Raw genomic sequence first — 99,900 nt, forward strand, 5'->3', positions numbered from 1 at the left:
GCCGTCCCAGACTTCAAACTCGTTGTTGTCGTTCCAGGTGGAGTCGATACCCATCTCCAGCAGCTGCGTGGTCACGCCTTCCTGCCACCATTTGATGGTCTGCGGATGGGTGAAATCGAGGTGAGAACCCTCGTCATCCCAGAAGCTTGAACGTTCCGGTGCATCGGTTTCTGAATCACGGATAAACAACCCGCGCTCCGCCACTTCGTTATAGCGCGGGTGGTCCTGCAGCAGGCACGGTTTGATGTTTGCCGCGAGTTTCAGCCCCGCGTCGTGGAACGCCTGGCTCATCACCTTCGGCTGCGGCACTTTGTCATAGTTCCAGTTGAAGACGTAGCGCTTGCCGTTGATGGAGGTATAGCCGGACGAAAGCTGGAACGAATCGCACGGAATCGCATGCTCTTCACACAGGCGGATAAAGTTCATCAGCTGGTTTTGCGCGTCCGGTGCGTCGGTGTAGTGCATGGTCGAACCGCTGTAGCCGAGGCTCCATTTCGGGCCGAACAGCGTTTTCCCGGTCAGCCGGACAAAGGCTTTGGTCACGTCCAGTACGCGTTTACCGGTAAAGATGTAGTAATCGATATCGCCCGCTTCCGCCTGCCAGCGGCGATATGCCGTGTGGTAGTTGTCGATTTCGTTACCCAGATCCAGCCAGCAGCTGCTCAGGTTGTCGTAAAACAGACCGTAGCTCACGTCGTCGCGGCGGGTGATAGTGAACGGAATGTGCTTGTACAGTGGGTCGGTGCTGACGGCGTTATAGCCCATCGCGTCGAGGTTACGCATCTCGTAGCGTTTACCGTTGCGCTGCAAATCACCCGCTTTTTCACCAAGACCGTAAAAACGCTCGTCCTTGCGGCGGCTCAGATAGTGCGCCGCGCCGTCGCCGTGGGCATTCAGCAGGTACGCGCTGGTCGGGCGGTCGTGCGCCAGCTCCAGCCATTCACCGTCCTCATTGCGGTAGTGCCACTCCAGCCACAGAGGCTGGTGGACGATGACGCGCAGCTGTTCCGTCGCGACAATAAGCGTGTCGTCTTGCTGCATGAGCGTCCACGTCGGGCAGCTAAATCCGCTGAGATCATCGCGCTGGCGACCCTCCCACGGCACGTCCTGAGCGGGCGCGATACTCCAGGTTTTATCCAGCGACAGCTCGCCTTTGCGTTTGATCAGCACGCGGAACAGATTCTCTTCCAGCACATACAGACACAGACGGTGCTGATTATCGACGAGCAGTTCCAGATGGTTCGCGGACTGTTCAAGAAGGGTCCAGTTTTTCAGGGTTTTCATATGCAATACATCCACTATCAGGCGCGCTTGGCGCGACGTTCAGCAATAAATGCTACCAGGAAAAATGCGCCAATCAGGTCAAAGAAGCCCATGGCAATGAAGAGCGGGTTGAAGCCGATTTTGTCGGCGGTGACACCAATTAACAGAGAGAACAAGAAGCTTGCGATCCACGCCGCCGAGCCGCGCATGCCGTTGACGGTGGCCATCTGGCCTTTGTCGAACGACTCCACCACCAGGGCGCTTAACATGCAGGAGATAATCTGGTGGCCAAAACCGCCAATCGAAATCAGCACGATGGTGACGTACGGGTCGCGAGTGATCGCCACGGCGGCCAGGGAGATCATCAGGAGGGCACCGGTGACGGAGCTGGCAACGACCGAGTTCACGCGAGTGCAGCCGAACCAGCGGGTATACAGGCGGGTGAGGTAGCCGCTGGCCACGCTGCCCAGATCGGCGGCCAGGAACGGCAGCCAGGCGAACATCGCAATCTGTTTCAGATCCATACCGTGCTCTTTCGCCAGATACAGCGGTACCCAGAAGCTCAGCACGGCCCAGGCCGGTTCCGCCATAAACGCCGGAATGGCGATGCCGTAAAAACGTTTGTTTTTGGAGACGGTCTTCAGCGCAGTCAGGAACGGCATCTTCACGGCAGGCGGTTCGTTATCCTGCTTGATAAACGCCAGCTCGTCTTTGCCCAGATTCGGGTGCTGTTCCGGGTTATGGTAGAACGCCCACCACAGAATCACCCACAGCAGCGCCAGTACGCCGGTAAACATAAACGCACCCTGCCAGCCAAAAGAGGCATGGGCAAAGTAGATGATAGGCGGGGCCAGCATCGCGCCGATGGAGAAGCCAACGCCAGCCCAACCGGCGGCCACCGGACGCTCTGATTTCGGGAACCATTCTCCGATGGTCTTGGCGTTCGCCGGTGTGGCGGCCGCTTCGGACGCGCCCATAAAGAAGCGCAGCACTGCCAGATGCAGCCAGCTGCTGGCACCGGCGTGGAAAATACACATCAGCGCCCAAATCCCGGCGCACACCATAAAGCCAATCTTCAGGCCAATCACGTCGATTAGCCAGCCGCACAGAGGCTGGAAGAGGGTATAGGCAATCTGGAAAGCACCCACGATCCACGAGTACTGCTCGGTGGTGATCCCCATGCTCTCTTTCAGCTCCGGCGCGAGGATGCCTAACGAGTTACGGGTGATGTAGTTAACGGTGACGCCCAGTAAAAACAGCACCAGCACATACCAGCGCAGATTCTTGATGACGCGGCGGGCTTTACTTGCCACGACAGGGGTATTGATGTCCTGACTCATTTTTCTCTCCACAAGACGGACGGTAGGGGGATGAACGTATCGGGTGTCACACCTGTTTTATGCCTTTGATCGTTATCAGTTTTATGACTTCAAGTTGCTATACAACTAGTATGGAAGTGGTGTGACAAGTTCACCTTAAGGGAGAAAATGAGTGGGAAATAGCGGATTTTGTGCAAGCTTTCTCATAACTGCGCAGCTTATTTTGGCATGATGCCTTTTAAGCCTGCTGTTACCGCAATCTCACGCTATGAAAATTTTTTCATTTGGCAAATGGAGCGAGATCACAAAATGGATAAAAGACTCAAAATCGCGGAAATTGCCGCCCGTACCCAGCTCTCAATTAGCACCGTTTCCCGCGTGCTGGCGGGGAAGTCCAATACCAGCGAAAAAGCACGTACTAAAGTGCTGGCCTGTGCGCGGGAGCTGGGGGTGATGGACGGCATGGCGGCCGGGCGACTGCTGCTTAACAGTCTGGTGGTCTTTGCTCCGCAGCGCGCGTTTGACGAGCGGTCCGACATCTTTTACTACCGCGTGATCCAGAGCGTGAGCAAAGGGCTGGCATCACATGAAGTCAGGCTCCGCTACTGCGCGCTGGAGGAGAACGACAGCGACGCGCAGCTTTTCCTGGCGCGTATGAATGAAGCGGATACCCAGGCGGCGATCTTGCTCGGTATCGACGATCCGCATATTCACGATCTGGCCGTCGATATCGGTAAGCCCTGCATGCTGATTAACTGCCGCGATCAGCGGATGCGGTTGCCCGCCGTGGCTCCCGATCATCGCGCCATTGGCGAGCGCGCGGCGGAGTATCTGTTCGAGATGGGGCACCGGGAAGTGATGAACGTCCTGTGCCTGCGGCGCTACACCATGGAGCTGCGCCTGGCGGGGATCCGCGACGGATGGCAGGGGCATAATCTGAAATTCAATGACAAACGCGATCTGCTGGTGGTCCCCAGTTTCAGTGCCAAAGAGACCGAGCAGCAGGTGAGCGAGTGGCTAAGTCAGATGCCGGAAAAAGCGCTGCCCACCGCTTTTTTGGTCGGCGGAGATTTTATGGCGGAGGGCACCATTCGCGCGCTGCAGAAGCACGGCCTGCGCGTCCCGCAGGATGTGTCGGTGATGAGTATCGACGGTTTTAATCTGGCTGCGATTCAGGATGTGCCCTTAACGGCGGTGCATGTCCCGCGCGACGAGCTGGGAACCGAAGCGGTGCATATGCTCCAGCAGAGGCTCATGCGCCCGGATGCGCCGGTTGGAACCTTATTACTGAACGGCACGCTGGCGGTGCGGGAGTCGGTACGGCGGATACGTCAGGGGAAAAGACGCACCGCCGTGGAGCGGGAAGGGCTGTACGACGCTTAGGCCATGCCGAGGGCGCGTTTACCGTGGATGTTGAGATCGTTCAGGGTAAAGCGGTCCTGCCAGTTTTTTTCGTAATCTTCGCGCGGGAAATCGCCCGGAGAAGCGCCGGTTTCCAGTGCCGCTTTCACCTTCTTCGCGTAGGCGAGGTTTTTCTCGCACATCGGGGCGGCAGGAATGTACATCACGTTACCCCAGCCCTGCTGATTATCTACCGGTGCGACCGAGTGGATCACATCGCAGTGCCACCACACGGAATCCCCCGCGTCCAGTGCCGGAATGCTGGTTAACGCGTCGATGAGCAGCGGATGCCACTTTTCGGAAATCGGCAGAACGCGACCCGGCGCGACGCCGCAGAGTTCGTCTTCCGGCACATCATCCAGCAGCGGACGCAGCAGAATGTAGGCCATCGCTTCCGGGATCGGCACCACGTGCAGCAGCCCCTGATTCGGGATCATATCCGACAGGGCAGTCCAGCCCTGGAACGTACGGAACACCGAGCATTTGGTGGTGTTATCCACGGTGTACTCTTCGACTTCGGTGCGGTGCGCCGCATTCCACGGATCGTACTGATCGACATTGCCGTCAAACACGCGGGCAAACACCTGCTGATAGGCCGGCAGCAGCCAGCGTTCCAGCGCGCCGGAATCCGTATGCGCTCCCAGCCCTTTAGAGGTGGTTCCCGGTGGGCGACGGCGAATACGATCCGGGTAGATCACGCTGACGTCCGGGTTAAACCACTGTTTGCCGTTGCTCTCAAAAGTCCATAAACGGTTCAGGAACGACTGTACCTGCGCCATCTCTTCACTCTGACGCGCCTGCATCTGCGCCTGCGACCAGTAGATCGGGAAAATTTCCGGGCGCGACGCGGTTAAGGTGCCGAAGAAGTTATCACCCGGCCCTTTGTACACGTCGTCAAACTGGTTGAGATCGAGATAGTCGAGCATCGCGTTATCCCACGCCAGCGCCTGCTCGCGCGGGAAGTGACCTTTGATCACCGCACAGCCGCGGCGTTTTACCGCTTCACGCTGGGCCGTGGTAATCGTTCCGTTCTTTACGTCCTCGAACGGAATCACAGGCCAGACGGTTTCACCGTTATTCTTCTTGGCGTTAATTTCCGCCACGCGTGTCGCAATCTTATCGCTGAGCCGGTCAAAAACGGCCTGAACGTCGCCGATCTGGGCACGTAATTCACGTTTTAACTGGCGAATGGCGGCTTTGTGGTCCGCAGGCAAAATTTCACTGGAGAAGGTCATAACTGCCTCGCTATCTTTCATTCGAAAGTAAAAGTATCTACAAGTGATACTTTAAGTTAAAGATAAGTTAATGCAAGTTTAAAAACTTGACGGCCAGCACAGGATGAAAAAAGAGTGAGGTACCGGAGCGTCGCCCCGGCAGGGAGGAATCAGAGGTTAAAACGGAGCAGTTTTGTCGAGTACGGCCTGAATAACATTCAGCGCGCCCTGGTGGTTATTGTCATCGGTGCTGAAGGTGCTGATCGTTTTGATGCTTTCCGCCGCGTTGCCCATGGCGAACGAGTATTTCACCAGCTTCAGCATTTCCGCGTCGTTGCCGCTGTCGCCAATGGCCACACACTCCTGCGGAGAGACCGACCAGCGTTTCAGCAGGCGGCTAATCCCGTTCGCTTTATGCAGGCCGGGAATGATCAAATCGACGAAGCCAAAGCCACTGGTGACCGGTTTCATGATGCCATCTAAAGAGACGTGCAGTTTGTCGATAAGACCAGGGATGTCGCTGTCCGGCAGGTTCAGGGAGAACTTGAACAGCACGTCGTCGATCTCATGGTAATCGCTGATGCGCTGTAAGCGGTGGTAGTGTTTTGACATCAGCGCGACAAACTCGTCCGGCGCGTGTTGGCTGACGTAGGCGCTCTCCAGCCCGCAGGCGACGAAGTTAAGCTGTTTGTCTTTCAGTAATTCGCCAATCACGATTTGCGATTCGTGACGCGTCAGTTCGCCGTGAAAAATCTGTTCGCCATGATCGAAGACCAGCGCGCCGTTTTCCGCCACGAAGGAGATCTGTTCTTTCAGTTCCGGAAAGAAGGAGATGAGCTGGTAATACTGGTTTCCGCTGGCGACCACGAACTCAATGTCCCGGGCCTGAAGCTGCTGAAATTGCGCCATAAAGCGGTCACGGTTGTACTGCTTGGCATCATCAAGGAAAGTTCCGTCCATATCGGTGACGATAACTTTTACGGTCATACATTGCTCTCCAGAATATTACTGCGACCAGCAACATTCTAATAACAATGTGACCCGAACCACAAATTTATTTCGAATGAAAGTAAACGCAAAACAGCAACCCTTGGGTTGCTGTTGTTAGTGTGCTCAGCCTCTCCCGCGTGGGAGAGGGGTTGCGGGTGGAAATTACAGCGTATGCTCGGTACGCGCAATAATGTCGTCCTGCGCATCCGGCGACAGGGCGGTGAAGAAGGCGGAATAGCCCGCGACGCGCACCACCAGGTCACGGTACTGGTCAGGGTGTTTCTTCGCTTCCAGCAGCGTTTCGCGTGACACGATGTTGTACTGAATATGCCACCCCTTATGCACCTCGAAGAAGGTCCGCAGCAGAATCATCAGCTTCTGACGGTCCGAATCGTTCTCCAGCGTCGCCGGGTTCAGCTTCTGGTTCAGCAGCACGCCGCCCAGAATCGCCTCCGTTGGCAGTTTGCCGACGGAACCGATCACCGCCGTCGGCCCGAGGTGGTCGGTACCGGATGCCGGACTGGCCCCTTCCGCCAGCGGAGTATGCGCCTTACGGCCATCCGGCGTTGCCATGGTTGCGGCGCCAAACGGCACGTTCGCGGAGATGGACGACGTACCGGCGTAGTAATTCCCGCCAATCGGACCACGACCGTAGCGCGGGTTGTGATACTGCTTTAGCTCTTCAATATACGTCTCATACGCACGGGCCAGCAGCAGATCCACGCTGTCATCGTCGTTACCGTATTTCGGCGCGCCGTTGATCAAACGCTGGCGCAGCTGCTCATGCGTCAGACCTTCGTAGTCCTCCGCCAGCGCTTTCGCCAGCTGCTGCTGACCAATCGCTCCCTGCTCGAACACCAGCTTTTTCACGGCGGCGAGGCTGTTGCCGAGGTTGGCGATACCCACCTGCAAACCCGATACCCAGTCATACTTCGCGCCGCCTTGCTTGATGCTTTTCGCGCGTTCGATGCAGTCGTCCACCAGCGCCGAGCAGAGAATATCGTGCACGTTCTCTTCCAGCATGGTGTCGACCACATACTCAATTTCAATCGATTTGCGGGTGTAGTAGCGGATCTGGTTATCCCAGGCGGCCATCACCTCGTCGAAGTTGTCGAAATTGCCCGCAGACAGCGCTTTCTCCTGCGGCAGGAACACCTTGCCGCTGGTGGCGTCGCGGCCACCTTCCATCGCCGCCAGCATCACGCGCGCGAAGTTGATAAAACTCATTCCGGTGCAGCGATAGCCCCACTTGCCGCCGACGGCGGTTTCGATGCAGCCAATTGCCGCGTAATCGTAGGCGTCCTCTTTTTCCACGCCGAGTTTAATGAACTCGGAGATGACGATTTCGTCGTTGTTAAACGCGGGCATCCCGAAGCCGCAGCGGATCACCTGCACGCAGGCGTCGAGGAAGTCGTTGCTCATGCCCGCGTGATAACGCACGCTCAGGTTTGGCTGGGTGGAGCGCAGGCGTCCGCAGGATTCAAGAATCGCGTAGGAGAGGGGGTTCACCGCGTCCATCGGCTCGCCGTTCACCAGTTTCTGACCGCCAATGGTGACGTTCTGATACAGCGGGCTACCCGCCGAGGCTTTAGAGTGCGAGCCGGAACGGATTTTGTTCACTTCCAGCAGCTTCAGCCAGCAGCTGTGCAGCAGCTCAATCGCATGTTCACGGTCGAGGGACTGATTCAGCTCCACGTCGCGGCGGTAGTACGGATAGAGATACTGGTCCATACGCGCGAAGGAGACCGAGTGGCCGTTGGACTCAATTTGCAGGATCAGCTGGATGAAATAGCACAGCTGTAGCGCCTGCCAGAAGGTTTTTGGCGGCTGGTGGGCAATGACATCGCAGTTTTCCGCCATTGCCAGCAGCTCGTTGCGGCGGTTTTCGCGGATCTCATTTTTCGCCATCTCACGCGCCAGATCGGCAAAGCGCTGAATGTGCAGCGTGACGGCTTCCAGTACGATATCAATCGCTTTCAGGAACTGATCGCCGTGCAAATCCTCCAGCACGGTCAGGTTGATGCGGGTACGGCGCTCCGCGACTTTTGCGCGCATGCCGTCGAGACCTTTCTCCAGCAGCAGCGGGAAGTTCACCGCCAGGTGCGCATCGCCGGAGGTCATGTTGCCTTCGGCTTTGATGATGCCGGTTTCCAGCAGCCCTTTTTGCTCGTCGGTAAACATACCGTAGCAGCGATCCTGTACCGTCTGGCCGCGCCACCATGGGCAGACATCGTGCAGCACGCGCTTGTTCTCTTCGCTCACCGCAAAGCCAGCGCCCGGACGGTCGGCCAGATCGTCGATCTCTTTTTCAATCCACGAAACGGTGTATTCCGGGAAGATTGGCGCGGCGCGCACTTCGCTTGCCTGGTTGCCGATAATCAGCTCGTCGTGTTTGATCCAGATGGTGCGTTTTGCCAGATGATGCGCCAGCGCCAGCGCGCGACGCACCGGGATCGGTTTGTCCATGTGCTGCTGGTACATTTCGGTGTAATGCTGCGCGCGCTCGGTACAAACTGGCGGTTTCACGATATGCACCAGAGCGGTTTTGTGCGCCTTAATGCGGTCTGTCAGGGTGTTCAGATTCAGCTGTGTCATATCTTTATCCTCGTAGGGTCGCAGTTAACCCATTCTGGGCCGCATACTGTTGGGCAAACTCCAGTAACTCAGGGTTATCGAGCGGTTTGTCAGGGGCAGAGTAGGGTTGGCCGAGCAGGGTGTATTTGTTCATGCCAAGGGTGTGGTACGGCAAAAAGTGGATATCGCGGACGTTCAGTTCGTCGGCGGCAAAACGGGTGATGGCTTTAATCGACGCTTCATCGGCGTTAAAGCCCTGAATCAGCGGGACGCGAATGGTCAGCTGTTTTCCGGCAGCAGCCAGGCGTTTTAAGTTCTCCAGCACCCGTTTTGCCGAGCCGTCAGTCCACTGTTTAAACACCTCGCCATCGACATGCTTAAGATCGGCGAGGAACAGATCGACATAGGGTAACGACGGTTCGATATAGTGCCATGGCACATGCAGACAGGTTTCGACCGCCGTATGAATGCCCTGATCTTGGCTGGCTTTAAACAGAGAATGGGCCAGCTCCGGGCTCATAAAGGGTTCGCCGCCGGAGAGGGTAATACCCCCGCCGCTGCGATCGTAAAAAGGTTTATCGCGCAGGACGGTTGCCATAATATCGGCCACCTGTTTCTCTTCCCCACAGACCGTCAGCGCCTGGGTCGGGCAGCAGTCGGTGAGGGCGTCGAGATGGGCGTCATTGAGTTTTTCGCGATGGATGATCACTCCGTTCAGCGCACGGTCGATAATCCCTGGCGCAGCCTGCTGACACAGGTCGCAGCCTTCGAGGCACAGGCGGGCATCGAACAACACATCCCGCGTGCGGGAGCGGCTCTCCGGGTTCTGACACCAGCGACAGCCGAGGGAGCAGCCTTTCAGGAACACCACGGTACGAATACCTGGGCCGTCGTGGGTGGAGTAACGCTGAATATTGAAGATCATATTTTCGCCTCTTGTTGCGTATGAAGATTAAATAACTTTCGAATGAAAGTTATTTTGATGTGCGTCAACTCTGAGGAAGGTTTTTACGTGGTAGTGTTACGGCAGGTTAATTTTGAGGGTGACATCATGGAATTTTATCTCGACACATCTGACGTAGCCGCAGTCAAAAAACTGGCACGCGTTTTCCCGTTAGCCGGTGTAACGACCAACCCGAGCATCGTCGCAGCAGGTAAAAAGCCGCTGGAGGTGCTCCTGCCGGAGCTGCATGACGCGCTCGGCGGAAAAGGGCGTCTGTTTGCCCAAGTGATGGCGACGACCGCAGAGGGCATGGTGGAAGACGCACGTAAACTGCGCGCCATCATTAACGATCTGGTGGTAAAAGTGCCGGTTACGGCAGAAGGGCTGGCGGCAATCAAAATGCTGAAAGCGGAAGGGATCCCAACGCTTGGGACGGCAGTGTATGGCGCGGCGCAAGGGATGCTGTCGGCATTAGCGGGCGCGGATTATGTCGCACCCTATGTGAATCGCCTTGATGCTCAGGGCGGTGACGGAATTCAGACCGTGGTGGAACTCCAGCAGCTGCTGACGCTGCACGCGCCGCACGCTAAAGTGCTGGCCGCCAGCTTCAAAACACCGCGTCAGGCGCTGGACTGCCTGCTGGCCGGGTGTGAATCTATCACCCTGCCGCTGGACGTGGCGCAGCAGTTTATTAGCTCTCCGGCGGTGGATGCGGCGGTAGTGAAGTTTGAGCAGGACTGGCAGACCGCGTTTGGGCGCACGTCGATTTGACCCAATAAACCGGGTGCAGGCGTCGCCTCACCCGGTAAGCGTTACCCCCCGCATACCTCGCAGCCTGGATTACGCATCAATTTCATCTCACGAAACTGACAGGTCATCGCGTCGTACATCAGGATTTTTCCTGCGGCAGGTGTGCCGTAATGGGCCAGCACTTTAATCGCTTCCATCGCCTGCAGTGAACCGATCACCCCCACCAGCGGCGCCATGACGCCTGCTTCCACGCAGGTGAGGGCGTTCTCGCCAAACAGTCGGCTCAAGCAGCGATAGCACGGCTCGCCATCCGCATAGGTAAAGACGCTGATCTGCCCTTCCATGCGGATCGCCGCCCCGGAGATCAGCGGTGTTTTATGGGCAAAACAACCCGCGTTGAGCTGATTGCGCACCGCCACGTTGTCGGTGCAATCGAGCACAATATCGTGCTGCGCGATGTGGGCGGACAGCGCGGCATCGTCCAGCATCGCATCAATGAGGGTAAAGTGAACATTTGGGTTGATCCGCGCCAGGGCATCGCGCGCCGAGATCACTTTCGGCTCGCCAACGGTCGCGTCGCTGTGCAGAGTCTGGCGCTGTAAGTTCGACACCGATACCGTATCGAAATCCAGCAGCGTCATCCTGCCAACGCCCGCTGCCGCCAGATACTGCGCGGCGGCACAGCCCAGCCCGCCAAGGCCAACGACCAGCACGTTCGCCGCCTTTAGCGCTTCCTGCCCGTCGAAATCAAACCCGCGCAGGACAATCTGACGGTTATAACGCAGCATCTCCTGATCGTTCAGCTCCACCGCCATTTTAGCCTCCGAACAGATGGTTAAAGGCTTCCACCTCAACCCATTCACCGGCTTCGACGTTGCCGCGATCACGCTCCAGCACGATGAAGCAGTTACCCTGGCTGAATGAGCTAAAGATATGCGAGCCCTGATGCCCGGTGGTGCTCACTTCCAGCTCGCCGTCGGCGTTACGTGTCAGAATACCGCGCTGGAAATCCAGACGCCCCGGGGACTTTTTCAGTCGCGTCGCCGCCCGCACGCGCTGGCGAGGAGGCAAGCCTGAGGCGTTATCGCCGGAGAGTTTTGCCAGCAGCGGCTGCACCAGCTGATAAAAGGTCAGTGCCGCCGAAACCGGATTGCCCGGCAGACCGCAGAACCAGCTGTTAGCCAGTGTGCCAAAGGCAAACGGCTTGCCCGGTTTAATCGCCAGTTTCCAGAAGCTGATTTCGCCCAGCTCATCGAGAATGGTTTTGGTGTAATCCGCTTCGCCGACGGAGACGCCGCCGGAACTTATCACTACGTCGGCTGCGTTATCCGCTTCGATAAAGGCCGTGCGCAGTTTTTGCGGATCGTCTGGAATGATACCGAGGTTGATCACCTCGCAGCCCAGCTGTTCCAGCATCAGATGCACGGCCAGACGGTTGGTGTCGTAGATTTGGCCCGCCTGCAAAGGCTGGCCCGGCAGCTGCAGTTCGTCGCCCGTCGAGAAGAGCGCGACGCGCACCTTGCGTACCACGTCGATCTCCGCAATGCCGAGAGAGGCCAGCACCGGCAGCTCTGCGACTGTCAGTTTAGTTCCTGCGGCGAACACCGTTGCGCCCTGGGCGATATCTTCCCCGGCGCGGCGGATGTTCTGATTCGCTTTAACACTGGCGGTAAAACGCACGCCCGCGTCGGTCTGTTCGGTCTCTTCCTGCATCACCACCGCGTCGCACCCGTCAGGCACTGGCGCACCGGTCATGATGCGAATGCATGTCCCCTGTGGCCACTCACCCGCGAACGGCTGACCGGCGAAGGCTTTTCCGGCGACCGGTAAGGCATTTCCCGCCTGAATATCTGCAAGGCGCACCGCGTAACCGTCCATCGCCGAGTTATCAAACCCCGGCACATTGAGCGGAGAGACAACGTCGCGCGCCAGCACTCGCCCAAAGCCGCGCAGCAAAGGCAGCGTTTCGTGCTCTTTCAACGGGGTGACGGGGGCGAGCATCTGCGTGAGTGCCGTTTCAAGCGGCATCAGTCCGGCGGTAAAATCCATGGTTTACTCCTGCGGGATAACAGCGAAAGCGGGCATTATGACAGAAAAGTGCCCCTAACTGTATGACACAGAGGGTGTAGTCTTTACATCACCCTTGCGTCTTTCTATATTCAAAATTCGTCTGAAGATCTGACAACGATAATGATATTTATAGAAAAAGCAGCGCCTCTGTGCTGATGGGTGATGGAAATGGTTAATGCGGTGATCGCAATTCACGGCGGCGCAGGGGCGATTACCCGTGCGAAGCTGAGTCCGGAGCAGGAAAAACGCTACGTTGACGCGCTTTCTGCCATTGTTGAAACGGGCCAGCGGATGCTGGAGGCGGGCGAGAGCGCGCTTGATGTCGTCACCGAGGCGGTACGTTTGCTGGAAGAGTGTCCGCTGTTTAACGCGGGCATTGGGTCGGTATTTACTCGCGACGAAACCCACGAACTGGACGCCTGCGTGATGGACGGCAATAGCCTGAAAGCCGGTGCGGTGGCGGGTGTCAGCCATCTGCGTAACCCGATTCTGGCGGCGCGTCTGGTGATGGAGCAAAGCCCGCACGTCCTGATGACGGGAGCTGGCGCGGAGCAGTTTGCCGCAGAAAACGGCATGGAACGGGTGCCTGCTGAGACCTTCTCGACGCCCGAGCGTTATCAGCAATTACTGGACGCGCGCAGCGCCGGGATCACTCAGCTCGATCATGTGGCACCGCTCGATGAGAGCACCAAAATGGGTACCGTTGGAGCGGTGGCGCTGGACAAAGCGGGCAATCTCGCGGCGGCCACCTCTACCGGCGGAATGACCAACAAATTACCGGGCCGGGTCGGGGACAGCCCTCTGCCGGGCGCGGGATGTTACGCCAACAACGCCAATGTGGCCGTGTCCTGCACCGGTACGGGCGAAGTGTTTATCCGCACGCTCGCGGCGTATGACATTGCCGCCTTGATGGATTACGGAAACTTAAGTCTGGCCGAGGCCTGCGAGCGCGTGGTGATGGAAAAACTCCCGGCGCTCGGCGGCAGCGGCGGGCTGATTGCTGTGGATCGTGAAGGCAACGTCGCGTTGCCGTTTAACAGTGAAGGGATGTATCGCGCCTGGGGTTATGCGGGCGATGCACCCTCGACGGGAATTTATCGTGAATAAGGGGAGCCTGCGTGCCGCACAGTAACGATCTGGATAGCCGGGAAGTTCTGGCCGTCCACAACCTGAACATCGCGTTTCAGGAAGAGCGGCGGCCTGTCCCGGCGGTAAAACAGCTTTCGTTCTCTCTCAAGCGAGGCGAAACGCTGGCGATTGTCGGTGAATCCGGTTCCGGTAAATCCGTCACGGCCCTGTCGCTGATGCGTTTGCTGGAGCAGGCCGGCGGGATGATCAACTGTGACAGCCTGCTTTTGCGCCGTCGCAACCAGCAGGTCATCGATCTCACCGAGCTGAGCCAGTCGCAAATGCAGAGCGTGCGCGGCGCGGACATGGCGATGATTTTCCAGGAGCCGATGACCTCGCTCAATCCGGTGTTTCCGGTGGGGGAGCAGATTGCCGAATCTATCCGCCTGCACCAGGGATTATCCCGCGAGCAGGCGCTGGCAGAAGCCAAGCGCATGCTGGATCTGGTGCGTATTCCGGAAGCGCAAACCATTCTCGGGCGTTACCCGCATCAGCTCTCCGGCGGCATGCGCCAGCGGGTGATGATCGCCATGGCGCTGTCGTGCCGCCCGGCGGTCCTCATCGCCGACGAGCCAACCACTGCGCTGGATGTGACCATTCAGGCGCAAATCCTGCAGCTCATCAAAGTGCTGCAACAGGAGATGGAGATGGGGGTGATTTTTATCACCCACGATATGGGCGTGGTGGCGGATATCGCCGACCGGGTGCTGGTGATGTACCAGGGCGAGGCCGTTGAAACGGGCAGCGTGGAGCAGATCTTCCACGCGCCGGAACACCCCTACACCAAAGCGCTGCTGGCGGCGGTTCCGCGTCTCGGGGCGATGAACGGCAGCGATTTGCCACGTCGTTTCCCGCTGCTTTCGCCGGGCGTGGCGCAAAGCGAAGAGACCGAACAAGACACGGTAGTACCGGGCGAGCCGATTCTGCAGGTGCGCGATCTGGTGACCCGTTTCCCGCTGCGCGGCGGGCTGCTTAACCGCGTAAAGCGCGAAGTGCACGCGGTGGAAAACGTCAGTTTCGACCTGTGGCCGGGCGAAACCCTGGCGCTGGTGGGCGAATCGGGCTGCGGGAAATCCACCACCGGACGGGCGCTGCTGCGTCTGGTCGACTCCCAGGAGGGCAGCATTACCTTTAACGGTGAGCGCATCGACACGTTGCCTGCCAGCAAACTACAGCACCTGCGCCGGGATATTCAGTTTATCTTCCAGGACCCTTATGCTTCCCTCGATCCGCGCCAGACGGTCGGCTACTCGATCATGGAGCCGTTGCGGGTGCATGGCCTGCTGAAAGGCGAAGAGGGGCAGCGGCGCGTCGCCTGGTTACTGGAACGCGTGGGGTTAAAGCCGGAACATGCCTGGCGTTACCCGCACGAATTTTCCGGCGGACAGCGTCAGCGCATCTGCATTGCCCGCGCGCTGGCGTTGAATCCGAAGGTGGTGATTGCCGACGAATCCGTCTCGGCGCTGGATGTCTCCATCCGCGCACAAATCATCAATTTACTGCTCGATCTCCAGCGCGAGCTGGGCATCGCTTTTTTGTTTATCTCACACGATATGGCGGTGGTAGAGCGCATCAGCCATCGCGTGGCGGTGATGTACATGGGACAAATCGTGGAGATTGGCCCGCGCCGCGCGGTGTTTGAAAACCCGCAGCACCCGTACACCCGCAAACTGATGGCCGCCGTTCCGGTGGCCGATCCGGCGCACCGGCACGGCCACCGCGTGCTGTTGCAGGATGAGATGCCGGGCAATATTCGTAAACGCGGCGAGGCGACGGAGCGTGTGGTCCTGCGCGAAGTGGGCCCCGGACATTTCGTGGCACCGCCGCATCAACACAACGCCTTTTCACGCTTATAGCTTTTGACAGACAGGGAACAACAGGAGAATACAATGACAAAATTTGTTGCTCGTTCATGGCTGTTAGCCGCGAGCGTGACGGCCGCGCTGGCGGCAACGCCTGCGTTTGCGGCCAAAGATGTGGTGGTCGCCGTAGCGTCCAACTTCACCACGCTGGACCCGTATGACGCAAACGATACGCTGTCGCAGGCGGTGGCGAAGTCGTTCTATCAGGGGCTGTTTGGCCTTGATAAAGAGATGAAGCTGAAGAACGTGCTGGCCGAAAGCTATACCGTCTCCGATGACGGGCTGGTCTACACCATCAAACTGCGCAGCGGCGTGAAGTTCCAGGATGGAACTGATTTCACTGCTGAAGCCGTGAAGGTGAACCTCGATCGCGCCAGCAACAAAGACAACAGTCTCAAGCGCTATAACCTCTACAAAAACATCGCCAGCACCGAGGCCGTCGATCCGACGACGGTGAAAATCACCCTCAAAGAGCCGTTCTCGGCGTTTATCAATATTCTGGCGCACCCGGCGACGGCAATGATCTCCCCGGAAGCGCTGAAAAAATACGGCAAAGAGATTGGTTTCCATCCGGTCGGCACCGGGCCGTACGAGCTGGTGACCTGGAATCAGACCGATTTCGTGAAGGTGAAGAAATTCGCCGGATACTGGCAGAAGGGCCTGCCGAAACTGGACTCTATTACCTGGCGTCCTGTTGTCGACAACAACACCCGTGCGGCGATGCTGCAAACCGGCGAAGCGCAGTTTGCTTTCCCGATCCCTTACGAGCAGGCGGCAATCCTTGAGAAAAACAGCAAGCTGGAGCTGGTGGCCAGCCCGTCGATCATGCAGCGCTACATCAGCATGAACGTGACGCAAAAGCCGTTTGATAATCCAAAAGTGCGCGAGGCGATCAACTACGCCATTAACCGTCAGGCGCTGGTGAAAGTGGCTTTTGCGGGCTATGCGACCCCGGCGACGGGCATTGTGCCGCCGTCGATTGCCTACGCCCAGAGCTACAAACCCTGGCCTTACGATCCGGCGAAAGCGCGCGAGTTGCTGAAAGAGGCCGGTTTCCCGAACGGCTTTAGCACTACGCTGTGGTCATCCCATAATCACAGCACCGCGCAGAAAGTGCTGCAGTTCACCCAGCAGCAGCTGGCGCAGGTGGGCATCAAAGCGCAGCTGACAGCGATGGACGCGGGCCAGCGCGCGGCGGAAGTGGAAGGCAAAGGGCAGAAAGAGAGCGGTGTGCGCATGTTTTACACCGGCTGGACGGCATCAACGGGTGAAGCAGACTGGGCGCTCTCGCCGCTGTTTGCCTCGCAGAACTGGCCGCCGACGCAGTTCAACACCGCGTTCTACAGCAATCCGCAGGTGGATAAAGATCTGACGGATGCCCTGAAAACCACCAAAACCGACGAGAAAGCGCGTCTGTACAAGGATGCTCAGGATATTCTGTGGAAAGAGTCGCCGTGGGTGCCGCTGGTGGTGGAAAAACTGGTTTCCGCCCACAACAAGGCGCTGACCGGGTTCTACATCATGCCGGATACGGGCTTCAGTTTTGAAGACGCGGATTTGAAATAACAGAACTCATTCCCGCAGGCGATAGTCTGCGGGATGAGAGGGAAAGGCATGCTGAATTACGTTTTTAAACGCCTGCTGGGGCTGATCCCAACGCTACTGATTGTGGCGGTGCTGGTGTTTCTGTTCGTCCATATGCTGCCCGGCGATCCGGCGCGACTCATCGCCGGGCCGGAGGCGGATGCGACGGTGATCGACATGGTGCGCCAGCAACTGGGTCTCGATCGGCCGCTGTACGTGCAGTTCTGGCACTACATCACCAACGTGTTGCAGGGCGATTTCGGCATCTCGATGGTGTCGCGACGTCCGGTTTCTGAGGAGATTGCCAGCCGCTTTATGCCGACGTTCTGGCTCACACTTGCCAGTATGATCTGGGCGATGATTTTTGGTCTTGCCGCGGGGATTATTGCCGCCGTCTGGCGCAACCGCTGGCCGGATAAGCTCGGCATGGCACTGGCCGTCACCGGGATCTCTTTCCCGGCGTTTGCGCTGGGGATGCTGCTGATGCAGATCTTCTCCGTCGAACTGGGCTGGCTGCCGACGGTGGGGGCGGATACGTGGAAGCACTACATTCTGCCGTCGCTCACTTTAGGCGCAGCGGTGGCCGCCGTGATGGCGCGCTTTACGCGCGCCTCGTTCGTCGATGTGCTGAGTGAAGACTATATGCGCACTGCGCGCGCCAAAGGCGTGAGCGAAAAGTGGGTGATCCTCAAGCATGGTCTGCGCAATTCGATGATTCCGGTTGTCACGATGATGGGCCTGCAGTTTGGCTTCCTGCTTGGCGGTTCGATTGTGGTGGAGAAGGTCTTTAACTGGCCGGGGCTGGGTCGTTTGCTGGTCGATTCCGTCGACATGCGCGACTATCCGGTGATTCAGGCAGAGGTGCTGCTGTTTTCACTGGAATTTATTCTTATCAACTTAGTGGTGGATGTGCTCTACGCCGCCATTAACCCGGCTATCAGGTACAAGTAACATGCGATTGTTTAACTGGCGTCGTCAGGCCATTTTAAAGGCTATGCCGGGTTTAAAACCGGACCATATCCGCACGCCGTGGCTGGAGTTCTGGCGGCGATTTCGTCGTCAGCCGGTGGCAATGACCGCCGGACTGTTTGTGCTGCTGCTGATCGTAGTGGCGATTCTGGCACCCTGGATCACGCCGTTCGATGCCGAAAACTACTTCGATTACGATCGACTGAACGATGGCCCGTCAATGATGCACTGGTTTGGCGTGGACTCTCTCGGGCGCGATATCTTTAGCCGCGTGCTGGTCGGTGCACAAATCTCACTCGCGGCGGGGGTTTTCGCGGTGCTGATTGGCGCTGCCATCGGTACGGTGCTGGGGCTGCTGGCGGGGTTCTACGAAGGCTGGTGGGACCGCATCATCATGCGTATCTGCGACGTGCTGTTTGCCTTCCCCGGCATTTTGCTGGCGATCGCCGTCGTCGCAATAATGGGCAGCGGGATGGCTAACGTCATCATCGCCGTGGCGGTCTTTTCCATTCCGGCGTTTGCCCGTCTGGTGCGCGGAAATACGCTGGTGCTGAAGCAACAGACGTTTATCGAGTCGGCGCGCAGTATTGGTGCCAGCGATGCGACCATCTTGTTTAACCATATTCTGCCCGGCACGGTCTCATCCATTGTGGTCTATTTCACCATGCGTATCGGCGTGTCGATCATCTCAGCGGCGAGCCTCTCATTCCTGGGATTAGGCGCACAGCCGCCGACGCCGGAGTGGGGCGCGATGCTCAATGAAGCGCGGGCTGACATGGTGATTGCGCCTCACGTGGCGATTTTCCCAAGCCTCGCGATCTTCTTCACTGTGCTGGCCTTTAACCTGCTGGGTGACGGCCTGCGCGACGCGCTGGACCCGAAGATTAAAGGGTAGGGCTGGGGGCTGGACGTTGTAACATTGTAAAGAATGTTAATCAGTTACGATTTATTGACCTGACGCATTAATCTGGTCAAAAAATGAGCTTATTCTGATCGTGCACAATGGCTGACAAGGGAGGAAATAGCATGTCCGTTGACAGACTGAAACGCGATCTACTGAACAAGCTGATCAATGCCCGGATTGACCTTGCGGCATACCTGCAGTTAAGGATGGCAAAAGGGTATATGTCAGTCAGCGAAAGCGACCATCTGCGCGATAATTGTTTTGAACTGTGTGACTACATGCGTGAAAAAGCGCCGATCCTGCGGGATTATTACGACGCTGATGAACAGCTTGTCCTGCAACGCGCGGCTGACGCGTTGTCAAAAGCTGCCGTATGCCTGATGACCGGACACCATGATTGTCCAACGTTTGTCGCCGTCAGCGCGGAGAAACTGGAACACTCCCTGACGACACTGACTCTCTGCATTATGTGCCTGAAAGAGCACGTCGCGCTCCATCAGCACTAAACTCCGGGGGAGGCGACTCCCCCTTCTGATTAAGCTTTTGTAAAAGTGCTCACGCGCCCGGTCGGCCTGGCTACTCTTTATGCCAAACGTCGAAAAAAGGAGTGCGTAATGCGCCGATCTTCGCTGATTCCTCTGTCTCTCTTCTTTCTCTCCGCTTCCGTAATGGCGGCACCCGGCGCAGTCAACGTCGATGTGCTGCAAACTAAACTCGATCATCCGTGGTCGCTGGCCTTTTTGCCAGATAATCAGGGCATGCTGATCACCCTCAGGGGCGGGCAGCTCAAGCACTGGCAGGCGGGAAAAGGGCTGTCAGATCCGATCGTTGGGATACCGAAAGTGTGGGATAGCGGGCAGGGCGGTCTGTTGGACGTGGTGCTGGCTCCGGATTTTGAACAGTCGCGCCGCATCTGGCTCAGCTACGCCGAAGTCGGTAACGATAGTAAAGCGGGTACGGCGGTAGGATATGGCCGCCTGAGCGAGGATCTCTCGCGCGTCGAGGCCTTCCAGGTGGTGTTCCGCCAGATGCCAAAACTGTCGACGGGAAATCACTTCGGCGGGCGACTGGTGTTCGACGGTAAAGGCTATCTGTTTATCGGCTTGGGTGAAAACAATCAGCGTGCGACGGCGCAGGATCTGGATAAGCTGCAAGGTAAAGTGGTACGCCTGACGGATCAGGGCAAAGTGCCCGCAGATAATCCGTTCGTCGATAAAGCAGGCGCACGCCCGGAAATCTGGTCCTACGGCATCCGCAATCCGCAGGGAATGGCGATGAACCCCTTGACCGACGCGCTGTGGCTGAACGAGCACGGCCCGCGTGGCGGCGATGAGATCAACATCCCTGAAAAAGGCAAAAACTACGGCTGGCCGCTGGCGACGCACGGAATTAACTACAGCGGCCTGAAAATTCCGGAAGCGAAAGGCGAGCACGTCGAAGGCACAGAGCCGCCGCTGTTTGTCTGGAAAGTATCGCCCGCGGTGAGCGGCATGGCGTTCTACAACAGCGACGTCTTCCCGCAGTGGAAAAACAAACTGTTCGTGGGCGCGCTGAAAGAGAAAGACGTGATTGTCCTGAGCGTGGACGGCAATAAGGTGACGGAGGACGGACGAATTCTGGGAGATAAAGGCAACCGCATTCGCGATGTGCGGGTGGGGCCTGATGGCTATCTGTATGTATTAACGGATGAATCAGACGGGCAACTGTTAAAAGTCAGCCCGTCCGGGGCGTGATTAGCTCACGGGGATCATGATCGCTTTTTGGAAGGCCGGGCGCGTTTTGAGTTGTGCGAACCAGCGCTCCAGATTTGGATACGATCCCCACTCCAGACCGATGTTGGTCAGGTTCCAGATAAACGGCGCGACCGCGATATCGCCCACGCCAAACGCGGAGCCTGAGAGATATGGCTGGTTCGCGAGTGCGTCATCCAGCAGGGCAAACAGTTTTTCGCACGCCGCTTTTCCGGCGTCGATCGCCGCATAATCACGCTCGGCTTCGGGGGTTCTGACCAGGCCCATCAGGATCGGGCGGTGCGCGGGGGAGAGCGTCTGGTTTGCCCAGTCCATCCATTTTTCGCCCTCGGCACGGCGCGCAGGATTGTCCACCCACAGGCGGTTTTGCCCGTACTGCGCTGCCAGATAACGCACAATGGCGTTCGATTCCCATAGGGTTAAGTCGGTTTCGTCGTCGCGCAGCAGCGGCACCAGTCCGTTGGGGTTCATCGCCAGATACTCGGCATCGTTATTCACGCCAAACTGCAAACCGGCCATGATCTGGTTAAACGGTAAATCCAGCTCTTCCAGCGTCCAGAGCACTTTCTTGACGTTGGTTGAATTGTTCCTGCCCCACAGCGTAATCATATTGACTCCTGAATGAGTGAAATAACCTGAGTGGTGAATCAAAGCCTGCGATTGCACATGGTGAGATAAACCTAACATTTACGCAACAGAAGACAAAAAAATCGCATCCGGGACAGCACCCCGGCCCGTTATTGCGTAAACTTTAAAAACTTTACCTGGTTTAGGTTTCTTTAGACTCATTAGTACGTTATTACTCATCGCTTCTTGCGACACGGTGATGTGACGTGATTTTTTAGAAAGGACACTCGGGTGGCATTTATGACGCATACAACTTCTTCTCTGCGCAGCCTGGCGGCAGGCTCCGCACTGCTTTTCCTGTTTTCCCCCACACTTTTTGCGGCTGAAACGGCAGCACCAGAAGCGCCTCCGGTCGACGCGCGCGCGTGGATCCTGATGGACTACGCCAGCGGCAAAGTGCTGGCGGAAGGCAACGCGGACGAACAGCTCGATCCGGCCAGTCTGACCAAAATCATGACCAGCTACGTGGTCGGGCAGGCGCTCAAAGCAAACAAAATTAAGCTCGACGACATGGTGACCATTGGCAAAGACGCCTGGGCCACCGGCAACCCGGCCCTGCGCGGTTCGTCCGTGATGTTCCTGAAACCGGGTGACCAGGTTTCCGTGTCGGATCTGAATAAAGGGGTGATTATTCAGTCGGGTAACGACGCCTGTATCGCGCTGGCGGATTACGTCGCGGGCAGCCAGGACTCCTTTATCGGCCTGATGAATGGTTACGCGCAAAAGCTCGGCCTGACCAAAACCACCTTCAAAACGGTCCACGGCCTGGACGCGCCGGGGCAGTTCAGTACCGCCCGCGATATGGCGCTGCTGGGCAAAGCGCTGATCCACGACGTGCCGGATGAGTACGCCATCCATAAAGAGAAAGAGTTTACATTCAACAAGATCCGCCAGCCGAACCGCAACCGTCTGCTGTGGAGCAGCAATGTGAATGTGGACGGCATGAAAACCGGCACCACCGCAGGCGCAGGCTATAACCTGGTGGCGTCTGCGACCCAGGGCGATATGCGTTTGATCTCCGTGGTGCTCGGCACCAAAACCGACCGCATCCGCTTTAATGAATCCGAAAAACTGCTGACCTGGGGCTTCCGCTTCTTCGAAACGGTGACGCCAATTAAACCTGACGCGACCTTTATCAGCCAGCGCGTCTGGTTCGGCGATAAGAGTGAAGTGAATCTGGGGGCGGGTGAAGCGGGTTCTGTGACGATCCCGCGTGGTCAGTTGAAAAATCTGAAAGCGAGCTACACCCTGACCGATCCACAGCTGACCGCGCCGCTGAAAAAGGGCCAGGTGGTCGGCACGATCGATTTCCAGCTTAACGGCAAATCCATTGAGCAGCGTCCGCTGATCGTGATGGAAGCGGTGGAAGAGGGTGGATTCTTCAGCCGGATGTGGGACTTCGTGATGATGAAATTCCACTCGTGGTTTGGTAGCTGGTTCTCATAAAAGCAAAACGATAACCGCAAGGTTATCGTTTTGAGTGTTTGCCTCCTCCCCCGACGGGGGAGGGATAAGGTGAGAGCATCAGGCCGCGCTGGCGGCTAAGCCCGGCAAAACATCCACTCAGTACATCAATTTAATCTGCTGCGCTTTGGCGTGCGCGACCAGCTCGTCATCCGGGCGGCAGTCGCTGACAATCGCATCAAAGCGTGCCAGATCGCCCATTCTTGCTGAACGTACTTTGCCAAATTTGCTGTGATCCACCACCAGCACATGATACTGCGCGGCGTTCATCGCCCAGTGCTTCACCGTTAACTCTTCGAGGTTAAAACAGGTTGCGCCCTGGCGCACGCTCACGCCTGCCGCTGAGTAAAAGGCGATATCCGGACAGAGATTGCTCAGGGTGTCCTGAAGATTCAACGGTTTGAAAATAGCGTTGCTGGCGTGAAACTCACCGCCGCAGAGGATCACCCGACACTCAGGTTTCTCCTGGAGAGCCAGAAAGGTATTCAGGGAGTAGCACACCGCCGTGAACGGCAGCGCGTTATCGATGGCTTCGATAATCCAGGGTGTGGTGGTGCCGCAGTCGAAAAACAGGGTCTGATGCGGTTGCACGAGGGAAGCGGCCAGCCGTGCTGCTTTGCGTTTTTCCTCAACCAGGCGGGTTTTTTGATCGCTCAGCAGATAGTGGCTGCCGCTGCGTGGCTCCAGCACGATATAGCCGCCGAGCAGCACCACCGGGGCACTCTCGCTGTTCAGGTCGCGACGGATGGTCATCTCGGAAACGCCGAGCAGAGTGGCAGCTTCTTTGAGATGCAGCTTATCGCTGCGCTTCAGGGCTTGCAGCAGCTGGGAGATGCGGTCGTCGCGTCGTGTTTCCATAGATCCTCGGGGCGAAAAGGTGAACCCCCACAATGTGGGGGTTCAAGTGTAACCTGTCGGACCGGGATTAGTCACGTATCCAGCCTTTGCGGATCGGAAGAGCAAAGCAGATACGGTAGACGCGCTGCAGCCCGCGATAAATCTGCTGTCCCATGATATTCCACAGGATTTGTGCACTCAGGCAGCCCATCATTCCGACCAGCAGTCCGCCCAGCATATCCAGCGGCCAGTGGACGCCGAGATAGACGCGCGACCAGGCAATGCCGAGTGCGATCGCCATCAGAACCACGCCCGACCAGACGCGGTGCCAGAACAAAAAGGCCAGTGCGAAGGTGAAAATCACGGTGCCGTGATCGCTCGGGAAGGAGTCGTCAGCAGCATGGTGCAGGAAGTTCGAACCGATATGATCGACAAATGGACGGTCGTGCGGGAACAGATGCCCCAGCGTCCAGGAGGCGGTCATGCTAACCGCCAGCGCCATCGCCACCTTTATCACCAGCTGACGCTGCGCGCTGACCTGCTTGCGTGGCCCCCACAGCCAGAGTATCGCGATCAGCAAGGGCACGATGTTAATCAGATCCTTTGCCACAAATTTGGCAAAAATAATCATCCACTCCGGTGACGCCGGGGTGGCATTAATCAGATAAAACAGTCCGTAATTGAGATTCTCTAGCATTCCAACTCACTCTTTTGCAAACCAGGCAGAAACAAGGCCGTAAGCCACGACCTGAGAAAACCAAACCCACCAACCTGCCCACAGGTTGTGTGAGAAGAAATGGGCGCCGCGCATGACCTGGCCGAAGCCCATCGTCAGGCCCGCCACCGCACCCAGCGCCACGAAACACCACGCCAGACGAGGGTGCTCGCGCCAGAAGGCGAAAAACAGCCCCATCACCATAAAGCCGCTCGATGCGTGCCCGCCGGGGAAGCAACGACCGGGGCCGCTGCCATCAGGCGTACTGCTAAACAGCGGATACGAAACCGCCTTGCCGCCGTACTCCAGCAGATCCCACGGACAGCTGTGGTGGCTGGTACTTTTCAGCACACCGACCACCAGGGTGCCAAGGCCCATCAGCAGCGCTCCGGTGACCAGCGGCATGTTGCGACGCAATGCACCATAAATCAGCGCCACGGCCGCCGTCGCAATCGCAACGTACTTCGCCAGTCGATGGTTCAGCAGATCCAGCAGCGCGTTTTGCTGCAGCGGGAAATGGTGGCTGGCGGCGTCATACCAGAAACCCGTGATCCAGCGGTCGAGCGTCTCATCGCGCGAAAGCCAGGTAAACAGCACCGCCATCAGCAGTAGCGCGAAAAGCTGATAACCATAAAAGCGCACCGGTAAACGGTAAAGGGGTTTTATCTTAGTTGTCGGTGACTTAGATAAATCCGAAGGGGCAGTATGTTGAGCCATAATGACGTTCATTGACGGGAAATAGGCCCATCATAAAGGTGTCAACTTAAGGAAACCTTAAACGACGACGATATGTGCTTTATTTCTGTTTATCTTCGATAATTCACTATCTCGCGACCGGGCATTTCATTAAACTCATCGCGATTTTTTCATCAAAAAGAGACTGCATGTTAAACCGTTCTTCTTCCGGTAATCGTCTGGGTCGTCAGGCGTTACTTTTCCCTCTGTGTCTGGTGCTTTACGAATTCTCCACCTATATCGGCAACGATATGATCCAGCCGGGTATGCTGGCCGTGGTGGAGCAGTACAACGCCGGGATCGAGTGGGTACCGACATCCATGACCGCCTATCTGGCTGGCGGCATGTTTTTGCAGTGGCTGCTGGGGCCGCTGTCGGATCGCATTGGCCGTCGCCCGGTGATGCTGACCGGCGTGGTGTGGTTTATCGTCACCTGCCTCGCCATTCTGCTGGCACAAACGATTGAACAATTCACGCTACTGCGATTCTTGCAGGGGGTGAGCCTGTGCTTTATCGGCGCCGTGGGGTATGCCGCTATTCAGGAGTCCTTCGAGGAGGCGGTGTGTATCAAAATCACCGCCCTGATGGCAAACGTGGCGCTGATTGCGCCGCTACTCGGCCCGCTGGTGGGCGCGGCGTGGGTGCACGTTGCACCGTGGGAAGGGATGTTTGTGCTGTTCGCGGCGCTGGCGGCGATTTCGTTCTTCGGCTTGCACCGAGCAATGCCAGAGACCGCCACCCGCCTGGGCGAAAAACTGTCTCTTAAAGAGCTGGGGCGCGACTACAAAGAGGTGCTCAGAAATGGCCGCTTTGTGGCGGGCGCGCTGGCGACCGGATTTGTCAGTCTGCCGCTGCTGGCGTGGATTGCCCAGTCACCGGTCATTATTATTAGCGGCGAGAAGCTCAGCAGCTACGAATACGGTCTGCTGCAGGTGCCTGTTTTTGGCGCGCTGATTATCGGTAACCTGGTGCTGGCACGCCTCACTTCCCGTCGTAGCGTGCGTTCGCTGATCATTATGGGCGGCTGGCCGATTGTGGCCGGGTTAGTGGTTGCAGCGGTGGCGACCGTCGCCTCTTCCCACGCTTATCTGTGGATGACAGCCGGGCTGAGTATTTATGCCTTTGGGATTGGTCTGGCGAATGCCGGGCTGGTGCGCCTGACGCTGTTTGCCAGCGAGATGAGTAAAGGCACCGTATCCGCCGCAATGGGGATGCTGCAGATGCTGATCTTTACGGTGGGCATTGAAGTCAGTAAACACGCCTACAGCTTTGGCGGTAACGGGCTGTTCAGCCTGTTTAACCTCGCCAATGGTGTGCTGTGGCTGGGGCTGATGGTGATGTTCCTGAAAGATAAACGCGTCGGCAGCGCGTTACAGTAAGCTGTTGCCCGGTGGCGTTACGCTTACCGGGCAACTCGCGTGCTAGTTAAATGGCGCTTCCCCGTTCAACGCTTTTTCGATCACGTCCAGCACGCCTTCGTCGTTATTGTGCGGCGCTTCGAAACGCGCCACGGCTTTGATATGCGGTTTGGCGTTTGCCATCGCAAAGCTAAAGCCCGCCTGACGCAGCATCTCAACGTCATTCCCGCTGTCGCCAAACGCTACCACTTCGCTATCGTCGATACCCCAGTGCTGCTGCAAAATCCGCAGTCCGTTCGCCTTGTGCACGCCTGGAATTATCAGATCGATATTGCCATGGCCGGTGGTCACAGGAACCATAATGTCGCTCAATTCCTGATGGATCATCGCCTGCACGCGCGGGATTTCGCTGTCCGGCAGATTCAGCCCAAACTTAAAGAAGATGTCGTCAAGATGGTCAAAGTTATCAACCATCTCCAGGCGATAGTAATACTTCGCCGCCATCTCTTTGAGACTGTCATCGTAAGATTTCAGGGTATAGGCGCTGCTCTTCCCGCAGGCGATCACTTCCACTTCCGGCAGAGAGCAGAGGAAACGCGCCACCGTGTCGAACTGGTTTTTGGTGAGTTCACCGTTAAACACATCTTCACGAGCGTTCACCACCCAGCCGCCGTTTTCGGCGACAAAAGCGATCTCATCGGCAATCTCCGGGAAAAAGGAGATGAGCTGGTAATACTGATTCCCGCTGGCAACCACAAAGCGAATACCTTGCGCCTTCATGCACGCATACTGCGCCAGAAAGCGCTCACGGTTATAGGTTTTGTCGTCGCTCAGGAAGGTTCCATCCATGTCGACGGCGATTAACTTAACGCTCATATCCCTTCTCCATTGCTGAATCTTGTGTTGTAGGTTTTGCCACGGCTTTTGCGACCAGCGCGGCGACAATGACCAGGGCTAACACCACCAGCATGGCGCTGCGTAACCCGTAATGTTCGCCGAGGAACCCGAGCAGCGGCGGGCCGACCAGGAAGGCGAGATAGCCGGTGGTGGCAACCACGCTGACGCGCGTCGGGGCGTCCGGGCCGGTATCGCTGGCGGCCGAAATGGTGAGCGGGAATCCGAGTGACGCACCGGCGCCCCACAGAATGACCGAAACACCGGCGATCCAGTCCACGTCGACAAAAATAATCAGCGCGATACCGAGCGCGCCCATCATCGCGCTGGCGCGCACCACGGCTACGCGGCTGTAACGATCGATAAACCAGCCGCCGGTAAAGCGCCCGACGGTCATCCCGAGGGTAAACCCGGCGTAAATCAATGAACCGGAAGTAGGGCTAAAACCGTGGCCGTCGACCATCAGCAGCGGCAGCCAGTCGTTCGCGGAGCCTTCGGCAAACGCCATCGCCAGCACCACTACGCCAATCAGCATCAGCTGCATATCGCGATAAAAAGGTAACCCTTTCTCGGTCGACTTTTGCTCTTCCGCGCTGTTTTTGCCCGTGCCGTCAGGAATGAAAGTAATACCGGTCAAAATCGGCAAAATACAGATCAGCGCCGCCAGTAAAATGTGCAGGCTCGCGGCGGTCCCAAAGGCGGCCAACGCCATGCCCACACCGGCACCGGCCAGCGTGCCGAGGCTGTAGAAGCCGTGCATCATCGGCAGAACGGTTTTATTCAGCTCGCGCTCGACGGCGGCGCCTTCGACGTTAATCGCCACTTCTGCTGCGCCAAAACTGCCACCAAAGACCATCAGACCAAAGGCAAACATTACCGGCGATGCAAACCACAGGGCGGCGCTGAGGATCAGCATGCCGACCACGGCGCTGCACATGGTGGTACGAATCACTTTACGCGTACCAAAGCGCTTCACCAGCCATGCCGAGCAGAGAATACCGCTCATCGAACCGATCGACAGACCAAACAGCACGATGCCCATTTCTGCCGTCGAGACCGACAGAATATCGCGGATCGCGGGGGTGCGCGTCGCCCAGGACGCCATCAGCAATCCGGGGATGAAAAAGAACATAAACAGTGCCCACAGGCGTCGCTGCAGGGCTTTACGGGGAGAGATCAACGTCATTGAGGAGCACCAGAAGTACAACAATAGCGACAACACTAGCAAGTTTGTGTACATTTGTACACAAACCGAAAGGGGAAAATATGAGCAGACGACCAAACGATCCGCAGCGTCGGGAGCGGATCCTTCAGGCCACCCTGGAGTCCATTGCAGAGCATGGCATCAATGCCGTGACGCACCGTAAAATTGCCAGCTGCGCGGGTGTGCCGCTGGGGTCGATGACCTATTATTTCGACGGGATAGACTCGCTGCTCGAAGAGGCGTTTACCGGATTTACCCAACAAATGTCGCTGCAATACCGCGAATTTTTTGCCGGTGTTACCGGTCCAGAAATGGCCTGTGAAGCGATCACCACCCTGATCCACAGCTCAGAAGTGACCACGCCGCACAATATGGAGCTGATGTACCAGCTGTATGCGCTGATGAGCCGTAAACCGGCGCTAAAAAAAGTGATGCAGGACTGGATGCAAACCAGCCAGAGCACGCTTGAGCAGTGGTTTGACCCGGTGACGACGCGTGCGCTCGATGCGTTTATCGAGGGCATGACCCTGCATTTTGTGACGGACCGGGAGCCGCTGTCACGCGAAGAGATCAGGGCGATGGTGAGGCGCATCGCAGGATTTTAGCATTAGCCTAGGGTCGCACCCGCCGTCACGTTGACCATCGTCGCGGTCATCGCACGGGCATGTTCAGAGGCCAAAAATGCAATCACACCGGCCACCTGCGGCAGGGTTGGCAGCCGCTTGAGCATCGTGCTGTGCGCGGCACCTTCCATAAACTGCTCGACCGTTACTCCCATCGACTGCGCTTTTATCGCGAATAACTCTCCTGTGTAAGAACCCGCCTGAACCGCGCCGCTGATAGCATAAGAGCGCACGCCCGTAACGCGGATGTTCTTCGGACCCAGTTCGCTGGCGAGCGCATTGACGAACGCCTCAATGCCCGCGCAGCCGACGATATGCCCAAGATGACCGGGTATCGCCATCGGGCCTGCCGGTGCGACAACGGTGATTATCACGCCCTCGCGATCGCCACCCATATGGGGGACGACGGCCTTTGAGAGAGTGAAAAGGGCGGTGAGAAACGGATCAAATCCCTGCCTGAACTCTGCCAGGGATAACTCTGCGAGGCGTTTGCCTTGATCGTGCATGAATCCTGTTGCGTTAACGACCACATCAATGCCGCCGGTCTGCTCTGCCAGTTTCGCGGTTTGCTCAAGAACAGAACGTTCATCAAGGACGTCGATAACACGTGATTCAGCGATTCCACCAGCAGAACGGATGTCGTTAGCCACGCGCTCCAGCTTATCCCGATTTCGGGCGACGAGGAAAACATGCGCTCCCTCTCGCGCCAGTACTCGCGCGGTTTCGCTACCTATCGCGCCGCTTGCGCCGAAAATGACAACGGTTTTGGTTTTCATCAGCATGGCCTTTTCTCAATTAAAGAGGCAGGGGGAGTTCAAAGTATGGGTGCAAATGGAGTAGGGGCAAGTGGAGGAAACAGGAACCTGGTACTGCTTATATCATCGGGTAATGGTGCTAGTGCGACGGTGATATTGATGGAGCAGGAAAGTAGGGTGACGCAGCGGGTTTGACATGGCTGTGAATGTCAGGCAACAAAAAACCCATCAACCTTGAACCAAAATGGCGGGGTTGATGGGCTCCACAAAATGGGGGACATCAAAGAAAAGCAGTGGCAATAGTTATGACTGCCTCATATACAAAAAGTTCTGCGCATCGCGAAAATAATTCGGGGATGCGCAAACTTCAGAGTTATCCGAGCGCGGGCCAGATAATGATGATCAGCGTACCGGCAAGCGTCAGCAGGACGTTGGCGATGGCGTACGTGCCTGCGTAGCCCAGCGCCGGGATGTTGCTGCGGGCGGTGTCGCTGATGATTTCCATCGCCGGTGCACAGGTGCGTGCACCCATCATGGCGCCAAATAGCATTGCGCGGTTCATGCGCAGCACGTAAGCGCCGAACAGGAAGCAGATTACCACCGGCAGCAGGCTGACGATCAACCCGGCGACCAGCATCTGCCAGCCGACAGCGCCCAGACTGTGTCCGATGCCGCTGCCTGCGCTCAAACCCACGCCCGCCATAAAGACCATCAGGCCAAACTCTTTCACCATGTTCAGCGCGCCCTGCGGGATATAGCCGAAGGTCGGGTGGTTGGCTCGCAGGAAGCCGAGCATGATCCCGGCGAACAACAGACCTGCAGCGTTACCCACGCCGAAGCTAAAGTTGCTGAACTGGAAAGTGATCATCCCAATCATCAGGCCGACAATAAAGAAGGCGCAGAAGGCGAGCAGGTCGGTAACCTGGCTGTGAATGGAGATAAAGCCGATGCGGTCGGCAACGGTTTTCACGCGGCGCGCGTCGCCACTGACCTGAAGAACGTCGCCTTTGTTCAGCACGACGTTATCGTCAATGGGCATCTCAATCTGGCTGCGGATGACCCGGTTCAGGAAGCAGCCGTGATCCGTCAGCTTCAGCTGTGCCAGACGACGTCCGACGGCGTTATGGTTTTTCACTACAATCTCTTCCGTGACGATACGCATGTCGAGCAGGTCGCGGTCGAACACCTCTTTACCGTTACGGAAACTCGGGTCAAGGCGCGCGTGCGCGTCCGGGTAGCCGACCAGGGCGATATCATCCCCCATCTGCAGCACCGCATCACCGTCCGGGTTAGCCAGAATACCGTTGCGACGGATACGTTCGATGTAGCAGCCCGTCTGGCGGTAGATACCCAGCTCGCGCAGGTTTTTGCCGTCGGCCCAGGCAACCAGCTCCGGCCCGACGCGATAGGCGCGAATGACGGGCAGATAGACTTTACGTTTGGTATCGGTGTCCAGACCGCGCTCGCGCGCAATCTGCTGGGCGCTGGTCTGGAGATCCTGATGCTGCAGTTTAGGCAGATAACGCGCAGCGACGATAAGACTCACCAGCCCAATCAGATAGGTCAGGGCGTAACCGAGACTCAGGTGATCAAGCGCCAGCGAAAGCTGACCGCTCTCCATACCCGAGTGGCGCAACGTATCACCCGCACCGACCAGCACCGGCGTCGAAGTCATTGAACCGGCCAGCATCCCGGCGGTTAAGCCGATATCCCAGCCAAACAGTTTACCCAGCCCTAACGCTATCACCAGGGCGCTGCCGACCATCACCAGCGCCAGCATCAGATAATTTTTGCCGTCGCGGAAAAAAATTGAAAAAAAGTTCGGCCCTGCTTCCACGCCAACACAAAAAATAAACAGCATAAAACCGAGATTAAGCGCATCCGTGTTAATGCTGAAATGCTGCTGGCCTAATAATAATGAGACCACTAAAACGCCAATGGAATTACCAAGTTGAACTGAACCCAGGCGTAATTTACCCAGACACAGTCCCAGTGCCAGTACAACAAATAATAACAGGATGTAATTCCCATTTAACAAATCTGCGACGTTTATATTCACGGAGGCTAACTTCTTGTTTACCGTTAAGCTGTTGAAAGGATGGGGGATTTAGGCTACTGTTTTATCCCATGTGAGTGAAGGGATTCTCCCTTTCGCCCATACAGAATATATCCCACAGAACAATAACTGGCCGATAGTCTAATCGTATTAGATATCCAGGGCCAGAAAAGATCGCGTAACAATCTATGAGCTTTGGCAAGGAATGCCACATTGCATTATCTGACTGGGCGTCCTCTGGACGAATGTGTATTCGATAGTGATGGAGTCAGGAGGATTTTTGAACATCAAGCGGAACTGGACAGGTGTCGTCTGCTGTTTTCTACTGTTTATCGCCGTATGCCTTTCTTTAGCCTTCCATGTGAAGGGGGCATTCAGGGCATCAGGCCATCCTGAACTGGGTTTACTCTTTTTCATTTTGCCAGGTGTGGTGGCGAGTTTCCTCTCGCGCGGGGGAGAAGTGGTCAAACCGCTGATTGGCGCGATGCTCGCGGCACCGTTATGTCTGGTGGTGATGCGTCTCGTTTTTGTCTCGCCGCGCTCGTTATGGCAAGAGCTGGCGTGGCTGTTGAGCGGGATTTTCTGGTGTGCGCTGGGGGCGCTCTGTTTTATGTTCGTGCGCAGCCTGGTGTATCGCTGGCGACACAAATAAAAACGCCCTCCTGAGAGGGCGTTATCGCGTTACTGGGCTGCAAACAGTCCCAGATTTTCTTTAGCGTAGGCTTCGAAATCGGTGAAGCCGCCAATGTGCGTCTGATCGAGGAAAATCTGAGGAACAGTTTCAACAGGTTTACCCACGGTTTTTTCCAGATCGGCTTTGCTGATGCCTTCCGCGTGGATATCCACGTAGCGGAAGTTAAAGTCATCGCGCTCGGCGGTCAGTTTTTCTGCCAGTTCTTTAGCGCGGACGCAGTAAGGGCATCCCGGACGTCCAAAAATCACTGCAAACATATCTCTCTCCTCAAAACGTAAGCCCGACGGCGAATGGCGCTTAGTGTGCCCGATAACACTTGCTCATGGAAAGCAGGTTTTACCTGTCGCTTTAATACTTACAGACTATGTTTTGCCAATTACATCACACTTTTCTTTGCCTATACTGGCTGTCAAACCGCGTTCAGACAGACAAAAGAGAGACCCAATGACGCCGACTATTGATACCATTCGCGCCCACCGTTCCATCCGCCATTTTACCGATCGGCCAATCAGCGACGCCGAGCGCGAGGCGATTGTGGACAGCGCGAGAGCAACCTCCAGCTCCAGCTTTTTGCAGTGCACGTCGATTATCCGCATCACTGACCCCGCAATGCGTGAAAAGCTGGTGACACTCACCGGCGGACAACCGCACGTGGCGCAGGCCGCAGAGTTTTGGGTGTTTTGTGCCGACTTCAACCGCCATCTGCAAATCTGCCCGGATGCCCAACTGGGTCTGGCGGAACAGCTGCTGCTTGGCGTCGTGGACACGGCGATGATGGCGCAAAATGCGCTGACGGCAGCGGAATCCCTGGGATTAGGCGGCGTGTACATTGGTGGCCTGCGTAACAATATCAACGACGTGACCGAACTGCTGGCGTTGCCAAAACACGTTTTACCGCTGTTTGGCCTGTGCCTCGGCTGGCCGGCAGATAATCCGGATCTCAAGCCGCGTATGCCAGCGGCGATGCTTGTGCACGAAAATCACTACCAGCCGGTGGATGCGCAGGTTCTCGCCCAGTATGATGAAGAACTCGCCAGCTACTATCTTTCGCGCGGAAGCAATAATCGCCGCGATACCTGGAGCGATCACATTCGTCGCACCATCATTAAAGAAAACCGTCCGTTTATTCTCGACTATTTGCATAAACAGGGCTGGGCTGTGCGTTAAGTCCATTCATCCTGTGCCAGCCTGCGTGTATGATACGCAGGCTTTTATCGAGTCTTTAGAGAGGTGCAGGGTGAAAATTGCCATTTTGTCCCGGGATGGAACGCTCTATTCGTGTAAACGTCTGCTTGAGGCAGCTAATAAGCGTGGCCATCTGGTTGAGATCCTCGACCCGCTGTCGTGCTATATGAACATCAGCCCGGCGGCGTCCTCGATACATTACAAAGGCCGCCATCTGCCGCACTTCGATGCGGTGATCCCCCGCATCGGCTCGCAAATTACCTTCTACGGCACCGCCGCGCTGCGCCAGTTTGAAATGCTCGGCAGCTATCCGCTGAATGAATCCGTCGCTATTACCCGCGCGCGTGACAAGCTCCGCTCCCTGCAACTGCTCGCCCGTCAGGGGATCGATCTGCCTGTCACTGGCATTGCCCATTCGCCAGACGACACCAGCGATCTGATCGACATGGTCGGCGGCGCGCCGCTGGTGGTGAAACTGGTGGAAGGCACGCAGGGTATCGGCGTGGTGCTCGCAGAAACGCGCCAGGCTGCCGAAAGTGTGATCGACGCCTTTCGTGGTCTCAACGCTCACATTCTGGTGCAGGAATATATTGAAGAGGCAAAAGGGCGCGACATTCGTTGCCTGGTGGTCGGCGACGAAGTGGTGGCTGCCATTGAACGTCAGGCGAAAGACGGTGATTTTCGCTCGAATCTGCACCGGGGCGGCGTGGCGCGTATCGCTGACATCAGCGATCGCGAACGCGAGATTGCCATCAAAGCGGCGCAAACCCTGGGGCTGGATATTGCTGGCGTCGATATTCTGCGCGCCCATCGCGGACCACTGGTGATGGAAGTCAATGCATCACCTGGCCTTGAAGGCATCGAAAAAACCACCGGAATAGATATCGCCGGTAAAATGATCTCCTGGATCGAACGCCACGCCACGCCGGGCTTTTGCCTGAAAACGGGTGGTTAGGGCTGCATTTTTTGCGTAATCTAAGCGAAGTTTTTATCTAAGAGGCTGCACTGCTATGGATTTACAGGTCGTTCCAACACTGGATACGTTACGTCAATGGCTCGACGATGCAGGCATCACCTATTTTGAGTGTGATTCCTGTCAGGCGTTGCACCTGCCACATATGCAAAATTTCGACGGCGTGTTTGATGCCAAAATCGATCTGATTAACGACGTTGTGCTTTTCTCGGCGCTGGCGGAGGTCAAGCCCTCGGCATTACTGGCGTTGGCGTCTGATTTGTCGGCCATTAATGCCGGTTCTTTGACGGTGAAAGCATTTCTCGACATACAGGATGATAATCTGCCAAAGCTGGTGGTTTGCCAGTCTTTATTCGCCGGGGCAGGGGTGTCGTTTAAGCAGTTTGCCTGGTTTATGCGCCAGAGCGAAGAGCAGATTTCCATGGTCATGCTGGAAGCCAGCGCGCACCATTTACTCTTTACCACGGAAGAGGAAATGGAGAATAACGATTCACGCGAATCGTTCCTGCACTAAGCCTTTCCGACCTGCACGCAGTCGCTGCCATGGCGGCTGCACATCACAAAATTTTCCTCTGGCTGTAACCTTTCTTTAAAGAATTATTCACCTTATCGCAGGCCATTTCGGCTTATCAGATAGACAGATCCTGCATAAAAAATTGATAAAAGGCGTTTTTTAATCTGGGCTATAGCCTGGGGCACGCGCTACAGTTATTCTTGCGGAGCTTAAAAAAGCGAGCAAAAACTGCCAAAAGATTTTTTCTTTTGCGTCAGGCAGAGCGACAAAGTATGCATGATTCTTGCATATCACCAATTGCATGGTTGTAGTTCGTTTGTTAACAACAGTTAACGAGCTTTCATAAGGAATAACGATATGATCGCCTTGAATAAAAAATGGTTATCGGGTCTGGTTGCGGGTGCTCTGATGGCTGTCTCTGCCGGCACGCTCGCTGCGGAACAAAAAACGCTGCATGTCTATAACTGGTCTGATTATATCGCGCCGGACACGGTTGCGAATTTCGAAAAAGAGACCGGGATTAAAGTGGTTTACGACGTCTTCGACTCTAACGAAGTGCTGGAAGGCAAACTGATGGCAGGCAGCACCGGCTTCGACCTGGTCGTGCCGTCAGCCAGCTTCCTTGAGCGTCAGCTTACCGCGGGCGTGTTCCAGCCGCTGGATAAAAGCAAGCTGCCAAACTGGAAAAACCTCGATCCTGAGCTGCTGAAGCTTATCGCCAAACATGACCCGGAAAACAAATTCGCCATGCCGTACATGTGGGCAACCACCGGCATTGGCTATAACGTCGACAAAGTGAAAAAAGCGCTGGGTGCAGATGCGCCGGTCAACAGCTGGGATCTGGTGCTGAAACCAGAAAACCTCGAAAAACTGAAAAGCTGCGGCGTCTCCTTCCTTGATGCGCCTGAAGAGGTGTTCGCCACCGTGCTGAACTACCTCGGCAAAGATCCGAACAGCACCAAAGCCGACGACTACACCGGCCCGGCGACGGATCTGCTGCTGAAGTTGCGTCCAAACATTCGTTACTTCCACTCCTCCCAGTACATTAACGATCTCGCCAACGGCGACATCTGCGTGGCGATTGGCTGGGCAGGTGACGTCTGGCAGGCGGCGAATCGCGCGAAAGAAGCCAAAAACGGCGTGAACATCTCCTATTCGATTCCAAAAGAGGGGGCGATGGCCTTCTTCGACGTCTTCGCGATGCCTGCGGATGCGAAAAACAAAGACGAAGCCTATCAGTTCCTTAACTATCTGCTGCGTCCGGACGTGATTGCGCATATCTCTGACCACGTCTTCTATGCCAACGCCAACAAAGAAGCGACACCGCTGGTGAGCGCGGAAGTGCGTGATAATCCGGGGATTTATCCACCGGCTGACGTGCGCGCCAAAATGTTCACTCTGAAAGTGCAGGATCCGAAAATCGACCGCGTGCGTACCCGCGCGTGGACGAAGGTGAAAAGCGGTAAATAACAGCGGTTATGCAGGCCGGGCACGCGTTGCGCTGCCCGGCAAAACGCACCGTTCGGGTGCGTTTGCACTATTTTAGATTTCTGCCGGAGAGCACCCCGTGAATGAAACCATCCCCCGCCCGCAGGCGAAAACCCGTAAAGCGCTGACTCCGCTCCTCGAAGTCCGTAATCTGACCAAATCGTTCGACGGCCAGCACGCCGTGGACGACGTCAGTCTGACGATTTATAAAGGCGAAATTTTTGCGCTGCTAGGCGCATCAGGCTGCGGGAAATCCACGCTGCTGCGCATGCTGGCCGGATTTGAACAACCGACGTCCGGACAAATTATGCTGGATGGTGTCGATCTCTCCCGCGTTCCTCCCTATGAACGCCCGATCAATATGATGTTCCAGTCCTACGCGCTGTTTCCCCACATGACGGTGGAGCAGAACATTGCCTTTGGCCTCAAGCAGGACAAGCTGCCGAAAGCGGAAATCGCCGCGCGCGTGGCGGAAATGCTGAGCCTGGTGCACATGCAGGAGTTTGCGAAACGTAAGCCGCATCAGCTTTCCGGCGGCCAGCGTCAGCGCGTGGCGCTGGCGAGAAGCCTGGCAAAACGCCCGAAACTGCTACTCCTCGACGAGCCGATGGGGGCGCTCGATAAAAAACTGCGCGACCGCATGCAGCTCGAAGTGGTGGATATCCTTGAGCGCGTCGGCGCGACCTGCGTGATGGTCACCCACGATCAGGAAGAGGCGATGACCATGGCCGGGCGTATCGCGATCATGAACCGCGGCAAGTTCGTGCAAATCGGCGAGCCGGAAGAGATTTATGAGCATCCGACCACCCGCTACAGCGCCGAGTTTATTGGCTCGGTCAACGTCTTCGAAGGGCTGCTGAAGGATCGTCAGGAGGACGGCCTGGTGATTGACTCGCCGGGGCTGGTGCATCCGCTCAAAGTCGATCCGGACGCGTCGATTGTCGACAACGTCCCGGTCTACGTGGCCCTGCGCCCGGAAAAAATCATGCTTTGCGAAGAGCCGCCTGCGGATGGCTATAACTTTGCCGTCGGGGAAGTGGTCCATATTGCCTATCTGGGCGATCTCTCGATCTATCACGTGCGCCTCAAAAGCGGGCAGATGATCAGCGCCCAGTTGCAGAATGAACACCGCTACCGTAAGGGGCTGCCGACCTGGGGCGACGAAGTGCGTCTGTGCTGGGATGCGGACAGCTGCGTCGTGCTGACGGTATAAGGAGTGGCCATGAATACACTTGAACCACCGGCCCGCGTGCAAAAATCGGGCGGTTTCGCGCAGTGGCTGACGCGCATGCAGATGGCGCATGGCCGTAAGCTGGTGATTGCCATGCCGTACGTATGGCTGATCCTGTTGTTCCTGCTGCCGTTTTTGATCGTCTTTAAAATCAGCCTCGCGGAGATGGCGCGCGCGATCCCGCCGTACACCAATCTGATGGAGTGGGCCGACGGCCAGCTGTCGATCACCCTTAATCTCGGGAATTTTCTCCAGCTCACGGACGATCCGCTCTATTTTGAAGCTTATCTGCAGTCGCTGCAGGTGGCGGCGATCTCGACGATCTGCTGTCTGGCGATGGGCTATCCGCTCGCCTGGGCGGTGGCGCACAGCAAACCCTCGACGCGCAACATCCTGCTGCTGCTGGTGATTTTGCCTTCGTGGACTTCATTCCTGATCCGCGTGTATGCCTGGATGGGCATTCTGAAAAACAACGGGGTGCTGAATAATGTCCTGATGTGGCTCGGCGTTATCGATCAGCCGCTGACGATTTTGCACACCAATCTGGCGGTCTATATCGGGATTGTGTACGCCTATCTGCCGTTTATGGTGCTGCCGATTTACACGGCGCTGACGCGGATTGACTACTCACTGGTGGAAGCTTCGCTGGATCTCGGCGCGCGTCCGCTGAAAACCTTCTTCCAGGTGATTGTGCCGCTGACCAAAGGCGGGATTATTGCGGGGTCTATGCTGGTCTTTATCCCGGCGGTGGGCGAGTTTGTGATCCCGGAACTGCTCGGCGGCCCGGACAGCATCATGATTGGCCGCGTGCTGTGGCAGGAGTTCTTCAATAACCGCGACTGGCCGGTGGCGTCGGCGGTGGCGATTGTGATGTTGCTTCTGCTGATCGTGCCGATCATGTGGTTCCACAAACATCAGCAAAAACAGATGGGAGATCACGGATGAACAACTTACCGGTGGTGCGCTCCCCGTGGCGAATTGTGATTCTGGTGCTCGGCTTTACCTTCCTCTACGCGCCGATGCTGATGCTGGTCATCTACTCGTTTAACAGCTCCAAACTGGTGACGGTCTGGGCGGGCTGGTCGACGCGCTGGTACGGCGAACTGTTCCGCGATGACGCGATGATGAGCGCGGTGGGGCTGAGTCTGACCATCGCCGCCTGTGCGGCGACCATGGCGTCGATTCTCGGCACGATTGCAGCGATGGTGATGGTGCGTTTTGGTCGCTTCCGAGGCTCGAACGGCTTTGCCTTTATGATCACCGCGCCGCTGGTCATGCCTGATGTGATTACCGGTCTGTCGCTGCTGCTGCTGTTTGTCGCGCTGGCGCACGCCATCGGCTGGCCGGCTGATCGCGGCATGCTGACGATCTGGCTGGCGCATGTGACTTTCTGTACTGCCTATGTGGCTGTGGTGATTTCGTCGCGCCTGCGCGAACTGGATCACTCCATCGAAGAGGCGGCGATGGATCTCGGCGCAACGCCGCTGAAGGTCTTCTTCATCATTACGCTTCCGATGATCATGCCTGCGGTGATTTCCGGCTGGCTGCTGGCGTTTACCCTGTCTCTGGACGATCTGGTGATCGCCAGCTTCGTCTCCGGGCCTGGGGCGACCACGCTGCCGATGCTGGTCTTCTCCAGCGTGCGAATGGGCGTTAACCCGGAGATCAACGCCCTGGCGTCGATCATCCTCGGTGTGGTGGGTATTGTCGGTTTTATCGCCTGGTATCTGATGGCGCGGGCGGAAAAACAGCGTGTGCGTGATATCCAGCGTGCAAGACGCGGCTGAAGCATTTAAAATTCTCAATGAAGTGCCGCGCCTGTCGCGGCACTGTTTTTCAGGGAAGTAAAAACATTGGGACTGTTTACCAAATCACGACATTCGCATGCGCGCCTCAATGTACCTGCACTGGTGCAGGTAGCTGCGCTCGCCATTATTCTGATTCGCTGCCTGGATTTGCTGATGGTGTTTAACATGCTCGGCGTGCGGGGCGTGGTCGAGTTTATCCATCGCAGCGTGCAGACATGGAATCTGACGCTGGTCTTTTTCGCAAGCCTGGTGCTGGTGTTCGTCGAGATTTACTGCGCCTTTTCCCTGGCGAAAGGGCGTAACTGGGCGCGCTGGGTCTATCTCCTGACTCAGGTGATCGCCACGGGGTATCTGTGGGCCGCCTCGATTGGATACGGCTACCCTGAGCTGTTCAGTATTGCCGGGGAGTCGAAGCGGGAAATTTTCCGTTCGCTGGTGATGCAGAAATTGCCTGATCTGTTGGTACTGTTCCTGCTGTTTGTCCCGGCATCCAGCCGACGGTTCTTCCGCCTGCAATAATGTGTATAATCGCTGCCCTCGCGAACAATGAGGTTTTCCTATGCAGTGCGCACTTTATGACGCCGGTCGCTGCCGCTCCTGTCAGTGGATAGAACAGCCGGTTTCCCAGCAACTTACCGCCAAAATGGCCGATCTCCAGCACCTGCTTGCTGAACATCCGGTCGCGGAGTGGTGCGCGCCCGTCAGTGGACCGGAGCAGGGCTTTCGCAATAAAGCCAAAATGGTGGTCAGCGGTAGCGTCGAAAGGCCGCTGCTCGGCATGCTGCATCGCGACGGCACGCCGGAAGATCTCACGGAATGTCCGCTCTATCCCGCTTCCTTTGAGCCGGTGTTTGCCGCGCTGAAACCCTTTATCGCCCGCGCTGGTCTGACGCCTTACAACGTTGCCCGTCAGCGCGGTGAGCTGAAATATCTCCTGCTGACGGAAAGCCAGCTCGACGGCGGGATGATGCTGCGCTTCGTGCTGCGCTCTGAAACCAAGCTTGAACAACTGCGCGCCGCGCTGCCCTGGCTGCAACAGCAGTTGCCGCAGCTGAAGCTGATTACCGCGAACATTCAGCCGGTGCATATGGCGATCATGGAAGGGGAGAAAGAGATCTTCTTCACTGAACAGCAGGCGCTGGCAGAGAATTTCAACGGCGTGCCGTTGTGGATACGCCCGCACAGTTTCTTCCAGACCAACCCGGTGGTTGCCAGCCGACTGTACGCCACGGCGCGTGACTGGGTGCAGGCGTTAAATATCGATCATATGTGGGATCTCTTCTGCGGGGTCGGCGGGTTTGGCCTGCACTGCGCGACGCCGAACATGAAATTGACCGGGATCGAGATCTCCGCCGAGGCGATTGCCTGCGCAAAGCAGTCTGCCGCCGAGCTGGGCTTAACGGACCTCCATTTCCAGGCGCTGGACTCCACGCAGTTTGCCACGGGGCAGGGCAGCTTCCCGGACCTGGTGCTGGTGAACCCTCCGCGTCGCGGCATCGGTAAAGCTCTCTGCGAATACCTGAGCCAGATGGCGCCAAACACCCTTATCTACTCCAGCTGCAATGCGCAGACCATGGCCAAAGATATCGCGATGCTGTCGGGCTATCGCGTCGAGCGGGTACAGCTTTTCGATATGTTCCCGCATACGGCGCACTATGAAGTGTTAACGCTGTTGACTCGCAGATAAAAAAGATAAGTCGGGTCAGCACAGCGCTGCCCGACACCCTCCCGCACAATCTTCAACAAAATGTGAACTCTTCGATGCCCTAAAATCAGGTAAGCTTGAACTATTCACGATGAAGTAAGGCTTACCGATGAAGCACATCCTGCTGGTGGAAGACGACAGCGATATTGCGTCACTGCTGCGATTAAACCTCGAAGACGAAGGCTATGCGATCACGCACGAAGCGGACGGCGCGCGGGCATTGCAGTTGCTCGACCGCACTCACTGGGACGCGGTGATCCTCGATCTGATGCTCCCGAACGTGGACGGCCTGGAGATCTGCCGCCGCATCCGTCAGCTTACCCGCTATCTGCCGATTATCATCATCAGCGCCCGCAGCAGTGAAACCGACCGCATCACCGGGCTTGAAACCGGCGCCGACGATTACCTGGCCAAACCCTTCTCCGTCCAGGAGCTGATCGCCCGTATCAAAGCCCTGTTTCGCCGTCAGCAGGCGATGGGGCAGGCGCAGACCAGCGGCACGATTGTCGCGCACGGGCTGACGCTTGATCCGCTCGCCCGCAGCGTGCGTCTGCACGGCAAAGAGGTGGATCTCACGCCGCGCGAATTCGAGTTGCTCTGGTTTTTTGCCCGTCACCCCGGCGAGGTCTTTTCGCGGCTGGCGCTGCTGGAACAGGTCTGGGGGTATCAGCACGAAGGCTACGAGCACACCGTTAACACCCACATTAACCGCCTGCGGATCAAAATCGAAAAAGATGCCGCCGAGCCGGAAATTATTCGCACCGTCTGGGGCAAAGGCTACAAATTTGCGGAACTGAACCATGATGCGACGTCTTAGCCTCAGCCAGCGGCTGACGCTGCTGTTTATCCTGCTGCTGATCCTCTGTGCCACCGTGGCCTGTGTGGTGCAGCTCTACGCCAGCAAACAGTACGGTAACGCCATGGTGCAGCGTCTTTCCAGCAGTCTGGCGCAGCAGATCCTTCAGCGCGAGCCGCTGCTGGACGCCGAAGGGGGCGTTGACCGCAGCCGCCTGAAACCGCTGTTTGATCGGCTGATGACCTTTAATCCCAGCGTTGAACTGTACGTGATCTCACCCGATGGCGATCTGCTGGCCGACGCCGCACCGCCGGGCCATATTAAGCGGCAAAAAATCGCCATCGCGCCGCTGCAAACTTTTCTCAGTGGCACCAGTTGGCCGGTGTACGGTGACGATCCGCGCAGTCTGGATAAACAGAAAGTGTTTAGCGTAACGCCGCTGCGCCAGGACGGGGAGCTGCGCGGCTATCTGTATATTATCCTGCAGGGCGAGGAGTTTAACGCTCTGGCGGATATGGCGTGGCACAAGACGCTCTGGAGCACGGTAATGTGGTCTCTGCTGCTGGTAGCGGGCTTTGCCCTGCTGGCGGGAGGACTGGTCTGGTACTGGGTCACGCGGCCGGTAAAAAGGCTGACTGCGGAAGTGTCTGGGCTGGAGCAGGACAGTATCAGCGCCATTAAACAGCTGGCAGCGCAAACGCCGGTGCCGGGCTCGGCGGATGAAGTGACGCAACTGCGCAATACTTTTATCGAGCTGGCGCGCCAGATCACCGCGCAGTGGGACCGGCTGGCCGACAGCGACCGGCAGCGCCGGGAATTTATCGCCAATATCTCTCACGATTTACGCACGCCGCTGACGTCGTTGCTGGGCTATCTGGAGACCTTGTCGCTAAAATCCGCCACCCTGAGCGCCGGGCAGCATCAGCAGTATCTGGCGACGGCGCTCAGACAGGGGCAAAAAGTGCGTCATCTCTCGCAGCAGCTGTTTGAGCTGGCCCGGCTGGAGCACGGCGGCATCAAGCCGCAGCGCGAGCGTTTTGCGATGGCGGAACTGATCTCTGACGTAGCACAGAAATTCGAACTGACCGCCCAGACGCGCCAGCTTCGGCTGCATATCGACGTGCCGGGGCCGCTGCCGCTGGTGTTTGCCGATGTGTCGATGATCGAGCGGGTAGTGACGAATCTGCTGGATAACGCCGTGCGTCATACGCCGTCGGGCGGCGATATCCGGCTTTCCGTGTGGCAGGAGAATGAACAGCTGCAGGTAGAAGTGACCGACAGCGGGCCGGGCATTGAGGCGTCGTTGCGCGAAGAATTGTTCCAGCGTCCCTCGGCGTTAAGCCAGCAGGCATCGCGGGAGAATCGCGGTGGGTTAGGGCTGTTAATCGTGAAAAAGATGCTGGAGCTACATGGGGGGGGAATCAGTCTGTTGGATTCTGAACCGGGGGCGACATTCCGCTTTTTTGTGCCGCTTTAAGAAAAACCGGGCGGCGCAACCGCCACCCGGCAATATCATTTTAAAATTACTGCGGGAACCACTGGTCGCTAATTTTCTGGTAAGTCCCGTCAGTTTTAATCGCTTTCAGCGCGCCGTTCAGTTTTTCCAGCAGGGCTTTGTTATCCGGGCGTACAGCGATACCCAGACCGGTGCCGAAATACTGCGGATCGGTCACTTTCTCAGTCGCGGTACCCAACTGTGGATTGGTTTTCAGCCACTCGTTCACCACCGCCGTATCGCCAAAGACCCCGTCAATACGGCCATTTTTCAGGTCGATGATCGCGTTCTGGTAGCTGTCATAGGCCACGGTTTTCACTTCCGGATGCTTATCCTGCAAGTATTTCTGGTGCGTGGTGCCGTTTTCCATCCCGATGCGTTTGCCTTTCAGCTGATCAAAAGAGGTGTAAGCCCCTTTCTTCGCAATCACCACCGCGGAGTTGGCGTAGTACGGGTCGGTAAAGGAGACTTGCTTGCTACGCTCTGGCGTGATGTCCATACCGGAAATCACCGCGTCATATTTTTTGAATTTTAGAGACGGGATCAGGCTGTCGAACGCGTGGTTAGTGAATGTGCAATCGGCCTGCATCTGTTTGCACAGCGCTTTGGCGAGGTCGATATCAAAACCCACGATCTGGTTGCTGGCATCCAGCGATTCGAACGGCGGATAGGTCGCTGAAACGCCGAAATTGATTTTATCTGCAGCCGATGCGCCTGCGGCGAATGTTGCCAGTAATGCAGCCAGAACTAACTTTTTCATTTTAATGCTCCCGTCTGTCAATCTTGTCATTATGCGCCGTGTCTTCGGCATGGATGTACAATGCCAGTTAATGAATTTGTATGCAATAATTATGATTAAGTATTTTTATCGAAATAAAAAAAACGGGCAGTCGTTAGACTTACCCGTTTTCGTGATGCAGTTATTATGCAGTTAGTTTCGACGCTCAAAGGCCAGCGCTTTGTTCTCGATAAGACGCATCAGCAGGGTCAGCAGGCCGTTCACCACCAGGTAAACCAGACCGGCTGCGCCAAAGACCATCACATCATAGGTGCGTCCGTACAACAGCTGGCCGTGGCCCATCACTTCCATCAGCGTAATGGTGTAAGCCAGAGAGGTACTTTTAAACACCAGCACCACTTCGTTGGAGTAGGAAGAGAGCGCGCGTTTGAACGCATACGGCAGCAGGATCGCCAGCGTGTCTTTCTTGCTCATGCCCAGCGCCCCGCAGGACTGCCACTGGCCTTCCGGAATGGCGCGAATCGCACCATAAAACAGTTGCGTGGTATACGCCGCACTGTTCAGGGAGAGCGCAATCAGCGCACACAGCCAGGGTTCAGACAGCAGATGCCAGATAACAGGATAGTTCTGCAGCGACGGGAACTGGCCCGGTCCGTAGTAAATCAGGAAGATCTGCACCAGCAGCGGCGTACCGGTAAACAGTGTGATATAGGCGCGAACCACCCACACCAGCACCGGCGTTTTCAGCGTCAGAACGATGGTGAAAAAGAGGGCCAGAATCAGTGCCACCACGATAGACGCCACGGTCAGCGTCAGGCTGGTGTGCAGCCCTTTCATCAGCTCCGGTAAATACTCAAGCATCAGCCTGGTCTCCGTTCAAAACGCGTTGCGCGCAGATCAATACGTTTGAGAACGTATTGGCTCAGCAACGTGATCACCAGGTAGATAGCCGCCGCAACGATATACCAGGTGAAAGGCTCCTGGGTGCGGGTGGCGATGCTTTTAGTTTGCAGCATTAAATCGTTCACACTAATCAGGCTCACCAGCGCGGTGTCTTTCAACAGCACCAGCCACTGGTTGCCTAAACCCGGCAGGGCATGCCGCCACATTTGCGGCATCACCAGGCGGAAGAAAATGGCGGCTTTCGATAAGCCCAGCGCCTGGCCGGATTCCCACTGACCCACGGGCACCGCTTTCAGCGCGCCGCGCAGCGTCTGAGACGCATAGGCGGAGTAGAGCAGAGAAAGGGCAATCACGCCGCACAGGAACGGGCTGACGTCAAAGTTTTCAATCTGCATCTGCACCGGGATCTGCGCAAAGCCGAGGTTAAGGGTAAAGCCGTCCGACAGCGTTAGCAGCAGCTGTGAGGAGCCGAAATAGATAAACAGAACCACCAGGATTTCCGGCAGCCCGCGCAGAACCGTCACCAGCGCTGAGCCCGCCCATGCGACCGGGCGCCATTTGGCTGACTCCCACACCGCAAAGAACATCGCCAGCACAAGGCCGATAATGAGTGCGCAAACGGCAAGGCCGACGGTCATCCCGGCGGCACTTGCTAAAGGAAAAATTTCGTTCATCAGATCTTACTTCTGGAACCATTTGGAATAGATGGTTTCGTACGTGCCGTCTTTTTTCACTTTATCCAGCGCAGTATTGAGCTTCTGCTGCAGGTCAGTGTTGCCCTGACGAACAGCGATGCCCAGACCGGTACCGAAGTAATCTTTGTCTGTCACTTTATCGCCGATAGCGGCCAGTTTCGGATCGGCTTTCAGCCACTCGGTGACCACGGCAGTGTCACCGAACACGGCATCAATACGACCATTCTGCATATCCAGCTTGGCGTTCATGTAGCTGTCGTAAGGCACAACGGTGATTTCCGGGTGCTTGTCGGTGATGAATTTCTGGTGAGTAGAGCCGTTCTGCATACCGACTTTTTTGCCTTTCAGCGCGGCGATATCAGCAATTTTGCCTTTCTGGCCGACGAACAGGGCCGAGTTTTCATAGTACGGCTGAGTGAACAGCACCTGTTTTTCACGTTCTGGCGTGATGTCCATTCCGGAAATCACCGCGTCGAAACGACGGAACTTCAGGCTTGGGATCAGGCTGTCGAACGCCTGGTTGGTAAAGGTACAGGTGGCGTCGATCTCTTTACACAGCGCGTTCGCCAGATCCACATCGAAGCCCACGATCTTATTGCTGGCATCCATGGATTCAAACGGAGGGTAAGACGCTTCCATGGCAAAACGAATAGTCTGTGCTGCGGTAGCGGAAAGGCTGACGCTGGCAAGCAGCGCGGCTATCAGTACTTTTTTCATTGTCATTTTCCCTAACACATCAGTGAGATAAATAGTTTTTAAAGGCGTCGGTTTGCGGGGCGGTAAAGCAGCTCGCATCACCTTGTTCAACAATATGACCGTTTTCCATGTACACCACGCGGCTGGCGGTTTTGCGCGCCACTTCCACTTCATGGGTCACGATCACCTGTGTGATATTGGTTTCGGCCAGCTCGCGGATGATGCTGACGATCTGGGCGGTAATTTCCGGGTCCAGCGCGGCGGTAGGCTCATCGAACAGCAGTACCTGCGGCTCCATCATCAGCGCACGGGCAATGGCGACACGCTGTTGCTGTCCACCGGACAGGTGCAGCGGATAGCGATCGCTGTAAGGTTTTAAGCGCAGACGTTCGAGCAGCTTTTCAGCGCGGGCGAGGGCCTGATCTTTGCTTAAACCCAGCACGCGGCAGGGCGCTTCTATCAGGTTTTGCTGCACGGTGAGGTGCGGCCAGAGATTGTATTGCTGAAACACCATGCCGACGTTCTGACGCAGATCGCGGATCGCTTTATCAGAAGGGGCTTTGGCGAAATCGAAATGATTTCCGGCAATCGCGAGCGTGCCGGAACGTGGCATTTCAAGCAGATTGAGGACGCGCAGCAGTGAGCTTTTGCCCGCACCGCTTGGGCCGAGCAAAACCAGCGTTTCGCCCTCTGGGCAGTTCAGCGTGATGTCGAACAGCGCCTGGTGTGCGCCGTAGAAGCAGTTAATGCCGTTTAGTTGAATACTCATCGGGGCAGTCTTTACTCATCCAGGCAATCTATAGCAATTGAGGCCGCAGATAGTACCGTTGACAGAATAGTTATGCAATATTTATGCGTTAAAAGTTAAATATAAACCGTATTCACGTTTAAACATAGCACAAAATAGTGAAGGGCATAGGGGGCGAGAATAAATGTCGGCATTCCTCTCGAAATGCCGCATATTTTACGGGGGAAACTTTTTCGATCTAACGGTTTTCTATCGACTGGCGAAGCGTACCGGCTGGGGCGTGGACGCTGCCGCCGATGTAGCGCACGTCGTCGATGGCCCAGCACTGGCCCTCACGGATCATCAGCACTTCATCCTGCCAGGTCTGGCTGCCTTGCGTCAGTTTGACTCGCAGTGGGATGTTGCGCGCATCGGTGTTCGGGATGGTAGAGGCGCTGGAGACGTCTGCGCGGTCAGGCAGCGTGGTGCGGCTGGAGAACGGATCGGATTTCAGCAGCGCGTTGTGCTGCGGATCGCGCGAGGCATCGTTAAGCAGTTTCGCTAGGTTGTCACTCAGGTACGGGCGCAGAGCGGTGAGATCGCTGCTGCGATGCGAAATGCGGTAATCATAGAACTGTTGAGCCACGGCATCCGGGCCGCCGTCAATGCACGGACCGCTGCGTGTCCCGATATCCTTAAAAGCCGGTGTCACCGTGGTGGTGCAGGCGCTGAGCAGCAGCGCGCACGGCACTAAAAGCGTCAAAGCAGAATAGCGCATGTTGATTTCCTTAATGATTAACTATCCTTTCAATAATAGCGTAACGAACCGATAATGCGGCTGAGTTAATCCGCTAACGCATTGAACGTTAAATAATCGTCATACTTCCGCTTGCCGATGCATTTAACGCGTTCGTTCACCCGTTCACTGACTCACGTCAGCTACGGAGGATTGTCTCACGTGCCGCCTTGTGACTACGTGACTATTTTTAGTATTGAAGGAGATAAACATGCAATTTTCCACCACCCCGACTCTGGAAGGACAGCCGATTGTCGAGTATTGCGGCGTTGTCACCGGTGAAGCCATCCTTGGCGCGAACATCTTCCGCGACTTTTTTGCCGGGATCCGCGATATCGTCGGTGGGCGTTCGGGTGCCTATGAGAAAGAGCTGCGCAAAGCGCGGGAAATCGCGTTTAAAGAGTTGGGCGAACAGGCCAAATCCCTGGGCGCGGATGCCGTTGTGGGCATTGATATCGACTACGAAACGGTCGGCAAAGACGCCAGCATGCTGATGGTGAGCGTCAGCGGTACGGCGGTGAAAACGCGCCGATGAAACGTTTGTGGTCCATGCTCCTGCTGGCGGTGTTGCTGGCAGGCTGCGCAGAGAAAGGGATTATCGATAAAGGGGCCTACGAGCTGGACACGCGGCATCAGGCGCAGGCGGCGTATCCGCGGATCAAAGTGCTGGTCATTCACTATACCGCTGATGATTTTGACAGCTCGCTTGCGACGCTCACGGACAAAAACGTCAGCTCCCACTATCTGATTCCGGCCAGACCGCCTGAGCCGTCCGGCAAACCGCGCATCTGGCAGCTGGTGCCGGAGAAGGATTTAGCCTGGCACGCGGGGATCAGTTTCTGGCGCGGAACGAACCGCATCAACGATACCTCGATTGGTATTGAGCTGGAAAACCGTGGCTGGCAAAAGTCGAACGGCGAGAAAATCTTCACCCCGTTTGAACCGGCGCAAATCGCGGCGCTTATTCCTCTCGCCAAAGACATTATTGCCCGCTATGACATCAAACCGGAAAACGTGGTGGCCCATTCGGATATTGCCCCGCAGCGTAAAGACGATCCCGGCCCGCTGTTCCCCTGGCAGCAGCTGGCACAGCAGGGCATTGGTGCCTGGCCCGATCCCGCCCGTGTGACGTTTTATCTCAACGGAAAGTCGAAGTATGAGCGCGTAGAGACGGCAGTGTTGCTCGATCTGCTGGCGCGCTACGGCTATGACGTGCCGGAGAACAGCACCGAGGCGCAGCAAAAACGGGTGATTATGGTCTTCCAGATGCACTACCGTCCCCAGCTGTGGAACGGTATTGCCGATGCAGAAACGCTGGCGATTGCCAGCGCGTTGTTAGAGAAATACGGCCAGGGATAATTACCGGTGCAGTTTGCCGTGGTCGCGCAGCCAGGCCGCTGTGCGCACGATCCCTTCATCCAGCGTGACGATGGGCTGATAACCCAGCTCGGTTTCAGCGCGCGTGGTATCCAGCGTAAAATCGAAGTTCAGCTTTGACACGCCGTAGTGGGTCAGCGCCGGCTCTTTCGCCGATTTATTGCCAAAGCGCTCCATGCTGCGGGCGATCATGTCCAGCATCGGGTAGGGCACAGAACGAATGCGGCAGTGAATGTTCAGCTCATCGATCAGGCGCTGGACAATGCTGCGCAGCGTCTGCGGCTCGCCATTGGTGATGTTGTAGGCGCGGCCGGACACCAGATGATCGCACTCGGACTGACTGGCCAGCCACATCGCGTGAATCGCGTTCTCGTAGTAGGTCATATCCACCAGCGCATCGCCGCCGCGCGGCAGCAGCACGCTGCCGTAGTGGTGCATCATCTGCGCCAGACGCGGGATAAACACTTTGTCGTGCGGCCCAAACAGGCTCTGTGGACGCAGAACGGTGAAACGGGTGTGCGGGTTTGACTGCGCCAGCAGATCGATCACCTCTTCGCTGGCCGCTTTGCTGCGCGCGAACTCACAGGCGAAACGCGCCGGGCGGAAATCTTCCTGAATATCGCGATGGTGATGGTAATCAAAATAGAGCGACGGGGAGGAGATATGCACAAAGTTGCGTACGCCCCAGGCGACGGCCCATTCACCGAGGCGGCGAGTGGCGCGAACGTTAGCCAGGTCGAACGCCTGCTGCGTTCCCCAGGGAGAGGTAAAGCTGGAGCAGTGCCACAGTGTATCGATTCCGGCGAGCATGACTTTGGCCTGCGAAGACACCAGCTCTGTCAGATCGGCGTGGATGAATTCCGCGCCCATTTTTTGCAGGAGTTTACCCATCGCTTCGTTGCGACCGGTGGCTCTGACGCTGATGCCTTTCTGACGCAAAAACTCGACCGCATTTCGGCCTAAGCCGCTGGTGGCGCCGGTAACCAGTACCTTCATATCTATCCACTGTGTTGAAAAGAATTTCGTGCGCATTCTTCCGTGAATTACGTCACGATGCAATGGGAAAGGTGAAAGAATCAGAGTTTAAATCAGACTTTTTCCGTGATTCCTTCTGCAAGATGCGCAATACGCTTTGCCATCCCCCGGAAGATAAACAGGTGCGCCGGGATCATGAACAGCCAGTAGAACAGCCCTGGCATTCCGTGCGGATGCCACCAGGCGCGAACGTCCAGCTCCCGGTGATCGCCTTTGTCTTTTAGGGTAAAGCAGAGGCGGCCCAGACCCGGCGCTTTCATGCCGAACAATAGCGCCAGCTGTTTTTCCGGCTCAACGATGATCACCTTCCAGCTGTCCACGCTGTCGCCCGTCTGCAAGTATGGGTGCGCAGGGCGGCCTTTTGCCAGTTTATGCCCGACCAGCAGATCCATCATCCCGCGCGTTTGCCAGAGAATATTGCCAAAGAAATAGCGCTCTTTGTCGCCGATCTGGTTGATCACCTCCCACAGCGCCGCCAGGCTGGCGGTTGTTTTCACCGTGCAACCGGCCTGTTTCGGGTAATAGCCGTATTCTGGCCGCCAGCGAGCAAAGGCCTGAGAGTCATAACCCCAGTCGCTGGAGTTCATCAGCTCCTCTTCCTCTTTGAGGGTGTTGCGTACCGCATCGTCAAAGCGGATCAGCTTTTGTGGAATCAGCGCCCGCAGCTCGCGGTCGTCGGCCAGCAGATCGTGCTTCAGCCCCTGTATCAGCGCTTTGGCAGTCGTAGGTGGAACGGAGGTGATGACATTCAAAAACCACACCGAGATCCAGCGGGTCGGGAAGGGGACGGGCACCAGCCAGCGACGACGGCCGCTGACGGTCATAAAGTGTTCGAACTGCTCCTGATAGCTCAGCACCTCCGGCCCGGCGGCTTCCAGCACGCGATGGCTTTCCGTCGGATGATTCAGCAGTTCGACCAGATAGTGCAGCAGGTTTTCCAGCGCAATCGGCGTGGTGCGTGATCGCACCCAGCGCGGCGGCGTGAGCACCGGCAGGTTATAGACCATATCGCGCATCACTTCGAAGGCGGCAGAACCCGCGCCGACGATAATGCCCGCCCGCAGTTCCGTCAGTGGGATCCCTGCGCTACGGAGCATTTCCCCCGTCAGCTGCCTGGCGCGCAGGTGGTCTGATTGCTCGTGTTCAGGAGCCTGTAAGGAACTGAGGAAAATAATCTGCTTTACCGGCGTTTGCAGCAGCGCGTCACGTACGTTCAGCGCCACCTGACGCTCATGGGCGATAAAGTCACCGCCTTCGCCCATGCTGTGTACCAGATAATAGAGCGTATCGACGCCTTCCAGCAGCGTCGGTAGCTCTTTTGGCCAGTTAAGATCCACCGTGTGACAGGTGACGTTGGGCAGCGCGAGTTTTTGCAGCCGTTCCACATTACGTGCCGCCGCCAGCACCTGATGTCCGTGCTGGCTGAGCGCCGTCGTCAGATGCTGACCGATATAACCGCTGGCACCGAGCACCAGAATACGTTGCGGCACGTTGTGCTCCTTAACGCTGTAAAAAGGCCTGCCAGTGTTTTACCACTTCCGCCAGCTGCTCGCGGCTCACGTCGAGATGCATCACCAGACGCACAACCGGTGAGGCATTTATCAGCACGTTGTGCGCTTTCATATACTCACCCAGCGCCGCCGCATTCTCTTCGCCAACGCGAACAAACAGCATATTGGTGTCGTGACGCATCACATCCGCGCCGATCTCGCGCAGCTGCGCCGCCATCCATGCCGCGTTATCGTGATCGTCTTGCAGACGGGCAACGTTATGTTTAAGCGCATACAGCCCCGCTGCCGCCAGAATTCCGGCCTGACGCATGCCACCGCCGGTCATTTTACGCCAGCGGTTGGCGCGCTTGATGTAGTCCGCATTGCCGACCAGCAGTGAGCCGACCGGCGTCCCCAGCCCTTTTGAGAGGCAAATGGTGAACGAATCGCAATACTGGGCGATCTCTTTTAGCTCGCAGCCATACTCCACAACGGCGTTAAAAATACGTGCGCCATCAACGTGCAGACGCAATTTGCGCTCGCGAGTAAACTCCCATGCGGCTTTCAGATACTCGCGCGGCAGCACTTTGCCGTTGTGGGTATTTTCCAGACTCAGGAGTTTGGTGCGGGCGAAGTGAATATCGTCGGCTTTGATTTTGGCGGCGACTTTGTCCAGCGGCAGGGAGCCGTCGGGCGCGGCATCAATGGGCTGCGGCTGAATACTGCCGAGCACCGCAGCGCCACCGGCTTCATACAGGTAGTTATGGGCACCCTGGCCGACGATATACTCTTCGCCGCGTTCGCAGTGGCTCAGCAGCGCCACCAGGTTCGCCTGGGTGCCGGTTGGCAGGAACAGCGCCGCCTCTTTACCGCTTAATTCGGCGGCGTAGCGCTGAAGTTCGTTTACGGTGGGATCGTCACCGTAAACGTCATCCCCGACCGGGGCGGCCATCATCTCTTCGAGCATGGCGCGGCTCGGACGGGTTACGGTATCACTGCGCAGGTCTATCATTTCACATCCCTATAGTTTTAAAGGTGATGTGAGATGTTTTACCTGAGCCAGTTGGTTTTTGCCAGTTCGATCACTTCGTCGCCGCGCCCGCTGATAATGGCGCGCAGCATATACAGGCTAAAGCCTTTCGCCTGCTCCAGTTTGATCTGCGGCGGGATCGCCAGCTCCTCTTTGGCAACGACCACATCCACCAGCACCGGGCCGTCGATGGAGAAGGCGCGCTGCAGGGCTTCATCCACGTCCGCGGCTTTTTCCACGCGAATACCGGGAATCCCGCAGGCTTCGGCGATCTTCGCGAAATTGGTGTCATGCAATTCGGTGCCGTCCGTCAGATAGCCCCCGGCTTTCATCTCCATCGCCACAAAACCTAACACGCTGTTATTGAACACCACGATTTTAACCGGGAGTTTCATCTGCACGACGGAGAGGAAATCGCCCATCAGCATGCTGAACCCGCCGTCGCCGCACATGGCCACCACCTGTCGCTCCGGTGCAGTGGCTTGTGCCCCCAGCGCCTGCGGCATTGCGTTTGCCATCGAGCCGTGGTTGAACGAACCGATCAGGCGGCGTTTCCCGTTCATTTTCAGATAACGCGCCGCCCAGACGGTGGGGGTGCCCACATCGCAGGTAAAGATGGCGTCGTCGCTGGCGAAATGGCTGATCTGCTGCGCAAGGTACTGCGGGTGAATGGCTTTGTCGCTCGGTTTGGCAAGATCGTCCAGCCCTTTGCGCGCGTCACGGTAGTCGCTCAGGGCTTTGTCGAGGAACTTGCGGTCGGTTTTCTCTTCCAGATGCGGCAGCAGGGCGGCAAGCGTGGCTTTGATATCGCCCACCAGCGCCATATCAACCTTACTGTGCGCGCCAATGCTGCCGGGATTGATGTCGATCTGAATGATTTTTGCGTCGCTCGGATAGAACGCGCGGTACGGGAACTGGGTGCCGAGCAGCACCAGGGTGTCGGCGTTCATCATGGTGTGGAACCCGGACGAGAAACCAATCAGGCCGGTCATACCGACATCGTACGGGTTATCGTATTCCACATGCTCTTTGCCGCGCAGCGCGTGAACGATGGGGGCTTTTATTTTCCCGGCAAATTCGACTAACTCTTTATGCGCGCCCGCACAGCCGCTGCCGCACAGCAGCGCGATATTGCTGGAGTAGCGCAGCAGCTGCGCCAGCTTTTTCAGCTCCTCTTCCGCAGGCGTTACCACTGGCTGCGGGGCGTGATACCAGTGGGTGCTGGCCCCTTCGGGCGCGGCTTTGAGTGCGACGTCGCCCGGCAGAACCACCACCGACACGCCGCGATTGAGGATCGCCTTGCGCATGGCGATCGCCATGACCTGCGGGATCTGTTCCGGTGTGGAAACCAGCTCGCAGTAGTGGCTACATTCACGGAACAGCTCCTGGGGATGCGTCTCCTGAAAATAGCCGCTGCCAATTTCGCTCGACGGTATATGCGCCGCAATCGCCAGCACCGGGACGTGATTACGGTGACAGTCGAAAAGACCGTTAATCAGATGCAGGTTGCCCGGCCCGCACGAACCCGCGCATACCGCCAGCTCGCCCGTCAGTTGCGCTTCCGCGCCTGCGGCAAAGGCCGCCACCTCTTCGTGGCGCGTCGGCATCCAGTCAATGGTGCCCATTCGGTTGAGGCTGTCGCTTAAGCCGTTGAGAGAATCGCCGGTGACGCCCCAGATGCGTTTGACGCCAGCTTGTTCCAGGGTTTTTGCTACGTAGGCCGCTACGGTCTGTTTCATGGTTGTCCATCTCCGTTTTGTGATAACGCTTACAAGCTTAGAAGAAACTGGGCGTTATGCCCGTTTAATCCCCCTGATTAATAGTGACTTTCTTTGTACAACCTTTCGTCATATTCTGATGGTCTACAGGGTGAAAACAGGAATCATTTCAGATGGTTAAATCATTGTTAATTGCTGTTAATAGAACGCTAACGCATGATGATTTTGGCAAATTGTTATTACGTCTGGCGGTCGGCGGATTGATGCTGTTTCACGGTTTGCACAAGCTCTTTGGCGGCGTGGGGTTTATCAGCGGCATGCTGGTGGAAAAAGGGCTGCCGGGGTTTATTGCTTATGGCGTTTTGATTGGTGAAGTGGTGGCACCGGTTCTGATTGTGCTGGGGATCCTGACCCGTCCGGCGGCGCTGGTGCTGGCGTTTACGATGATCGTTGCCTGGCTGATGGTCGGCACCGGTAAAACCTTTGCGCTGGATGCGGTAGGCGCATGGGCGATTGAAAGTCTGGTCTATTTCTTCATTGGCGCACTGGCCGTGGCCTTTATGGGGGCAGGGCGTTATTCACTGGCGCGCGATCCGGCCTGGCGTTGAGAATAAAAAAAGCCCGGTAGCCTAATATCTACCGGGCCTGAAGAGGGTCGGCCGGGCAACCGCAAAGCTGCCCGGCACATTGTGCACAGTTTATGGTGCGCAGTTTATGCCAGAACCAAATCACCCTGGGGATGACAAGAACAGGCCAGCACGTAACCCTCGGCAATTTCTGCATCCGTCAGCGTCATCGTACTGCTCACGGTGTAGTCGCCAGAAACCACTTTCGTTTTACAGCACCCGCACACGCCCGCGCGACAGGCCGCAACGACCGGAACGTTATTGCTCTCCAGCGCTTCCAGCAGCGTGGTACCGACGCGGCCGAAGAAGGTCTGCGCAGGCTGCAGTTTAGTGAATTTCACCCCACTGGTGGCGGCTTCGGCCACTGGCGTGAAGAACTGCTCCTTAAAGAAGCGGGTCACGCCGAGCGCTTTCACCTCGTTCTCCACGATTTCCATATACGGTGCCGGGCCGCAGGTCATCACGGTGCGCGAGGCGATATCTGGCACGCTTTGCAGCAGTTCGCGGCTCAGACGGCCCGCGACAAATCCGTGAGTCGCGTTATTCTCGGCGACCAGGGTGACCGGATAATTGCGCCACTCGTCGGCGAAAATGACATCCTCCGGTGAGCGAACGCTGAAAATCACCTGTACGTCAGCCTGCGGACGGTTCTTCGCCAGCCAGCGACGCATCGACATCACCGGCGTCACGCCGCAGCCCGCCGCCAGCATCAGGAATTTATCGTCAGCTTTATCGTCGCAGACGAAATCCCCCTGGGCGTCGGAGAGCCAGAGATAATCCCCGCGCTTCACTTCGTTCGTCAGCCACTGTGAACCGGCACCGTCATCGATCCGACGCACGGTGAGCGTGATGTACTCACTCACGCCCGGCGTTGAGGAAAGGGTGTAGGCGCGAAGGGTGTCCGCGGAATTGCGGACACTCACCAGCGCATACTGTCCGGCGCGATACGGATAAAAATCATGGCACAGCAGCGACAGCGTCCACACATCCGGCGTCTCCTGATGGATGTGATGAACCTGCATCCGCCACGGGCATTGTGAGGTTGGCATCGTCATGAAAAACTCCTTACGCGCTCAGCAGTTGCTGCATGTCTTCTTCTACGGTGGTCACGGAACGCAGACCAAATTTTTCGTTCAGCACCGCCAGCAGATCCGGGGTCAGGAAGCCCGGTGCCGTCGGGCCGGTTACGATATTGGTGACGCCGAGCGACAGCAGCGTCAGCAGGATCACGATCGCTTTCTGTTCAAACCAGGAGAGCACCAGTGACAGCGGCAGATCGTTCACGCCGCAGCCCAGCTTCTCGGCCAGCGTCACCGCCAGAATGATCGCCGAATAGGCATCGTTACACTGACCGGCATCAATCAGACGCGGCAGGCCTTCGATATCGCCGAAGTCCAGTTTGTTGAAGCGGTATTTCCCGCACGCCAGGGTCAGGATCAGGCAGTCCTGCGGCACGCTGGTGGCGAAATCGGTGAAGTAGTTACGTTCGCCGCGCGCACCGTCACAGCCGCCGACCAGGAAGATGTGACGCAGTTTTTCGCGGCTCACCAGGTCGATCAGGGAATCCGCCGCACCCAGCAGGGTTTCGCGACCGAAGCCGACGGTGATCAGATGTTCTATTTCGCTGAACGGGAAGCCTGCCATCTGCTGCGCCTGGGTGATGACCGGGGTGAAATCATCACCTTCGAGGTGGCTTACGCCCGGCCAGCCGACGATGCTGCGCGTCCAGATACGGTCGTCATAGGCACCGACGGTCGGATCGATGATGCAGTTGGAGGTCATGACGACAGGGCCTGGGAAGCGGGCGAACTCCACCTGCTGGTTCTGCCAGCCGCTGCCGTAGTTGCCGACCAGGTGCTTAAATTTACGCAGCTCCGGGTAGCCGTGGGCAGGCAGCATTTCGCCGTGGGTGTAGACATTCACACCCGTGCCTTCGGTCTGTTGCAGCAGGTTGTAGAGATCTTTCAGGTCGTGGCCGGAGATCAGAATGCATTTCCCGGCAGTGGCTTTGACGTTGACCTGAGTCGGCGTCGGATGGCCGTAGGTGCTGGTTTCGCCCGCATCAAGAATGCTCATCACTTTGAAGTTCATCTGGCCGATTTCCATCGAACACTCCAGCAGGGCGTTCATGTCGGAGGGCCAGGTGCCGAGCCACGCCATGATTTTGTGGTACTGGGCATAAATGTTGTTGTCGTACTGACCAAGAACGTGGGCGTGTTCCATATAGGCCGCCGCCCCTTTCAGGCCGTACAGGCACAGCAGACGCAGGCCGAGAATGTTCTCGCCAATCGCCGCTTTGTCTTTGTTCGGGGTGAATTCCGCCGCCTGACGCTGCAGTTCGCCCAGGTCGTCGCTCACCAGTTGCAGACCAGCCATAGGGTTATCGACGGCGGCGTTCGCGTCCACGCTCAGGCTTTGCGCTTTCAGCGCTTCACGCAGGGCGATGGCTTCGCGCGCGTAGCCTACGATGCGAGGAGAGTCGAAGTTGACGTTGGTCAGCGTGGAGAAGAATGCGCGCGGGGCGAAGTTGTCGATGTCGTGGTCGATAATGCCATATTCGCGCGCTTTTACCGCCCAGGCGGAGAGGCCTTGCAGGGCTGCAATCAGCAGATCTTGCAGGTCAGACGTTTCTGCGGTTTTACCGCACATGCCCTGCGCGTAGGAGCAGCCGTTGCCAGCTGGGGTACGGATGGTTTGTTCACATTGCACACAAAACATAATCACACCTGTTAAAGTTATATTTTAGATACATGTTTAAGGTTATGCCTGTGACCGGACAGAGAAAAGGTCTTTCTTCGACAAAGTAAAGGGAGATTGATTTAACGCAATTTTGGCGGCAGAACCCTACCGCCAGAGAGGTATTATGCGGTGAACAGCGCCATCAGAATCGGCACCAGCAGGCTCAAAATAAAACCATGAACGATGGCGGCAGGAACCAGCTCAAGCCCGCCGGAACGCTGCAGAACGGGCAGGGTAAAGTCCATCGACGTCGCACCGCACAGGCCAACCGCTGTGGAGCGGCTTTTACGCACCAGCCCCGGAATGAGCATAATGGCGATCAGCTCGCGGCCCAGATCGTTAAAGAATGACGCGCTGCCAATCACCGGGCCAAAGGATTCGGTCATTAAAATCCCTGACAGGGAATACCAGCCAAAACCGGAGGCCATCGCCAGCCCGGTTTTCAGCGGCAGGTCGAGAATAAATGCGTTAATCACGCCGCCAATCAGCGAACTGCCCACCACGACCACCGCGATAATCATTCCGCGTCGATTGAGCACAATCTGTTTCAGCGTCATGCCGTTATTGCGTAATTGAATACCGATCAGGAATAACAGGAAGATCAGGGTATATTCGCTGGCTTCGGTGGCGTGTTGTAAAAACGCTAAACCGGTCAGGCCAAGCAAAAAGCCGAGCACCACCACGCCGCACAGTTTTAATGACTCCAGCGCCATGGCAATTCGCGAGGGTAATTTTTCCTGTTGATGATGGTTTTTCCATGGCAATGCGCGCTCAAGCCAAAATAGCGCCGCAATATTACACAGCAGAATCACCACAATAGTAACAACAGAATAATGGAGAATAGAGAGTAAATTAGCGGCCAGATTATCCAGGAACGCGAGGCTTATTCCCATAAAAAACAGGATGACGTAGACAATCCAGCTGAGAAAGCGATTAATGAGTTTTAATGCCGACTCATGATGGAGGGGAATAAGGTAGCCCACTACCAGCGGCAGCAGAATGATTAAGAGTCCTGAAAACATGAACAGCCGGGTCCTTTTGTGTGTCTGAATAGCGCCAGTGACACTAACCAATTCCAGTCTGCCAGTCAAAGTACAAAATAAAGGCCGGGTGGCGGCGACGCCTTACCCGGCCTGGATGACTGCACCTGTTAGCCGGGTTCGCGACGTGCCACCCGGCATCACAGCCGTACACTCAGTCGCGTTTTTCCAGCAGCGTACGATACAGCAGCCCGCCGAGGATACCGCCGACAATCGGCATTACCCAGAACAGCCACAGCTGCTGCAGCGCCCAGCCACCCTGGAAGATCGCCACTGCGGTGCTGCGCGCAGGGTTCACGGAGGTGTTCGTTACCGGAATGCTGATCAGGTGAATCAGGGTCAGCGCGAGGCCGATAGCAATAGGGGCAAAACCGGCGGGTGCGTGTTTGTCAGTGGCACCGTGGATTACCAGCAGGAAGCCCGCCGTCAGGACGATTTCAATAACAATCGCAGACAGCATAGAGAAGCCGCCCGGAGAATGTTCGCCATAGCCGTTAGAAGCAAAACCGCTTGTCGCCGCGTCGAAGCCCGCTTTACCGCTGGCCACAACGTACAGGACCGCTGCCGCAATAATGCCGCCAACCACCTGCGCCACAATATAGCCAATCACGTCTTTCGCCGGAAAACGACCGCCAGCCCACAGGCCTAATGTCACAGCCGGGTTAAAATGCCCGCCGGAAATATGGCCGACAGCAAATGCCATCGTTAATACGGTTAAGCCAAAGGCTAATGCCACGCCCGCAAAACCAATACCTAATTCCGGGAATGCCGCAGCCAGAACGGCGCTACCGCAACCACCAAACACCAGCCAGAATGTACCAAAGCATTCTGCCGCTAATTTTCTAAACATAACCACCTCGTTAATTTCCGCACGCGGTCCTGCGCGCGGGCTACTAAATCGCCTAAAAGGGATGACGACTCAAAGAGCCATTATTTTAAAAACCAACAACACCCCTTCGCCAGTTAAATAAATCTGTTTAATTTGATTTATGGCAATGTGATGTTAATCCTTGTTCGGACTGGATGGATTTAAAGCATAGTCCAATTCGGAATGCGAAGTATCTTATGCCGGAAAATATGTTTCAAACGAAAGTCGTGGTGTAAATTCTGAATTTTAGGCTCTGTCCTGAAATAATCCGTCGATCTTAATGTGTCCTGTCACACCGCCTGCCGCTATACTGCTGATAACTTGAAGGAAAAAGTGAGCATTTCAGGGGGCATTATGTTTCTCGAACGTGTGGAGATCGTCGGGTTTCGCGGCATTAACCGTTTATCGTTAATGCTGGAACAGAACAACGTGCTGATCGGTGAAAACGCCTGGGGTAAATCCAGCCTTCTGGATGCGTTGACCCTGCTGCTTTCGCCGGAGGCAGACCTTTACAGCTTCGTTCGGGAGGACTTTTGGTTTCCGCCGGGGGATATTCAGGGGCGCGAGCACCATCTGCATATCGTTTTGACCTTTCGCGAGCTGGAGCCCGGTCGCCATCGCGTTCGCCGCTACCGGCCACTCTCTCCCTGCTGGACACCCTCCGATGATGGCTATCAGCGTATCTTTTATCGCCTGGAAGGCGAGCTGGCGGAAGATGAGAGTGTGATGACCCTGCGTGGGTTTATGGATGCCCGTGGACAGCCTATTCCGCTGGAGGATATTGACGCTCAGGCCGCCCATCTTGTGCGCCTGATGCCGGTGCTGCGCCTGCGGGATGCGCGCTTTATGCGCCGGATCCGTAACGGCTCGGTGCCTAATTTGCCCGACGTTGAAGTCACCGCCCGCGAGCTGGATTTTCTGGCGCGCGAGCTGGTGGCGCGTCCGCAAAATCTCACGGATGGGCAGATTCGCCAGGGGCTGTCGGCGATGGTGCAGCTGCTTGAGCACTATTTTTCCGAACAGGGCACGACACAAACCCGCCACCGGCTGATGCGCAGGCGCTCTCACGATGAGCAGCGCAGCTGGCGCTATCTGGATATCATCAACCGTATGATCGACAAGCCCGGTGGGCGCGCGCATCGGGTGATCCTGCTGGGGCTGTTTTCCACGCTGCTGCAGGCGAAAGGGTCGGTGCGGCTGGACCGCGACGCGCGACCTTTATTGCTGGTGGAAGATCCTGAAACGCGGCTGCATCCGATCATGCTGTCGGTGGCCTGGCATCTCCTGAATCTGCTGCCCCTTCAGCGCATCACGACCACTAACTCCGGGGAATTGCTCTCTTTGACGCCGGTGGAGCATGTCTGCCGTCTGGTGCGTGAATCCTCACGCGTCACCGCGTTTCGCTTGGGACCTGGGGGATTAAACCCGGAAGATGGCCGCCGTATCGCGTTTCATATCCGCTTTAACCGTGCGTCGTCGCTGTTTGCCCGCTGCTGGCTGTTGGTTGAGGGGGAAACGGAGACCTGGGTGATCAACGAACTGGCGCGTCAGTGTGGACACCATTTCGACGCCGAAGGGATCAAAGTCATTGAGTTTGCCCAGTCGGGATTAAAACCGCTGATCAAATTTGCCCGCCGGATGGGGATCGAATGGCATGTGCTGGTGGATGGCGATGAGGCCGGGAAAAAATATGCCAGTACCGTACGCGGTTTGCTGAACAACAACCGGGAAGAGGAGCGGGAGCACCTCACGGAATTACCGGCGATGGATATGGAACACTTTATGTATCGTCAGGGGTTTGACGATGTGTTTCACCGCGTGGCCATGATCCCGCCGGGCGTGCCGATGAATATGCGACGGGTGATCGCCAAAGCGATACATCGCTCATCGAAGCCGGATCTGGCTATTGAAGTGTCGGCGGAAGCAGGACGGAGAGGGGTCGAGGCGGTGCCGACATTACTGCGTAAAATGTTCTCCCGCGTGCTGTGGCTGGCACGCGGGAAAGCCGACTAGCGGCGGGTTGCCTGATTGATCTGCTCGATCAGGCTATCCAGCAGTTCATAGCGGCGACGGTATTCAGAGCGTTTTTTGCTCGCGATCTCTTCCATCGGTTTGCGCGCCATCTCGAGCGGTAGCTGGAAGTGACCGCTCGCCAGCGGTTCGCCACTCATTGAGCGCCAGAAACTGTCGTAATCCGCCAGCAGCTTGCCCTCTTTTTTCTTACGATAGCGCCAGCTGCGATAGATATGCGTGGCGTTGCTGACGGCCAAAATCTGCTCCACCGGGAACGCGGTGCCCAGCGTCATGGCGGCTTCCACCAGCAGACGTTTCGGGAACAGGCCATGACAGGCTTTGGTTGCACCCTGGATCAGCTCGTGAGGCACAAAAGCTTTTGCTCCTTGCAGGCCGCCGATAAACAGGGTGGTTTTCCCGTCGAGCTGACACAGGGTGAAGGTCATCTCGGCCAGCACCGTATTCTGGTGATCGCAGAAGGCCAGCGTCGCTTCGCCCTCTTTATCGAGGAACGCATCGGCACACAGGCGGATCGTAAACTGGCGTTCGTCTTTGCCGGTCAGCGTTAACAGGGTGACACCTTGTTTTGATAAATACCCGTTCATCAGCGATGCCGGAAGGGTTTTGCTCATGGTCTGGTAGTGCCAGTTCAGCGCCTCGAGCGCGCGCTGACGGCTCATGTCAACAGAGAGCCATGGGCGGTGCAGACGGCACGGCAGCCCAGGCTGTACTTTCAACATTTGCATTAAACGCGGTTGTTTTGCCAGGCTTGCCAGCAGGCGGGCGGTGCTGAACGGTGCCGCCAGCGAACGCAGCATGAATTTACGCCGATAGGAGGGGTTCTGCCACGCAAGCCCCGGTGTTAATTCGCCTGATGCAAGGCTCTGGAAAAGCTGCCAGCCTGATTTTGGCTGCGACGGCTGTGAAGAAGGTAGATCGGCGATGGAAGACATGATTATTCCTGGCTTCTGGATGAGATCTCTATTTCAGCAGCCATTTAATCAACATCTCGTCAACAAATGAGGTGAGAGATAAAAAAACGGGGGTTTCGTTGAGGAACAGTTTAGATAGAATCGACATTTATAATTGCCAGAACATTTATTTGGAATATTTATGAATCTCAAGGGAAAACGCAGGAAGCTGTTTTTACTGTTGGCCGTCGTCGTGCTGGTGGGCGGATACTGGCTGTGGCAGGTCCTCAACGCACCTGTGCCGCAGTACCAGACGCTGATTGTGCGGCCGGGCGAGCTGCAACAAAGCGTGCTGGCAACCGGTAAGCTGGATGCTCTGCGAAAAGTCGACGTCGGCGCGCAGGTCAGCGGTCAGCTTAAAACGCTGTCGGTTGAGATTGGCGACAAAGTGAAAAAAGGTCAGCTGCTGGGGGTGATCGATCCTGAGCAGGCAGAAAACCAGATCCGCGAAGTAGAAGCAACGCTTATGGAATTACGCGCCCAGCGCAGCCAGGCCGAAGCCGAGCGCAAGCTGGCGCAGGTGACGCTTGGACGACAGCAAGCGCTGGCAAAAACGCAGGCCGTTTCCCGTCAGGATCTGGATACCGCGACGACGGAACTGGCGGTAAAACAGGCGCAGATTGGCACCATTGACGCGCAAATCAAACGCAATCAGGCCTCCCTTGATACGGCCAAAACTAACCTCGATTACACCCGTATCGTGGCACCGATGGCCGGGGAAGTGACGCAAATTACCACTCTGCAGGGCCAGACGGTTATCGCCGCTCAGCAGGCGCCGAACATCCTGACGCTGGCGGATATGGGCACCATGCTGGTAAAAGCGCAGGTTTCCGAGGCCGACGTCATCCATCTCAAGCCCGGCCAGAAAGCCTGGTTCACGGTGTTGGGCGATCCAAACACCCGCTATGAAGGCGTGCTGAAGGATATTCTGCCGACGCCGGAGAAGGTCAATGACGCGATTTTCTACTATGCCCGCTTTGAAGTGCCAAACCCGAAAGGCGTGCTGCGTCTGGATATGACCGCGCAGGTGCATATTCAGCTGACGGGCGTGAAAGATGTGCTGACCGTCCCGCTGGCGGCGCTGGGTGAACCGGCAGGTAACAACCGCTACAAAGTGAAAGTGCTGCGTAACGGCGAAACCCGCGAGCGCGAGGTGGAGATTGGCGAGCGTAATGATACGGACGTCGTGATCGTCAAAGGGCTCGAAGAGGGCGACGAAGTGGTGACGGGTGAAAGCCAGTCCGGGGCCACGAAATGACGGCACTGCTTGAACTGAACGATATCCGCCGCAGCTATCCTTCCGGGGAGGGGGCGGTGGAGGTGCTGAAGGGCATCACCCTGCGCGTCGAAGCCGGGGAGATGGTGGCGATCGTCGGGGCGTCCGGCTCCGGAAAATCCACCCTGATGAACATTCTCGGCTGCCTGGATAAACCAACCAGCGGCACCTATCGCGTGGCGGGGACGGATATTTCCACCCTCGACAGCGATGCGCTGGCCAAACTGCGTCGTGAACACTTCGGCTTTATTTTCCAGCGCTACCATCTGCTTTCGCATCTGACGGCGGCGCAAAACGTGGAAGTCCCGGCGGTGTATGCCGGTGTGGAACGCAAGAAGCGCCTTGAGCGTGCCCATGCGCTGCTGACGCGTCTGGGTCTGGCCGAACGTGTGGATTATCAGCCGTCGCAGCTCTCTGGCGGCCAGCAGCAGCGCGTGAGTATTGCCCGCGCGCTGATGAACGGCGGGCAGGTGATTCTGGCCGATGAACCGACGGGCGCGCTGGACAGCCATTCCGGGGAAGAGGTGATGGCGATCCTGCACCAACTACGCGATCAGGGGCATACGGTGATTATCGTCACCCACGACCCGCAGGTGGCGGCGCAGGCGGAGAGAATCATTGAAATTCACGACGGTGAGTTGATAAGCAACCCGCCGGCGAAGAAAAATCACGTCGGCGTGCAGAAAACGATCCTGCCGCCGCCGACAGGCTGGGGGCAGTTTGTCAGCGGATTCCGCGAGGCGTTAACCATGGCCTGGCTGGCGATGGTGGCGAACAAAATGCGCACATTGCTGACCATGCTCGGCATCATCATCGGCATTGCGTCGGTGGTGTCGATTGTGGTGGTAGGCGATGCGGCGAAACAGCTGGTGCTGGCGGATATCCGCGCCATCGGGACCAACACCATCGATGTCTATCCGGGTAAAGATTTTGGTGACGATGAACCGCAAAACCAGCAGGCGCTGAAGTATGACGATCTGGTGGCGCTGCAAAAACAGCCGTGGGTGAATTCGGCCACCCCAGCGGTATCGCAAAACCTGCGTCTGCGCTATGGCAATATCGACGTGGCGGCCAGCGCCAACGGCGTGAGCGGCGACTATTTTAACGTCTACGGGATGACCTTCAGCCAGGGCGCAACCTTTAACGCAGAGCAGCTTGCAGGTCGCGCGCAGGTGGTGGTGCTGGACGATAACTCGCGTCGTCAGCTGTTCCCGAATAAAACCAACGTCGTCGGTGAAGTGATTCTGGTCGGTAATATGCCCGCGACGGTGATTGGCGTGGCGGAGGAGAAACAGTCGATGTTTGGCAGCAGTAAAATCCTGCGCGTCTGGCTGCCGTACACCACCATTTCCGGACGTATCATGGGGCAGTCGTGGCTTAACTCCATCACCGTGCGGGTGAAAGAGGGTTACGACAGCACTCAGGCCGAACAGCAGATCGAACGACTGCTCACCCTGCGCCACGGGAAGAAAGATTTCTTCACCTGGAATATGGACGGCGTCTTGAAAACGGCGGAAAAGACCACACGTACTCTTCAGATGTTCCTGACGCTAGTGGCGGTGATTTCGCTGGTTGTCGGTGGGATTGGGGTGATGAATATCATGCTGGTGTCGGTGACGGAGCGCACGCGCGAGATTGGCATCCGCATGGCGGTTGGCGCGCGGGCAAGCGATGTGCTGCAACAGTTTCTGATTGAAGCGGTGCTGGTTTGCCTGGTGGGCGGTGCGTTTGGTATCACGCTTTCGATGCTGATCGCCTTTACGTTGCAGCTGTTTTTACCGGGCTGGGAGATCGGTTTCTCACCCTTTGCGCTGTTGACGGCATTTTTATGTTCGACGGCGACGGGTGTGCTGTTTGGCTGGTTACCGGCGCGCAATGCGGCGCGGCTCGATCCGGTGGATGCGTTGGCTCGCGAGTGAGTTTTACCGGGTTACGCGCCGTCGCGCGACCGGTGCTGGAAATAAAAATGCCAGCCGATCGGGCTGGCATTTTGCCGACAGGATGTACACAATGAATCAGAGGGCTAAGCGACTACTTCTGCTTCAATGGGCACAATGACACTGGCATGATTGCCTTTTGGCCCCTGGTGAACATCAAACCGAACCGACTGTCCGGCTTTTAGTGTTCTGTATCCATCCATCTGAATGGTGGAATAGTGAGCGAAGATATCTTCGCCGCCGCCTTCAGGGCAGATGAACCCGAACCCTTTGGCGTTGTTGAACCACTTAACAGTACCCATTTCCATGCTTCGACATCCTTCGTATATCTTATTAAGTAAGATGGAATGAACCGGTGGTGGAGTGGGGGCTGTTCAAAACCTCGCCAACTCACGCTTGTACAATTTAGATAAACCAGCCTTATCGTCAAGTGTCAGGCGCTGGAGTTGGGACAATAATCAACCAAAATTTGAAGCAGTTAACGCTATTGACGGGAATGTGACAGACATCGCGGATGGCAGTAATAGATGTTTGTTATCTGATATCTGAGGTAGATTCAGAATATGTATCAATGCCTGTCAGCGAAAAATGTTCTGCCGGAAACCGTAACCGATGATGACGACTGACAATGGGTAAGACGAACGACTGGCTGGATTTTGACCAGCTGGCGGAAGACAAAGTGCGCGACGCGCTAAAACCGCCATCTATGTATAAAGTTATGTTAATGAACGATGATTACACGCCGATGGAATTTGTTATTGACGTGCTACAAAAGTTCTTTTCTTATGATGTTGAACGTGCAACGCAATTGATGCTCACCGTTCACTATCGCGGCAAAGCCATCTGCGGCATTTTTACTGCCGAAGTAGCCGAAACCAAAGTGGCGATGGTGAACGAGTATGCAAGGGAGAACGAGCATCCGTTGCTGTGTACGCTGGAAAAAGCCTGAAAAGGCATAAAATTGGGGGAGGTGCCTATGCTCAATCAAGAACTGGAACTCAGTTTAAACATGGCTTTCGCCAGAGCGCGTGAGCACCGTCATGAGTTTATGACCGTTGAGCACCTGCTGCTTGCACTGCTCAGCAACCCATCCGCCCGCGAAGCGCTGGAAGCCTGCTCCGTGGACCTGGTGGCGTTACGTCAGGAACTCGAAGCCTTCATCGAACAAACGACACCGGTGCTGCCCGTCAGCGAAGAGGAGCGCGACACTCAGCCGACGCTCAGCTTCCAGCGCGTGCTGCAGCGTGCGGTGTTCCACGTCCAGTCCTCTGGCCGTAGCGAAGTGACTGGCGCAAATGTGCTGGTTGCCATCTTTAGCGAGCAGGAGTCACAAGCTGCGTACCTGCTGCGTAAACACGAAGTCAGCCGACTCGACGTGGTGAACTTTATCTCTCACGGAACGCGAAAAGACGAGCCGAATCAGGCGTCGGATTCCAGCAATCAGGTCAATAATAATGAAGAGCAAGCAGGCGGGGAGGATCGTATGGAAAACTTCACCACCAATCTTAACCAGCTTGCTCGCGTCGGTGGGATCGACCCACTGATTGGCCGCGATAAAGAGCTGGAACGCGCGATTCAGGTCCTGTGCCGTCGCCGTAAGAACAACCCGCTGCTGGTGGGGGAATCGGGCGTGGGTAAAACCGCGATTGCTGAAGGGCTGGCCTGGCGTATTGTGCAGGGCGATGTTCCGGAAGTGATGGCCGATTGCACCATCTACTCGCTGGATATCGGTTCTCTGCTGGCGGGCACGAAATATCGCGGTGATTTCGAAAAACGCTTCAAAGCCTTGCTGAAACAGCTGGAGCAAGACACCAGCAGCATCCTGTTTATCGATGAAATTCACACCATCATCGGCGCAGGTGCGGCGTCTGGCGGCCAGGTGGATGCGGCTAATCTGATCAAACCGCTGCTCTCGAGCGGCAAGATCCGCGTGATGGGGTCGACCACCTATCAGGAATTCAGCAATATCTTCGAGAAAGACCGTGCGCTGGCGCGCCGCTTCCAGAAAATTGATATTACTGAGCCGTCCGTTGAGGAAACGGTGCAGATTATCAACGGCCTGAAACCGAAGTACGAAGCGCACCACGACGTGCGTTACACCGCCAAAGCGGTGCGTGCGGCGGTAGAGCTGGCGGTGAAGTACATCAACGACCGTCATCTGCCGGATAAAGCGATTGACGTGATCGACGAAGCGGGCGCGCGTGCGCGTCTGATGCCGGCCAGCAAACGCAAGAAAACCGTCAATGTGGCGGACATTGAATCCGTGGTAGCTCGCATCGCGCGTATCCCTGAGAAGAGTGTCTCTCAGAGCGACCGCGATACCCTGAGAAACCTCGGCGACCGCCTGAAAATGCTGGTCTTTGGCCAGGATAAAGCCATTGAGGCCTTAACCGAAGCCATCAAGATGGCTCGCGCCGGGCTGGGACACGACCATAAACCGGTCGGCTCTTTCCTGTTTGCCGGTCCAACCGGTGTCGGGAAAACCGAGGTAACGGTGCAGCTGTCTAAAGCGTTGGGCATTGAGCTGCTGCGCTTTGATATGTCCGAGTACATGGAACGCCACACCGTCAGCCGTTTGATTGGTGCGCCTCCAGGATACGTGGGCTTTGACCAGGGCGGCCTGCTCACCGATGCGGTGATCAAGCATCCGCACGCGGTTCTGCTGCTCGATGAGATCGAGAAAGCGCACCCGGACGTGTTCAATATCCTGCTTCAGGTGATGGACAACGGGACGCTGACCGACAACAACGGGCGCAAAGCGGACTTCCGCAACGTGGTGCTGGTGATGACTACCAACGCCGGTGTGCGCGAAACGGAACGAAAATCTATCGGCCTGATCCACCAGGATAACAGCACCGATGCGATGGAAGAGATCAAGAAGATCTTTACGCCAGAGTTCCGTAACCGTCTGGACAACATTATCTGGTTCGATCACTTGTCTACCGAGGTGATCCATCAGGTGGTGGACAAGTTCATCGTCGAGCTGCAGGTCCAGCTGGATCAGAAAGGCGTATCGCTGGAAGTGAGCCAGGAGGCCCGCAACTGGCTGGCCGAGAAAGGCTACGACCGTGCGATGGGCGCACGTCCGATGGCGCGAGCCATTCAGGACAACCTGAAAAAACCGCTGGCCAACGAACTGCTGTTTGGTTCGCTGGTGGATGGCGGCCAAGTGACCGTGGCGCTGGATCAGGCGAAAGGGGAGTTGACGTACGACTTCCAGAGTGCACAGAAGCATAAGCCAGAAGCGGCACACTGAGTTATATCGCGTAAATAAAAGCCGGGTGAAAGCCCGGTTTTTTTATGCCTGTCATTTACGGGAGGACGCATGTTGGACGCGTCAGGCTGTCACATGTGACCGGTTCGGATATAACGCAGGTGGTGGTGAGGTCTCTGACGGTAATAGATTTTCGGCCTGGCGCGGTATATAGCGGAAATAAAAAAGGCCGGGGATTCCCCGACCTTTTTAAATATCTCTACGCCTTTACTGGCGAAAACAATTAGCGACTACGGAAGACAATGCGGCCTTTGCTCAGGTCGTACGGGGTCAGCTCAACAGTCACTTTGTCGCCCGTCAGGATACGGATGTAGTTCTTGCGCATTTTACCGGAGATGTGCGCGGTTACCACGTGACCGTTTTCCAGTTCTACGCGGAACATGGTGTTAGGTAACGTATCAAGTACGGTACCCTGCATTTCAATATTGTCTTCTTTGGCCATCTAATCCTCTGGGGTATCACTACCAAGTTTTGAACCGGCAAGATAATGCCGAAATTCATCAATTAAGTAAAGAATTGCGCGTTTAAAACGCAACAAAACAGTTTCGGCGTATTGCCCAGTCGTCACGGTATAACCGTACGAGAAGCGCATTCGTAAAGGGGAGGCGACAGGATAAACGCAAGGACGTTATCTGGTGCGAAGGATTCCCAAACGGCGGCGGGGCAACAGGCTGAACCTACTCTGCGGCACCAATTATAACACTCCTCATCAGAAATGGGCGGAAAACATTTATGACTGAGAGATAAAGAGCGTTCTGGGAACCCAAAAGTTCTGTGGCAGCTTCTGCAAACGCATGGCATCCAGCTGTTCCAGATAATGTCGACGTGATATTTCAACGGCGCCCAGCGAGGCGGTGTGCTCGTTCAGCACCTGACAATCGACCAGTTGACCACCGCGCAGAGAGAACTCCTGGCAAAAGACCAGCAGGGCCGTTTTGGAAGCGTTAATGGCGCGGCTGAACATCGACTCACCGCAAAACAAGGTGCCTTGCGCCACGCCGTACATCCCGCCAACCAGCGTCTCGTTTTCCCACACTTCGATGGAGTGGGCGTGGCCCAGTTCGTGTAAGCGGTGATAAGCGTCGATAATGTCGTGTGTGATCCAGGTGCCTTCATGACGATCGCGGGCGCACCCTTCGATCACCTGCCCGAACGCGTGATTGAGCGTCACCCGATATGGGGATTTCGCATGGAAGCGCTTCATGCTGCGGCTCAGGTGAAACTGCGCGGGCAACAGCACTGCGCGAGGATCGGGCGACCACCAAAGAATCGGATCGCCGGGTGAGAACCACGGAAAAATGCCGCGCTGATAGGCCATCAGCAGACGCGCCGGGCTTAAATCACCGCCAAGCGCCAGTAGCCCATTGGGTTCACGTAGCGCTCCCTCTGGCGAAGGGAACGCAATATTATGACGAGAAAGCTGGACCAGGCGCATGACTGCGAAACTCCAATACGCGAGTTAGGATCGGTTCAAATATAGTCTACAGACGTTGTTTAAACTGGTAATAGCGACCCTGTTTCGCCAACAGCTCTGCGTGACTACCTTGCTCAATAATTTGCCCGTTGTCCATTACAATTATTTGGTCAAAATTCGCCAGTCCGCGCAGGCGGTGCGTCACCATCAGCACGGTTTTGTTTTTCATGACTTGCGCCAGTAAATCAAGGATTTGGCTTTCGGTTGTGGCGTCCAGACCTTCCGTCGGTTCATCCAGTAACATCAGCGGTGCGTCATGCAACAGAGCACGTGCTACCGCCAGACGACGTAACTCTCCACCCGAAAGCTGACGACCTCCTTCTCCGAGCCAGCTGTTTAGGCCGTCATCTTCGATCAGTTTTTGCAGGCCGACCTGTTCCAGCACGGCGCTTAAGTCCCTGTCAGAGGCTTGCGGCGACGCCAGCAGCAGGTTATCGCGCAGCGTGGCGCTAAACAGATGCACGCGCTGCGGAACTACGCTGACAGCCTTACGCAGGGCGGGCTCGCTAAATTCCGTAAGAGGTGTGTCGTTAAAGCGAATTTCGCCCCGACTCGGGTCCCAGGCGCGGGTCAGTAATTGCAGCAGTGTCGATTTACCGCAGCCGGTTCTGCCGAGCACGGCGACGTGCTTGCCGGCCGCAACTGTCAGGCTGATGCCATCGAGCGCGTTTTGCGCCTGCCCGTCGTAGGCAAACGTCACGTCTTTCAGCTGCAGCCCCACGGACTGAGGAGCCGCATCGTGCTGTGCGGTGAACGCCACTTCCGGTTTCTGTTCGGTAATCTGGGTAATGCGTACCGCCGAGGCAATCACCTGGCCGAGGTGCTGGAACGCGCCGGTTACCGGCGCGAGTGCTTCAAACGCTGCCAGCGCACAGAAGACAAACAGGGCGATCAGCGCACCGGGCTGCGTATTTCCGCCCACGCCGCCTGATGCCATCCACAGCATCGCAATCACCGCAACACCGCCGATTAACATCATCACCGCCTGGGACAGCGCCGTCAGCTCGGACTGTCGGCGCTGGGCTTCGTGCCAGCTCAGCTCCGTGCTTTCCATCTGAGCGCGGTAGCGGCGGCTGGCGCCGAAAATCGTCAGTTCTGCCTGGCCTTGCAGCCAGGATGTGATCTGCTGGCGGTAGTCGCCGCGCAGACGAGTCAGATTTTCACCCGTGGATTTCCCCGCACGATAAAACAGCGGCGGCAGCAGGAGCAGCGTGAGCAGCATAATGCCGCCTAGGGTGAGGGCGATAGGCACGTCGAGCACACAAAGGCCCAGCGTGACGGTCACGATCACCACAAACGCGCCAACCAGCGGGGAGATCACGCGCAGATAGAGATGATCCAGCGTATCGACATCGGCCACCACGCGGTTCAGCAGTTCACCCTGACGAAAACGCGCCAGCCCGGCAGGGGAGAGGGGCAGAAGTTTGCTGAAGGTGAAAATACGCAGGTGTTGCAGAACGCGGAAGGTGGCATCGTGGCTGACCAGACGCTCAAAATAGCGCCCGGCGGTACGGGCAATCGCAGTGCCGCGCACGCCCGCAGCGGGCAGCATGTAGTTAAAACTGTAGAGCCCGGCAACGCCCGCGACGGCAGAAGCCGACAGGAACCAGCCAGAGAGTGTTAATAATCCGATACTGGCCAGCAGGGTGACGATAGCCAGCACAATGCCCAGCGTCAGCATCCATTTATGGCGTTTATACAATGCGAGGTACGGCAGCAGGGCGCGCATTAAATATCCTCCTGACGATTAGCCAGCAGAGAGGCAAATGGCCCCTGCGCGGCGGCGAGCGTGGCGTAATCACCTTGTTCGACAATACGTCCGTTTTCCATGACCCAAATCTGATCCCAGTCGGCAATACCTTCTAGCTGGTGCGTGACCATCAGCGTCGTTTGCTGGCGAGAGGCATCATTCAGCGCCTGCATGACGCGCTGTTCACTGTGGGCGTCAAGGCTTGCGGCAGGTTCGTCGAGCAGCATTAACTGGCTTGGATTCAGTAATGCGCGCGCCACGGCGATACGCTGGGCCTGGCCGACGGAGAGTCCTGCTGCCTGATCGCCGACAACAGTGTCGACGCCGTTTGGCAGCAGCGGCAGAAACTCGCTGACCCAGGCGCGGTCGAGCACCGATTGCAGCTCATCTTCCCGGGCGTCGGGGCGGGCCAGCAGGACGTTTTCGCGAAGCGTCGCGGCTGGCAGCTGTGGGTTTTGTCCCACCCAGCTCAGTTGCCTACGCCAGGCATCAGGCTCAAGCGAGCGCAGTTCCGTTCCGTTGATCTGCAGCGAGCCGGTATACGCCATAAAGCCGGATAACGTATTCAGCAACGAGCTTTTACCCGAGCCGCTGATGCCAACCAGCACCACGCGCTGGCCCGCAGAGAGTGTAAAGTTGAGCGGCCCGGCCAATACTTTGCCTTCCGGCGACAGGATAGAAAAATCTTCGGCGTGAACGGTGATCGGCTCTTTGCTGTTGAGCGTGATATCTCCACGCTCCGGGTGTGCCAGCGGCGTTTCAAGGAAGGTTTTCAGGCTGTCAGCCGCGCCCACGGCCTGCGCTTTGGCGTGATAAAACGTCCCCAGATCGCGCAGCGGCTGGAAGAACTCAGGCGCCAGGATCAGGGCGAGGAAACCGGCAGACAACGTTACCGCGGTGCCGTAGTGGCCAAAATCCAGCGCGCCAAGGTAGGAGAACCCAAAGTAAACCGCGACCAGCGCAATGGACAGCGAGGTGAAGAACTCCAGCACGCCGGAGGAGAGGAACGCCAGACGCAGCACTTCCATGGTGCGCTGACGGAAGTCCTGTGAGGCGAGACGGATATTATCGATTTCGGCTTCGCCACGACCAAAGACGCGCAATGTCTCCATTCCGCGCAGGCGGTCGAGGAAATGCCCGCTCAGGCGACCCAGCGCGAGGAAGTTACGGCGGTTGGCATCTGCCGCGCCCATGCCGACCATCGCCATGAACATCGGGATCAGCGGCGCGGTGCCGAGCAGAATCAACGCCGCTACCCAGTTAGAGGGGAAAATCGCGAGCACGATCAGCAGCGGAACACAGACTGCCAGCGCCATCTGGGGCAGATAGCGGGCGTAATAGTCGTGCATATCGTCGATCTGCTCAAGGATCAGTGTCGCCCAGCTACCGGCTGGTTTGCCCTGAATCCAGGCCGGGCCTGCTTCCTGGAGACGATCCAGAACCTTACGGCGGATTTCGTAGCGAATATTTTGTCCGGCGTGGAAGCCCACTCGCTCGCGCAGCCAGACCACCCAGGCGCGAAGAACAAAGACCAGCACCAGCACGACAAATGGCATCAATAATGCCTCGCGCGGAATGTTCTCCATAATCATATGGTTAAGAATGCGGGCCAGCAGCCATGCCTGGGCAACAATCAACAAACCGCTGATAAGACCCAAAAGACGGGAAATAGTCAGCCAGCGGCGGGAAATAACGCTTTGCTGTTTAAGCCAGCGAGTTAACTCTTGTTGACGGGTTTTTTCCATTACGCGCTTTGCAGGTGAGTTATAAGAAATTAGACAACCGCATGTTACACGTGGGAAAAAATAAAGGCGACCAGTGGCCGCCTTTATTTACGTTTGTTACTGACTTGTAAAGATTATTTACTTAATTCAGCCAGCCCATCCAGGTAGCGTTCCGCATCCAGTGCAGCCATACAGCCGGTGCCTGCGGAGGTGATTGCCTGACGGTAAATATGGTCCATCACGTCGCCTGCGGCGAAGACGCCTGGGATGCTGGTCTGGGTCGCGTTGCCGTGAATACCAGACTGCACTTTGATGTAGCCGTTTTCCAGCTCCAGCTGACCGTCGAAGATAGCGGTGTTAGGGCTGTGGCCAATAGCCACAAACAGACCTGCCACTTCCAGAGACTCAATGTTGTCGCTGTTTTGCGTATCACGCAGACGCAGGCCAGCAACGCCCATCTGATCGCCAGTGACTTCTTCCAGCGTGCGGTGGGTGTGCAGCACGATGTTGCCGCTCTCCACTTTATCCATCAAACGTTTGATGAGGATTTTTTCCGCGCGGAAGGTGTCACGACGGTGGATCAGATGCACTTCAGAGGCAATATTTGCCAGATAAAGCGCTTCTTCAACCGCGGTGTTACCGCCACCGATCACCGCCACTTTCTGGTTACGATAGAAGAAGCCGTCGCAGGTGGCACAGGCAGAGACGCCACGGCCTTTGAACGCCTCTTCGGACGGCAGACCGAGATAACGCGCGGACGCACCGGTTGCGATAATCAACGCATCGCAGGTGTACTCGCCGCTGTCGCCCGTTAGACGGAACGGACGGTTTTGCAGATCAACCTTGTTGATGTGATCAAACAGAATTTCGGTTTCGAATTTGATGGCATGCTCGTGCATACGTTCCATCAGCAGCGGCCCGGTCAGGTCGTTCGGATCGCCTGGCCAGTTTTCCACTTCAGTTGTGGTGGTCAACTGACCGCCTTTTTCCATGCCGGTGATTAACACCGGGTGCAGGTTAGCGCGTGCAGCATAGACCGCTGCGGTGTATCCCGCAGGTCCAGAACCAAGGATTAGCAGCTTACTGTGTTTAGCCGTGCCCATGAGATCCCCATTGTTGTTGGCAGACATTTGCTCGGATTGTAGGGAATTTGTTGCCTTAAAAAAAGAGCACAGCAATTTTGTAAACGATTTGTGTAATAGCCGGGGACGATGAGGCGGCCTTTTTGGGCGTAATAACATCACACTATCGGTGAAAAACGGTCGTTTATACGGCGTCAGAATGAGGATTAATACCCGGTCGCAATGAATAACTGGCATGTTGTACTAAAAAACGATGTTTTGCTTTGACAATCCCCTGCGCTTTTGCGAAAACATTGAAGGAAGAAAAAAAAGCCGCGCTAACGTTGTGTCGCATAGACATGCACGGAAACGCCATTTTTACCGGGTCAGTGAAATCTACGCATGGTGTGGACAGATGCCATGCGTGATGTCGGTGACAGCCTTCTGGCAACGGTCTTCTCACCGTAGAACCCGAATCTGCATCGCGTACAAACTATAAAAGGCGATGTGATAAGCAACGGGTACAGGCTCTGAACAGTGATGTGCACAGGGTCCAGGCAGGAGTAGGGAAGGAATACAGAGAGACAATAATAATGGTAGATAGCAAGAAGCGCCCTGGCAAAGATCTCGACCGTATCGATCGTAACATTCTGAATGAATTGCAAAAGGATGGGCGTATTTCCAACGTCGAGCTTTCAAAACGTGTGGGACTTTCTCCGACGCCATGCCTTGAGCGTGTGCGCCGACTGGAAAGACAGGGTTTTATTCAGGGCTATACGGCTCTGTTGAACCCGCATTATCTGGATGCCTCACTTCTGGTATTTGTTGAGATTACTCTGAATCGTGGCGCGCCGGATGTGTTTGAGCAATTTAACACCGCAGTGCAAAAACTTGAAGAAATTCAAGAGTGTCATCTGGTTTCTGGTGATTTCGACTACCTATTGAAGACCCGTGTACCGGACATGTCAGCCTATCGTAAACTGCTGGGTGAAACCCTGCTGCGACTGCCTGGCGTGAATGACACCCGCACTTACGTGGTGATGGAAGAGGTCAAACAGAGCAATCGTCTGGTTATTAAGACGCGCTAATACGGAACAGGTGCAAAATCAGCGTAATTTGATTACACTCCTGTTAATCCATACAGCAACAGTGCCGGGTATCCCGGCGCTGTTGTCCGTTTTAGCAAACAGGCAGGAAATGCCTGGTACCTGGAGAGCCTTTTTTGAGCCAGGAATATACTGAAGACAAAGAAGTCACGTTAACGAAGTTAAGCAGCGGGCGCCGACTCCTTGAGGCGTTACTGATTCTTGTTGCCCTTTTTGCCGTCTGGTTGATGGCCGCCTTACTCAGTTTCAATCCTTCCGATCCCAGCTGGTCACAAACGGCATGGCATGAACCGATCCATAATTTGGGCGGGGTGCCTGGCGCATGGCTGGCGGACACGCTGTTCTTCGTGTTTGGCGTGATGGCCTACACCATTCCGATCATTATTGTCGGCGGGTGCTGGTTTGCCTGGCGTCATCGTCAGAACGAAGAGTACATCGACTATTTTGCCGTTTCGCTGCGGTTGATTGGCGCGCTGGCGCTCATCCTCACGTCCTGTGGGCTGGCCGCGATTAACGCCGATGATATCTGGTATTTCGCCTCCGGTGGCGTGATTGGCAGCCTGCTGAGCACGGCGCTCAAGCCTATGCTTCACAGCAGTGGTGGCACCATTACGCTGCTCTGTATTTGGGCTGCCGGGCTTACCCTCTTTACCGGCTGGTCGTGGGTGAGCATCGCCGAGAAACTTGGCGGCTTTATCCTCAATATTCTGACTTTCGCCAGTAATCGCACCCGTCGTGATGACACCTGGGTGGATGAAGAAGAATACGAAGATGACGACTATGAAGAAGAGACGTCATCCGCTAATCGTACTGAATCTCGCCGTACGCGCATTATGCGTGGTGCGCTGGCGCGTCGTAAACGCATCGCAGACAAATTCACCAATCCTGTGGCGCGTAAAACGGACGCTGCACTCTTCTCCGGCAAGCGCATGGATGATGACGAGCAGATCTCCTATAGCGCGGGCGGGGTTGCTGCCGATCCGGATGACGTGCTGTTCTCCGGCAATCGGGCGACGCCGGGTGATTTCGATGAATACGATCCGCTGTTAAACGGTCATTCCGTTACGGCACCTGTTGCCGCTGCGGCTGTTGCGACGACGGCTGCGCAAGCCTATGCCGCACCTGTCGAAGCTGTCATGCCTGCTGCGCCGGTGCAGACACCCGAGCCTGCAATGCAACAGCCTGTAGTCGACTGGCAAACGGCGCCAGGCGTTCACACGCCAGAACCGACCATTGCCCCTGAGCCAGAAAGCTACGTGCCTGTTCAGCCGCAAGAAGTACAGCCGCAAGAACAGTGGCAGCAGCCGTATCAGCCGGAGCCGGTTTACGAACCAGAAACTTATCCGCAGTCTGCTGAGCCTCAGGTTCAGACTTACCAGGAATACACGCCTGAGCCCGTCGTCGAGCCGCAGGTTGAAGTGGAAGAGGTCAAACCGGCCCGTCCACCGATGTACTATTTTGAAGAAGTGGAAGAGAAGCGTGCCCGTGAACGCGAGCAGCTTGCGGCCTGGTATCAGCCTGTGCCGGAGCCAGTGAGTGAGCCTGTTGTCACGCCTTCTGCGTCGCCTGCGTCCTTAAGTACACCCGATCTCGACCCGACCGCATCCGTGGCACCTGTTGCGGCTGGTATTAAGCAAGCGACTGCCTCTGCGGCAGCGACAGCTGCGGCCGCCGCGCCAGTGTTCAGTCTGGCAACGGGCGGTGCGCCGCGTCCGCAGGTTAAAGAGGGTATCGGTCCGCAGTTGCCACGTCCAAATCGCGTGCGCGTTCCGACCCGTCGCGAGCTGGCGTCCTACGGGATTAAACTGCCTTCCCAGCGTATGGCTGAGGAAAAAGCGCGCGATCCTGATGACATGGATGATGTCGACGAAATGCAGCAGAACGAACTGGCCCGCCAGTTTGCTGCTCAGCAACATCAGCGCTACGGCGAAGAGTATCAGCCGGGTGTTCAGGACGACGAAGATGATGCCGCCGAAGCGGAGCTGGCTCGTCAGTTTGCCGCCTCGCAGGAGCAGCGTTACTCTGGCGAACAGCCAGCCAATGCGAATCCTTTCTCTCTGTCAGATTTTGAATTCTCACCAATGAAAGATCTGGTGGATGACACGCCGAGTGAACCGCTGTTTACGCCGAGTGTTATGCCGGAAGCTGAACCGCCGCGTCAGCACTATGCGCCTGCTCAGCCTGCGCACGTTCCACAACCTGCCGCTCCACAGCAATATGCGCAACCACAGCAGCCCGTTGCTGCACCACCGCAATATGCACAACCGCAGCAGCCCGTTGCTGCACCACCGCAATACGCGCAACCACAGCAGCCCGTTGCTGCACCACCGCAATATGCGCAGCCGCAGCAGCCCGTTGCTGCACCACCGCAATATGCACAACCGCAGCAACCTGTCGCACAGCCGCAGGAGAGCCTGATTCACCCGCTGCTGATGCGCAATGGTGACAGCCGTCCTGTGCAACGACCGACTACGCCGCTGCCGTCGCTGGATCTCTTAACCTCTCCGCCGACGGAAGTTGAGCCGGTGGATACCTTCGCGCTGGAGCAAATGGCGCGTCTGGTTGAAACGCGTCTGGCCGATTTCCGTATCAAAGCGGATGTTGTGAACTACTCACCAGGCCCGGTCATTACGCGCTTCGAGCTAAACCTGGCGCCTGGTGTTAAAGCGGCACGTATTTCTAACCTGTCACGCGATCTGGCACGCTCACTGTCAACCGTGGCTGTGCGTGTGGTAGAAGTCATTCCAGGCAAGCCTTACGTGGGCCTGGAACTGCCGAACAAGAAACGCCATACCGTTTATCTGCGCGAAGTGCTGGATAACGCCAAGTTCCGCGATAATCCGTCGCCACTCACCGTGGTACTGGGCAAAGATATCGCGGGCGAGCCTGTGGTGGCCGATCTGGCGAAAATGCCGCATCTGCTGGTTGCAGGGACCACGGGTTCCGGTAAATCCGTGGGTGTAAACGCCATGATCCTGAGCATGCTGTACAAAGCGCAGCCGGAAGATGTGCGTTTCATCATGATCGACCCGAAAATGCTGGAACTGTCTGTCTATGAAGGCATTCCGCATCTGCTCACAGAAGTTGTGACCGATATGAAAGATGCCGCCAACGCACTGCGCTGGAGCGTCAATGAGATGGAACGCCGCTACAAGCTGATGTCGGCTCTGGGTGTGCGTAATCTTGCCGGTTATAACGATAAAATTGCTGAAGCTGCGCGCATGGGTCGTCCGATCCCGGACCCATACTGGAAGCCGGGCGACAGCATGGATGCCCAGCATCCGGTTCTGGAAAAACTGCCGTATATTGTGGTGCTGGTGGATGAATTCGCCGACCTGATGATGACCGTGGGCAAGAAAGTGGAAGAGCTGATCGCCCGACTGGCGCAGAAAGCGCGTGCGGCAGGTATTCACTTGGTGCTCGCGACGCAGCGTCCATCCGTTGATGTCATTACCGGTCTGATTAAAGCTAACATTCCAACGCGTATCGCTTTCACCGTTTCGAGCAAAATCGACTCCCGTACCATCCTCGATCAGGCCGGTGCAGAATCGCTGCTTGGCATGGGTGATATGCTCTTTTCCGGCCCTAACTCCACGACGCCAGTGCGTGTTCACGGTGCTTTCGTGCGCGACCAGGAAGTCCACGCCGTGGTTCAGGACTGGAAAGCGCGCGGTCGTCCTCAGTACATTGACGGCATCACCTCTGAAAGTGAAAGCGAGAGCGGCGGTGGCGGTTTTGATGGTGCGGAAGAGTTGGACCCGTTATTCGACCAGGCAGTTAACTTTGTGACGGAAAAACGTAAAGCCTCGATCTCGGGCGTACAGCGTCAGTTCCGCATCGGTTACAACCGTGCCGCACGCATCATCGAACAGATGGAAGCGCAGGGCATTGTGAGCGAGCAGGGGCACAACGGTAACCGCGAAGTGCTGGCACCACCGCCGTTCGAGTAATCTGTCGCCGATTGCAAAGATGGGTAAATCAGCAAAAATTAAGCATTTTCTTCTGTCGCCTGCCTGCGGGCAGGTCCAGAATAGTGGACAGAACCCCATTCGGGGGATGACGAATTTTAAGGATTAATAATGAAAAAAATCGCAATCGTCGGAGCACTACTGACCAGCTTTGTTGCCAGCAGCGTCTGGGCTGATGCCGCAAGCGACCTTAAAAGCCGCCTGGATAAAGTCAGCAGCTTCCATGCCAGCTTCACACAGAAAGTGACGGATGGTAGCGGTAATGCGGTGCAGGAAGGTCAGGGCGATCTCTGGGTGAAACGTCCTAATCTGTTCAACTGGCACATGACGCAACCGGATGAAAGTATTCTGGTTTCCGATGGCAAAACCCTGTGGTTCTACAATCCGTTTGTGGAGCAGGCGACGGCAACGTTGCTGAAAGACGCGACCAGCAATACACCGTTCATGCTCATCGCCCGTAATCAGACCAGCGACTGGCAGCAGTACAACATTAAGCAGAATGGCGATGATTTTGTACTGACGCCGAAAGGCAATAACGGCAACCTCAAGCAGTTCACCATTAATGTGAGCAGCAACGGGACTATCAATCAATTCAGCGCCGTTGAGCAGGATGAGCAGCGCAGCAGCTACCAGCTCAAGTCTCAGCAAAATGGCGCTATTGACGCATCGAAATTTACCTTTACCCCGCCGCCGGGCGTAACGGTGGACGATCAACGCAATAAGTAAGAGGCGTGAGTGGGCAACCTGTCGCTCGATTTTTCTGACAATGCGTTTCAACCTCTGGCCGCGCGTATGCGGCCAGAAAATTTAGCGCAGTACATAGGCCAGCAGCACCTGCTGGCTTCCGGGAAACCGTTGCCGCGCGCTATCGAAGCCGGGCATCTGCACTCGATGATCCTCTGGGGGCCTCCCGGTACGGGTAAAACTACGCTGGCCGAAGTAATCGCTCGCTATGCAGATGCGGACGTGGAGCGCCTTTCTGCCGTCACGTCAGGCGTGAAAGAGATTCGCGAAGCCATTGAGCGCGCCCGTCAAAACCGCAATGCCGGTCGTCGTACGATCCTGTTTGTCGATGAAGTCCATCGTTTCAATAAGAGCCAGCAGGATGCGTTTCTGCCGCACATTGAAGATGGCACGATCTTTTTTATCGGTGCGACCACTGAAAACCCCTCTTTTGAACTCAACTCGGCGCTGCTGTCGCGTGCGCGCGTCTACCTGCTGAAATCGCTCACCACGGACGATATCGAGCAGGTACTGACTCAGGCGATGGAAGACAAATCGCGCGGCTACGGCGGACAGGATATCGTTCTGCCGGATGATACCCGTCGAGCGATTGCCGAACTGGTCAATGGCGATGCGCGCCGGGCGTTAAACACGCTGGAAATGATGGCCGATATGGCCGAGCTGGACGCATCCGGTAAGCGGGTGCTGAAGGCGGAGTTACTGACCGAAATTGCCGGAGAGCGCAGCGCGCGTTTCGACAACAAAGGCGATCGTTTTTACGATCTCATTTCGGCATTACACAAATCCGTACGAGGCAGTGCGCCAGATGCTGCGCTCTACTGGTATGCGCGCATTATTACCGCCGGTGGCGATCCGCTCTACGTCGCGCGCCGCTGTCTGGCGATTGCATCCGAAGATGTCGGTAATGCCGATCCGCGCGCCATGCAGGTGGCGATTTCTGCCTGGGACTGTTTTACCCGCGTAGGGCCGGCAGAGGGCGAGCGCGCCATTGCCCAGGCGATTGTCTATCTGGCCTGTGCGCCGAAAAGTAATGCTGTCTACACCGCGTTTAAAGCAGCGATGTCCGATGCTCGCGATCGGCCGGACTATGATGTGCCGGTACATCTGCGTAATGCGCCGACCAAACTGATGAAAGAGATGGGCTACGGCCAGGAATATCGCTATGCCCACGATGAGCCGAATGCCTATGCCGCCGGGGAGGAATATTTCCCGCAGGAAATGGCACAAACGCGCTATTATCGCCCGACTAACAGAGGTCTTGAAGGCAAGATTGGCGAAAAGCTCGCCTGGCTTACCGGACAGGATCAAAATAGCCCTATAAAACGCTACCGTTAGCGCGATCGTTGCGGTAATGTTGGCAATGTATCCCTGTGACCGCAGGCTGTGGTCACTTTTCCTCATTTAATTCGATAAGCACAGGATAAGCATGCTCGATCCCAATCTGCTGCGTAACGAGCCAGACGCAGTCGCTGAAAAACTGGCACGCCGGGGCTTTAAGCTGGATGTAGATAAGCTGCGCGCTCTTGAAGAGCGTCGTAAAGTTCTGCAGGTACAAACTGAAAATCTGCAGGCTGAGCGTAACTCTCGATCGAAATCCATCGGCCAGGCGAAAGCACGCGGGGAAGACATTGAGCCATTGCGTCTGGAAGTGAACAAACTGGGTGAAGAGCTGGATCAGGCGAAAGCTGAACTGGATGTTCTTCAGACCGAAATTCGTGATATCGCGCTGGCGATCCCGAACATTCCTGACGATAGCGTTCCTGTCGGCAAAGACGAAAATGATAACGTTGAAGTGAAACGCTGGGGTACCCCTCGTGAATTCGACTTCGATGTGCGCGATCATGTCACCCTCGGTGAAATGCACGCGGGTCTGGATTTTGCCGCTGCGGTGAAACTGACCGGTTCTCGCTTTGTGGTGATGAAAGGCCAGATCGCGCATCTGCACCGTGCGCTGGCGCAGTTCATGCTGGATCTGCACACCGAGCAGCATGGCTACAGCGAAACCTACGTTCCGTACCTGGTTAATCACGATACGCTGTACGGTACTGGCCAGTTGCCGAAATTTGCAGGCGATCTGTTCCACACCCGTCCGCTGGACGAAGAAGCAGACAGCAGCAACTATGCGTTGATCCCAACGGCTGAAGTGCCGCTGACCAACCTTGTTCGCGATGAGATCATCGACGAAGACGATCTGCCAATCAAACTGACTGCACACTCTCCGTGCTTCCGTTCTGAAGCGGGTTCCTACGGTCGTGATACTCGTGGTCTGATTCGTATGCACCAGTTCGACAAAGTCGAGATGGTTCAGATTGTTCGCCCGGAAGAGTCGATGGATGCGCTGGAAGAGATGACCGGCCATGCAGAGAAAGTGCTTGAGCTGCTGGGTCTGCCGTACCGTCGTATGGCGCTGTGCTCGGGTGATATGGGCTTTGGTGCCTGTAAAACCTACGACCTGGAAGTTTGGGTCCCTGCGCAGAACACCTACCGCGAAATCTCCTCCTGCTCTAACGTTTGGGATTTCCAGGCGCGTCGCATGCAGGCGCGTTGCCGCAGCAAATCTGACAAGAAAACCCGTCTGGTTCATACCCTGAACGGTTCTGGTCTGGCTGTGGGCCGTACGCTGGTTGCGGTGCTGGAAAACTACCAGCAGGCAGACGGCCGTATTGAGATCCCTGAAGTGCTGCGCCCGTACATGAAAGGCCAGCAGTACATCGGTTGATTTGCCCTAAAACAAAAAAGCGCCTGATGGCGCTTTTTTTATGCCTGCGTTTTGACTCCAGACAATAACTTATCCTCCTAAAGTAGTAATACTCACCTCACTCATTATTAGCATAAAAATCTAATAACGAATCAAATCGTTATATAAAAAACTATATAGCGGCGTGTGCCGCACCTTTATTTATTTGTGAGCAACCAAAGTGAGTTTCTATGAAAATCAAAGCGCCTGATGCTCTTCTGGCTGCCGAGGTGAGTCGTCGCGGGTTAGTCAAAACGACGGCGATTGGTGGCCTGGCCGTTGCCAGCAGCGCGTTCACTCTCCCTTTTTCACGGATGGCAACCGCGGCTGAAGCTATCGCGCCGCTGAGTGCCCCGGATAAAGTGGTCTGGAGCGCCTGTACCGTCAACTGTGGCAGCCGTTGCCCGCTGCGGATGCACGTTGTCGATGGTGAAATCAAATATGTCGAAACCGACAACACCGGGGATGATAACTACGAAGGGTTACATCAGGTTCGTGCCTGCCTGCGTGGTCGCTCGATGCGTCGTCGTGTTTACAATCCGGATCGCCTCAAATATCCCATGAAACGCGTGGGCAAACGCGGTGAAGGCAAGTTTGAGCGCATCAGCTGGGAAGAGGCCTTTGATACCATCGCCGGGAATATGCAGCGACTGATCAAAGAGCACGGCAACGAATCCATCTATCTGAACTACGGTACCGGCACGCTCGGTGGCACCCTGACTCGCTCCTGGCCACCGGGAAAAACGCTGATTGCCCGTCTGATGAACTGCTGCGGCGGTTATCTCAATCACTATGGTGATTACTCCTCTGCACAGATCGCCGAAGGGCTGAATTACACCTACGGCGGCTGGGCCGACGGCAACAGCCCGTCCGATATCGAAAACAGCAAACTGGTGGTTCTGTTCGGCAACAATCCGGGTGAAACGCGTATGAGCGGCGGTGGGGTGACCTATTACCTCGAGCAGGCGCGCGCCAAATCTAATGCCCGGATGATCATCGTCGATCCGCGCTATACGGATACCGGCGCTGGTCGTGAAGATGAATGGATCCCGATTCGCCCCGGTACCGATGCGGCGCTGGTGAACGCGCTGGCGTGGGTGATGATCACAGAGAATCTCGTCGATCAGCCATTCCTCGACAAATACTGTGTCGGGTATGACGAGAAAACCTTGCCAGCCAGCGCCCCGGCTAACGGTCATTACAAGGCGTATATCCTTGGACAGGGCAGCGATGGCGTGGCGAAAACGCCGCAATGGGCATCCACCATCACAGGCATTCCCGTTGAGCGTATTGTGCAACTGGCGCGTGAAATTGGCTCGGCGAAACCGGCCTATATCAGCCAAGGCTGGGGCCCGCAGCGTCATGCGAACGGTGAAATTGCCACTCGCGCGATTTCGATGCTCTCAATTTTAACGGGCAACGTCGGCATCCACGGCGGTAACTCCGGCGCGCGTGAAGGCTCTTATTCTTTGCCATTCGAACGCATGCCAACGCTGGAAAACCCGGTGCAGACCAGTATCTCCATGTTTATGTGGACTGATGCGATTGAACGCGGCCCGGAAATGACGGCCCTGCGTGACGGGGTGCGCGGCAAAGATAAACTGGATGTACCGATCAAGATGATCTGGAACTATGCCGGTAACTGCATTATTAATCAGCATTCAGACATCAACCGCACGCATGACATCCTTCAGGATGACAAAAAATGCGAAATGATTGTGGTGATCGACTGCCATATGACCTCGTCGGCAAAATATGCCGATATCCTGCTGCCGGACTGCACCGCCTCTGAGCAGATGGACTTCGCGCTAGATGCCTCCTGCGGCAACATGTCGTACGTCATCTTTGCCGACCAGGCAATCAAACCGCGCTTTGAATGCAAAACCATCTACGAGATGACCACGGAACTGGCTAAACGTCTCGGCGTTGAGCAGCAGTTCACGGAAGGCCGTACTCAGGAAGGGTGGATGCGTCATCTGTATGAACTCTCCCGCAAGGCGATGCCTGAACTGCCTGATTTTGACACCTTCCGTAAGCAAGGGATGTTCAAGCAGCGCGATCCGCAAGGGCATCATGTGGCCTATAAAGCGTTCCGTGAAGATCCGCAGGCGAATCCACTGACTACGCCGTCTGGCAAAATCGAGATTTACTCTGAAGCACTGGCAAAAATTGCCGCCAGCTGGGAGCTGCCAGAAGGGGATGTCATCGATCCATTGCCGATCTACACCCCTGGTTTTGAGAACTATAACGATCCGCTCATCGCCAAATACCCATTGCAGCTCACCGGCTTCCACTATAAATCGCGCGTTCACTCTACCTATGGCAACGTCGATGTGCTGAAAGCGTCGTGCCGCCAGGAGATGTGGATGAACCCGATGGATGCGCAGAAACGTGGCATTGCCAATGGCGATCGCATTCGTATCTTTAACGATCGCGGAGAGGTGCATATCGAGGCGAAAGTGACGCCGCGTATGATGCCAGGCGTGGTCGCGCTGGGGGAAGGGGCCTGGTACAACCCGGATGCCAATCGCATCGACCAGGCAGGCAGCATTAACGTGCTGACCACGCAGCGCCCGTCGCCTCTGGCGAAAGGCAATCCGTCCCACACGAACCTCGTTCAGGTTGAAAAGGTATAAGGAGTAACCGATGACTACCCAGTATGGATTTTTCATTGATTCCAGTCGTTGCACCGGTTGCAAAACCTGCGAGCTGGCGTGTAAAGATTACAAAGACTTAACTCCTGATGTTAGCTTCCGCCGTATCTACGAATACGCAGGCGGCGACTGGCAGGAGGACAACGGCGTCTGGAATCAGAACGTGTTTGCCTACTATCTGTCGATCGCCTGTAACCACTGCGAAGATCCCGCGTGTACCAAAGTGTGCCCAAGCGGCGCGATGCACAAACGTGACGACGGTTTTGTGGTGGTGGACGAAGATGTCTGCATCGGCTGCCGCTACTGCCATATGGCCTGCCCGTATGGCGCGCCGCAGTACAACGCTGCGAAAGGTCACATGACCAAGTGCGACGGCTGCCACAGCCGCGTCGCAGACGGTAAAAAGCCGATCTGCGTGGAGTCCTGCCCGCTGCGCGCGCTGGACTTTGGCCCGATTGAAGAGCTGCGTCAGAAACACGGTCAGCTTGCCGCTGTCGCGCCGCTGCCGTCTGCGCACTTCACGAAGCCAAGTATCGTTATTAAACCGAATGCCAATAGCCGTCCGACGGGTGATACCACCGGCTACCTGGCCAATCCGAAGGAGGTGTGAGATGGGAAGTGGATGGCATGAATGGCCGTTGATGATTTTCACCGTCTTCGGACAGTGCGTGGTGGGCGGGTTTATTGTCCTCGCTCTGGCATTGCTTAAAGGTGATTTACGCGCTGAGCAGCAACAGCGTCTGATACTGGGTATGTTCGGCCTGTGGGTGCTGATGGGGATTGGCTTTATCGCCTCCACGCTCCACCTCGGCTCGCCGCTGCGCGCATTTAACTCCCTGAACCGTATCGGCGCCTCTTCGCTCAGTAATGAAATTGCGAGTGGGGCGATCTTTTTTGCTGTCGGTGGTCTTGGCTGGCTGCTGGCAGCACTGAAGAAGTTACCGTCAGGGTTGCGCGGTGTGTGGCTGATCGTGACCATGGTGCTTGGGGTCGTATTTGTCTGGATGATGGTACGCGTCTATAACACCATCGATACCGTTCCTACATGGTACAGCGTCTGGACACCAATGAGCTTCTTCCTGACCATGTTTATTGGTGGTCCGCTACTGGGCTTCCTGCTGCTGCGCGTGGCGGGTGTCGATGGTTGGGCAATGCGCCTTCTGCCGGCGGTATCACTGCTGGCGCTGGTGATCAGTGCAATGGTTGCGTTGATGCAGGGCGCTGAGCTGGCGGCTATCCATAGCTCTATTCAGCAAGCGTCGGCGCTGGTACCGGATTACGGTTCGCTGATGGCCTGGCGTATCGCACTGCTGGTTGCGGCTCTGGCCTGCTGGGTAATCCCGCAGGTGAAAGGATATCAACCGGCCGTTCCGCTGCTGTCTCTGGCCTTCGTGCTGGTACTGGCAGGGGAGCTGATTGGTCGCGGTGTGTTCTACGGTCTGCATATGACGGTAGGTATGGCTGTCGCCAGTTAAACGATCGTTTGGTTATATCGAGCCGGGGCAATTGCTCCGGCTTTTTTATTTTCTATCATGAAATTTTTCAACTGAGCGCGGCCGTTAATTTGCCTCAGAGATTAATAAAAACAATCAGATAATTATTACGTATTGTATTGGCTGCGCACGGAGGATGAATTTTTTAAATCGACAGCGAACAAATCGTGCGAGGCCGCTAACTGCATGGATTGACTTTGTTTTTGCCGGTGGCATGATGCGCTCGAATCTTTATTTCCTCACGGTTAAAATCCATGACCACCTACACCCGCCCAGTGCTGCTCTTGCTCTGTGGCCTGCTTTTGTTGACCCTGGCGATAGCGGTATTAAATACGCTCGTCCCGCTTTGGCTCGCCCATGAAAACCTTCCGACATGGCAGGTGGGGATGGTCAGCTCATCCTATTTTACCGGTAATCTGCTGGGTACTTTGCTGACCGGTAAACTGATCAAACGTTTCGGGTTCAACCGCAGTTATTACCTGGCCTCGCTGATCTTTGCGGCCGGTTGCGTTGGTCTGGGCGTGATGGTCGGATTCTGGAGTTGGATGAGCTTCCGTTTTATCGCTGGCGTCGGCTGCGCGATGATCTGGGTGGTGGTGGAAAGCGCACTGATGTGCAGTGGGACATCCCGCAATCGTGGCCGCTTACTGGCGGCGTACATGATGGTCTATTACGTGGGGACGGTGCTGGGTCAGTTGATGATCAGCAAACTGCCTACCGATTTGATGAGCGTCCTGCCGTGGGTGACTGGTATGGTGCTGGCGGCGATTCTGCCTCTGCTCTTTACCCGAATTGTGAATCAGGGCAGCGAACATCAGGAAGCGACGCAGGTCTGGCCGATGCTGAGATTGCGTCATGCACGCCTGGGTATCAACGGCTGTATTATTTCCGGGATTGTACTCGGCTCGCTGTATGGCCTGATGCCGCTCTACCTGAATCATAAAGGTGTGAGTGATTCCGGTATTGGTTTCTGGATGGCTGTGATGGTCAGCGCGGGCATCGTGGGGCAATGGCCTATCGGTAAACTGGCCGATAAATTTGGTCGTCTGTTGGTGCTGCGCGTGCAGGTTTTCGTGGTGATCATGGGCTGTCTGGCGATGCTGAGCAACGCGGCGATGGCCCCGGCGCTGTTTATCCTGGGGGCTGCGGGCTTTACGCTCTATCCGGTAGCGATGGCCTGGGCCTGTGAAAAAGTCGAGCATCACCAGCTGGTGGCGATGAATCAGGCACTGCTTCTGAGCTATACCATCGGGAGCTTGCTGGGTCCGACGTTTACGTCCATGCTAATGCAGAGCTATTCAGATAATCTGCTGTTTATCATGATTGCCAGCGTGTCGTTTATCTATCTCCTGATGCTGCTGCGAAAAGCAGGGGAGCATCCGACGCCAGTGGCGCATGCCTGATACAAAAAAGCCCGGTGCATATTGCCCGGGCTTTTGTCATTCAGACCTCTTTTAGTACATCACTTTGTGACCATACTGTTCGAGAATGCCTTTGACGCGTTCCATCGTCTCTTTCTTAGGCGGTTTAACGCCGTCGAGTTTGTATTCTTCACCCATCGCCACCCACTTGTGTTTGCCCAGCTCGTGATAGGGCAGCAGCTCGATTTTCTCGACATTGCCCATGTCGCGAGTAAATTCGCCGAGGCGATGCGCGGAGTCATCATCATCTGACCAGCCCGGAACCACCACATAGCGAATCCAGGTTTTGATCCCTTTATCGGCAATGTATTTGGCAAATTCCAGAGTACGGTGGTTCGAGACGCCAACCAGATTCTGGTGGATCTCATCGTTCATCTGTTTCAGATCGAGCATCACCAGATCGGTCACTTCAAGCAGTTCATCAATCACCGGATCGTAGCGACGGACAAAACCGTTAGTGTCCAGGCAAGTGTGAATACCTTCTTTGCGGCAGGCACGGAACCAGTCGCGAACGAATTCCGCCTGCAGGATTGCTTCGCCACCTGAGGCCGTCACGCCACCACCGGATGCATTCATAAAGTGGCGATAGGTGACCACTTCTTTCATCAACTCTTCAACGGTGATCTCTTTGCCGCCGTGGGTGTCCCAGGTGTCGCGGTTGTGGCAGTACAGGCAGCGCATCAGGCAGCCCTGGAAGAAGGTAATAAAGCGGATGCCTGGGCCGTCGACGGTGCCACAGGATTCAAAGGAGTGAATGCGACCAATAGTTGACATTGCGGTGATATCTCCAGATTCGGTCCGTCCGGGACCTGTTTATGTGCATAGCTCATCGGCTATGTCGAGTCTGTTTTGGCTGTTATCCATTAAGTATATAGATAGCGGACAAAAGAGACTGGTGTGGAGAGGGTGTTAAAAAGGCCCCACTGACGTGGAGCCTTTATTGTACGCTTTTTACTGCGTGATTTCAGTCAATTCCAGTTAGATGGATTGAGTGAAAGTACGGGTGATAACGTCCTGCTGCTGTTCTTTAGTCAGGGAGTTAAAACGTACTGCGTAGCCAGATACACGAATGGTCAGCTGCGGATATTTTTCCGGGTTTTCCATCGCGTCGAGCAGCATTTCACGGTTCATCACGTTCACGTTCAAGTGCTGACCACCTTCGATGGAAGATTCGTGATGGAAGTAACCGTCCATCAGACCTGCCAGGTTGGTTTTACGCACTTCGTCGTCTTTACCCAGCGCATTTGGAACGATGGAGAAGGTATAAGAAATACCATCTTTCGCGTAAGCAAACGGCAGTTTAGCAACGGAAGTCAGAGAGGCAACAGCACCTTTCTGGTCACGACCGTGCATTGGGTTAGCACCTGGACCGAATGGAGCGCCAGCGCGACGACCGTCTGGGGTGTTACCGGTTTTCTTACCGTACACAACGTTAGAAGTGATGGTCAGAACAGACTGAGTCGGGATAGCGTTGCGGTAGGTAGTCAGTTTCTGAATTTTCTTCATGAAACGTTCAACCAGGTCAACGGCCATGTCATCGACACGAGAGTCGTTGTTACCAAACTGCGGGTATTCGCCTTCGATTTCGAAGTCAGTCGCCAGACCATCTTCGTCACGAATTGGTTTAACTTTCGCATATTTGATAGCAGACAGGGAGTCAGCTGCAACGGACAGACCTGCGATACCACATGCCATGGTGCGAACCACGTCACGGTCGTGCAGAGCCATCAGAGAAGCTTCGTAGCTGTACTTGTCGTGCATGTAGTGGATGATGTTCAGGGCGGTGACATACTGCTTAGCCAGCCAGTCCATGAAGTGATCCATACGGTCCATCACTTCGTCGAAGTTCAGAACGTCGCCTTTGATTGGTTCAGATTTAGGACCAACCTGGATTTTCAGTTTTTCATCAACGCCGCCGTTGATTGCATACAGCATGGTTTTCGCGAGGTTAGCACGAGCACCGAAGAACTGCATTTGCTTACCAACAACCATTGGGCTTACGCAGCAAGCGATAGCGTAGTCGTCGTTGTTGAAGTCAGGACGCATCAGATCATCGTTCTCGTATTGCAGAGAAGAGGTATCGATGGAAACTTTAGCAGCGAATTTCTTGAAGTTCAGAGGCAGTTTTTCTGACCACAGAACAGTGATGTTCGGTTCCGGAGACGGACCCATGGTGTACAGGGTGTTCAGGAAACGGAAGCTGTTTTTGGTTACCAGAGTACGGCCATCAACGCCCATACCACCGATAGATTCAGTTGCCCAGATTGGGTCACCGGAGAACAGCTCATCATATTCTGGGGTACGCAGGAAGCGAACCATACGCAGTTTCATGACCAGGTGGTCAATCATTTCCTGTGCGTCTTGCTCGGTGATTTTGCCTGCTTTGATGTCACGTTCGATGTAAGCATCCAGGAAGGTGGATACGCGACCGAAGGACATTGCTGCGCCGTTCTGAGACTTAACAGCAGCCAGGTAGCCGAAGTAAGTCCACTGGATAGCTTCCTGAGCGTTGGTAGCAGGACCAGAGATATCGCAGCCATATTTAGCAGCCATTTCTTTGATCTGACCCAGCGCACGGTGCTGTTCAGAGATCTCTTCACGCAGACGGATAGTTGCTTCCAGGTTTACGCCGTTTTCCAGATCAGATTGCAGTGACAGGAACTGTGCGTATTTGTCTTTCAGCAGGAAGTCGATACCGTACAGTGCAACGCGACGGTAGTCACCGATGATACGGCCACGGCCATACGCATCTGGCAGACCAGTCAGAACACCGGATTTACGGCAGTTCAGGATGTCTTTGGTGTAAACGTCAAACACGCCCTGGTTGTGAGTTTTGCGGTAGTCGGTGAAGATTTTCTTCAGCATTGGGTCCAGCTCGCGATTGTACGCTTTGCAGGAACCTTCAACCATTTTGATGCCACCGAACGGGATAATCGCACGTTTCAGTGGTTTTTCAGTCTGCAGACCAACGATTTTCTCAAGGGCTTTGTTGATGTAGCCAGCGTCGTGAGAAGTGATGGTAGAGGCAACGGAAGTATCGAAATCAACTGGCGCGTGAGTGCGGTTTTCCAGTTTGACGCCTTCCATAACATTGTCCCACAGCTTGGTTGTTGCGTCAGTAGCACCAGCCAGGAAGGATTCGTCACCTTCATACGGGGTATAGTTTTTCTGAATGAAGTCACGTACGTTGACTTCTTTCTGCCAGTCACCTTTCGCAAAACCTTCCCAGGCTGTGGCTAACTTTTCATTAAGCTCGGACATGTGATACCTACCTTCTTAAGTGGATTTTTCTTTACTGCCTGAGAAACCATCAATGATGATTGTCGCCACGCAGGTAAATGACCCAGTATGTCAACCCAACCAGCAGACCCCCACCGATAATGTTCCCAATAGTGACAGGGATCAGGTTATCTGTGATGAAGTTCATAATAGTCAGGTGAGAGAAACTTTCCGGGGTTGAACCAACTGCGGTCCAGAACTCCGGGCTCGCAAAGTTGCGGATTACGATACCCATCGGGATCATAAACATGTTTGCGATACTGTGCTCAAAGCCGCTGGCAACGAACATCGCAACCGGCAGAACCATAATCATGGCTTTGTCCATCAGGCTGCGGCCAGAGTAGCTCATCCAGACTGCCAGGCAGACCATCAGGTTTGCGAGGATGCCGAGAGCGACGGCTTCGATAAAGGTGTGATGCATTTTGTGGTCAGCGGTTTGCAGGACGTTGAGTCCCCAGCCACCGTTGGCGGTCATATACTCGCCGGATAACCACATAAGCAGTACAAAGAGCAAACAGCCAATCAGGTTGCCAACGTAGACATTAATCCAGTTGCGCGCCAGCTGACCCCAGGTGATTCTTCCGCTCGCTTTTGCCACCACGATAAGCACCGTTGAGGTAAAGAGGTCGGCGCCGCAAATGACGCACAGAATCAAGCCCAGTGAGAAACAGATACCGCCAATCAGTTTCGCAATACCGAAAGGCATCGCAGCAGTACCGGTTGTCGCAGTGATGTAGAAGACGAAGGCGATGGAGATGAACACACCAGCGGTAATCGCCAGATAGAACGTCGTCATCGGGTGTTTCGTTGCTTTATAGACACCCGCTTCTTCGGCAACTTTGGCCATCGCAGCTGGGAGTAATAGATCAAAAGGGTTGTCAGCTTTCACACTAACTCTCTCTTTATTAAGTCGGCGACGAGATACTAACAAAGCATTATAGAAGAGAAATTGATATAGATCATATCTCGCCTGGCTTATAGGCCCGCAAAGCGCATGGTTTTGCAACAAATGCGGAGTAAGTTTTTGATTATCCGTATAAAAATAAATTTTAAAAGTTATGAAAAGAGTTGAATTATTTCCTGTAACCTCTCCCGAAGCAGTTAATTAAAATGGAGTAATTACCCTAAAAAGTAACAGTAAAGCCCAGGTAAGCATAATTATATTTACCTGTAATTAACTTTATTATTACAATCAAAATTCATTGCAAAAGAAATAAAAAAACGGGGCAATGAAATTGCCCCGTAATATAGCCCAGACGTGGAAATACGCCTACTGTCTGTAATGCTATGTGCGCTTATTTTGACCAGTAGGCCGCTTTCGCGCGCTGCAGTTTTTCGTAAGCTCTGAGCAGTGACTGATGCGCCGGGAAGGCTTTCAGATCGCTATCGACAGCCTGAAGGCCATAGAACGGCGCTTCACCGCTCAGTGCGGCGCTGGCGGCTTCAACAGCGTCGGCACCGTACATACGCACGAACGCATTGAGATATTGCAGCGGCTGACGATCCTCTTCCTGAGACAGGAGTAGCAGGGTCTGCAGGCAACGATAATAGTTAGCGCGCTCAGGGCTGAAGACCGACTGGTTGTACTCAATGGTCCATTCCGTCCAGGCCAGAGCCTGATCCAGATCGCCACCGGCCAGGGCCAGCATGGATTTCAGCTCGCCCACACGCAGGGTGTACCAGCCATTGTCTTTGCCGGTTGCCAGGCCCAGCAGCTCGCGTACGCGGGTAAGATCGTCGTGGCCTTCGTCGTCCAGCTGGGCGATCAGGTTCAGATAATCCTCTTTTTCCCACTCGCTACCCGGCAGAGCCAGCAGCGTTTCGCGCAGATGGCTGCCCATGCTGTTGTTGGCCAGCCACAGATCTTCTGCCGGATAAATGTCGGACATGCCCGGCACGATAATACGGCAAGCGTAGACGCTCAGGTGCTCGTAATCGGCGATGTACACTTCTTTATCTTCTGCTTTGAAGATTGCCATCAGCGTGGCGAACTCTTCTTCCGTGGTGCCGGAGAAACTCCAGTCCACGAATTCATAGTCGGCGTCCTGCTTGAACATATCCCAGGAGATCAAACCGCTTGAATCGATGAAGTGCGTTTCGAGGTTGGTGTGTTCGCCCACTTCTTCGTCGTCAAACGTTGGCGGGGTAAAGACATCGAGATCTTTCAGGCTACGGCCCTGAAGCAGCTCGGTGACGGTACGTTCCAGCGCCACACCGAAGTCAGGGTGGGCGCCAAACGACGCGAAGCAAGTGCCGTTCGCCGGGTTGAACAGTACCACGCAGATTACCGGGTATTTACCGCCCAGAGAGCCGTCGTAAGCAAAGATTGGGAAACCTTCTGCTTCCAGTTTAGCGATAGATTCCACCACGCCCGGATAGCGCGCCAGTACCTCGCTCGGGATTTCCGGCAGGCTGATGGACTCGGCGATAATACGGTTTTTGATATGACGCTCAAACACCTCGGACAGCCCCTGCACGCGGGCTTCGTTACGGGTATTACCTGCGGACATGCCGTTGGACACGTACAGGTTGCCGACGATGTTCATCGGGATATAAACAGTGTGATCGTCAGACAGACGGGTAAACGGCAGGGCGCAGATACCACGCTCATCGTTACCGGACTGCAGATCGACCAACATACCGGCGGTCAGTTCGTTATCCGGATCGTAGAACTTGCGCAGACGCGCATCCAGAATGCCTTCCGGCAGCGTGTCATCTTCCGTCAGCGGGAACCACTTTTCGTTCGGGTAGTGCACGAACGGGCCGTTGGCGATGGTTTCGCCCAGCCAGAAATCAGCGAAGAAGTAGTTGGTGGACAGGCGCTCAAAATACTCACCCAGGGCAGAAGCCAGAGCCGCTTTTTTGGTGGCGCCTTTACCATTGGTAAAGCACAGCGCACAGTCGGTGTCGCGAATATGGACAGACCAGACGTGAGGTACCGGGTTGAGCCAGGAGGCTTCTTCGATATTAAAACCCAGGTCGGTCAGTTTCTGCTGGAAGCGAGCGATGGAATCTTCCAGAGCGGCGTCTTTGCCGGGGATAAATGTTTGAGTCATGGCGATCACTTTTATCGTACGTAAAGCGCGCAATGATACGGGTTTTGCGTGGCAGGCGCTATCTTCGCGAGGAGAAGAGCGAAAATAAAAGACTCAGCTATGCTTATCAGCAGTAACTTACTGTTAAGGCGAATAAAAATGAAAGCGTTCGATCTTCAGCGGATGGCGTTCGACAAAGTCCCGCTTGAGTTCTTAGGGGAAGTGGCTTTGCGCAGCCTCTACACCTTTATTCTGGTGTTTCTGTTTCTCAAAATCACAGGGCGGCGCGGCGTTAGGCAGATGTCACTGTTTGAAGTCCTGATCATTCTGACACTCGGCTCTGCGGCCGGTGACGTCGCGTTTTATGACGATGTGCCGATGATTCCGGTGTTGATCGTTTTTGTCACGCTGGGCTTGCTCTATCGGCTGGTGATGTGGCTGATGTCGAAAAGCGAAAAAATCGAGGATCTGCTGGAAGGTAAGCCGGTGGTGATTGTCGAAGAAGGGCAACTGGCCTGGGAGAAGGTGCGCAGCGCTAACATGACTGAATTTGAGTTTTTCATGGAGCTGCGCTTAAACAGCGTGGAACAGCTGGGCCAGGTGCGGCTGGCGATCATGGAAACGAACGGGCAGATTAGCGTCTACTACTATGACGATGATGACGTGAAACCGGGTTTATGCATTTTGCCGGATGAATACGTTGAACGCTTTACCACCGTCCCGGAGGCAGGAGAGTACGCCTGTCGACGCTGTAGCCATGTTCTGACGATGCAGCCGGGCGATCATCAACTTTGCCCTCGCTGTGCGAATCCAGTATGGACGAAGGTGAGCCGGGCTAAACGCGTCACCTGACAGCCAATTTGTCGGTTTTGTGACAACGCGCTGGCAGATTGTTTTGTGTGAGCGGGGACACATTTTCCCGGTCATAAGTTTTAGACATTGCGGCGCGTGTCACTGAATGATAAAACCGATATCCACAGTTATAACTTATGGCTTTTAGCGTGGTGAGGGTAAATGGCTCAGGTCTTTAATTTCAGTTCAGGTCCGGCAATGCTACCGGCGGATGTGCTTAAACAGGCTCAGCAGGAGCTTTGCGACTGGCAGGGTCTCGGTACATCGGTGATGGAAATTAGCCATCGTGGAAAAGAGTTTATCCAGGTGGCGGAAGAGGCAGAAAAAGATTTTCGCGATCTGCTGAATATTCCCTCGAACTACAAAGTATTGTTCTGCCACGGCGGCGGGCGCGGTCAGTTTGCCGGCATCCCGCTGAATCTGCTCGGCGACAAAACCACCGCAGACTACGTTGATGCCGGCTACTGGGCCGCCAGCGCAGTGAAAGAAGCCAAAAAATACTGCACCCCGAATGTTATCGACGCCAAAATTACTGTTGATGGCCTGCGCGGCGTGAAGCCGATGAGTGAATGGCAGCTGTCCAGCGACGCGGCCTATCTTCACTACTGCCCGAACGAGACTATCGACGGGATCGCCATTCACGAAGAGCCGAACTTTGGCGACAACGTCGTCGTAACGGCTGATTTATCCTCAACCATTCTCTCTGGCCCGCTGGATGTCAGCCGCTACGGCGTGATTTATGCTGGCGCGCAGAAGAACATTGGCCCGGCTGGTTTAACGTTAGTGATTGTCCGCGAAGATCTGCTGGGCAAAGCGCACCAGGCCTGCCCGTCGATTCTGGACTATACCGTTCTGAATGATAACGACTCCATGTTTAACACCCCGCCGACCTTCGCCTGGTATCTTTCTGGCCTTGTCTTCAAATGGCTGAAGAAAAATGGCGGTGTGGCGCAGATGGACAAGATCAATCAGCAAAAAGCGACCCTTCTGTACAGCGCGATTGATGGCAGCGGCTTCTATCGCAACGACGTGGCCAGCGCGAATCGTTCTCGCATGAACGTGCCGTTCCAGTTGGCTGACAGCAATCTTGATAAGCTGTTCCTCGAAGAGTCCTTCGCGGCGGGTCTGCATGCCCTGAAAGGCCACCGCGTGGTCGGCGGCATGCGTGCTTCCATCTACAATGCGATGCCGCTGGAAGGCGTCAAAGCGCTGACTGATTTTATGGCCGACTTCGAACGTCGCCACGGTTAATTGCGCGAGTTTTTCACCCCCGTAGCCTCGCTGCGGGGTTTTTATTATGTTGATTTGAGAGTTAAGTTTCATGGAATCCCTGACGTTACAACCGATCGCGCGGGTAGATGGCACCATTAATCTGCCTGGTTCAAAAAGTGTCTCGAACCGCGCCCTGCTGCTGGCTGCTCTGGCAAATGGCACCACTGTTCTCACTAACCTGCTGGATAGTGACGACGTTCGCCATATGCTGAATGCGCTGAACGCGTTAGGTGTTCAGTACACGCTGTCAGCCGATCGTACGCGTTGTGAAGTGACGGGCAACGGCGGTGCGCTGCAAACTGTCGACGAGCTGGAGCTGTTTCTCGGCAACGCGGGTACGGCAATGCGCCCTCTGGCGGCGGCGCTGTGCCTGGGCAGCAACAATGTTGTGCTGACCGGCGAGCCACGCATGAAAGAGCGCCCGATCGGTCATCTGGTGGATGCCCTGCGTCAGGGCGGCGCGCAGATTGACTATCTGGAGCAGGAAAATTACCCACCACTGCGTCTTCGCGGTGGATTTACGGGCGGCGAAGTCGCAGTAGACGGTAGCGTTTCCAGCCAGTTCCTGACGGCGCTGCTGATGACGGCACCGCTGGCATCTCAGGATACGGTGATCACCATCAAAGGGGATCTGGTTTCCAAACCCTACATTGATATCACCCTGCATCTGATGAAGACGTTTGGCGTCGAGGTGGAAAACCAGGCGTATCAGCGCTTCGTGGTGCGTGGTGCGCAGCAGTATCAGTCGCCGGGCCACTATCTGGTGGAAGGGGATGCGTCATCCGCCTCCTATTTCCTCGCGGCCGGTGCGATTAAAGGCGGCACGGTGAAAGTCACCGGTATCGGGCGTAACAGCGTTCAGGGCGACATTCGCTTTGCCGACGTGCTGGAAAAAATGGGCGCCGTCATCACCTGGGGCGATGATTTTATCGCCTGTACCCGCGGTGAGCTGAACGCGGTCGATATGGATATGAACCATATTCCTGATGCGGCGATGACCATTGCGACGGCAGCACTGTTTGCCAAAGGCACCACAACGCTACGTAATATCTACAACTGGCGCGTAAAAGAGACGGACCGCCTGTTTGCGATGGCGACGGAGCTACGTAAAGTGGGCGCTGAAGTGGAAGAGGGCGAAGACTACATTCGCGTGACGCCACCAGCCAAACTGCAGGTTGCAGAGATCGGTACATACAACGATCACCGTATGGCGATGTGTTTCTCGCTGGTGGCCTTGTCCGATACGCCAGTGACCGTTCTGGACCCGAAATGCACCGCAAAAACGTTCCCGGACTATTTCGAACAGCTGGCGCGCATTAGCACACTTGCCTGATTCTTCCCTGGGTGAGACGAAAAAGCCGACCACGAGTCGGCTTTTTTTATCCCTGCATGAACACCACCTCCTATGGAGGTGGTCAGCAATAAGTTGGCTCTGCCAATAATGCTACTCATGGGAAAATCCGAATCTGTTATCCCCATAACTGATAAGGATTTAACCATG

At 56.0% G+C, this 99,900-nt stretch carries 86 protein-coding genes and 1 pseudogene (1 of these 87 cut by a window edge); 44 read left to right on the top strand and 43 right to left on the bottom strand.

Going from position 1 to position 99,900, the window contains the following annotated elements:
- Together F153LOC_RS15005 and F153LOC_RS15010 are read right to left on the bottom strand one after the other, a co-directional pair.
- On the bottom strand, nucleotides 1-1,284 hold the 5' portion of the coding sequence (locus F153LOC_RS15005) for a TIM-barrel domain-containing protein (protein WP_146003471.1). 1,080 nt of this gene lie to the left of the window's left edge; the window shows 1,284 of its 2,364 coding nt (coding positions 1-1,284); it begins with the start codon at nucleotides 1,282-1,284; its stop codon lies beyond the left edge, outside the window.
- 17 nt (nucleotides 1,285-1,301) lie between these two features.
- Nucleotides 1,302-2,603 (bottom strand): MFS transporter, encoded by a 1,302-nt coding sequence (locus tag F153LOC_RS15010; RefSeq protein WP_102105185.1) that lies wholly within the window; start codon nucleotides 2,601-2,603, stop codon nucleotides 1,302-1,304.
- A 288-nt stretch (nucleotides 2,604-2,891) separates the two neighbouring features.
- Between F153LOC_RS15010 and F153LOC_RS15015 the strand changes: the two genes are divergently transcribed.
- Complete coding sequence (locus tag F153LOC_RS15015; RefSeq protein ID WP_146003472.1) at nucleotides 2,892-3,965, top strand: LacI family DNA-binding transcriptional regulator; 1,074 nt, start codon at nucleotides 2,892-2,894, stop codon at nucleotides 3,963-3,965.
- On the opposite strand, the gene F153LOC_RS15020 is transcribed toward F153LOC_RS15015, so the two are convergent.
- The 4 genes from F153LOC_RS15020 to F153LOC_RS15035 form a co-directional block, all read right to left on the bottom strand.
- Nucleotides 3,962-5,218, bottom strand: coding sequence for a DUF1479 domain-containing protein (locus F153LOC_RS15020; RefSeq protein ID WP_102105184.1), 1,257 nt, complete (start codon nucleotides 5,216-5,218; stop codon nucleotides 3,962-3,964). The two genes, F153LOC_RS15015 and F153LOC_RS15020, sit on opposite strands and share 4 nt — an antisense overlap.
- A gap of 156 nt (nucleotides 5,219-5,374) precedes the next feature.
- The gene (locus F153LOC_RS15025) at nucleotides 5,375-6,184 is read right to left on the bottom strand and encodes a Cof-type HAD-IIB family hydrolase (protein ID WP_102105183.1); all 810 of its coding nucleotides are present in this window, start codon (nucleotides 6,182-6,184) and stop codon (nucleotides 5,375-5,377) included.
- A 165-nt stretch (nucleotides 6,185-6,349) separates the two neighbouring features.
- Entirely contained in the window at nucleotides 6,350-8,782 is a 2,433-nt protein-coding gene (locus tag F153LOC_RS15030; RefSeq protein ID WP_102105182.1) for a formate C-acetyltransferase/glycerol dehydratase family glycyl radical enzyme, read from the bottom strand.
- Nucleotides 8,783-8,786: 4 nt separating this feature from the next.
- Nucleotides 8,787-9,686: a glycyl-radical enzyme activating protein gene (locus tag F153LOC_RS15035; RefSeq protein ID WP_102105181.1), complete on the bottom strand. Its 900-nt coding sequence runs from the start codon at nucleotides 9,684-9,686 to the stop codon at nucleotides 8,787-8,789.
- 126 nt (nucleotides 9,687-9,812) lie between these two features.
- On the opposite strand from F153LOC_RS15035, the gene fsa reads away from it, so the two are divergent.
- The gene (gene fsa / locus F153LOC_RS15040; protein ID WP_102105258.1) at nucleotides 9,813-10,475 is read left to right on the top strand and encodes a fructose-6-phosphate aldolase; all 663 of its coding nucleotides are present in this window, start codon (nucleotides 9,813-9,815) and stop codon (nucleotides 10,473-10,475) included.
- 41 nt (nucleotides 10,476-10,516) lie between these two features.
- Here the strand turns inward: fsa and moeB are convergent, their stop codons facing one another.
- Nucleotides 10,517-11,269, bottom strand: a complete 753-nt coding sequence (gene moeB, locus F153LOC_RS15045; protein WP_102105180.1) for a molybdopterin-synthase adenylyltransferase MoeB — start codon at nucleotides 11,267-11,269, stop codon at nucleotides 10,517-10,519.
- A 1-nt stretch (nucleotide 11,270) separates the two neighbouring features.
- The gene (gene moeA, locus F153LOC_RS15050; protein WP_102105179.1) at nucleotides 11,271-12,503 is read right to left on the bottom strand and encodes a molybdopterin molybdotransferase MoeA; all 1,233 of its coding nucleotides are present in this window, start codon (nucleotides 12,501-12,503) and stop codon (nucleotides 11,271-11,273) included.
- Between the two features lie 189 nt (nucleotides 12,504-12,692).
- On the opposite strand from moeA, the gene iaaA reads away from it, so the two are divergent.
- From iaaA to F153LOC_RS15085, 7 genes are all read left to right on the top strand, one after another.
- Nucleotides 12,693-13,631, top strand: a complete 939-nt coding sequence (iaaA, locus tag F153LOC_RS15055) for a beta-aspartyl-peptidase (protein ID WP_102105178.1) — start codon at nucleotides 12,693-12,695, stop codon at nucleotides 13,629-13,631.
- 11 nt (nucleotides 13,632-13,642) lie between these two features.
- On the top strand, nucleotides 13,643-15,508 hold the full coding sequence (gene gsiA, locus F153LOC_RS15060; RefSeq protein ID WP_102105177.1) for a glutathione ABC transporter ATP-binding protein GsiA: 1,866 nt from the start codon (nucleotides 13,643-13,645) through the stop codon (nucleotides 15,506-15,508).
- Nucleotides 15,509-15,541: 33 nt separating this feature from the next.
- Nucleotides 15,542-17,080, top strand: coding sequence for a glutathione ABC transporter substrate-binding protein GsiB (gsiB, locus tag F153LOC_RS15065; protein WP_102105176.1), 1,539 nt, complete (start codon nucleotides 15,542-15,544; stop codon nucleotides 17,078-17,080).
- Between the two features lie 48 nt (nucleotides 17,081-17,128).
- Entirely contained in the window at nucleotides 17,129-18,049 is a 921-nt protein-coding gene (gene gsiC / locus F153LOC_RS15070) for a glutathione ABC transporter permease GsiC (protein WP_100777066.1), read from the top strand.
- Between the two features lies 1 nt (nucleotide 18,050).
- A complete protein-coding gene (gsiD, locus tag F153LOC_RS15075; protein ID WP_095281372.1) occupies nucleotides 18,051-18,962 on the top strand; it encodes a glutathione ABC transporter permease GsiD in 912 nt (303 codons plus the stop codon).
- 131 nt (nucleotides 18,963-19,093) lie between these two features.
- Nucleotides 19,094-19,477 (top strand): biofilm formation regulator BssR, encoded by a 384-nt coding sequence (gene bssR / locus F153LOC_RS15080; RefSeq protein ID WP_102105175.1) that lies wholly within the window; start codon nucleotides 19,094-19,096, stop codon nucleotides 19,475-19,477.
- Between the two features lie 108 nt (nucleotides 19,478-19,585).
- Nucleotides 19,586-20,704: a PQQ-dependent sugar dehydrogenase gene (locus F153LOC_RS15085; protein ID WP_102105174.1), complete on the top strand. Its 1,119-nt coding sequence runs from the start codon at nucleotides 19,586-19,588 to the stop codon at nucleotides 20,702-20,704.
- Here the strand turns inward: F153LOC_RS15085 and F153LOC_RS15090 are convergent, their stop codons facing one another.
- Nucleotides 20,705-21,331 (bottom strand): glutathione S-transferase family protein, encoded by a 627-nt coding sequence (locus F153LOC_RS15090; protein WP_102105173.1) that lies wholly within the window; start codon nucleotides 21,329-21,331, stop codon nucleotides 20,705-20,707. It lies immediately after the preceding gene.
- A 258-nt stretch (nucleotides 21,332-21,589) separates the two neighbouring features.
- On the opposite strand from F153LOC_RS15090, the gene dacC reads away from it, so the two are divergent.
- On the top strand, nucleotides 21,590-22,795 hold the full coding sequence (gene dacC, locus F153LOC_RS15095) for a serine-type D-Ala-D-Ala carboxypeptidase (RefSeq protein WP_100780743.1): 1,206 nt from the start codon (nucleotides 21,590-21,592) through the stop codon (nucleotides 22,793-22,795).
- A 117-nt stretch (nucleotides 22,796-22,912) separates the two neighbouring features.
- On the opposite strand, the gene deoR is transcribed toward dacC, so the two are convergent.
- The 3 genes from deoR to F153LOC_RS15110 all read right to left on the bottom strand — a co-directional run bounded on the left by deoR (nucleotide 22,913) and on the right by F153LOC_RS15110 (nucleotide 25,082).
- Nucleotides 22,913-23,671 carry a DNA-binding transcriptional repressor DeoR gene (deoR, locus tag F153LOC_RS15100; RefSeq protein ID WP_102105172.1) on the bottom strand — a complete coding sequence of 253 codons (759 nt, stop codon included), beginning with the start codon at nucleotides 23,669-23,671 and terminating at the stop codon, nucleotides 22,913-22,915.
- A gap of 67 nt (nucleotides 23,672-23,738) precedes the next feature.
- Nucleotides 23,739-24,347, bottom strand: coding sequence for an undecaprenyl-diphosphate phosphatase (gene ybjG / locus F153LOC_RS15105; protein WP_100777061.1), 609 nt, complete (start codon nucleotides 24,345-24,347; stop codon nucleotides 23,739-23,741).
- A gap of 6 nt (nucleotides 24,348-24,353) precedes the next feature.
- Nucleotides 24,354-25,082 (bottom strand): phosphatase PAP2 family protein, encoded by a 729-nt coding sequence (locus F153LOC_RS15110; RefSeq protein WP_102105171.1) that lies wholly within the window; start codon nucleotides 25,080-25,082, stop codon nucleotides 24,354-24,356.
- A 167-nt stretch (nucleotides 25,083-25,249) separates the two neighbouring features.
- On the opposite strand from F153LOC_RS15110, the gene F153LOC_RS15115 reads away from it, so the two are divergent.
- Entirely contained in the window at nucleotides 25,250-26,479 is a 1,230-nt protein-coding gene (locus tag F153LOC_RS15115) for an MFS transporter (protein ID WP_102105170.1), read from the top strand.
- Nucleotides 26,480-26,521: 42 nt separating this feature from the next.
- Here the strand turns inward: F153LOC_RS15115 and F153LOC_RS15120 are convergent, their stop codons facing one another.
- Nucleotides 26,522-27,334 (bottom strand): Cof-type HAD-IIB family hydrolase, encoded by an 813-nt coding sequence (locus F153LOC_RS15120; RefSeq protein WP_102105169.1) that lies wholly within the window; start codon nucleotides 27,332-27,334, stop codon nucleotides 26,522-26,524.
- A complete protein-coding gene (locus F153LOC_RS15125) occupies nucleotides 27,324-28,538 on the bottom strand; it encodes an MFS transporter (RefSeq protein ID WP_102105168.1) in 1,215 nt (404 codons plus the stop codon). The genes F153LOC_RS15120 and F153LOC_RS15125 overlap by 11 nt, the downstream gene beginning before the upstream one ends.
- Before the next feature lie 80 nt (nucleotides 28,539-28,618).
- Here F153LOC_RS15125 and F153LOC_RS15130 point away from each other — a divergent pair, with 80 nt between their 5' ends.
- A complete protein-coding gene (locus tag F153LOC_RS15130) occupies nucleotides 28,619-29,161 on the top strand; it encodes a TetR/AcrR family transcriptional regulator (RefSeq protein ID WP_100777056.1) in 543 nt (180 codons plus the stop codon).
- Nucleotides 29,162-29,163: 2 nt separating this feature from the next.
- On the opposite strand, the gene F153LOC_RS15135 is transcribed toward F153LOC_RS15130, so the two are convergent.
- Nucleotides 29,164-29,961, bottom strand: a complete 798-nt coding sequence (locus tag F153LOC_RS15135) for an SDR family NAD(P)-dependent oxidoreductase (RefSeq protein ID WP_102105167.1) — start codon at nucleotides 29,959-29,961, stop codon at nucleotides 29,164-29,166.
- 346 nt (nucleotides 29,962-30,307) lie between these two features.
- Nucleotides 30,308-31,993 carry an aspartate:alanine antiporter gene (locus F153LOC_RS15140; RefSeq protein ID WP_100777054.1) on the bottom strand — a complete coding sequence of 562 codons (1,686 nt, stop codon included), beginning with the start codon at nucleotides 31,991-31,993 and terminating at the stop codon, nucleotides 30,308-30,310.
- A gap of 277 nt (nucleotides 31,994-32,270) precedes the next feature.
- Here F153LOC_RS15140 and F153LOC_RS15145 point away from each other — a divergent pair, with 277 nt between their 5' ends.
- The gene (locus tag F153LOC_RS15145) at nucleotides 32,271-32,642 is read left to right on the top strand and encodes an inner membrane protein YbjM (RefSeq protein ID WP_100777053.1); all 372 of its coding nucleotides are present in this window, start codon (nucleotides 32,271-32,273) and stop codon (nucleotides 32,640-32,642) included.
- A 29-nt stretch (nucleotides 32,643-32,671) separates the two neighbouring features.
- Here F153LOC_RS15145 and F153LOC_RS15150 read toward each other — a convergent pair whose 3' ends face one another.
- Nucleotides 32,672-32,941 (bottom strand): GrxA family glutaredoxin, encoded by a 270-nt coding sequence (locus tag F153LOC_RS15150; RefSeq protein WP_095281388.1) that lies wholly within the window; start codon nucleotides 32,939-32,941, stop codon nucleotides 32,672-32,674.
- A 187-nt stretch (nucleotides 32,942-33,128) separates the two neighbouring features.
- Between F153LOC_RS15150 and nfsA the strand changes: the two genes are divergently transcribed.
- The 11 genes from nfsA (at nucleotide 33,129) to F153LOC_RS15205 (ending at nucleotide 43,861) form a co-directional block, all read left to right on the top strand.
- Nucleotides 33,129-33,851 carry a nitroreductase NfsA gene (gene nfsA, locus F153LOC_RS15155; protein WP_100777052.1) on the top strand — a complete coding sequence of 241 codons (723 nt, stop codon included), beginning with the start codon at nucleotides 33,129-33,131 and terminating at the stop codon, nucleotides 33,849-33,851.
- Between the two features lie 70 nt (nucleotides 33,852-33,921).
- On the top strand, nucleotides 33,922-34,824 hold the full coding sequence (gene rimK / locus F153LOC_RS15160) for a 30S ribosomal protein S6--L-glutamate ligase (protein WP_100777051.1): 903 nt from the start codon (nucleotides 33,922-33,924) through the stop codon (nucleotides 34,822-34,824).
- Between the two features lie 55 nt (nucleotides 34,825-34,879).
- Nucleotides 34,880-35,356, top strand: a complete 477-nt coding sequence (locus F153LOC_RS15165; RefSeq protein WP_100777050.1) for a YbjN domain-containing protein — start codon at nucleotides 34,880-34,882, stop codon at nucleotides 35,354-35,356.
- 357 nt (nucleotides 35,357-35,713) lie between these two features.
- A complete protein-coding gene (gene potF / locus F153LOC_RS15170; protein ID WP_100777049.1) occupies nucleotides 35,714-36,826 on the top strand; it encodes a spermidine/putrescine ABC transporter substrate-binding protein PotF in 1,113 nt (370 codons plus the stop codon).
- Between the two features lie 97 nt (nucleotides 36,827-36,923).
- Nucleotides 36,924-38,057 (top strand): putrescine ABC transporter ATP-binding subunit PotG, encoded by a 1,134-nt coding sequence (potG, locus tag F153LOC_RS15175; RefSeq protein WP_100777048.1) that lies wholly within the window; start codon nucleotides 36,924-36,926, stop codon nucleotides 38,055-38,057.
- A 9-nt stretch (nucleotides 38,058-38,066) separates the two neighbouring features.
- Nucleotides 38,067-39,020, top strand: a complete 954-nt coding sequence (gene potH / locus F153LOC_RS15180; protein WP_100777047.1) for a putrescine ABC transporter permease PotH — start codon at nucleotides 38,067-38,069, stop codon at nucleotides 39,018-39,020.
- Nucleotides 39,017-39,862 carry a putrescine ABC transporter permease PotI gene (gene potI / locus F153LOC_RS15185; protein ID WP_100777046.1) on the top strand — a complete coding sequence of 282 codons (846 nt, stop codon included), beginning with the start codon at nucleotides 39,017-39,019 and terminating at the stop codon, nucleotides 39,860-39,862. Before potH ends, potI begins: the two co-directional genes overlap by 4 nt.
- 42 nt (nucleotides 39,863-39,904) lie before the next feature.
- Entirely contained in the window at nucleotides 39,905-40,402 is a 498-nt protein-coding gene (locus F153LOC_RS15190) for a YbjO family protein (protein ID WP_228483451.1), read from the top strand.
- A gap of 40 nt (nucleotides 40,403-40,442) precedes the next feature.
- A complete protein-coding gene (gene rlmC / locus F153LOC_RS15195; RefSeq protein WP_102105166.1) occupies nucleotides 40,443-41,570 on the top strand; it encodes a 23S rRNA (uracil(747)-C(5))-methyltransferase RlmC in 1,128 nt (375 codons plus the stop codon).
- Nucleotides 41,571-41,697: 127 nt separating this feature from the next.
- Nucleotides 41,698-42,405: a response regulator transcription factor gene (locus F153LOC_RS15200; protein ID WP_100777043.1), complete on the top strand. Its 708-nt coding sequence runs from the start codon at nucleotides 41,698-41,700 to the stop codon at nucleotides 42,403-42,405.
- Nucleotides 42,389-43,861, top strand: coding sequence for a sensor histidine kinase KdpD (locus tag F153LOC_RS15205; protein WP_102105165.1), 1,473 nt, complete (start codon nucleotides 42,389-42,391; stop codon nucleotides 43,859-43,861). The genes F153LOC_RS15200 and F153LOC_RS15205 overlap by 17 nt, the downstream gene beginning before the upstream one ends.
- 46 nt (nucleotides 43,862-43,907) lie before the next feature.
- Here F153LOC_RS15205 and artJ read toward each other — a convergent pair whose 3' ends face one another.
- From artJ to F153LOC_RS15235, 6 genes are all read right to left on the bottom strand, one after another.
- Nucleotides 43,908-44,639 (bottom strand): arginine ABC transporter substrate-binding protein ArtJ, encoded by a 732-nt coding sequence (gene artJ / locus F153LOC_RS15210; RefSeq protein ID WP_100777041.1) that lies wholly within the window; start codon nucleotides 44,637-44,639, stop codon nucleotides 43,908-43,910.
- A gap of 171 nt (nucleotides 44,640-44,810) precedes the next feature.
- Complete coding sequence (gene artM, locus F153LOC_RS15215) at nucleotides 44,811-45,479, bottom strand: arginine ABC transporter permease ArtM (protein ID WP_100777040.1); 669 nt, start codon at nucleotides 45,477-45,479, stop codon at nucleotides 44,811-44,813.
- Complete coding sequence (gene artQ, locus F153LOC_RS15220) at nucleotides 45,479-46,195, bottom strand: arginine ABC transporter permease ArtQ (protein ID WP_100777039.1); 717 nt, start codon at nucleotides 46,193-46,195, stop codon at nucleotides 45,479-45,481. The genes artM and artQ overlap by 1 nt, the downstream gene beginning before the upstream one ends.
- 6 nt (nucleotides 46,196-46,201) lie before the next feature.
- Entirely contained in the window at nucleotides 46,202-46,933 is a 732-nt protein-coding gene (gene artI, locus F153LOC_RS15225) for an arginine ABC transporter substrate-binding protein ArtI (protein ID WP_102105164.1), read from the bottom strand.
- A gap of 19 nt (nucleotides 46,934-46,952) precedes the next feature.
- Entirely contained in the window at nucleotides 46,953-47,681 is a 729-nt protein-coding gene (artP, locus tag F153LOC_RS15230) for an arginine ABC transporter ATP-binding protein ArtP (protein WP_100777037.1), read from the bottom strand.
- 217 nt (nucleotides 47,682-47,898) lie between these two features.
- Nucleotides 47,899-48,417 (bottom strand): lipoprotein, encoded by a 519-nt coding sequence (locus F153LOC_RS15235; protein ID WP_100777036.1) that lies wholly within the window; start codon nucleotides 48,415-48,417, stop codon nucleotides 47,899-47,901.
- 229 nt (nucleotides 48,418-48,646) lie between these two features.
- Between F153LOC_RS15235 and F153LOC_RS15240 the strand changes: the two genes are divergently transcribed.
- Complete coding sequence (locus F153LOC_RS15240) at nucleotides 48,647-48,970, top strand: heavy metal-binding domain-containing protein (RefSeq protein WP_100777035.1); 324 nt, start codon at nucleotides 48,647-48,649, stop codon at nucleotides 48,968-48,970.
- Nucleotides 48,967-49,794, top strand: coding sequence for an N-acetylmuramoyl-L-alanine amidase (locus tag F153LOC_RS15245; protein WP_102105163.1), 828 nt, complete (start codon nucleotides 48,967-48,969; stop codon nucleotides 49,792-49,794). Before F153LOC_RS15240 ends, F153LOC_RS15245 begins: the two co-directional genes overlap by 4 nt.
- Here F153LOC_RS15245 and F153LOC_RS15250 read toward each other — a convergent pair whose 3' ends face one another.
- The 4 genes from F153LOC_RS15250 to poxB form a co-directional block, all read right to left on the bottom strand.
- On the bottom strand, nucleotides 49,795-50,808 hold the full coding sequence (locus F153LOC_RS15250; protein ID WP_100777033.1) for an NAD(P)-dependent oxidoreductase: 1,014 nt from the start codon (nucleotides 50,806-50,808) through the stop codon (nucleotides 49,795-49,797). It abuts the gene before it with no gap.
- A gap of 92 nt (nucleotides 50,809-50,900) precedes the next feature.
- The gene (locus F153LOC_RS15255; RefSeq protein WP_102105162.1) at nucleotides 50,901-52,337 is read right to left on the bottom strand and encodes an SDR family oxidoreductase; all 1,437 of its coding nucleotides are present in this window, start codon (nucleotides 52,335-52,337) and stop codon (nucleotides 50,901-50,903) included.
- Between the two features lie 10 nt (nucleotides 52,338-52,347).
- Nucleotides 52,348-53,349, bottom strand: coding sequence for a low-specificity L-threonine aldolase (gene ltaE / locus F153LOC_RS15260; RefSeq protein WP_102105161.1), 1,002 nt, complete (start codon nucleotides 53,347-53,349; stop codon nucleotides 52,348-52,350).
- 38 nt (nucleotides 53,350-53,387) lie between these two features.
- Complete coding sequence (gene poxB, locus F153LOC_RS15265; protein WP_100777030.1) at nucleotides 53,388-55,106, bottom strand: ubiquinone-dependent pyruvate dehydrogenase; 1,719 nt, start codon at nucleotides 55,104-55,106, stop codon at nucleotides 53,388-53,390.
- 152 nt (nucleotides 55,107-55,258) lie between these two features.
- On the opposite strand from poxB, the gene F153LOC_RS15270 reads away from it, so the two are divergent.
- Complete coding sequence (locus F153LOC_RS15270; RefSeq protein WP_100777029.1) at nucleotides 55,259-55,693, top strand: DoxX family protein; 435 nt, start codon at nucleotides 55,259-55,261, stop codon at nucleotides 55,691-55,693.
- A 104-nt stretch (nucleotides 55,694-55,797) separates the two neighbouring features.
- Here the strand turns inward: F153LOC_RS15270 and hcr are convergent, their stop codons facing one another.
- The 4 genes from hcr to aqpZ form a co-directional block, all read right to left on the bottom strand.
- Nucleotides 55,798-56,766, bottom strand: a complete 969-nt coding sequence (gene hcr / locus F153LOC_RS15275) for an NADH oxidoreductase (RefSeq protein ID WP_102105160.1) — start codon at nucleotides 56,764-56,766, stop codon at nucleotides 55,798-55,800.
- Nucleotides 56,767-56,776: 10 nt separating this feature from the next.
- Nucleotides 56,777-58,429 carry a hydroxylamine reductase gene (hcp, locus tag F153LOC_RS15280; RefSeq protein WP_102105159.1) on the bottom strand — a complete coding sequence of 551 codons (1,653 nt, stop codon included), beginning with the start codon at nucleotides 58,427-58,429 and terminating at the stop codon, nucleotides 56,777-56,779.
- Between the two features lie 143 nt (nucleotides 58,430-58,572).
- Nucleotides 58,573-59,472: a lysine exporter LysO family protein gene (locus F153LOC_RS15285; RefSeq protein WP_102105158.1), complete on the bottom strand. Its 900-nt coding sequence runs from the start codon at nucleotides 59,470-59,472 to the stop codon at nucleotides 58,573-58,575.
- A gap of 172 nt (nucleotides 59,473-59,644) precedes the next feature.
- Nucleotides 59,645-60,346 carry an aquaporin Z gene (gene aqpZ / locus F153LOC_RS15290; protein WP_255409590.1) on the bottom strand — a complete coding sequence of 234 codons (702 nt, stop codon included), beginning with the start codon at nucleotides 60,344-60,346 and terminating at the stop codon, nucleotides 59,645-59,647.
- A gap of 366 nt (nucleotides 60,347-60,712) precedes the next feature.
- Between aqpZ and F153LOC_RS15295 the strand changes: the two genes are divergently transcribed.
- Nucleotides 60,713-62,371 (top strand): ATP-dependent endonuclease, encoded by a 1,659-nt coding sequence (locus F153LOC_RS15295; protein WP_100777024.1) that lies wholly within the window; start codon nucleotides 60,713-60,715, stop codon nucleotides 62,369-62,371.
- On the opposite strand, the gene F153LOC_RS15300 is transcribed toward F153LOC_RS15295, so the two are convergent.
- The gene (locus tag F153LOC_RS15300) at nucleotides 62,368-63,324 is read right to left on the bottom strand and encodes a VirK/YbjX family protein (RefSeq protein ID WP_102105156.1); all 957 of its coding nucleotides are present in this window, start codon (nucleotides 63,322-63,324) and stop codon (nucleotides 62,368-62,370) included. The genes F153LOC_RS15295 and F153LOC_RS15300 overlap by 4 nt on opposite strands.
- Nucleotides 63,325-63,484: 160 nt before the next feature.
- On the opposite strand from F153LOC_RS15300, the gene macA reads away from it, so the two are divergent.
- Nucleotides 63,485-64,600: a macrolide transporter subunit MacA gene (gene macA / locus F153LOC_RS15305; RefSeq protein WP_102105155.1), complete on the top strand. Its 1,116-nt coding sequence runs from the start codon at nucleotides 63,485-63,487 to the stop codon at nucleotides 64,598-64,600.
- Entirely contained in the window at nucleotides 64,597-66,537 is a 1,941-nt protein-coding gene (gene macB, locus F153LOC_RS15310) for a macrolide ABC transporter ATP-binding protein/permease MacB (protein WP_100777021.1), read from the top strand. Before macA ends, macB begins: the two co-directional genes overlap by 4 nt.
- A gap of 104 nt (nucleotides 66,538-66,641) precedes the next feature.
- Here macB and cspD read toward each other — a convergent pair whose 3' ends face one another.
- Nucleotides 66,642-66,863 (bottom strand): cold shock-like protein CspD, encoded by a 222-nt coding sequence (gene cspD / locus F153LOC_RS15315; protein WP_014069558.1) that lies wholly within the window; start codon nucleotides 66,861-66,863, stop codon nucleotides 66,642-66,644.
- Between the two features lie 320 nt (nucleotides 66,864-67,183).
- Between cspD and clpS the strand changes: the two genes are divergently transcribed.
- Both clpS and clpA read left to right on the top strand, forming a co-directional pair.
- The gene (gene clpS / locus F153LOC_RS15320) at nucleotides 67,184-67,504 is read left to right on the top strand and encodes an ATP-dependent Clp protease adapter ClpS (protein ID WP_025912927.1); all 321 of its coding nucleotides are present in this window, start codon (nucleotides 67,184-67,186) and stop codon (nucleotides 67,502-67,504) included.
- Between the two features lie 27 nt (nucleotides 67,505-67,531).
- On the top strand, nucleotides 67,532-69,811 hold the full coding sequence (gene clpA, locus F153LOC_RS15325) for an ATP-dependent Clp protease ATP-binding subunit ClpA (RefSeq protein ID WP_100777019.1): 2,280 nt from the start codon (nucleotides 67,532-67,534) through the stop codon (nucleotides 69,809-69,811).
- Between the two features lie 241 nt (nucleotides 69,812-70,052).
- Here the strand turns inward: clpA and infA are convergent, their stop codons facing one another.
- From infA to trxB, 6 genes and pseudogenes are all read right to left on the bottom strand, one after another.
- Complete coding sequence (gene infA / locus F153LOC_RS15330; RefSeq protein ID WP_002211347.1) at nucleotides 70,053-70,271, bottom strand: translation initiation factor IF-1; 219 nt, start codon at nucleotides 70,269-70,271, stop codon at nucleotides 70,053-70,055.
- A pseudogene (locus F153LOC_RS21890) lies at nucleotides 70,199-70,372 on the bottom strand (hypothetical protein); the annotation flags it as partial. The gene infA and the pseudogene F153LOC_RS21890, both read right to left, overlap by 73 nt.
- 187 nt (nucleotides 70,373-70,559) lie before the next feature.
- A complete protein-coding gene (gene aat, locus F153LOC_RS15335) occupies nucleotides 70,560-71,264 on the bottom strand; it encodes a leucyl/phenylalanyl-tRNA--protein transferase (RefSeq protein WP_102105154.1) in 705 nt (234 codons plus the stop codon).
- A 46-nt stretch (nucleotides 71,265-71,310) separates the two neighbouring features.
- The gene (cydC, locus tag F153LOC_RS15340) at nucleotides 71,311-73,032 is read right to left on the bottom strand and encodes a cysteine/glutathione ABC transporter ATP-binding protein/permease CydC (protein WP_102105153.1); all 1,722 of its coding nucleotides are present in this window, start codon (nucleotides 73,030-73,032) and stop codon (nucleotides 71,311-71,313) included.
- Nucleotides 73,032-74,798 carry a cysteine/glutathione ABC transporter permease/ATP-binding protein CydD gene (gene cydD / locus F153LOC_RS15345; protein ID WP_100777016.1) on the bottom strand — a complete coding sequence of 589 codons (1,767 nt, stop codon included), beginning with the start codon at nucleotides 74,796-74,798 and terminating at the stop codon, nucleotides 73,032-73,034. The genes cydC and cydD overlap by 1 nt, the downstream gene beginning before the upstream one ends.
- A gap of 113 nt (nucleotides 74,799-74,911) precedes the next feature.
- Entirely contained in the window at nucleotides 74,912-75,880 is a 969-nt protein-coding gene (gene trxB / locus F153LOC_RS15350) for a thioredoxin-disulfide reductase (RefSeq protein WP_181827557.1), read from the bottom strand.
- A gap of 551 nt (nucleotides 75,881-76,431) precedes the next feature.
- Here trxB and lrp point away from each other — a divergent pair.
- From lrp to F153LOC_RS15400, 9 genes are all read left to right on the top strand, one after another.
- Nucleotides 76,432-76,926, top strand: coding sequence for a leucine-responsive transcriptional regulator Lrp (gene lrp / locus F153LOC_RS15360; protein WP_000228473.1), 495 nt, complete (start codon nucleotides 76,432-76,434; stop codon nucleotides 76,924-76,926).
- A 134-nt stretch (nucleotides 76,927-77,060) separates the two neighbouring features.
- Entirely contained in the window at nucleotides 77,061-80,894 is a 3,834-nt protein-coding gene (gene ftsK, locus F153LOC_RS15365; protein WP_102105152.1) for a DNA translocase FtsK, read from the top strand.
- A gap of 129 nt (nucleotides 80,895-81,023) precedes the next feature.
- On the top strand, nucleotides 81,024-81,638 hold the full coding sequence (gene lolA / locus F153LOC_RS15370; protein ID WP_102105151.1) for an outer membrane lipoprotein chaperone LolA: 615 nt from the start codon (nucleotides 81,024-81,026) through the stop codon (nucleotides 81,636-81,638).
- A gap of 9 nt (nucleotides 81,639-81,647) precedes the next feature.
- On the top strand, nucleotides 81,648-82,991 hold the full coding sequence (rarA, locus tag F153LOC_RS15375; protein WP_100777012.1) for a replication-associated recombination protein RarA: 1,344 nt from the start codon (nucleotides 81,648-81,650) through the stop codon (nucleotides 82,989-82,991).
- 91 nt (nucleotides 82,992-83,082) lie between these two features.
- The gene (serS, locus tag F153LOC_RS15380) at nucleotides 83,083-84,375 is read left to right on the top strand and encodes a serine--tRNA ligase (protein WP_100777011.1); all 1,293 of its coding nucleotides are present in this window, start codon (nucleotides 83,083-83,085) and stop codon (nucleotides 84,373-84,375) included.
- A 209-nt stretch (nucleotides 84,376-84,584) separates the two neighbouring features.
- Nucleotides 84,585-87,029: a dimethylsulfoxide reductase subunit A gene (dmsA, locus tag F153LOC_RS15385; RefSeq protein ID WP_102105150.1), complete on the top strand. Its 2,445-nt coding sequence runs from the start codon at nucleotides 84,585-84,587 to the stop codon at nucleotides 87,027-87,029.
- A 10-nt stretch (nucleotides 87,030-87,039) separates the two neighbouring features.
- Nucleotides 87,040-87,657, top strand: coding sequence for a DMSO/selenate family reductase complex B subunit (locus F153LOC_RS15390; protein WP_102105149.1), 618 nt, complete (start codon nucleotides 87,040-87,042; stop codon nucleotides 87,655-87,657).
- Between the two features lies 1 nt (nucleotide 87,658).
- Nucleotides 87,659-88,522 carry a dimethyl sulfoxide reductase anchor subunit family protein gene (locus tag F153LOC_RS15395; RefSeq protein ID WP_102105148.1) on the top strand — a complete coding sequence of 288 codons (864 nt, stop codon included), beginning with the start codon at nucleotides 87,659-87,661 and terminating at the stop codon, nucleotides 88,520-88,522.
- A gap of 272 nt (nucleotides 88,523-88,794) precedes the next feature.
- Nucleotides 88,795-89,943 (top strand): MFS transporter, encoded by a 1,149-nt coding sequence (locus tag F153LOC_RS15400; protein WP_102105147.1) that lies wholly within the window; start codon nucleotides 88,795-88,797, stop codon nucleotides 89,941-89,943.
- 51 nt (nucleotides 89,944-89,994) lie between these two features.
- Here F153LOC_RS15400 and pflA read toward each other — a convergent pair whose 3' ends face one another.
- From pflA to ycaO, 4 genes are all read right to left on the bottom strand, one after another.
- Nucleotides 89,995-90,735 (bottom strand): pyruvate formate lyase 1-activating protein, encoded by a 741-nt coding sequence (pflA, locus tag F153LOC_RS15405; RefSeq protein ID WP_100777006.1) that lies wholly within the window; start codon nucleotides 90,733-90,735, stop codon nucleotides 89,995-89,997.
- 204 nt (nucleotides 90,736-90,939) lie between these two features.
- Complete coding sequence (gene pflB / locus F153LOC_RS15410) at nucleotides 90,940-93,222, bottom strand: formate C-acetyltransferase (protein ID WP_100777005.1); 2,283 nt, start codon at nucleotides 93,220-93,222, stop codon at nucleotides 90,940-90,942.
- Nucleotides 93,223-93,271: 49 nt separating this feature from the next.
- Complete coding sequence (focA, locus tag F153LOC_RS15415; protein ID WP_123429160.1) at nucleotides 93,272-94,129, bottom strand: formate transporter FocA; 858 nt, start codon at nucleotides 94,127-94,129, stop codon at nucleotides 93,272-93,274.
- Nucleotides 94,130-94,535: 406 nt separating this feature from the next.
- On the bottom strand, nucleotides 94,536-96,296 hold the full coding sequence (ycaO, locus tag F153LOC_RS15420) for a 30S ribosomal protein S12 methylthiotransferase accessory factor YcaO (protein ID WP_102105145.1): 1,761 nt from the start codon (nucleotides 96,294-96,296) through the stop codon (nucleotides 94,536-94,538).
- A 138-nt stretch (nucleotides 96,297-96,434) separates the two neighbouring features.
- Here ycaO and F153LOC_RS15425 point away from each other — a divergent pair, with 138 nt between their 5' ends.
- The 3 genes from F153LOC_RS15425 to aroA all read left to right on the top strand — a co-directional run bounded on the left by F153LOC_RS15425 (nucleotide 96,435) and on the right by aroA (nucleotide 99,732).
- Nucleotides 96,435-97,127 (top strand): DUF421 domain-containing protein, encoded by a 693-nt coding sequence (locus F153LOC_RS15425; protein WP_100777002.1) that lies wholly within the window; start codon nucleotides 96,435-96,437, stop codon nucleotides 97,125-97,127.
- Between the two features lie 162 nt (nucleotides 97,128-97,289).
- Entirely contained in the window at nucleotides 97,290-98,378 is a 1,089-nt protein-coding gene (serC, locus tag F153LOC_RS15430) for a 3-phosphoserine/phosphohydroxythreonine transaminase (RefSeq protein WP_102105144.1), read from the top strand.
- Between the two features lie 70 nt (nucleotides 98,379-98,448).
- A complete protein-coding gene (gene aroA, locus F153LOC_RS15435; RefSeq protein ID WP_102105143.1) occupies nucleotides 98,449-99,732 on the top strand; it encodes a 3-phosphoshikimate 1-carboxyvinyltransferase in 1,284 nt (427 codons plus the stop codon).
- The last annotated feature ends 168 nt before the right edge of the window (nucleotides 99,733-99,900 follow it).

The organism is Lelliottia sp. F153 (assembly GCF_002870005.1).
Taxonomy (GTDB): domain Bacteria; phylum Pseudomonadota; class Gammaproteobacteria; order Enterobacterales; family Enterobacteriaceae; genus Enterobacter; species Enterobacter nimipressuralis.

Bases quoted from the DNA above. Each gene is read 5' to 3' on its own strand.
- potI (WP_100777046.1), top strand. From the start codon at position 39,017: ATGAACAACTTACCGGTGGTGCGCTCCCCGTGGCGAATTGTGATTCTG.
- lrp (WP_000228473.1), top strand. From the start codon at position 76,432: ATGGTAGATAGCAAGAAGCGCCCTGGCAAAGATCTCGACCGTATCGAT.
- F153LOC_RS15030 (WP_102105182.1), bottom strand. From the start codon at position 8,782: ATGACACAGCTGAATCTGAACACCCTGACAGACCGCATTAAGGCGCAC.
- F153LOC_RS15085 (WP_102105174.1), top strand. From the start codon at position 19,586: ATGCGCCGATCTTCGCTGATTCCTCTGTCTCTCTTCTTTCTCTCCGCT.
- F153LOC_RS15300 (WP_102105156.1), bottom strand. From the start codon at position 63,324: ATGTCTTCCATCGCCGATCTACCTTCTTCACAGCCGTCGCAGCCAAAA.
- hcr (WP_102105160.1), bottom strand. From the start codon at position 56,766: ATGACGATGCCAACCTCACAATGCCCGTGGCGGATGCAGGTTCATCAC.
- bssR (WP_102105175.1), top strand. From the start codon at position 19,094: ATGTCCGTTGACAGACTGAAACGCGATCTACTGAACAAGCTGATCAAT.
- gsiD (WP_095281372.1), top strand. From the start codon at position 18,051: ATGCGATTGTTTAACTGGCGTCGTCAGGCCATTTTAAAGGCTATGCCG.
- serC (WP_102105144.1), top strand. From the start codon at position 97,290: ATGGCTCAGGTCTTTAATTTCAGTTCAGGTCCGGCAATGCTACCGGCG.
- F153LOC_RS15270 (WP_100777029.1), top strand. From the start codon at position 55,259: ATGGTTAAATCATTGTTAATTGCTGTTAATAGAACGCTAACGCATGAT.
- artM (WP_100777040.1), bottom strand. From the start codon at position 45,479: ATGCTTGAGTATTTACCGGAGCTGATGAAAGGGCTGCACACCAGCCTG.
- artJ (WP_100777041.1), bottom strand. From the start codon at position 44,639: ATGAAAAAGTTAGTTCTGGCTGCATTACTGGCAACATTCGCCGCAGGC.
- iaaA (WP_102105178.1), top strand. From the start codon at position 12,693: ATGGTTAATGCGGTGATCGCAATTCACGGCGGCGCAGGGGCGATTACC.
- F153LOC_RS15390 (WP_102105149.1), top strand. From the start codon at position 87,040: ATGACTACCCAGTATGGATTTTTCATTGATTCCAGTCGTTGCACCGGT.
- fsa (WP_102105258.1), top strand. From the start codon at position 9,813: ATGGAATTTTATCTCGACACATCTGACGTAGCCGCAGTCAAAAAACTG.
- gsiC (WP_100777066.1), top strand. From the start codon at position 17,129: ATGCTGAATTACGTTTTTAAACGCCTGCTGGGGCTGATCCCAACGCTA.
- F153LOC_RS15250 (WP_100777033.1), bottom strand. From the start codon at position 50,808: ATGAAGGTACTGGTTACCGGCGCCACCAGCGGCTTAGGCCGAAATGCG.
- macB (WP_100777021.1), top strand. From the start codon at position 64,597: ATGACGGCACTGCTTGAACTGAACGATATCCGCCGCAGCTATCCTTCC.
- artQ (WP_100777039.1), bottom strand. From the start codon at position 46,195: ATGAACGAAATTTTTCCTTTAGCAAGTGCCGCCGGGATGACCGTCGGC.
- gsiB (WP_102105176.1), top strand. From the start codon at position 15,542: ATGACAAAATTTGTTGCTCGTTCATGGCTGTTAGCCGCGAGCGTGACG.
- ycaO (WP_102105145.1), bottom strand. From the start codon at position 96,296: ATGACTCAAACATTTATCCCCGGCAAAGACGCCGCTCTGGAAGATTCC.
- ybjG (WP_100777061.1), bottom strand. From the start codon at position 24,347: ATGCTAGAGAATCTCAATTACGGACTGTTTTATCTGATTAATGCCACC.
- artP (WP_100777037.1), bottom strand. From the start codon at position 47,681: ATGAGTATTCAACTAAACGGCATTAACTGCTTCTACGGCGCACACCAG.
- artI (WP_102105164.1), bottom strand. From the start codon at position 46,933: ATGAAAAAAGTACTGATAGCCGCGCTGCTTGCCAGCGTCAGCCTTTCC.
- dacC (WP_100780743.1), top strand. From the start codon at position 21,590: ATGACGCATACAACTTCTTCTCTGCGCAGCCTGGCGGCAGGCTCCGCA.
- F153LOC_RS15120 (WP_102105169.1), bottom strand. From the start codon at position 27,334: ATGAGCGTTAAGTTAATCGCCGTCGACATGGATGGAACCTTCCTGAGC.
- cydD (WP_100777016.1), bottom strand. From the start codon at position 74,798: ATGGAAAAAACCCGTCAACAAGAGTTAACTCGCTGGCTTAAACAGCAA.
- F153LOC_RS15165 (WP_100777050.1), top strand. From the start codon at position 34,880: ATGGATTTACAGGTCGTTCCAACACTGGATACGTTACGTCAATGGCTC.
- F153LOC_RS15025 (WP_102105183.1), bottom strand. From the start codon at position 6,184: ATGACCGTAAAAGTTATCGTCACCGATATGGACGGAACTTTCCTTGAT.
- pflA (WP_100777006.1), bottom strand. From the start codon at position 90,735: ATGTCAACTATTGGTCGCATTCACTCCTTTGAATCCTGTGGCACCGTC.
- clpA (WP_100777019.1), top strand. From the start codon at position 67,532: ATGCTCAATCAAGAACTGGAACTCAGTTTAAACATGGCTTTCGCCAGA.
- F153LOC_RS15200 (WP_100777043.1), top strand. From the start codon at position 41,698: ATGAAGCACATCCTGCTGGTGGAAGACGACAGCGATATTGCGTCACTG.
- F153LOC_RS15245 (WP_102105163.1), top strand. From the start codon at position 48,967: ATGAAACGTTTGTGGTCCATGCTCCTGCTGGCGGTGTTGCTGGCAGGC.
- F153LOC_RS15150 (WP_095281388.1), bottom strand. From the start codon at position 32,941: ATGTTTGCAGTGATTTTTGGACGTCCGGGATGCCCTTACTGCGTCCGC.
- F153LOC_RS15010 (WP_102105185.1), bottom strand. From the start codon at position 2,603: ATGAGTCAGGACATCAATACCCCTGTCGTGGCAAGTAAAGCCCGCCGC.
- serS (WP_100777011.1), top strand. From the start codon at position 83,083: ATGCTCGATCCCAATCTGCTGCGTAACGAGCCAGACGCAGTCGCTGAA.
- rlmC (WP_102105166.1), top strand. From the start codon at position 40,443: ATGCAGTGCGCACTTTATGACGCCGGTCGCTGCCGCTCCTGTCAGTGG.
- cydC (WP_102105153.1), bottom strand. From the start codon at position 73,032: ATGCGCGCCCTGCTGCCGTACCTCGCATTGTATAAACGCCATAAATGG.
- F153LOC_RS15015 (WP_146003472.1), top strand. From the start codon at position 2,892: ATGGATAAAAGACTCAAAATCGCGGAAATTGCCGCCCGTACCCAGCTC.
- F153LOC_RS15395 (WP_102105148.1), top strand. From the start codon at position 87,659: ATGGGAAGTGGATGGCATGAATGGCCGTTGATGATTTTCACCGTCTTC.
- infA (WP_002211347.1), bottom strand. From the start codon at position 70,271: ATGGCCAAAGAAGACAATATTGAAATGCAGGGTACCGTACTTGATACG.
- aat (WP_102105154.1), bottom strand. From the start codon at position 71,264: ATGCGCCTGGTCCAGCTTTCTCGTCATAATATTGCGTTCCCTTCGCCA.
- F153LOC_RS15090 (WP_102105173.1), bottom strand. From the start codon at position 21,331: ATGATTACGCTGTGGGGCAGGAACAATTCAACCAACGTCAAGAAAGTG.
- F153LOC_RS15295 (WP_100777024.1), top strand. From the start codon at position 60,713: ATGTTTCTCGAACGTGTGGAGATCGTCGGGTTTCGCGGCATTAACCGT.
- F153LOC_RS15110 (WP_102105171.1), bottom strand. From the start codon at position 25,082: ATGGCTCAACATACTGCCCCTTCGGATTTATCTAAGTCACCGACAACT.
- F153LOC_RS15135 (WP_102105167.1), bottom strand. From the start codon at position 29,961: ATGCTGATGAAAACCAAAACCGTTGTCATTTTCGGCGCAAGCGGCGCG.
- ltaE (WP_102105161.1), bottom strand. From the start codon at position 53,349: ATGATAGACCTGCGCAGTGATACCGTAACCCGTCCGAGCCGCGCCATG.
- dmsA (WP_102105150.1), top strand. From the start codon at position 84,585: ATGAAAATCAAAGCGCCTGATGCTCTTCTGGCTGCCGAGGTGAGTCGT.
- poxB (WP_100777030.1), bottom strand. From the start codon at position 55,106: ATGAAACAGACCGTAGCGGCCTACGTAGCAAAAACCCTGGAACAAGCT.
- lolA (WP_102105151.1), top strand. From the start codon at position 81,024: ATGAAAAAAATCGCAATCGTCGGAGCACTACTGACCAGCTTTGTTGCC.
- cspD (WP_014069558.1), bottom strand. From the start codon at position 66,863: ATGGAAATGGGTACTGTTAAGTGGTTCAACAACGCCAAAGGGTTCGGG.
- F153LOC_RS15235 (WP_100777036.1), bottom strand. From the start codon at position 48,417: ATGCGCTATTCTGCTTTGACGCTTTTAGTGCCGTGCGCGCTGCTGCTC.
- F153LOC_RS15115 (WP_102105170.1), top strand. From the start codon at position 25,250: ATGTTAAACCGTTCTTCTTCCGGTAATCGTCTGGGTCGTCAGGCGTTA.
- nfsA (WP_100777052.1), top strand. From the start codon at position 33,129: ATGACGCCGACTATTGATACCATTCGCGCCCACCGTTCCATCCGCCAT.
- F153LOC_RS15020 (WP_102105184.1), bottom strand. From the start codon at position 5,218: ATGACCTTCTCCAGTGAAATTTTGCCTGCGGACCACAAAGCCGCCATT.
- moeA (WP_102105179.1), bottom strand. From the start codon at position 12,503: ATGGATTTTACCGCCGGACTGATGCCGCTTGAAACGGCACTCACGCAG.
- trxB (WP_181827557.1), bottom strand. From the start codon at position 75,880: ATGGGCACGGCTAAACACAGTAAGCTGCTAATCCTTGGTTCTGGACCT.
- F153LOC_RS15035 (WP_102105181.1), bottom strand. From the start codon at position 9,686: ATGATCTTCAATATTCAGCGTTACTCCACCCACGACGGCCCAGGTATT.
- macA (WP_102105155.1), top strand. From the start codon at position 63,485: ATGAATCTCAAGGGAAAACGCAGGAAGCTGTTTTTACTGTTGGCCGTC.
- F153LOC_RS15400 (WP_102105147.1), top strand. From the start codon at position 88,795: ATGACCACCTACACCCGCCCAGTGCTGCTCTTGCTCTGTGGCCTGCTT.
- F153LOC_RS15205 (WP_102105165.1), top strand. From the start codon at position 42,389: ATGATGCGACGTCTTAGCCTCAGCCAGCGGCTGACGCTGCTGTTTATC.
- pflB (WP_100777005.1), bottom strand. From the start codon at position 93,222: ATGTCCGAGCTTAATGAAAAGTTAGCCACAGCCTGGGAAGGTTTTGCG.
- hcp (WP_102105159.1), bottom strand. From the start codon at position 58,429: ATGTTTTGTGTGCAATGTGAACAAACCATCCGTACCCCAGCTGGCAAC.
- F153LOC_RS15425 (WP_100777002.1), top strand. From the start codon at position 96,435: ATGAAAGCGTTCGATCTTCAGCGGATGGCGTTCGACAAAGTCCCGCTT.
- aroA (WP_102105143.1), top strand. From the start codon at position 98,449: ATGGAATCCCTGACGTTACAACCGATCGCGCGGGTAGATGGCACCATT.
- F153LOC_RS15125 (WP_102105168.1), bottom strand. From the start codon at position 28,538: ATGACGTTGATCTCTCCCCGTAAAGCCCTGCAGCGACGCCTGTGGGCA.
- F153LOC_RS15285 (WP_102105158.1), bottom strand. From the start codon at position 59,472: ATGTTTTCAGGACTCTTAATCATTCTGCTGCCGCTGGTAGTGGGCTAC.
- clpS (WP_025912927.1), top strand. From the start codon at position 67,184: ATGGGTAAGACGAACGACTGGCTGGATTTTGACCAGCTGGCGGAAGAC.
- potF (WP_100777049.1), top strand. From the start codon at position 35,714: ATGATCGCCTTGAATAAAAAATGGTTATCGGGTCTGGTTGCGGGTGCT.
- deoR (WP_102105172.1), bottom strand. From the start codon at position 23,671: ATGGAAACACGACGCGACGACCGCATCTCCCAGCTGCTGCAAGCCCTG.
- potH (WP_100777047.1), top strand. From the start codon at position 38,067: ATGAATACACTTGAACCACCGGCCCGCGTGCAAAAATCGGGCGGTTTC.
- F153LOC_RS15130 (WP_100777056.1), top strand. From the start codon at position 28,619: ATGAGCAGACGACCAAACGATCCGCAGCGTCGGGAGCGGATCCTTCAG.
- moeB (WP_102105180.1), bottom strand. From the start codon at position 11,269: ATGGCGGTGGAGCTGAACGATCAGGAGATGCTGCGTTATAACCGTCAG.
- F153LOC_RS15240 (WP_100777035.1), top strand. From the start codon at position 48,647: ATGCAATTTTCCACCACCCCGACTCTGGAAGGACAGCCGATTGTCGAG.